Consider the following 115,343-nt stretch of genomic DNA (forward strand, 5'->3'; position numbering starts at 1 on the left):
TGGGCGCTCGACCCACGACGGCCGGTGTGGCTCCAGGAGGTGGGCGCGCCGCAGCCGCTGATCCCGGCCGAGTACGCGGCCGAGTTCACGGAGGCCACCGTCGAGGCGGCCCTGGACTGCCCGGATCTGTGGGGCGTCACCTGGTGGTGCTCGCACGACGTCAGCCGCGACCTCGCCGACTTCCCCGAACTCGAGTACTCGCTGGGCCTGTTGACGAACGACGGCGAGGCGAAGCCGGCCGGCAAGTCCGTGGCCGCGATCGCCGCGCAGTGGCGGGGGCGCGAGCACGCGCCGGCTCCGCGTACGACGGCCCTGGTCGTGGACGCGGGCGACGAGGACCGGGCGCCGCACCGCTCGGTGTGCGCGCCGGGCGGTCCCGTCTTCGAGGCGTTCACGCGTCTGACGGCGGACGGGGCGCGTCCGACGACGGTCCTGGCGGGCCTCGCCGACGACGCGGGGCATCTCGCGGCGCGCGGGATCACCGAGGTCGTGACCGTTGACAACGTTGCCTGATCACCGCATCCGCCCGTGAACCCGTCCCCGCCTCAACGGAGTTGCCCCATGGCTGACGACCGCCCCCCCGTGCGCCCGTACATGCACGGCTACGACGCCGCCGCGCTCAAGAGCTGGAGCCCCGGGACCGACCGGTGGGCGCGCCACTTCCGCTCCCGCGTCCCGCTCGCGCCGCGCATCGCCCCGTTCCCCGCCACGCAGGCGCACCCGGACCTGGCGACGGGCCCGCAGCTGATGAACCTGACCTACGACTACGACGACGCCTTCTTCACGGCCCGCAAGTACGGCGACGCGTTCGCGCGCCGCCTGCTGCGCTTTTGGCAGTACTCCGACTTCTACGGCTCCTGGCACGGGCTGCCCGTCGACGGCTCGCCCGCGGACGATCCCGCGCACGGCCTGGTCAACCTGCCCAACCCCGCCTACACGGACGCGGCCCACCGCAACGGCGTCCGCAGCCTGGGCTGCTGGTTCTGGCCGCGCTCCGGGGACTTCGAGGACTATCTGGAGCAGCGCCCCGACGGCTCGTTCCCCGTGGCGGACAAGCTGATCGAGATGTCCGCGTACTTCGGGTTCGACGGCTACTTCATCAACCACGAGGCCGAGACGCCGCCCGGCCAGGCGGCGCGCCTTTACGACCTGCTGCGCTCAGTGCGGGAGCGCGCCCCGGAGGGGTTCCACCTCCAGTGGTACGACACGATCACGCCGGACGGGCACCTCGACTATCTCAACCACCTCAACGCCGACAACGCCCCCTGGCTCGACGTCTCCGACAGCTTCTTCGCGAACTACTGGATGACACCTGAGGGCGTCGAGGCGTCGCGTGCGACGGCGCTGAAGCTGGGACGCGATCCCTACGGCACTGTCTTCCACGGCACGGAGAACGAGCAGTTCGGCTTCGACCCCGAGTACGACCCGCGGCTGCTCTTCCCGCCGGGGGAAGCGGCGCGCACGAGCTGGGCGCTGTTCGGTTCGCACTTCGTGAAGGAGCTGGCCCCGCACCACGACGACCCGGACGTCCAGGACGAGGTGTTCCGGCGCGAGCGCCGCTACTGGTCGGGGCCGCACGAGGATCCCACCCGCAGCGGCCGCCTCCTCCCCCACGACCGTGAGACACCACGCGACCGGGACGACCACCGGGCGTGGGACGGCGTGGCACACCACATCACCGAGCGCTCGGTCATCGGCTCGTTCCCGTTCGTCACCCGCTTCAACACCGGTCACGGGCGCGCCTTCTTCCTCGACGGGCAGCGGGCCTCGGACGGCGACTGGCACAACGCCTCCGTCCAGGACGTGCTGCCGACCTGGCAGTTCTGGACGCGCGCCGAGGGGACGTGTGCAGAAGGTACGGGCGCAGAAGGTACGGGCGCCGAGGGCACGGGCGCCCCCCTGTCCGTCGGCTTCGACCACGAGCTCGCGTACGACGGCGGGTCCTCGCTCCTCGTGTCAGGCCCGCTCGGGCCGGACGGGGCGACGACGGTACGCCTCTACAAGACCGCGCTCGCGGTCACCGGTCCCGAGCGTCTCGCCGTGACCGCGCACGGCACGGACAGTGCGGACCTGGAGGTGGGGCTGCTGTTCCAGGACGCGCCCGACACCTTCACCTGGCTCGCGGCCGGGTCCGCGGCCGGCTGGCACACGACGACGCACGGCCTCGCCCCCTTCCAGGGACGGACGATCGCGGCCGTCGGCCTGCGCCTGTCGTCCCGGCGACCCACCGGGTGCGCAGTGCGGATCGGTGAACTCGCCCTGCTCGGACCCGAGTTCGTACCGCCCGCCCCGCCGCAGGACTTCACGGTCGACGAGGTACTCGCGGACGGGGAGGCGGCCCATGTCTTCCTGTCGTGGCGCCTCGCCGGGCACGGCGTCCACCACTACGACCTGCTGCGCGACGACGGGAGCTGGCTCGGCCGGACCTACGACGACGTGTACTGCCTGAGCCTTCCCGCACCCGCCGGGCCACAGACCGCCACGCGGCTGCGGCTCGTGGCGGTCGCCCCGGACGGGTCCCGGAGCGCACCCGCGACAACGGACGCCCACTGGCCCCGATGACCGCGTATTGAGCTACCGACTGATGCGCCAGTCAGCAGCTCAATACACATGCTGATCTGTATCGATGCCTGGCCATGTGTTGAGATCTGCTCAACACATGGTTAAGGTCGTCGACCGTGGAGCACGGAGACGAGAACCGAGACGAGGTCGCCGCCCGGGTGCGGGAGGTGATCACCGCCGCCGGGGTGAGCCAGCGCGAGTTCGCCCGGCGGATCGTCATGGACCCCTCGAAGCTGTCCCGGTCCCTGAGCGGCACACGCCGCTTCACGGCGGCCGAGCTGGCCCGGATCGCCGACGAGGGGCAGGTGGACGCGGGCCGGCTGCTCGGCGCGCGGCATCGGCCCCCGGCCCGCCCGGCGAACACCGCCGTCCCGGTCGAGGGCGGCCGCCCCTCGCAGATCGTGCGCGAGACGGTCCGCCTGATCGCCGAGCGCGGCTTCCACGCCGTACGGGTCTCCGACATCGCCGAGGCCTGCGCGACCAGCACGGCCGCCATCCACTACCACTTCCCCGGCCGCGCGGAGCTCCTCGAGGCGGCCGTGCGGTGGTGCATGGACGAGGACACCGCCCACCGGGCGGCCCGCATTGCCGACGCGGCCGATCCGGCCGACGAGCTGCGCCAGCTCATCGCGCTCCAGACGCCGCGCACCGCGCAGCAGCGCAGGCAGTGGGCGGTGTGGCTGGACCTGTGGGCCGAGGCGGCCCGCTCCACGGCGGTCGGCGGGCTGCACACCGAGTACTACCGCCAGTGGCGCGAGACCGTCGCCGATGTGGTGCGGCGCGGTGTCGCGCGGGGTTCGTTCAGACCCGTCGACCCGGAGGCGGCGGCGCTCGCGCTCACCGCCCTGATCGACGGCCTGGCCACCCAGGTGCTCGCCACGGCTCCCGGCGGCCCCGGCACCGACGCCGAGGCGATGCACACGGCCCTGCTCGCGTACGTCGACAGCACCTTGACCGCGCCCGTCCCCCAATGAACTGACTCACCCTCACATCCCCCTGCCCCCAACGGCCTTCGGGCCCAAGGAGCGATGTCCGCATGCCCATGAACCAGGACGTCATCATCACCTGCGCCCTCACCGGCGCCGGCGACACCGTCCGCAAGAGCCCCCATGTACCGGTCACCCCCGAGCAGATAGCCCGCTCCGCGGTGGAGGCGGCGGACGCGGGCGCCGCCGAGGTCCACATCCACGTGCGCGACCCCGAGACCGGAGCGCCCTCGCGCGACCCGCGGCTGTACCGCGAGGTCGTCGAGCGGATCAAGGAGACCGGCACCGACGTCGTCATCAACCTCACCGCCGGGATGGGCGGTGACCTGGTCATCGACCCGGACGAGCCGCTCAAGCAGCTGCCGGGCACCGACCTCGTCGGCGGCCTCGAAAGGCTCCCGCACGTCGAGGACCTGCTCCCCGACATCTGCACCCTGGACTGCGGCTCCCTCAACTTCGGCGACGGTAGCAACCTCTACGTCTCCACCCCCGACATGCTCCGCGCGGGCGCCCGACGCATCCAGGAGCTGGGCGTACGGCCCGAATTGGAGATCTTCGACACGGGTCACCTCTGGTTCGCCAAGCAGCTGCTCGCCGAGGATCTGCTCGACGACCCGACCGTCTTCCAGCTCTGCATGGGCATCCCTTGGGGCGCGCCCGCCGACCCGGGCGTGCTCCAGTCGATGGTCAACATGCTGCCTGAGGGCGCCCAGTGGGCGAGCTTCGCGCTCGGCCGGATGCAGATGCCGTGGGTCGCGCAGTCCGTCGTGCTCGGCGGGCACGTCCGCGTCGGCCTGGAGGACAACCTCTACCTCGGCAAGGGCGTCAAGGCCACCAACGCACAGCTAGTCGAGCGCGCCGTGACGATCGTCGAGGCGATGGGCGCCCGGGTCGCGACCCCGGACGAGGCCCGCCAGAAACTCGGCCTCAAGCCCCGCGGCCGGTCCGTCGCCCAGGAAGGAACCGCCTGATCATGACGTCACCCGAACCCGAGAACGTACGCCGCGTCGCCTGTGTCGGCGCCGGAGTGATCGGCGGCGGCTGGGTCGCCCACTTCCTGGCCCGCGGCTACGACGTCACGGCCTGGGACCCGGCGCCGGATGCGGAGCTGCGGCTGCGCCGTCTGGTCGACGCCGCGTGGCCCGCGCTCACCCAGCTGGGCCTCGCCGACGGTGCGTCCACGGACCGTCTCACGGTGACCGACACCCTCGAAGAGGCCGTGGCGGACGCCGAGTTCGTCCAGGAGAGCGCCCCGGAGGAACTGGACCTCAAGCGCGATCTGCTCGCCCGCCTGGACGCCGCGACACCGCCCGGAGTCGTCATCGCCTCGTCCACGTCCGGCTATCCGATGACCGACATGCAGACGGACGCCGAGGGCGCGGGCCGCCTTGTCGTGGGGCATCCGTTCAACCCGCCGTACCTCATCCCGCTGGTCGAGGTGGTCGGCGGCGAGCGGACCACGGCGGAGGCGGTGGCGTGGGCCTCCCGCTTCTACGAGGTGGCGGGCAAGTCCGTCATCACCATGGACCGCGAGGTCCCCGGCTTCATCGCCAACCGCCTCCAGGAAGCGCTGTGGCGCGAGGCCCTCCACATGGTCGCCAACGGCGAGGCCACCGTGAAGGAGATCGACGACTCCATCACCGAGGGACCCGGCCTGCGCTGGGCGTTCATGGGCCCGATGCTGACGTTCGCACTCGCGGGCGGCGAGGGCGGCATGGCGCACATGCTGGACCACTTCGGCCCCTCGCTGAAGTCGCCGTGGACCCGGCTCGACGCCCCCGAGCTCGACAAGTCGCTGTACGACGCCGTGGTCGCCGGCTGCGACGACGCGGCAGCCGGGCGGACCATCGCCGACCTCGTCGCCGAGCGCGACCAGGGCGTCATCGACGTACTGCGCGCGACGGGCCGCCTGCCCGGCGCCCGGAAGGAGGCCGGCACGTGACACAGCTGCCCCTGCTGCACAGCACCGTCCGCGCCGAATGGATCGACTACAACGGCCATATGAGCGAGGCGTTCTACGTCCTCGTCTTCGGGCACGCCACCGACGCCCTGATGATCGAGACGGGACTGCACTCCGGGTACCGCGAGTCCACGGGCTGCTCCTTGTACACGGTCGAGTCCCACCTGCGCTATCTGCGCGACGTCCCGGAGGGAGCGACCCTCGCCGTCCGCACCCGGGTCCTGGGCGCCGCCGCCAAGAAGGCCCGCTTCACCCACGAGATGTACGTCGTCGCGGCCCCGGGCTCGGCACCCGCCGAGGGCGCGCAGCCGGTCGCCACGACGGAGCTGCTCGCGGTGCACGTCGACCAGAAGGAGGGGCGCGCGGCACCCTTCCCCGACGAGGTCCGCGAGCGCCTCACCGCCCTCACCGAGGCACCGCCCGAGTGGGCGGGCCGCTCCATCGCGGCCGTGTAGACCCGCGGTTCACTCACGACGGTGCCCGGCCCCCGGAGCGGGGGCGGGCACCGTCGCCGGTCCCGCGGCGCCTCGGATGCGCGGGGCGCGGCGCACCCGTCGGCCGATGAGGATTCCGGCGAGGACCAGGAGCAGGCCGCACACCTGACGCGTGGTGAGCGACTCCCCCGCGACCAGCGTGCCCAGGAGTACCCCGGTCACCGGGTTGAGCAGCCCGACGAGTCCGACCGTCGCGGCGGGCAGGTGGCGCAGGCCCGCGAACCAGGCTGCGAACGCGAGCGCCGTCGCCACGGCGGTGACGTAGCCGAAGCCCAGGACGGCCGGCGCGTCGAGCGACGGCGGCGCCCCCTCCACCATCACTGCGAACGGCAGTAGCAGGAGCCCTCCGGCGATCAGCTGCCAGGACGTCGACGCGAGCACGTCGGACGCGTGGCTCCAGCGCTTGGCGAGGATGTAGCCGAGGGACGACATGCCCATCGCCGCGACGGAGGCGAGGACTCCGAGGGGGTCGGCCGACGTGGCCCCGGTCAGCAGCATCAGGCAGACGCCGGCGGTCCCGACGGCGGCGCCCACGAGGTGCGCCGGGCTGGGCCGTTCGGCGAGTAGCGCCCACGCGATGGCCATCATGGCCACCGGGGACGTCGCCATGATCGTCGAGGCGGTGCTCGTCGGCAGGAGTTGCGCCGCGACGTAGACCAGGGCGAAGAAGGCGCCCATGTTGAGGGCGCCGAGGACGAGGGACTTCCACCACCACGATCCGCGGGGCAGCTCGCGCCGGACCGCCAGGAGCAGCAGCCCGGCCGGGAGGGCTCTGAGCACCGCCCCGTAGAGCGGGTTCCCCGCGGGCAGGTAGGCGTGGGTGACGAAGTAGGTCGTTCCCCATGCCACGGGCGCGATCGCCGTGACCATCGTCCACCGCAGAGTAGCTTCCATGGAAGACATTATGTCTTCCATGGAAGCTATAGTGAAGCCATGCCCCCGGAACAGCCCCACGGGCCCCACCGCCCCGGTCGGCCCCTCGACCACATCGCCCGCATCCAGGCCGAGTGGGCCCGCGAGCGGCCGGACGTCGACGTCACCCCCCAAGGAGTCATCGGCCGCCTGCACCGCCTGGGCGCGCTGCTCACCGAGCAGCTGTGCCTCGTCTACCGGCGATACGGCCTGAGCGAAGGCGAGTTCGACGTCCTGGCCGCGCTGCGCCGCGCCGGCGAGCCCTTCGAGCGGGCCCCCGGCGAGCTGGCCGCGCACACCATGGTCACGACCGGAGCGATGACCAAGCGGATCGACCGCCTCGAACGCGACGGCCTCGTCACGCGCCGCCGCGCGGCGGGGGACGGCCGGGGCCGGGTGGTGGCCCTCACACCCGCGGGCCGGGACCTGATCGACGACGCGTTCAGCGAGCACATGACCAACGAACGCCGTCTCCTGGACGCCCTCGACCCGGACGAGGCCGCGCACCTGGAGTCCTTGCTCACCTCGTGGCTGGCCCGCGTGGAACCGCCGCGCGGCGCCTGACATCGGGACCGCGCCGGCAACAGCCGCGAGCCGCTCCCGCCAAAGATCAGCCAACTCCACGGGAAGCCTGAATACTTGACGTCGCGGAGTGCCTCCTGTGGCATTCTCGCTGCACTGATGCCCTGCAGATCATCGAGATACGAGGGAGCATTTGGGCGTGACGGAGCACTCGGCAGTCACCGGCGTGCGTGGGCGCGGAGGCATCGTCTCGCTCGTGGAGTCGACGCTTGCGCTCGACCGCGCCGCGGAGCGTCCGCTGACCATGCTGCTCGGGCCACGCGGCAGCGGCACCAGTGAGCTGCTGTGCGTTCTGATGGAGCAGTTCGGGACCCAATACCCCTTCGGATACGTCAAGTTCACGTCGGGCCAGGAGCTGCTGCCGCGCTACGCCCTCGGCCTCCTCGCCCGGCAGCTGGCCCGGAATCTGCCGAGCTACCGGCACACCTCGTTCCCGCGTCTCACCCTGGGGCTGCTCGCCTCCGACCAGGACCTTCCACACCAGGCCCTCACCGGCGGACAGCGCGGCATCAGGGCCGCCCTCGCGGACCTCGAGAAGAAGGCCAAGCACCAGCACGGCGACTACCTGGGCGCCTATCTGACGGTCGCTCAGGCATCGATCGACGCTCCTGACGGAGCGAGCCGGAGCGCACGTGCGCTGCTTGCCACGGCGACCGACACGTCCGCGCGGTCCTGGGCCGGGCGCTGGGACCACTCGGCCGCCGCGTGGTTCGGACAGCACCGCCTCACCCACAGCTCCGACCCCTGGGATGCCCTGCTCGAACTCAACCGCTGGCGCCACCAGGGCGACGAGCGCGACAAGCTCCGGCTCGACCAACTCCTGTGCGCAGCCTTCCTGGAGGACCTGCGCACCAGCGTCAAGGGGCCCTTCCGGCCGCGCTCGTACCTGGTGCTGCTCGACGAGACGCACACCGACCACGGCCGCGAGTTCCTCGATCTGCTGCTCCAGTCCCGGCACGACGACACGGTGCTCGGGCGCCGCCCGTGCGACCCGCTGTCCGTCGTAGCCGGCTGCAACCGGTGGCTGCCCCGCTGGGGCCCCGCGACCGGCGAGGAGTGGCCGTGGCGGCCGCGCGAGCCCGACCGGGCCTCGCTCGCCGACTGGCGCGAGCACCGCCCGTCCGGGGACGGCCAGGACACGTGGTGGTATCCGCTGCGCATGCGCGACCTCGACCGGGAGGAGGTGCGCATCCATGTCGAACAGCAGCTCAACACGCACCCCGAGCTCGGTCCGTTCACCACGCTCGCGCCGTTCGTCCACCGGCTCACCGGCGGTCTGCCCAAGGCCGTCCAACAGGTCTTCGAGGTGCTCGGCGGGCCGAATGTTCCCCAGGTGCCCGGGCCGCAGCAGAACCTCTGGCTGCGCGACCTGCCGCAGCGCACCGTGTCGGCCGGGGGACGCAAGCCCTTGCTCGTGGACGCCGCGCTCGACGACCTGCTCGCCGGCTTCGACGCGGCGGACCGCGACCGCCTCGCCCAATGCGCCGCGGCCGACGACCTGTTCGTGGGGGCGCAGCTGCTCGGCCGCGGCGCGGAGCTGTTCACCGACATCCGCAGCCGCTGGCTGCTGAGTGCTCCCGGCACCCTGTCCCTCCATCCCTGGCTCCGGCGGATGCTGCTGTGGCACCTGGCCGGGCGGGCCGGCGCCTGGGACACCGCGCACGAGGTCCTCGCTGAGCACTACGCGAGCGGGGAGCAGCGCGTTCAGGAGCTTTACCACCTTCTCGCGCTGGAAAAGGTCGACGAGGTCGCCGAGTACCTCGTGACCCTGCGCAACACGGCGCGGACGGAGGAGTGGCTCAGCGCCTTCCACACCATCACCGCGGCCCCCAACCGTCTCGCCCACCCCGGCGGCCCGCTGGAGTTGCGGGCGCGGCTCGCGCCGTCCGACCCCGGCGACCAGGTCACCGTCCCCGCCGTGATCCGCGACCTGGTGGTGGCGCGCTGGCTGTGGAGCGACCCGCTCACGGATCCCGGCAGGCAGCTCAGCCCGGTCCTCGCCGACGGCTTCGTGCACCTGTCCCGACTGTGGAGGAACTACAACGTGGCTCTGGTCAACGAGGCGGAGCGCTACCGGCTCGCGACACCCACCCGTACGTCGTCGATACTCGGGAGCGGGACATGAGCCCTCTGGCCTGGCCCCGGTGGCGCGAGTGGTCCTGGCGGACGGTGAAGCTGGTCGCGGCCGGCGTGGCGCTCGCGGTGGTGTTGTCCGTCGCCGGATTCGTGATAGTCGACAAGGTCTCGGACGCCCGCGCCCGCTGCGCCGACGGCGTGACGCATGTGGACCCGGACCGGGAGTGCGTCGGAGTCACCGACGGTTCGTTCGCGTTCGCCGGACATCTCAAGCGGGTCGAGAAGAAGATCGAGGAGGAGAACAAGCGGGTCTACGACCACCGCGGCACGGACCCGTACGTCACCGTCGCCTATCTCACCTCATTCACGGTCACCGACGACGACAGCAACTCCGAGGACTCCGTTCGGCATGAGCTCGAAGGCGCCTATCTTGCGCAGATCCGGCACAACAAGGGCGACCTCGCGGCCTCCCCGAAGATCCGGCTGCTCGTCGCCAACACCGGGAGCGGGGCGCGCCATTGGGAGCACACGGTCGACGAGCTGATCGCCCGCAAGAGCGCTCCCGACCGGCTCGTCGCCGTGGCGGGCCTCGGTCCGAGCACCGGCCCGGACGTGGCGGCGCTGCGCAAGCTGTCGAAGAGCGGCATCGCGACGGTCTCCAGCATCATGACGGCCACCGACATCAGGGGAATACAGGGTTTCGTGCGAGTCGCGCCGACCAACGCGGACGAGGCGCGGGCGGGCGCCGCGTACCTCAAGCGGCAGAAGAACAAGTACCGCACTGCCGTCGTCATCCAGGACGCCGACAAGGACGACCTCTACGCGTCCACCCTCGGCGACGCGTTCAGCGCGGAGTACCCGGACAAGAAGCACCGCCTCGTCGCGGACCGGATCACGTACGACTCCTCGGTGCCCTCGGCCTGGCCCAACGAACTTCATTACACGGCCGAGCAGTTGTGCGGTGAGCGGCCCGAAGTGGTCTATTTCGCGGGGCGTGGACGCCATCTGTCGCACTTTCTGAACGCGCTCGCCAACCGCACCTGCCAGTCGCGGAACTTCACCGTGCTCACCGGCGACGACACGACGAACCTGACACCGAAGGAACTCGCGGCCGCCGCACGCACCGGCGTGACCATGCTCTACACGGGCCTCGCCCACGCGGACATGTGGCGCAACGACCCGGGGGCGGTCTCGGGACCGTCGGCCGGCAGCTTCCAGCCGGGCGGCCCTCTCGACAAGTGGTTCCCCGGCGACGCCCGTTACGACGGCCAGGACATCATGGGTCACGACGCGGTGCTCACGGCGGCGCAGGCGATCCGGATGGCGTCCAACTGGCAGGGCGAGGTGACGGGGCGCTCGGTCGGCCGGATGTTCCTCCAGCTCGACGGGGACCGCAAGGTGCCCGGCGCGAGCGGCTTCCTGTCGTTCAAGGACAACGGGGACCCGCGTGACAAGGCGGTCCCGATCCTGCGGCTCACGCCGAAGGGCGAGTCTGAGCTGGTGGACGTGTCGGCGCCGGGGGGCGAACCGGCCACGGGCGGGTAGTGCGTCCCGCTACCCACGGCGTTCAACCCGGCTTATTCTCAGGGGTGTTGAACCGGCCGGCCCCGGCGGCAGTTTGTGAGGGCGCGTGGATCCATCCGCTTTCTTCTACACGAGCTGCACCCGTGGCGACGGCTGGCCCGCGCTCACCCGCTTCCACGCCGATCTGGAGTACCGGCTGCGGGCGCAGGAGGGTTACGGCATCAGCGGCGCGCTCGGCGCGGCGATGAACCCCGACACGGTGCCGAGCAGCGCCATCACCAAGGCCGGCGTGATGATCGCGCTCTACTCCCCCAGGTATTTCCTGGACCGCGGCTGCGGCCTGGAGTGGGCCGTCATCCAGTCCCGGATGCGCCACCGCGCGAACATCGAGGGCATCCAGGTCCCCGGCTGTCTCATTCCGGTCTGCTGGAAGCCCGTGGCCGACAGACTGATCCCGCAGGAGGTGCGCCGCTCCGAGTCGTTCCCCGGGCCCGGCGCCTTCGACTGGCTCAGGGAGCAGGGCCTGGAGGCCCTGGTGTCGTCGTCGGACCCGGGCGCGGACGAGCGGTACTACGTGTTCGTCGAGCAGCTGACGAAGAGCATCCTGGAGGCCGGGCGCGCCGGGCTGGCACCGCTCGGGGACGACGAAGCGCGCGACACGCTCCCCGCGTTCGGCTCCGCGCAGGGTGCGACCAGCGCAAGCGACCCCCGGCTCAGGGTGCCCGAGCAGCCCGACCCCCGGCACGAGGGCGCCGCCGGTGAGCCACGCTCGGTCGCCATCAGCTACGTCGGTGCCGACCAGGCGTGGGCCGACTGGATGGACGGCGTGCTCCGCGAGGAGGGCCACACCGTGCGGCAGCGGCGCCGGCGGGTCGGGCGCGAGACCCTGTCGCAGGCCGTGGAGCGCGCACGGGACGGGGCCGACCGGGTCGTGGTCGTCTTCTCCCGCAGCTACTTCGACGCGGGGAACACCGCCCCCACCGACTGGGAGGCCGCCTTCGATCCGCCCGCCTCGGACCCGTCCTGGCTCGTCGCCGTACAGATCGACGCGGCGCCCCGGCCCGTTCTCGTACGCGGTGTCAAGGTCCTGATGCTGGAGGGCTCCGGTCCCGACCAGGCCGAACGGCTCCGCGAAGGAGTCATGGACACGGCGGGTGCGGCGCCCCGCGACCCGGCGGGGGGAGCGCGTTGACCGGGTCGAGACGTTCCGCCACCGATCCGCCGCCGATATCGAACCTGCCGGTCCAGGCGACCCCGTTCGTCGGCCGTGACGAAGAGATCGCCGCCATCCACGACCTGTTCGAGGATCATCGCGCCGTCCTCCTCCACGACCCGGCCGACCGTCAGCACGGGTACGGCAAGTCGGAGGCGGCGATCACCTACTGCCACCGCTACCGCATGCGCTATCGCGTGGCCTGGTGGTTCAACTGCTCGCACGAGAGCGATCCCCACCGGCTGCGTCAGCTGATCGAGCGCGGGACGCACGAACTGCACACCCGGTACCGCGAGGTCCTGCGCGTCACGGAGATCCCCGAACGGCCCGACGACAAGTGGCTGCTCCTGTACGACAACGTGGCCGATCCGGACCGTATCCAGGACCTCTTCCCGGCCGGCGACGCCCGGATCCTGGTCACCTCCCGCCCGCCGGGCGGGGGATGGGACGAGGCCGCCCGGCTGCCCGTCGGTGACCTCGATCCGCCCGAAGTGGCCAGTCTCTTCCGTCAGTTGGCCGAGATCCGGCAGCCCGTGGCCGAGGATCTCGCCCGCACGTTCGCGGGACATCCGCAGCAGATCATCGCGGTGGCCGAGCAGATCCGCCGCGGCACCCCGCCCGCCGCGTGCGTCACGCTCGCCGACGCCGTGCGGCTCGCGCCCGCGCCCACGCGGCCGGCACCGCCGCAGCCGTCGGGCCATGTGCGGATGAGCGCCCAGGACCGGGAGACTCTCATCGACACCCTGCTGTCCTCCCCGGTCTGCAGGGACCTCCCCAGCTACCGTGCCTGGATCGAGGCCATCGACCGGCGGGCGGCGGTATCGTCCGGCCTGCCGTCGGAGACGGAGACCATCCGCACGCGCGTCGTCGGCCTGGTGTCCATCGCCCTCAGCCGGGACGCTCCCGATGTCCTGCTGGCCCTCGCCAAAGCCTTCGAGGACAGGGCCGGTCGGCACGCGGCGCAGCTCGTCCGGGCGCTGATCGGCCCGGCGGCGGCGAACTGGAACGACAACAAGGAGCCGATACGCGCCGTGCTGCCCCCACGCCCCGCCGATGCCCCGTTCTTCTTCACCAGCTACGCGAACCGGGAGGACGACCAGGACCATGTCGCCGAGTTCCACGCGCAGCTCGAACAGGAGCTGCGCATCAAGCGCGGCCGCAACGTGACGAGTACGGGCTTCCTGGACCGCCGCAGTCTCCAACTCGGCCTCACCTGGCGGGAACCGATGGTCGAGGCGATCCGCTCGACGCGGCTCCTGGTCGCGCTGATCACCGCGGACTACTTCGAGAGCGAGTGGTGCCGGCGGGAGTGGGCCGTGATGACGGAGCGCGCCCGCCGGGCCGGGCGTTCGCCGGGGGACGAGCCGGTCGCCATCCTGCCGCTGTTCTGGGTCAAGCCCCGCGGCCCGCTTCCCAAGGATCTGGCCGCCATCCAGTACAGCTCGCCCGCGCTGTTCGGCGGGAGCAAGGCCCCGGACAACCTGATCGACCTGCTGCGCGAGGACAAGAAGAAGGCCGCGGCCTTCGTCCGCAGGCTCGCCGACACCATGATCGACGCGGCGGACCGCGATCTTCCGGCGCTCGACGCGGACGCCGTACGGGACATTCCGCTCGCGTTCGGCGAGTGGGACACGGGGGACACATCACTGTCGGGCCCCAAGGCGGGCTCGGGCCCTGGCAGGGGAGATGCACAGCCGCATCCCGAGCCGCAGCCGCAGACGCACCCGACGCCTGAGTCTGAACCGGATCCAGCGCCCCCCGAGCAGGCCGAGCGCACCCCCGCGCTCTCCCTCGTGCCGGACCCTCGCGTCTCTCCCGACCGGCCCGAGCCTCCGGTACGACCCACAGAGCCCCCGCCCGTGACCGCCCCCACTCCCCCGGCGGCCTCCGACAAGGCCCGGCTGATCGAGGCACTGACGACCGGACCGCTGCGCGAGCCCACGCGGTACACGCCCTGGGTCGAGGCCGTGCTCCGGGACGTCGACCAGGCGCACCGTCCCGCGGTCACGCAGTTCGTCGACCCGCTCAGAAGACGGGTGCACCTGCTCGTGAACTTCGCCTACGACCAGACCACCCCTGACCTGTTCCGCGCCATGGCACGGGCGCTCACCCTGGTCAACCCCGGCGGTGCCACCGCTCCCGACGAGACGGTGACCGCGGTGCACAAACTGGTGGACCGTATCGTCGCGGCATGGCCCCATCACACGTGACACCGAACCGAAGACCGGCGCGCGACTGCCCGTTCTGCCACATCGCCGCGGGTACAGGACCGGCCCGCCTGGTCGCCGCCGACCCGGACGTCATCGCCTTCCTGCCGCTGCGCCCGGTCCATCCCGGCCATGTCCTCGTCGTGCCGCGGCGCCACCTGGAGGACATCTGGGAGCTGGGCGAGGAGACGGCAACGGCCGTGACCCGTACGGTACTTCGGGTCGCGCACGCCGTGCGTACGGTGTTCCGGCCCGACGGGCTCAACGTCATCCAGTCGTCGGGTGCCGCCGCGACCCAGACCGTGCCGCACCTGCACGTCCACGTGGTCCCGCGGTTCGCGAACGACCGGATGGGTCCCATCTGGCCCGCCCCGGCCGACGAGTCACCCCTCGTCCTGGACGATGCGGCGAGCCGGCTGTCCAAGGCTCTAGAACAGGACGGCCAGGGCGATGAGTTGGGCCAGGGCGAGGCCGCCGTAGAAGAGCGCGACCGTCAGGGAACCCGCGGCCCGTAGCGCGCCGGCCCGCTCCGCGCCGGCGCTCGCGTCGAGGCTGAAGGGCTCAATGCCGTTGCCCGGCCGCCGCACTTTGTCGTAGAGCCGTCTGAACAGCCGCTCCTTGTACAGGAAGTACCCGTCGAGCAGCCAGAACGCCACGATGGGGACGAAGCCGGTGGCCGCCACCGTCCGGCTCTCGTTCCCGGCGGCGAAGGCCAGCAGCGCACCCATCAGGGTCAGCGCCCAGCCCTTGATCAGGAACGAGTTGTTGCCCATCCGCGCGACGACGGCCTGGATCAGTTCGAGGTGCCTGATCTGCCCGTCTTCCAGAACTGTCCGGCTCGCAGGTTCCCCTGTCACGGCATTCCCCCTTCGGGCGGAACCCTACCCAGGGGCGCGCGGCGCCGTTACCCCCGTCACTTACTGGCCGAAATAAGCGACTGCTTAGTACGCTGTACGGGCGGGGCCCGCCGGCCCCGTGGTTCCGTACCGCCCGTCACCACCAGTGCGCCTGGAGTAAACGCATGGCATCCCTGCTGCTGTCCCGCCGCGATCTCGAGTTCCTGCTGTACGAGTGGCTCGACGTCTGCGCGCTCACGTCCCGGGACCGGTACGCGGACCACTCCCGCGAGACCTTCGACGCGGCGCTCGAGCTGAGCGAGCAGATCGCGACGCGGCACTTCGCCCCGCACAACAAGAAGAACGACGCGCAGGAGCCCACCTTCGACGGGGAGCGGGTGCACATCATCCCCGAGGTGAAGGAGGCGCTCCGGGTCTTCGGGGAGTCGGGGCTCATCGCGAGCACCATGGACCACGAGGTGGGCGGCGGGCAGCTGCCGTCGGTGGTCGCCGACGCGTGCTTCGCCTGGTTCCAGGCCGCGAACGTCGGCACGGCCGCGTACCCGTTCCTCACGATCGGCAACGCCAACCTCGTCCTGGCACACGGCTCGAAGGAGCAGATCGACACCTTCGTACGCCCCATGGTGGAGGGCCGGTTCCTGGGCACGATGTGCCTCTCGGAGCCGCAGGCGGGATCGTCGCTCGCCGATGTGCGCACGCGGGCCGAGCGGCAGGAGGACGGGACGTACCGCCTCTTCGGGAACAAGATGTGGATCTCCGGCGGCGAGCACGAGCTGTCGGAGAACATCGTGCACCTCGTCCTCGCCAGGACCCCGGACGGGCCGGCCGGCGTGAAGGGCCTGTCGCTGTTCATCGTCCCCAAGGTCCTTGTACACGAGGACGGTTCGCTGGGTGAACGTAACGACGTGGTCCTTGCAGGCCTCAACCACAAGATGGGTTACCGGGGCACGACGAACACCCTCCTCAACTTCGGTGAGGGCGCCCACCGGCCGGGCGGCGCGCCGGGCGCCGTCGGATACCTCGTCGGCGGGGAGAACCGCGGGCTCTCCTACATGTTCCACATGATGAACGAGGCCCGGATCGGCGTCGGCCTGGGCGCCACCGCCCTCGGCTACACCGGCTATCTGCACGCTCTCGACTACGCCCGCACGCGCCCGCAGGGCCGTCCCCTCGCGGGCAAGGACCCGGCCGCGCCGCAGGTCCCGATCCTCGCGCACGCCGACGTCCGCAGGATGCTCCTGGCCCAGAAGGCCTACGTCGAGGGCGCGTTGGCGCTCACCCTGTACTGCGGCCGTCTCCTCGACGAGCAGCACACCGGCGCCACGCCCGAGGCCTGCGCCGAGGCCCGCCTGCTGCTCGACGTGCTCACGCCGATCGCGAAGAGCTGGCCCTCGCAGTGGTGCCTGGAGGCCAACAGCCTCGCGATCCAGGTCCACGGGGGCTACGGCTACACACGCGAGTACAACGTCGAGCAGTTCTACCGCGACAACCGTCTCAACCCCATCCACGAGGGCACCCACGGCATCCACGGTCTCGACCTGCTCGGCCGCAAGGTCGTCATGGACGGCGGGGCCGGTCTGCGCCTGCTCGTGGAGCGCGTCACGGCGACGACCGCCCGCGCGGCCGAAGCGGGCGGAGAGGCGGCCGAGTACGGCGCCCGGCTCGACACCTCCGTACGCCGCGCGGTCGCCGTGACCCAGCACCTGTGGTCGACCGGCGACCCAGAGACCGCCCTGGCCAACGCGAGCGTCTACCTCGAAGCCGTCGGACACGTCGTGGTCGCCTGGATGTGGCTGGAGCAGCTGCTGGCCGCGGCGCCCGGGACCGAGGCCGTCCACCAGGGCAAGCGCGGCGCGTGCCGATACTTCTTCCGGCATGAACTGCCCAAGACCGAGGCGCAGTTCAGCCTTCTGGAGTCCCTGGACCGGACGGCTGTCGACCTCGCGGAGGATGCTTTCTGACCGGTTGACCGGCGCTGCGGCCTGTCCACCGGAGGAGGGCGACGGAGCAGACGGCCGCGAACGCGCACCACGTCGAGACGAACTCCCACCGCCACAGCGCGACACACACCGCCGCGCCGGCCGCGACCAGCACACCGAGCAGTACGAGGCCGCGGTCGGCGGACAGGAGCAGAGAGCCGACCGTGGCCAGGAGATACCCGGCGACCAGGAGCCCGGCGTGCGGCAGGCCGAGGGCGTACCCGACGGCGTGCCCGCGGATCTCGGCCGTCACGGTGCGGGTCGCGAGCGCGTATGCGAGTCCCGCCGCGGTCACAGCCCCGGCCGCGAGCGGGATCAGCAGCAGCCCACGGGCGCGCCGGGGCGCCGCGCACACCACCCCGGCGGGCACCCACAGGGCCAGGACCGGGAGGGCGATCACGGCCCAGGCGAGGGTGGCGGAACCCGTCCCGCCACCGGACCGCCACAGGACGGACTCGACGATCTGATGGGCGCCGAGCAGCAGCGGCAATGCCGCGAGCGGCAGATCACGGGGCCGTCGCGCGCGGAAGGTCCGTACGACGCAGACGGCACCCACGGTGGCGATCGCGGTGCCCGCCACGAGATCGGCCGTCGCGCTCCAGCACATGCCACATCACCACCCTTCCGGGTCGTGCGCGCCGACGCCCGTCGCCGTCCGCAGTGCGGCCACGCTACGACGCCGCGGGCCGCCGCCCGCCGCGCCGACACGGGAGCGGCGGGTCACGCGGCCGATCAGCCCGGCGGTGGCCTACTGCGCCCAGAGCCCTCGCACGTGCCCGAGGTGGCGGGTCATGACGGCGCGCACCGCCTCCTCGTCGCGGGTGACCAGGGCGTCGAGGATCTCCAGGTGCTCCTCGGCCGACGCCTCCAGACGGCCCGCCTCGACCAGCGCGTTCAGCCCGTAGAGCCGGGAACGCTTGCGCAGGTCGCCGACCACCTCGACCAGGTGGTCGTTGCCGGAGAGGGCGAGCAGCCCCAGGTGGAACCGGATGTCCGCCTCGACGTACGCGATGAGGTCGCCGGCCACCGCCGCGTCGACGATCTCCCGCGCGACGGGGCGCAGCGCCTCCAGTGCCGCGAGGTCGGCGGTGGTGGCGAGTTCCGCCGTGGTCGGGATCTCGATCAGCGAGCGGATGTGCTTGTACTCGTCGAGCTGCTTCTCGGAGACGGCGGTGACCCGGAAGCCCTTGTTCGGCACCGCGTCGACGAGACCTTCCTTCGCGAGGTCGAGCATGGCCTCGCGCACCGGGGTCGCGGACACCCCGAAGCGGACGGCGAGGGTGGGCGCCGAGTACACCTCGCCCGCCCGCAGCTCACCCGCGATCAGCGCGGCGCGCAGCGCGTCGGCGACCCGCTCGCGGTAGCTGCTGCGCGTCCCGCCGAGGCTGGGCAGAGCGGGAGCGGCGGACGGGGCGCTGCGCCGGTCGGCCATGGGGTGGTCCTCCTAGGTGCCATGTCACGTTCCACAAGTATCCCGTGGCAGGTGGAGTGCTGCGGGACAGATCTGACGCTGCAGACCTGGCGCTACAGGACGAATCCCGCCGGAAAGGGGTCGTCCGGATCGAGCAGGTACTGGGCCGTCCCGGTCACCCACGCGCGGCCGGTGAAGCTGGGCAGCACCGCCCGGGTCCCGGCCACGTCGGTGGTATCGAGCAGCCGTCCGGTGAACTGTGTGCCGATGAACGACTCGTTCACGAACTCCGTATGCAACGGCAGTTCACCGCGCGCGTGCAGCTGGGCCATGCGCGCGCTCGTTCCCGTACCGCAGGGCGAGCGGTCGAACCAGCCGGGGTGGATCGCCATCGCGTGCCGGGAGTACCGGGCGGTCGCCCCGGGCGCGTACAGATGGACGTGATGGCAGCCGCGGATGGACGGGTCCTCGGGGTGTACGGGCTCGTCCTTGGCGTTGATCGCGTCCATCAGGGCGAGGCCCGCCGCGAGGATGTCGTCCTTGCGTTCGCGCTCGAAGGGTAGGCCGAACTGGTCGAGCGGCAGGATCGCGTAGAAGTTGCCGCCGTAGGCGAGGTCGTACGTGACCGTGCGTCCGTCGGCGAGGGTGATCTCACGGTCGAGGCCGACGGAGAACGACGGCACGTTCCGCAGGGTGACGGACTTCGCCGCGCCGTTCTCCACGGCGACGTCGGCGACGACGAGCCCGGCGGGCGTGTCGAGGCGGATGGTGGTGACCGGCTCGACGACCTCGACCATGCCCGTCTCCACGAGGACGGTGGCGACGCCGATCGTCCCGTGCCCGCACATCGGGAGGTAGCCGGAGACCTCGATGTAGATGACGCCGTAGTCGCAGTCGGGCCTGGTCGGCGGTTGGAGGATCGCTCCGCTCATCGCGGCGTGCCCGCGCGGCTCGTTCATCAGGAGCTGCTTGATGTCGTCGCGGTGCTCACGGAAGTACAGGCGGCGCTCGTTCATCGTGGCGCCGGGGACGGTACCGATGCCGCCGGTGATCACCCGTGTCGGCATGCCCTCGGTGTGCGAGTCGACCGCGTGCAGGACAAGTTTGCTGCGCATGTCGGAAGCTGCTCCCTGGAAGTGGATGCGGTGGACGTATGCGAGTGCGGTCGCGTGGTTCAGACGAGGCCGGCGGCGAGCGCCTGTTCGGTGGCGGCGCGCACGGCCTTCTCCTGGTCCGGCAGAAGCGGCATGCGCGGCGGGCGGCAGGGGCCTCCGTGGCGGCCGATCATGTCCATGGACAGCTTGATGGCCTGGACGAACTCGGGGCGCGAGTCCCAGCGCAGAAGCGGGTGGAGCTGCCGGTAGAGGGAGGTCGCGGTGGCGAGGTCGCCGGACACGGCGGCGCGGTACAGCTCGACGGACGCAGCGGGCAGCATGTTCGGGTACCCGGCGATCCAGCCCTTGGCGCCGGCCAGGGCCAGTTCGAGCAGGACGTCGTCCGCTCCGATCAACAGGTCGAGGTCCGGGGCGAGTTCGGCGATGCGATAGGCCCGCCGCACGTCTCCCGAGAACTCCTTGACCCCGCGGACGAACCCCTCGCGGTGCAGCTTCGCGAGAAGTTCCGGTACCAGGTCGACCTTGGTGTCGATGGGGTTGTTGTACGCGACGACGGGGAGGCCCACCGCGGCGACCGCCTCGTAGTGGGCGAGGACGGAACGCTCGTCGGCGCGGTACGCGTTGGGCGGGAGCAGCATCACGGAGGCGCAGCCGGCGTCCTTGGCCTGCTCGGCCCAGCGGCGGGCCTCGGCGGAGCCGTAGGCGGCGACGCCGGGCATCACGCGCTGCCCGCCGATCGCGGCGACGGCCGTCTCGACGACCTTGGCACGCTCCTCCGGCGTGAGCACCTGGTACTCGCCGAGCGAGCCGTTGGGCACGACCCCGTCGCAGCCGTTCTCGACGAGCCAGGCACAATGCTCGGCGAATTTCGCGTAGTTGACGGAGAGGTCGTCGTTCAGCGGGAGCGGCGTCGCTACGAGGACGCCGTGCCAGGGGCTGCGATCTGACGTGGTCATGGGCTGTGTCTCCTCTGTGGCGTGTGACATGGCACTGATGGATACGGATGTCCGGTCTGAGGTCTGATGGACGTCCGGTCTGATGGATGCGGTCGCCGGAGGGGCGTCGGGCTCACTCGTCGGGCAGGCCCTCCCCCGCCCGAGCGAGCACTCCGAGCGGTACGGGGCGGGCGAACGGCCTTCTGGACGGGAGCAGATCACACCCCGCGAGCCCGGCGACAGCCGGTCCGCACACGCGACCCTGGCACCAGCCCATACCGGCTCGGGTCAGCAGTTTCACGGTGCGCGCGTCCGTGGCCCCGAGTTCGCCGACCGCCTCACGGATCGCGGAGGCCGGCACCTCCTCGCAGCGGCACACGACGGTGTCGTCGGTGACCTGCTCGGCCCAGTGCGCACGCGGAGCGAAGACTGCGTCAAGGGAGGCGATGAACCCCCTTGCCTTTGTACGGGACTTGGCGGCGTCCGCCCACATGCGCGGGTCGGGTTCGCGCCCGGCGAGCCGTGCCGCGGCCGAGCACCCCGCGATGTGGCCCTCGGCCAGCGAGAGGGCGGCGCCGCCCACGCCGGTGGCCTCGCCCGCGGCCCACACTCCGTGGACGTCCGTGCGCTGCTCGTCGTCCACGGCCACGGCCGGCCCTTCGAGACGGCAGCCGAGCGTCTCGGCGAGATCGGTGTGCGGCAGCAGACCGTGGCCGACGGCGAGGGTGTCGCAGCGGATGACCTGCTCGGAGCCCGGCGCTACCCGCCCCTCGCGGTCGAGCGCGGCGACGGTGACCGCTTCGAGCGCGCCGTCACCATACGCTTCCACGACGGTGTGCCGGGGCTTCAACCGCACGCGGCGGCGCATCAGTTCAGCGACGTACCCGGCACCTTCGACGAGCTTGTCCGGGTGGGCGGACAGCGTACGCGCCTGCCGGACTGCGCTCTTCGCCCCGGCGGACTCGACCAGTGCGGCGACTTCGGCGCCGGCCGCGGCGAGCCCGGCGGCGACGGGCAGCAGCAGCGGTCCCGTACCCGCCACCACGGCCGTACGCCCCTGGAGCACGAGCCCACCCTTGAGCATGGCCTGCGCGCCACCCGCGGTGATCACACCCGGCAGGGTCCAGCCGGGGAAGGGCAGCACCTTCTCGTAGGCGCCGGTCGCCAGGATGACGGCGTCCGCACGCACCACGGACGGCTCCTCCTGAGCCGGGCCGTGCAGCGCGTGGACGAGGAAGCCGGATGACTCGTCGAGCCCTTCCACGCACCACACGTGATGATCCGTCAGGTGGGTGATGCGGCCCGTCGCGATCTGCGCGGCCAGGCCGTCCCGGAGCCGCTCCCAGGTCCGCCACTGGTGGTGGAGCGCCTGCGGGCGGCGGGCGCCCAGTTCCTCTGCGGGCTGGCGGTAGAACTGGCCGCCGGCCTGCGCGCCCGCGTCGATCAGCGTCACGCGGCTCCCGCGGACGGCCGCGGCGAGTGCGGCGGCCAGCCCGGCGGGCCCGGCCCCGATCACCGCGAGCGTGCGACGCACCGCGCCTTCATCGGCGCCTTCATCAGGGTGACGACTCATCGCTCCTCCCTCTCGCTCGCGTCGCCCTGTCCGGTGCCGTGCTGCGTGCGGATGTCGTCGCCCGCTTCTGCCCGCACGAGGCAAGCCCGTTGGTTGGGGCGGCCGTTGACGGTCACGAGGCAGTCGAAGCAGACGCCGATGCCGCAGAAGACCCCCCGCGGCTCGCCGGTGCCGCGCGTGGTCCGCCAGGCGGTGACGCCCGCCGACCACAGTGCCGCGGCGACGCTCTGCCCGGGCAGCACCGCGATCCGCGCGCCGTCGAACGTGGCGGTGTGAGCGGGTCCTGGCTCGGCCCTGACGAGATCCAGTGGTGTGCGCTTGCCGGTCAAGACGCCTCCTCGGGGAACCGGTCCGGGCGGAACGGCGCGAGCGCGGGGTCCGGTGCGCCGCCGCCGACCGCCCGGGCGATCAAGTGTCCGGTGCCTGCGGCTAGTCCGATGCCGGCACCCTCGTGCCCGCAGGCGTGGAAGAGGCCGGGCACGCGCGCGTCCTGCCCGATCGCCGGCAGATGATCCGGCATGTACGGCCGGAACCCCAGGTAGGACCGCATCACGTGGACCTTCTCCAGAAAGGGGAACAGCCGCGCCGCCCCCGCCGCGAGGGACCGCACGACGGGCAGCGAGAACGTGCGGTCGAAGCCGACGCGTTCGCGGCTCGCGCCGATCAGCACGGGGCCGGCCGCGGTGCCCTCGACGACCGGTGAGGTCTGCAATGCGGCGGAGTCGCTCGCGACGTCGGCCACGTAGTCGGCGGCGTACACCTTGTGCCGGACCAGGCGCGGCAGCGGCTCGGTGACGAGGACGAAGCCGCGTCGCGGCAGCACCGGCAGCCGGACCCCGGCGAGTGCGGCCAGCTCGCCGCCCCAGGTGCCTGCCGCGTTCACGACGGCGGGGGCGTGGATCTCGCCCCGGCCGGTACGGACGCCTCGTACGGAACCGTCCGCCGCCCGGAGCACCGCGGTGACGGGCGCGCCGGTCAGCAGCCGTGCCCCCGCCGCGCGCGCCAGCCGTACGAGGTGCGCGGCGGCCAGCGTCGGCATCACCTGGGCGTCCTGCGGGTAGTGGACACCGCCCGGCATTCCGGGGGCGAGTTCCGGTTCGAGAACGTAGAGCTCGTCGGCCGTGACCGCGCGCGCGTCGACACCGGCGTCGCGCTGCTGCACGGCGAACTTCTCCAGCGCCGCCAGGCCTTCGGCGGACGAGGCCACGACGACGCCACCCTTGGCCTCGAACTCGACGGCCTCGGCCACGCCCGGTTCCGCCGCGAGTTCGGACCACAACCGGGCGGAAAGCAGGGCGAGTTCGAGCTCCGGTCCGGGCTCCTTGTCGGAGACGAGCAGGTTCCCCTCGCCCGCGCCGGTGGTGCCTCCGGCCACTGGGCCGCGGTCCACCAGGACGACGGAATGTCCCGCCCGCGCCGCATAGAGGGCACAGGCCGCGCCCACCATTCCGGCGCCGACCACTACAACGTCGCAGGTCAGCCGCGTAGTCACGGCAGTACTATGTCACATGTTCCCAAGCGCGCCAAGGGTCACTAGGCTGACGGGCAGCCAACCGAAACCGCTACGGAACACAGCAGAAGGGTGCATCGTGTCCTCCTCCGAGCCCAGGCCACAGCCCACGTCTCAGTCGACGTCACAGCCCACGACGCAGTCCGAGGCCCGACCCCGGCCCAAGGGACGCAAGAACGGCCTCTACGCGGGCCTCTCCGACGAGCTCTCCGCCCTGATGCGGACGGGCTGGGCCGACACCGAGCAGCGCGACCTGCGGCCGGACGAGCAGGCGCCGTACGCCGCCCGCCGCCGCGCCGACCTGTCCGCGCGGTTCCCGGGCGAGCGGCTGGTGATCCCGTCCGGCAAGCTCAAGATCCGCTCGAACGACAGCCATTACCCCTTCCGTCCGTACTCGGCGTACGTACATCTGACGGGAGATCAAGCACGCGACAGCGCCGTCGTGTTCGAGCCGCGCGCCGGCGGCGGGCACGACATCCTCCTCTATCTCCTCCCCCGCGACAGCCGGGACACCGACGAGTTCTGGACCGGCATGACGTCCGAGCTGTGGATGGGCCGGCGCCGCAGCCTCGCCGAGTCCGAACTGGTCCTCGGCCTGCCCTGCCGCGACATCCGCGACGCCGCCACGGAGCTGTCGGCCGCGCCCGAGGCGCCGACCCGCATCGTCCGCGGCCACGACCCGGCACTCGAGGCCGCCGTGACGACGGAGGCGGAGCGCGACGCCGGACTGGAGGAGGCGCTGTCCGAGCTGCGCCTGGTCAAGGACGAGTGGGAGATCGGCGAGCTGCGCAAGGCCGTCGACTCCACGGTGCGCGGATTCACCGATGTCGTACGGGAGTTGGCCACGGCGATCGCGACCTCGGAACGCTGGATCGAGGGCACCTTCTTCCGCCGCGCCCGCCTGGAGGGCAACGCCGTCGGCTACGGCTCGATCTGCGCGGCCGGCGAGCACGCCACGATCATGCACTGGGAACAGAACGACGGTCCGGTGCGCCCCGGCGAACTCCTGCTCCTCGACGCGGGCGTGGAGACGCACACGCTGTACACCGCGGACGTGACGCGCACGCTCCCGATCAGCGGCACGTTCACGCCGCTCCAGCGCAAGATCTACGACGCGGTGTACGAGGCCCAGGAGGCGGGCATCGCCGCCGTTAAGCCGGGCGCGGCCTACCGCGACTTCCACGACGCGGCGCAGCGTTACATGGCGGGCAAGCTCGTGGAATGGGGCCTGCTGGAGGGCGACCCGGAGCGGGTCTTCGAGCTCGGTCTCCAGCGGCGCTTCACCATGGCGGGCACCGGCCACATGCTCGGCCTAGACGTCCACGACTGCGCTGCCGCGCGCACGGAGTCGTATGTGGGCGGACCGCTTGAGCCCGGCATGGTGCTCACGGTCGAGCCCGGCCTGTACTTCCAGCCGGACGACCTGTCGGTACCGGAGGAGTACCGCGGAATCGGCGTGCGGATCGAGGACGACCTCCTGGTCACGGCCGACGGCACGGAGAACCTGTCGGCCGGCCTGCCGCGGTCGGCCGACGAGGTCGAGGCGTGGATGCGCACGCTCGCGGGCGACCGGTAGGGGTCCCGCTGCTGCGACAACCGCCCGCGGGGGCCCGGCCGTCGGAACGGCCGGGCCCCCTCGGACGGTCAAGGCTTACGCCGTCGGGACCGGGTAGGTCGGGTACTCCACCCCGGAGACGTGCTGGACGACGCGGATGACCTGGCACGAGTAGCCGAACTCGTTGTCGTACCAGAGGTAGAGGATCGCGTTGTCGCCGTCGACCTTGGTGGCACCGGCGTCCACGATGGAGGCGTGGCGTGAGCCAACGAAGTCCATGGAGACCGCGTCGGGGGCGGTGGTGAAGTCGATCTGGCGCTTGAGCGGCGAGTTCAGCGAGACGTCGCGGAGGTAGTCGAGGACTTCCTCGCGGGTGGTCTCGCGGCCCAGGCGCAGGCTGAGGATCGCGATCGAGACGTCCGGCACCGGCACGCGGATCGAGCTGCCCGTGATCGGCGCCTTCAGGTCGGGCAGCGCCTTGGCGACGGCGGAGGCGGCGCCGGTCTCGGTGATGACCATGTTGAGCGGCGCGGAGCGGCCGCGGCGGTCGGCCTTGTGGTAATTGTCCAGCAGGTTCTGGTCGTTGGTGAACGAGTGAACGGTCTCCACGTGGCCGCGCAGCACCCCGTACTCGTCGTCCATCGCCTTCAGCGGCGGGACGATCGCGTTGGTGGTGCAGGACGCGCAGGACAGGATCTGCTCGTCCGGCTTGATCATGTCGTGGTTGACGCCGTGCACGATGTTCGGGACGTCGCCCTTGCCCGGAGCGGTCAGGACGACCTTCTCGATGCCGGGACGGAGGTGCTTCGACAGGCCCTCGCGGTCACGCCACTTGCCGGTGTTGTCGATCAGGATGGCGTCGTTGATGCCGTACGTCGTGTAGTCGACCTCGGACGGGTCGTTGGCGTAGATCACCTTGATCTCGTTGCCGTTGGCGACGATCGTGCTGTTCGCCTCGTCGACCGTGATCGTGCCGTTGAACTGGCCGTGGATGGAGTCGCGGCGCAGCAGCGAGGCACGCTTCACGAGGTCCTGGTCGCCACCGCCCCGGACGACGATGGCGCGCAGCCGCAGTCCGTTGCCGGAGCCGGCCTTCTCGATGAGCAGGCGGGCGACGAGGCGGCCGATGCGGCCGAAGCCGTAGAGGACGACGTCACGAGCCTGGCGGCGCTCGATCTTGTTCTCACCCGTGGCGCCGGAGACGGCCTCGGCGGTGAACTCCTCGACCGAGAGACCCCGGTCGTCGGCCCGGTGCGCCTCGGCGAGCAGGCCGATGTCGATCTGCGACGGGCCGAGGTCGAGCGCGGCCAGCGCCTGCAGGAACGGCATCGTCTCGGTGACCGACAGTTCCTCGCCGGCGATCTGGCGGGCGAACCGGTGGGTCTTGAGGATGCTCACCACCGACTTGTTCACCAAGGAGCGGCTGTGGAGCAGGACGGTCACGTCCCGCTCCCTGTGCATCTTCCCGATGATCGGGATCATCGACTCCGCGATCTCCTCGCGGTTCTTCCAGTTGGTGAACGAGTCGTCTTTGACAGTCACAGGTTTATCTTTCGAGCTAGGCGGCGCTCATATGCTAACCCGCCCCCATTTTGATCGTTCAGACGGTCCCCCGGGTTGATCGTTCAGAGGGTCTCGCCCAGCGAAAGCCTCCCTCGTGCCCGGCGCGCCCGTCGGCGTCGCTCAGCCGTCGAGGAGTGTGCGCAACCTGGTGGCGTTGCCCCGTATGTCGCTGCCGATGCTGACGGTGAAGGCGCCGGCGGCGAGCCACTCGGCCGTGTTGTCGACGGTGATTCCGCCGGTCGCCATGATCCGCGCGCCGGGCAGCACGGCGAGCAGCGACTTGAGGTAGGCGATACCTCCGATGTGCGCCGGGAAGAGCTTGGCCACTCCGCGTTCGGCGGCCGTGCGCAGTTCGGACGGGGTCAGGCCGCCCTCGACCAGCAGCCGGTCGGCGTCGTCCGCGACGGGACGGGCGTCGGGGACCTGGAACGGGCTGACCAGGAACTGGGCGCCGGCGGCCAGCGCCTGCTCGGCGATCCGCGGTGAGGTCACCGTGCCGAGTCCGAACACCGCCTGCGGGAACTCCTGGTGCCAGCTCTTGACCAGGCCCTCCCAGCCAGGGGTGGTGGCCGTGAATTCGAAGGTGGTGAAACCGGCGTCGAGCAGCTCGCGGGCCAGTGCGTAGGCGGCGTCGGCGTCGGCGGCCCGTACGGTCGGCACGGCGCGCGCCTGCTGGAGGTGGTCGACGACGCTCTGGACGGCGGGGGTGAGAGACATGGCGGGGAGGTCCTTCGATGGGCGGGGCGGAGTCAGGAGGATTCGGGTGCGGCGATGGCTGCCAGCGCGGCGAGTGCCTCGGCCGCCCCTTCGCCGCGCGCGGTGAGGACGATCTCCTCGCCGGAGCGGATGTTGAGCGACATCAGGGACAGCACGCTGCGGGCCGGGACCTCGCGTGTGTCGGCCGCGGAGCTGCCTTCGGTGCCGGCTCGGCGTACCGTCACGGCTGCCGTGCTGCGGCCGGCGGCCTGGGCGAAGGCCGCTGCCGGCCGGGCGTGCAGCCCTGCCGCCTCGGTCACCACCAGGCGGCGCTCCAACGGCGCCACCGGCGTCGTCGTGCCGTCCGCGTCCGCCGCCCGCTCGGGCGTTGTCCCGGCTGCCGGCCGACCGTTCACCTGCGCGTCCTCCTGGTCCGGTGCCGGTGTCCGCCCGGTCTCTGTCCGCTCTCCGTGACCGCCGGGCCCGGCGGTCACCCGCGCGCCGCCCAGGATCCCGGTGAGCCGGGCCACGATCTGTTCTTCCTCGTGCGGAGTCAGCGGCCGGGGGTCGATGGCCAGCCTGCCGGTGGCGGCGTGGTGGTCCCGCAGGAAGACGGGCGGCTGTCCCTGTGCCAGCTCCGCGGCGAGCTCGGTCGCGTTCCGGCCCGCCTCCTTCGGGTCGACGGTCAGTTCCGTCCGGTGGATGAGCCGGCCCGCCTCGTCGCGGACGACGCGCGCGGAGAGTCCCGGCAGCCCGTCGACGCGCTCGGCGAGCCGTGTCATACGGGCGTGCTGCTGCTCGGGGTCGACGGCGCCGGCCGCGGTTCCGTAGTCGCGCACCGCCTGTACGAGGCCGAGGACGGTTTCCTTGCCGACCTTCATCGGCCGCCCGATGCCGCCGTACTGTGCGCGGCACGCGGCGATCAGGTCGGCCGGTCCGCAGATCAGTCCGGAGGTGGGGCCCCCGATGGCCTTGCCCCCGCTGTAGACGACCAGGTCGGCGCCGGTGGCGGGCCAGCGGCGCAGGTCCTCCTCGGCCGCCGCGTCCACGATCACCGGGATACCGTGCTCGCGCCCGATGGCCACCACCGTCTCCAGCGGGACCTGGCCCTTCTGCACGGCGTGGTGCGACTGGACGTACAGGAGAGCTGCGGTGCGATCGGTGATCGCGGCGGTGAAGTGCTCGGGGCGCGCCTTGTTGACGGCGCCGACCTCGACGGGCCTGCCGCCCCCCATCGCGATCATCTGGCACACGGAGGCGCCGAAGTGGACAGCATGCCCCTTCTGCAGCACCACCTCGTCGGGCGCGCCGCCCGCGTCGGGCAGTCGCTCGATCCGGGCCGGGTCGCTGCCGGCGACGAGGGCGGCCACCGCGATGGCGATGCCGGCTGCGGCGCCGGTGGTGGGGCAGGCGTCCTCGGTGCCGGTGGCGCGGGCGAGTTCCCGGCCCGCGGCGACGAGCAGGTCGTCCATCACTACATGGCCGCCGGCCGCCTCGCCCATGGCGGCGATCACCCGGTCGTCGAGCCGGCTGCCACCGAGGGCGGTCATCTTGCCGCTGGCGTTGATGGCGTGGGTGAGGCCGAGGTCCTCGTACAGCGTGTTCATGGTGCCTTTCGTGGAGAGCAGATCGATGGCGTCGGGTGAGGCCGACTTCTTCGGGGCGCGCCGAGAGGCCCTAGGTGCCCGCGATGGGGAAGAAGAGCCCGAAGAGCATGGCGCCGAGGATGGCGCCGCCGGTCAGCGGCTTCTTCCACCAGTAGAAGAGCGCGGCGCCAAGGGTGGAGCCGAGGCCCACGGGGAGGGAGGCGGTGGCCGCGGCGATGATCACCAAGGGGCCGAGATAGCGGCCTGCGGAGTTTCCGGCGCCCATCATCACGTCGGCGCCGAAGGTGGAGGTGCCGCCCGCCGAGTTCACGGTGGCCCGCCGGATGGCCAGGATCAGGGCGCCGATCAGCGCGCCCAGCAGGGCGCCGGTGGGCAGGGCCAGCCAGAAGTGCTCCAGAGGGGCGGTGATCCCGGCAGCCAGCAGCATCGCGGGGATGCCGATGCCGACGCCGGTCTGCAGCGAGCCGCCGATGTCGAGGATGCCGACCATCGGCCCCTCGATGATCCGGGCGAACAGGAAGCCGGCGCCGAAGGCCGCCGCCGCCCCGTAACTCCCGCTGTCCATACCGCCCTTGAGCATCGCGGTGACGGCGACGTCGCTGAAGGTACCGGTGCGGTAGACGTAGTACAGGTGCGTGCCGGCGAAGATGCCGGCGGCCAGGGCCGCCACGAAGAGCGGGAAGGCCCATTCCGAGAGCCAGAAGCTGCCCTCGCCGGGCACTTTGCCGCGGGTCCTGCCCGCGGGTGCCGCAGCTCCCGCGGTGGTGGTGGCGTCGTTCGTGGTCATCGCGGTGCCTCGCTCACTTGGTCGGGGTGGTGCCGGTCGCGTCGTGGAGCCGGCTCAGCCAGTGCGGCACGTCCGCCTTCATCTGCTGCAGCAGCTGGATGTCCACGCCGCGCAGGAAGGCGCTGCCGACGAACAGCAACACGACCGCGCCGGCGAGCGCCTTGGTGACCCTGGTCCAGCCCAGGTCGTCGATGCCCTTGCCGACCACGATGCCGAGCACGATGCCGGGAACCGCGTTGCCCATCACGACATGCGCCAGACCACCGAGTACGGTGCCCCAGCCTCCGCTGCGCCGCCCCGCGTCGACCGCCGCCATCCAGAAGACGATCGGCATGACGGGGTTGATCAGCCACTCAGAGGCGGGGCCGAGCACATCGGCTGCGACGTTCTGCAGTGAGTGCGGAATGGACGCGGCGGTGGTGTTCAGAACCGTCACCAGGACCAGGCCGACGCCCGCCCCGTAGGCCGCCATCCGGCGCGGGTTGTGCAGCGTCTCGTCGAGGTTGCGGTTCTTGGTCATCGACAGCGCGGCGGCCCAGTGGGGCACGATGCGGTGGTCGACGTCCGAGGTCAGCGCGCCGGTGCCGACGGCGCTGGCCCAGGCGTTGAAGAAGAAGCCCAGGCCGAAGGAGAAGTGCGCGACCGGGTCGTTCTCGCAGGCGTTGAGTTCGCCCAGGGTCCGGAAGGCACCCATGCCCTGCACCTTGGGCGCGTGGAACATGCGGGCCACGCCCGCGCTCGCCCCGAAGCCGATCAGGGCGCCGATGACCATCGACTCCAGTGCGATGGTGAGCGTCTCGTTCATGCGGGTGTCCTCACCTCATGTGGAGCGCGTGCTGGAGTGGCGTCAGCCGCTCCTCGCGTACGGAGAATGCGATGGCGTCCAGATCGAGTGCGGCGGTGCGCACCTCGATCCGCAGGGTCAGCTCGTAGCTGCGGCGCTCGCGAGCGAAGAGCAGACCCAAAAAACGTTCAGTCCAGCGGTGTTCGACCGCGGACGCGATCTCGACGGCAAGCGGCTCGACCCGGAAGCAGACGCCGTCCGTCAGCTTGCCGACGGCACCGGAGACCTGCTGCATGGCGGCGGCGAACGCCTTCTCGCGGGTGGGCCCGGTGCCGCTGACCCGGACCGTGTGCCGGTCCTCGATCACGCCGACTCCCCGAGCTTCTTCAGCAGCGCCTCGGTCACCTTGAAGCCGAGTTCCTCACTGTCCAGGAAGCCGAAGCCCAGCACGGTCTTGCCCTGCTGCACGGCGGTGATCCCGGCCTGCGGAGAGCGCATACCGAACTCGATGTCATGGCCGTACTTGGCCTTGGCGGTGACCGCGCCCGCGCCGCCACTGCCGCAGAACGAGATGCCGAGGGCCGCGCCCTCGGCGGCCATCACGTCGCCGACCTTCATGTCCGCGCCGGGGCCCGGGATCAGGATGGGTTCGCCGCCCGCCGCCCGTATGCCGTCGGCGACCGCCTGGCCCTTGCCGAGCCGGTGTCCGATCACGATCTTGACTGCCATGGTGCACTCCCTTTGTCGTTCGTCGATGCCTGGCCCGCTGGTGTGGGGCCGGTCATGCTTGTGCGTTCTGTCGTGCCGGTGAGCTCTCCTGGAGCTGCCGCGCCGTCTCGAAGTGCAGGGCGAGCAGGAGGACTTCGGTGTCCTGGGCGGCGTGACCCAGGGGTGTGCCGTACCCGGCGATCAGTTCGCGGGCGGCGGCCAGCGGGCCCGGCGTGATCTCGTCGGCCACTCCGGGGTCCAGCGCGTCGAGGTGTTCGCCGGCGCGTACCCGGCGGACGAAGCCGAGGGCGTGGACGGCGAGCGCGAGCCGGCGGTCCTCGTCGAAGGAGATCCTCTCCGCTGCGGCGCGTTCCTCGATCAGCGGGAGCAGCCGGGCCAGGGCGTGGCGGTCCTCGTCGCGCACGGGTTCGGCGGTGTCCGCCACGGCGCCGGCGAGCGCCTCGATCAGGGGGTCGTCAGTCATGCGGTGGCCTTTCGTATCGGCATCGGGCGCCCGGCACGGACGGTCGCGACGGGCGCGAGCCAGGGTCCTGCCGGGCGGGTGACTCCCTGGGAGTCGGTGAGCCGGTCCGGCGCGCCACGGTCCTCGAGCAGACTCAGGTCGCCCGCGGCGCCGGGCCGCAGCGAACCCAACTCGCCTGCCATGCCCAGCACTTCGGCCGGGTGCGTGGTGGCGCACCGGATGACCTCCGGCAGCGGCATCCCCAGGGCGAGCAGTTTGGACAGGGTGCGGGAGAGGTCCCGCACCGGTCCGTTCATGTTGCGTGCGTGCAGGTCGGTGCTGATGGTGTAAGGACGGATGCCGGCCGCCAGAGCGCGTTCCGCGGTGTCGAACGCGAAGCTGGCGCTGCCGTGTCCCACGTCGAACCGGACCCCGCGCTCCAGTGCCGCCCGGACCTGCGGCAGCGGTTCGGCTCCGTCGCCGAAGAGCCCGCCGGGCTTGCCGTGGAAGGCGTGGGTGACGACGTCGCCCGGCCCGAGCAGGTCCAGGACGTCGCCGAAGGCGGGCGGGGCGTTGCCGACGTGGACCATGACCGGCAGCGCGTGCGCCGCGGCGAGTTCCCTGGCCGCGCGCAGCGGCGCCAGACCGCTGTCTCCGAGGACCGACCGGCTCATGCGGACCTTGAGACCGCGCACCACCGCCGGGTTGTCGGCGAGGATCCTGCCGGTGCCCTCGACATCGATGTCGGCCGCGCCGCCGACGAGTTCTTCGGTGCCGTGCACGAGGCCGTGCCGGGAGATGTTGAGCCAGCTCAGCACGCGGGTGGCGGCCGGGGTGACGACCGAGGAGGCGAAGTGCGGCCAGTCGTCGCTGCCGCAGCTGCCCGCGTCGACGACCGTCGTCACCCCCTGCTGCACACCGGCCAGATCGGCCGGGACACCGAGGCCGGTGGCGCCGTCGTAGATGTGCGTGTGCAGGTCGATCAGACCGGGGGTGACCAGCAGACCCGTCGCGTCGTACACCTCGGCGCCGGCCGGGTCGAGCGTCCCGGCCAGGCCGACCGCCGCGATCCGGCCACCGGCGAGTGCGACATCGCCGGGCTCGACGGTGCCCCGCTCGGGGTCGACCACCTGCCCGCCAAGAATCACAAGATCGAAACGGTTGACGACGGATGCCTGCACAGCCATGGACGGCGGCCTTCCACTGAGCATGAGATAGGGCGTGGGGGGACAACTGCGGAGCACCGAGGCGTTCCGTAGGGTAGATTCGCGTTCCGTAGAACGGATTGACTGCACGCTAGCCGGATGCCTTCGGAGGGTCAATGGATCGCGAAGAGTCGATGAAATCGACGGGTGCCCCGACGAACGCCTCGTCAGCTACGCGTAAACCGACGCCGCCGGAGCTCCGGCCGGAGAGCCCGCACGGAACCACCCAGGGACAGTCCGAGACCTCGGGCCCGGTCAACTCCGTCGCCAAGGCGCTGCGCGTCCTGCACGCCCTCGCCCATCCGGACGCCCCCCACAAGCTGGGCGAGATCGCCGAGCGCTCCGGCGTCCCCAAGGCCAGTACCCACCGCATCCTCGCGACCCTGATCGAGGAGGGCTACGCCGTCCCGGACGGCGAGGGGCGCTACGGCATCGGCACCCAACTGCGCGCACTGGCCGCCCAAGTGCTGTCGGACGACACCGTCGGCATCGACGCGGTCCTGCGGGCACTCCAGCAACGCCTGGGCCAGGCAGTCCACTTGGCGGTCCTCAGCGGCGACCACGCCACCTACACCCACAAGGTCGACCCCGGCCTCGCCTACCGCATCGCCACCGAGGTGGGCACCCGCCTCCCCCTGCATGCCTCGGCCGCGGGCAAGGTACTGCTGGCCCACCTGCCCGAGACCGAGACGAAGGCACTGCTCGACCGGACCGGCCTCCCGGCCCGCACCTCGCACACCGTCACCGACCGCACCACGCTGCTCAGCCAGCTGGAAACGGTCCGGCACACCGGTTTCGCGACCGATTACGAGGAAGCCGACGAGGCGATCTGCTCCCTCGCCGCTCCCGTCCTCGACACCGACGGCTCTCCGGTCGGCGCGGTCTCCGTGTCCTCCCTGGCCGCCCTCGTCACCGAGGAGCAACTCACCGCGTTCGCCCCGGCGGTCCGACAGGCGGCCCAGGAGGTCTCCCGCAGACTGTGACGCGCACCCCAGTGCCCAGCCCCGCCCGAACGGCGGGGCTGCGCGGGGCTCCCCGGCCACATCAGCCGGTGTAGACCTCCGCACGGTCGACGCTCACGAACGAGGCGGTGGACTGCGCGCTGTGCTCACCCGTGACCCGCACTCGCAACGTGTGGTGTCCGGGCGTGAGCCTTGGGCTCAGGTACTGGACCGTCTCCCCGGTGCGGATGGCGCCGTAGAAGTCCACGCGTTGTTCCGGCCCACCGTCGATACTCAGATCCGCGTAGCCGTTCCCCACGTCACGTACGGACAACAGGGCGATGCGGGTGCCGTCGAAGGTGAAGGTGGCCGAGGCGTCGGCGCGGTCGCTCCAGTGGTCGTCGCTCCAGAAGCACTGGGTCGCACAGCCGGTGCCCGAGTTCCAGGCGCCGCTGTAGGTGACGGTTCCGGCACCGTCGGAGCGCCCGTCGTCGTTGATCCAGTAGTTGCCGGCCCCGGGGTCCCCCGACGGCAGGTCCTGCGTGGCGCCCATGGCGAGCGGCCGGCCGAAGTCCGGGCTGCCGTCCGCCTTCCAGCCGAACTTCTGGGCGCGCGTGGTGCGGTTGCTGTAGGTGAGGGCACTCGTCGTCTTGGCGTGGTAGACGATCCAGTCCTCGCTGCCGTCGGGCGACTTGAAGAACGCGTGGTGGCCCGGCCCGAAAACTCCGTGGTCGTCGGCTCGGGAGAAGACCGCACCTTGATGCTGCGTCCAGTTGCCCGGCACCAGCGGATCGGCCGTGTCCGGGAGCGACATCATCCACAGCTGGTAGTCCGGCTTGCCCGTGTCGCACGTCGAATACGTCATCCACGTACGGCCGTTGCGATTCAGGAACTCCGGCCCCTCACGGACCTCCGGGCAGCCCCCCGCGCCGTCGATGGCCACCGCGTCGCCCGAGATCGTGTAGGGGTTGGACAGCGGTGCGATGTTGAGGCCGTTGTGCTGGTACTGGTTGATGCCGCTGTAGGCGAGGTAGAGCCGCCCGTTGTGCTGCAGGATGCCCGCGTCGATGGCGAAGTCGTTCGCATGGTTGGGCGGCGCGAGCTCGGCCTTGAAGTGGTAGGGGCCCGCGGGATCGTCCCGGTCCGACTCCAGGACGTAGAGGCGGTGGTGGCCGTCCACGCCGTCGTCCGCGGTGTAGTACATGTACCAGCGATCACCGAACCGGTAGAACTCCGGCGCCCAGATGTCGCGGTTGCGCGAGCTGTCCGTGTCGGTCCACACCGTGACCGGATCGGCCGTCAGCAGGGTGCTCAGGGACGGCGATCGCCACATCCTGATGCTGTCGCCCTGCGTCGTCGTGAGGTAGTAATTGCCGTTCCAGTACGTCATGTACGGATCGGGGCCGCTGTTCAGCGGATTACGGAACCCGCCCGCAGCGGCGGCGGCAACCGTGCGCGGCGCGCCGGGCGACGGATCGGCCGACGCGGGAAGGACGCCGCCGATGAGTGCCAGGAGCGCACCGAACGCCACAACGGCCCGGCGGACGGTGCGGAGGGAGCTCGACAGGGACATGGGCAGCCCTTCGGAGGCGGCTCCCCGAAGGGAAGCCGGCACGGGAGCGCGACGTCGTTACATCGATGTAAACCTGTGACGTCACCGTAGGGACGGCTGCGACACCTGTCAATTGCGCAGCAGTCCCACGGGACTTCGGGTCATCCCCGTCGGTGACGAGGGCTGGATGTGGGCCAGGCCTTTCGAACGAAAGGCCCTAGGTGAGCAGGAGGGAGCGCACGTCGGCGTAGCCGTCGCCCGCGTCCGAAGACCGGGTGTCGAAGACCCGGGTGACGGGGGCGCCGCAGGTGTGGGGCGTCCATCCCGGCCTGCCGTCGCGGATGAACGCGAGCGCCGCGCCGTGGACATCCGCGGCAAGGGCCTTGGGCGGCTCGGCACCGGCTACGGCGGTGATCCCCTCGGCGTCGAGGCAGTCGAAGTGGAACGGCACATCGAGGCAGTGCGTGGCAAGGCCGAGGACGGGCGAACGCCAGGCGAACCGGTACAGCCAGGTGGGGGCGGTGCCGCGAGCCCGGGCGACGCGGGCCACGGCGGTACGGAAGACGTGGTCCGTGACGTACTGGCCGACGAGGTCGGCCGTGTCCAAGTCCGGGTGATCGGCGACATACGCGGTGGCGACGGCCTCGTCCACACCGCACCCGGTGAGGATCCGGGCCGGCACCGCCGTGGCAAGTCGGCCCCGCACGGGGTGCAGCGCCATCGTGAACTCGTGGTCGGTGGCCCCGAGTACGAGCTCCTTGTCGGCTCCCACACCCGCTGCGAGGGCGTCCAGGGTGGCCTGGGGGATCAAGTCGCCATCGACCATCGGAGCAAAGGGCAGGCTTTTGCTGATCAGGCTGGTGAGCCCGGCCAGAGCATCCTCCGGGTCCGTGCCCGTGCCCGTATCCGTATCCGTATCCGTGTCGGTGTCCGCTGCCAGGGATGACACCCGCTTCTGCAGATCGAGGATCTGTTCCTCGCTCAGCTGGGACAGACCGGTTCGCGTCGGTTGCACGCCGCCCAGTTCGGCCAGCTTCCGCCCCACACGTTCCGCCCCGGCCGGCGACACCTGCGAAACCGGGCCGGACAGGCAGTGCACGCGGCGGAACAGGTGCTGCGCGCAGGGCATTCCCAGCAGGGTCAGCACGGCCGCACCGCCCGCCGACTGACCGGCGATCGTGACACGGCCGGGGTCCCCGCCGAAGCGCCGGATGTTGTCCCGCACCCATTCAAGGGCCAGCAACCAGTCACGGACGGCAAGGTTGTGCGGTGCGTCGGAGATCCATCCGAAGCCGTCGAATCCGAGCCGGTAGCCGACCGAGACGACGACCACCCCGTCACGGTTGAAGGAGGCGCCGTCGTACCAAGGGCTCGCCTGGGATCCGGCGACGAACCCACCCCCGTGGATCCACACCATCACCGGCAGGCCGGCGTCCGGAGAGGGATCCGGGGTGAACACGTTGAGATTGAGCGTCCCGTCGCCCGGGATGCTCGGCTCGGGGATGAAGGTGACCTCGGCCAGGGGGCGGCGCTGCGCCGTCGGTCCGTAGGCGGTGGCGTCCAGGACGTCGGACCACGGCTCAGGAGGGACGGGCGCGGCGAACCGGAGTCCGCCGACGGGGGGTTGGGCGTAGGGGATGCCGAGGAATCGGACACCGCTCTCACGGCGCTCACCGCGCACGGGGCCGTGGGCGGTGCGGACGACGGGCTGCTCCGCGGGATGGTTGGTCACTGGTTGCTCCTCGTTCACTCATGTCGTAGGCGATGGTGGGCAGTTGGGAGGCTCAGCGAACGCTCCGGACCCGCAGTACGCCCAGCGCGCCCACGAGGGAGACGGCCGCGGCGACCGGGAACAAGGCCTCGTAGCCGCCGGCAGCGACGATCCAGCCGGCGAGGGTGGGGGCGAGAATCTGCGGTCCGGCGTTGGCGATGTTGATGACACCCATGTCCTTCCCCACGTCGGCGGCGCGGGGCAGGACCTTGGTGATCAGGGCCATGTCGACGGCCATGTAGGCGCCGAACGCCACACCGCCGACGATGTTGTACGCGAGCATGCCGCCCTGAGTGGGCCACAGCATCGGAAGCGCCAGGGCCAGCGAGGCCACGGTCCCGGAGGCGAACACGAACGGCTTCACCCTGCCGACCTTGTCGGCGAGGGGCCCGAGAAGGACGGTGGGCGACCGTGCACAGCGCGTTGACGACCATCAGGAAGCCGACGGTCGGCAGCAACTCCTGGGGCGGGACCTTGATGTAGTCGGCGAGCAGGTACAGGTTGTAGGTGAGGACGATGAAGTAGCCCAGCATGACGCCGAGTCGCGAGACGAAGGCCCAGCCGAAGTCCGGGTGCCGGCGGGGGCTGACCCAGAAGCCGCCGAGGAACTCCCTGAGCGAGAACGGCTCACGCGGCAGGTCACGGGCGTCGCTGTCCGGGGACATGACGACGAACACGAGCGCCGCGACGACGATGACGGCGGCTGTCAGGTAGTAGCCGTTCTCACCGGCGAACCGGCCGCCGAATCCGCCGATGACACCGTCCAGACCGAACTTCGTGCCCGGCACCCCGCCGATGATCAGTGCGGCGGCGATCGTGCCGAGGGGCACACCAAGACCGACCAGCGCGGAGAAAGTTCCGTACCGGGCGGCCGGGACCCGATCGGGCATCGCGGCGGTCAGGGCGGCTTGGTAGCCGTTCATGATGAACTGCACGACGCCCCAGCTCAGGCCGAGTGTCGCGATGCTCGTCGCGTGTGCCTGGGCGACCAGGGCCAGTGCGCCGAGCAGCGCGCACAGAAGGATCCACGGCGCCCGGCGGCCGAACCGCGACCTCGTGCGATCAGACAGCTGCCCGAACACCGGATTGCCGATCGTTGCGAGAACAGCCCCCATGGTGCTGGCCGTGGACAGGGCGGAGGTGTCGTTGGTGCCGGTGATCTGGGCGACCTGGATCGGCAGCAGGAAGCCGCCCACGCCGAGCCACAACAGGTAGAGGGCGATGTTGGCGGCCGGCAGCGTGACGTAAAGCCGTGCGAGGCGTCGCGGAGGCGCGGGTGCGGCGGCCTCGGGCTCGGCGCCGGCGACGGCGGTCGCGGTCGCGTTTTCAGGAAGTGAATGGGTCATGGTGAGGCCCCTTGAAGAGCGATGCCGATAAGTGCGGACGCGGTGGGGGCGCGCGTTGAGGAGGAGAGTAGGTGACACGTGTAATCAGCGGAAGAGGTCTGACGGCGCGAGTTGTGTTCGTCATCAGCTGCGGGACCACTCACGTGTTGAAAAGTTGAAGCCAGTGATCGACGTCGGACCAACGTCTCCGTCAGCCACGACGCGGTCGCCGCGTGCGGCGACGCTGCTGTTACGTCACCATGCCGACCGCCCTGGCTAGGCGGTTTCCCGGATCACCAGACCTGTTCGGAGGTAGGAGCGGGTCTCCGCAGGAGTGTCGGGGGCGCCGATCAGGCGGTCCAGCATCGCCGCGATCTCTCGTGCGGGAGTGAAGTCCATACGGACCGTCGTCAGCTTCGGGCGGAGCAGCCTGCCGATCAACAGGTCGTCCGCACCCACCACGGCGACGTCCTCCGGGACGCGCAGCCCGGCGTCCTGCAGGGCGCGAACCGCCACGGACGCGTACTCGTCGTTGTATGCGAACAACCCGTCGGCCCCGGTCTTGACGAACAGCTCGGCCCACCGCACCGCCGCCTCCTCACCGAGGGCGAGTTCCTGGCGCACGACGGTGACCGAAGCATGTGCGCGCGCCGCGGCCTCGGCACCGGAGAGCCTGGGCACGGCGAACCCGCGCAGCGACGCATCGGCGGGGACGATCACACCGATCTTCCTGCGTCCGGCCGCGACCAGGTGTTCCACAGCCATCGCGCCGACCTGCATCTGATCCGCCACCAGAGCGTGCGCGCCGGGGACCGGCACCGGCCCGGCGCTGACCACGACCCCGATCCCGGCCCGGTGCAGCAGGGCGACGGCTTGCTCCTCCAGGCTGTCGTCCATCAGCGACAGCACCGCGTCGGGCCTCAACTCGGCCCACCGGCGAGCGGCCTCCGCGCCCCGGTGTCCCGTCGGGCCGTAGAGCACGGCCGTGTAGCCGAGCTCCGAAAGGGCCAACTGCAGCTCGGCGAAGTACTGGGCGAACAACGGCCCTGCGATCACTGCCGGGGTGGTCAGCAGAACGATCCCGCTTCGCCCCGCGCGCAGTGCCCGCGCCACGGCGTGCGGCACGTAGCCCAGCTGCAGGGCCGCTTCCCTGACCCGCTCCCGGGTCGCCTCGCTGACGCGTCCGCCTCGGGTGTTGTTCAGGACGTACGAGACGGTGGCCCGAGAGACTCCGGCGGCGCGTGCCACGTCTTCACTGGTGGGCGGGGTGCCGGCCGAGCTCTGCGAGGACTTCGAGGCCATGATGCCCCATCATCGCAGAAGAGGCCGGTGCCGCTTCCTCGCCGACGCCGGCCACGAGCTGCGCACCCCGCTCACCGCCGTCCAGGGCTTCGCCGAACTCCTCCTCGACGAAACCGACATGGCAGGACCGGCGACGGCATGAGGCACACACCCTGATCGCCCACGACGCAGACCGGATGAGCCGCCTCGTCGACGGCCTTTTCCTCCTGGCCAAGCTCGGCGACAGCGAAAGCGGCACGCCCGCCGCACACCGCGAACCCGTCGACCTGCTCTCTCCGGCAGCCGATGCCATCGCCACCACCGCGATACGCCACCCCCACCGCGGCATCACTCTGAAGCCCCTGGCAACCCACGCCACCAGCCGCGACAGCGACCTCGACATCATCGAGGCCCCCGGCGACCCCCACCAGCTCGCCCGGGTCCTGGCCAACCTGCTGTCCAACCCCTGCGCCCACACCCGCATCCATGTCCGGGTCGGCGCCGCCCGCACCCCCCGTCGTGGAGGACCTCGGCAGCGGCCCACAGCTGCTGTCCGGCGTACCGGTCTGTGTCATCGAGGTCGCAGACAACGGCCCTGACATCAGGCCCGACGAGGCCCCTCACGTCTTCGAGCGCTTCTACCGCGCGACACCGCTCGATCAACCGGCCGAACCCGAGGCCGCAGCCGCGGTCGGATCCCCGGCCGTCTCGGAACCCGGCCCCGAACCCGGCTCCGGCCTCAGGGGTGAGCCGGAGCGTGTCGATGCCGATGGGCCGGGACGCAGCACGTAACGCGTGGTGCCTCCCGACGCCGAAGCCGGTCTCAACCGGCTTCGGCGCACGCCATGTTGGGCCCGATTCCGCCGCCCTGCCCTCTGCTCAGGCTGTCGGAATTGCCTCTCCTGCCGGGCCACCGTCCTCCAGTGAGCTTCCTTCCGGCCCGAGCGGGCGGCCCTCCCACACAAGCGTCTGCCAGCCCTGGTCGGGCGAGCCGGAGAGGACGACGACGCCCGTGTTGCCCAGCGGGCGGCTCGACGCGTACGCCACGTCCACGTTGGCCGCCCGTGCGGCCACCCACATCCGGATCGCGGCACCGTGGCTGACCATGGCCACCGTCTCCGCCCCCGACCCGGCGGCCTCCGCAACCACGGAATCGAAGCGCCCGAGGGCCTCCACGCCGTCTTCGCCCCCGGGCATCCGGCGTTCGACGTCGCCTGCGGACCAGGCGAACGCGGTGGAGAGGTACAGAGCGGCGGCCTCGTCGTCGCCCCGCATCTCCAGTTCCCCGGCAACCAGCTCCCGGATGCCGTCCCGAACCTGGACCTCCAGCCCCGTCGCAGCGGCCAGGGGAGCGGCTGTCAGCTGGGTGCGCAGCAGTGTGGAGACGTAAAGGGCATCGATCTTCTCCCCCGCCAATGCCTGCGGCAGCGCGGCCGCCTGGTCCTGCCCCAAAGGCGTCAGCCCCGGGCCCGGCACCTCGGTGTCCAGCAGGTGCTTGAGGTTGGACGGGGTCTGGCCGTGGCGTATGAGCAGCAGGCGCATGCGGGAAGGACCTCCTCGGAGCGGATCACGTCCTTTCAGCCTCCCACCTGGGCCTGTGGACGACACACGGGGGAACCGCCCCACACCCGCCGTCCCTCCCCCGAGCCGCCCTCGGAAGTGGCTCCATCCCCGTCATGGCCGTAGCCGCGCCAGGCGAGCGGGGACAGTGGAAGGGGGGATGTGCCATCTATTGCGGCCGATCGCGCCGTACTTCTGGTTCGTCCGCCGCGCCCTTCCCGCTCGTCGTCTCCACCGACGTGTTCTCTTCGTCGAAGTGGAGGGGGAGCGTCGGCTGATACCCGCCCGCGGAGATCTTGTCCACCATCCCGGCGAGATACCCGCAGGCTCGCGAGATCTCCTCCTGGGCCTGGTTGCGCTCGCTGACGGCCGCCGCGACGAGCAGGGCGGTCAGCGCGGAGGAACCGTTGAAAGCCTGCAGGGTGATCATGCTGGTGAGCAGATCCTGACCGGCGAACGGGCCGGACCCCCGGGCGGCGGCGACGATCGTGAAGGTGGACACGGCCAGGGCGCAGGGTGCGGCCCCGGCCAGCTGGAAGCGGAAGGCCGCCCAGATCAGCAGCGGGAATCCCAGGAACATGAGAGGCGTGCTGCCGCTCCCGACGAGTCCGACGCAGGCGGTGGCCACGAGGAGCAGGAATCCCTCCGCCCAGCGGGACGGCGGAGCGTTCTTCGGCCAGCGTGCGGTGCGGAGAACGAGCAGGACCGGCGTCACCACCAGGACGCCCATCGCGTCGCCGGTCCACCAGACCGACCACGTCGGCCAGAACCCGTCGGCGCTCACCACACCGGCGAGGGCCAGGGTTCCGCTGCCGATCGTCGCGCTGACCAGCATCCCGGTGAACGCACCGAGAAAGATCAGGGCGAGCACATCCCGCAAACGGGACAGTTCGATACGGAATCCGGCACGCCGGAGCAGTGCGTAGGAGCAGACGGGCGCGAGGGTGTTTCCGGCCACGATGGCGAGAACGGCCGGAACCGACGGTCCGAGGGAGGCGTTGACCAGGAGCGCGCCGAGCGCGATCCCGGGCCAGATTCGCGGGCCGCGCAGGAGCAGGCTTGCCAGGGCGATACCGGTCGGCGGCCACAGCGGGGTGACCTGGCCGCGCACCAGCTGCTGGAGCAGTCCCAGCCTGGCCGAGCCGTAGTAGACCGCGGCCACGACACAGATCTCCAGGGCGGCCGCGGTGCCGCGCCGGAGCCGTTCTCGCCGGGCGACTGTCATGGGTGCGGCCTCCGCTTCGGCATCGCTCCGTGATCCATCATCCGCCGCTTCCCCCGGATCCTCCACGGCACCGTTGGGGCGGGCGTTCGTCGCGGACTTGAGGTCAGGCGGGCGGGGTGCGCAGGGCGAGGACGGCCATGTCGTCGTGACCGTCGCTGGGGTGGTGATCGGCCAGTGCCTGAACGAATTCCGGCAGGGGCAGGGCGGCGTACAGGCTGGCGAGTTCGGCGAGCTCGTCGAGGCTCTCGTCGATGGGCCGGGCAGGATGTTCGATCAGCCCGTCCGTGAAGAAGACCACGGTGGAGTCGGGTGGCATGTATCGGGAGTGATCGGGGCGGGGTTGTTCGGGGTCGACCCCGAGCGGCAGCCCCGGCTCGGCGAAGAGGAATTCCGCCCGGCGCCCAGGGACGATCAGCAGTGGCGGGACGTGGCCCGCGCTGCTCCAGTGGAGGCGCCAGCCCGGCTCGGCCGGTTCGATACGCGCCAGCGTTGTGGTGATGACGGGATTGCTGGTGATGGCTTGCAGTGTGCGGTCGAGCTGGGCAAGGACGGCGCCGGGCGCACTGCCGCGCTCGAACAACAGTGCGCGCAACATGTTGCGGGTGGAGGCCATGGAGGCCGCGGCCCGCATATCGTGACCGACCACATCACCGATGACGACCGCCACGACGTTGCCGGGCAGCGGGATGGCGTCGTACCAGTCACCGCCGAGCTGACTGGGCTCGGTCGCGGGCCGGTAGATGGCGGCCGCGGTGAAAGGCCGCAGGTCGGGAAGCGTCGGCAGCAGCAGCCGCTGGAACTGCTCGGCTCCGACCCGTACCCGCTCGAACAGGCGGACGTTCTCGATCGCGATCCCGGCGGCGCCGGCCAGGGCGACGACGACGTTCTCGTCGTGAGCGTCGAAAGGCCGCCCGTCACGGCGCTCGGAGAGGTAGAGGTCACCGTAGATCTCGCCGCGGACACTGATCGCGACTCCGAGCAGGGTACGCATACACGGATGACCGGGCGGGAACCCGGTGGACGACGGATGAGCCAGGATGCTCTCCACACGCAGGGGCTCAGGGTGGCGGATCAGGTGCCCGAGGACCCCCATTCCGCGAGGGAAGCCGGTCTCGGCCAGTTCAGCGCGTTCCTGTTCGGACAGACCGGCGGCGATGAACCGCTCCAGGTGGTCTCCGGACTCGTCGAGCACGCCCAGCGCCCCATAACGGGCACCCACCAGATCCATGGCAGTGGTCACGATGCGGTGCAGCACCGCGGGCAGCTCGACCTCCCGGCTGATGGACACCACCGCGTCCAGCAGGCCCTGCAGCCGGTCCATGGCACCCAGCAGAGCCCGCAACTGCTCGTCGATCCGGCCCAACTCGGCACGCAGACGTTCGTGCAGGTCGGGAACATGCGGCTGCCTCGGGTGAGTGCCTCTCTCGATTCCCGCCATCACAAGCGCCCGGGGACCATGTGGCTGATCTCGGTCGCCTTCAGTGCGCGGTGATCGCTCCGCACCGATGCCGGGTCCGCCCACACGATTGAGGAGTGCATTTCGGCCTCCTGGCAGGACCCTCGGCGATCGAGGTCATGGCGTCACCCGACATAAAGGGCAACGAATTCATTATTTCAAATATGTGGGGATGGCGTCGCCGGCGCCCGAAGGGCCCGTCGGCCGAGAAGGTCTACACCCGTGTCATCGGTCCGCCGGAAGCGTGACCACAGTGGTTGCGCAGGACAGGTGCAGGCGGTTGGCGGCGAGGGCGGTGCGGCCGACCGTGAAACGCACGGGTGCCTTTCCGTCGTTCGGGATGCCGCTGCGGAAGGTCCACGGCGGGCGGTGCGTCTTCAGGTCGAGGGCCAGGAGCGGCTGCGGGACGTCCTTCGTGTCACGGTAGAGAATCCCGCCGTGGATGACCGGTGGGGGCCAGGTCTTCGTCATGGTGTGCAGCGGATACGACCACAGCAGCTCTCCGTCGGAGGCCCGCAGCGCCAGGAAGTCGTTGGCCGAACCCGGTTTCGTACGTGCGTCGCCGGTGGTCAGTCCCGTCACGTAGACCACGCCGTCGACGACGGACGGGGCCCCGTAGTAGGAGAGTCCGCCGGTGGAGGCCTCGCGCTTCTTGCCGAAGCGCCACACGGTCCTGCCGGTGGCGGTGTCCAGTGCGTGCAACTCGTTGCCGCCGATGTACATGCGGCCGTCCGCGATCGACCGGCGATGGACCTTGCCGAGCGTGTCGATTCCTCGGGGTGGCCGTACCCGCCGGCGTGCCTTTCCGTCGGTGGCGGCGACGGCGGCCACCTCCTTCACCGTGCCGTAGATCAGCAGGTCGTCGATCACCGTGCCCGACAGCGGCGGCTGTTCGGTCTTCAGCCGCACCAGCCGCCGCCGTTGACCCGTGTCGGCCGCGAAAGCAGCGATCGCACAACCCTGGTCGTACTGCTGGCTCCGCACATGGAGGAGGTCCGCGGTCGCGGCCAGGAGATCGCCCTCCTGAACGTTCAGACGCTTCAACTCGCCCGTGAACTCATGGAGTTGGCCGGTGCGCGTATCGAGGCGGAGCGGTCTCTCGCCGTCTCCGGGGTACTGGGGCTGTCCTCTGACGAAGCTCCCCGCCCCGGCTTCCTCGAAGGAGGCCGCGGAACCGGCGCTCGAGGGCGCTGCGATCGGCGTCCGGAAGCAGTTCGCCGGCCGGGATGAGCAGCGGCCGTGGAACGCCCGGCACAGGGCAGCTCTGACGGAAGGGCGGGCGACCACGTCGCCTTCTGCCCGATGCCGGCCGCGCGGACGATCGATCCCGGGTGAGCGTCTGCTCTCAGCCCGAGGCGTCGATCTCGGCGTCCGCGACGGCGATGGCGATGCCGAGCGCCGTGGCGATGTTGCCCGCTGCCGCCATGACACGGGCGGTGCCCACGATGGGCGCGATGGCGACCAGGACGTCCTGCACCTGGTCGTCGGTGAGGCCGGTCTTGAGCGCGGGGTCGATATGGGCCACATAAGAGACGGGCGGGGCATCCGAGGCGGCGAGCGCCGCGATACGCGTGAGGATGAGCATGTCCGGCGCCAGCCCGCAACGGTCGATCGAATCGGCCGTCATGGCGGCAAGGGTGTCCAGGACAGGGGTTTCAGATGCAGTGGACATACCGCATGACCTCCTGGTGAGTTTCGAGCCCGAGGGAGATATGAGGCGGAACGAACCGAGCCCGGGAGCGTCAAGCTCTCCTTAACTCTAGGCCCCTTCCAGGCCTCGTGCCTGGAGCGTATGGTCCGCCGTCGCGCAGGGGTCGGTGTGCCCATTCATGACTCTGCCCGGCACTTGTTTCGTCAGCACCGACTTGCAGGAAGTCGCATACGGGATGCCGTCCGCAGATGCGAGATCAAGGTTGCCGTGATCGGTCAGGTGGTTACCGCGTGTGCGACGGCGCGCCTTTGTGACCTGCACAGATGGGATACGGACTGCCCATCGGGCACTGCCGGTCAGACACCCCGAGGTGCGACGTCGCTCCTCGGAATGGCTTCGCGTGCGGTCTCCCGATTGCATCTGCTGGGCGCTATGGTCTGCGCCCCAGGTGAGAGTCGCTGGTTCGCGATGGTGAGGTGCGAGGGACCCGATGGCCACGGAGCCGTGGAGCACGAGGCGAGGGGCGCCGCCCGGCGGTCACGAGGGGTGGCCGCGCATCTGGAGTCACCGTGAGCGGCTCCTGGAGGTGGCGCGGCGCGGATCCATGAGTGCGGAGGACGCCGAGGACGCCGTGCACGAGGCGATGCTACGTGCCGTGGAGCGGCCCGAGTTGGACGGCGAGCGGCTCGGCGACTGGCTGAGGACGGTCACCGTGCGGCTCTGTGCCGACCGGTACCAGCAGGTCCGCCGGGAGGTGGAGGCGGGCCGTCGAGCCATGGCGGCAACCGCCGGCGCGGCCCCGCTCGACGAGGTGGTCTGCGACCGGGACGAGGCGAGGTGGCTGGCGCGCAGGAGCGGGGAGCTGCCGGCCCGGCAGGCCGAGGCCCTGCGGCTGAGGGCCGAGGATCTCGACGTGGGGCAGGTGGCCCGGCGGATGGGGCTGAGCTATCGCACGGTGGAGTCGCTCCTTGCCCGAGCCCGGCGCACCCTGCGCCACGCGCTGGCCGGCACTCTGGCCGCCTGGTCGTGTGTGTATCCGGTGCGGCGGCTGGGCGTGGCCGGTCAGGCGGCGGTCGCCTCCACCGCGGCGGCCGTGGCCGTTCTCGGTCTCGCCGTGCCGGCGCCGTTCCGGCCCGCGCCGCCGCGTCCCGCTCCGTCTGCCGCTCGGCAGACGCACCCGGTACAGGCCTCGTCCGTGCCCGACAGGGTCGTCAAGGCGGTGCCTTCTGCGACCGGTTCCGCCGCTGATCCCGGCCGCGGCGCGCGCCCGGCCCGCGGCAGCAGTGCTCCGACGGCGGGCCGTACCGGCCTGGGCTCCGGGCTGTTGGGGCTGCCGGGGGAGTCGGCGATGCCCCGAGTGAGCGTCCCGTCCGTGCTACGCCCTCCTTCGCTTCCCTCTCTTCCCTCGCGTCCTGAGCGGCCTTCCGCCACGGAGCTCGGCCTCCCCGCTGTTCCCACGGCGTCCGAAGTGCCGAAGACACTGCCCTCCGCCCTGCCGTCCGATGCGGTGCCGCCGTCTGACTGAGCCGACGCCGGCGGCCGACGGTCGGCCCCGTGGGAGCTGCGCGTCCTACGACGACTTGGGTGAGGGGAACAGGGGGGAAGGGCTGTACCCGGGTGACGGCAGCCGCAGGGAGGGCAGGGGGATCGGTTTCGGATCGCCGGACGGGGGCCGCTCGGTCGGCAGACCGGGCGTCTTCGGCTTCGACGTCTTCTCTTCCTTCTCGTCGTCCGAGGGGCTGCTCCGCCCCGAGGGTGTGGCGGGCTGCTTCGACTCGTGGTCGCCCTTGTCCGGCTGGTGCGACGGTTCGCTCTCGCCAGGGTGTCCCGCGGTCGCGACGGCTCGGTGCGCGTAGACCCGCATCCAGCTCAGCACCAACTCCAGGTAGGAATCGGAATGGTTGTAGGCGAGCACGGCCTTGCGGATACCGGCGTTCTGCGACAGGTCGCCGCCCGCCGTGCACAGATACCGCCCCGCGGCCAGCCAGGCGTCGTCGATCTGGTGCGGATCGCGTACGCCGTCGCCGTTGCCGTCGCTGCCCCAGCGCCGCCAGGTGGACGGGATGAACTGGGCGGGGCCGACGGCGCGGTCCCAGACACGGTCCCCGTCCCAGGCACCGTGGTCGCTGTCGCGGATGGCTGCCACGCCCGGGCTGCCGTCAAGTCGCGGACCGAGTATGGGACTTCGTGTACGGCCCTGCGCGTCCAGGGCGCCACCGCGGGCGTGCCCGGACTCCACCCGTCCGATCGCCGCGAGCAGCGGCACCGCGATCCCGCACCCCGGCGCCTCGGACGCCAGCTCCTTTGCCGCGCCCCGGTATGCCGCGAGGACCCGGCCCGGAATCCCGTACGCCGTCGGCAGCACCGGCAGCGCCTCGGCTGCGCCGCCCTTGCCGTTGTCCTTGAACGGGACCGGGCGCGTCCCCGGGATCACCGCCGGCGCATCGGGATACAGGGGTGGGCTGCCGCCACTGGCCTGGGACGGCGCAGTGGACGGGCTTGCGGCCGCCACCGGCGACAGGCCGGCCAGCTGCCAGACCGTGACCGTCGCCATGCCGCCGGTCGCGGCGACGGCGACCGCCCCGCTGAGGATCTGGTGCCAGAGCAGTGATCTGCGCTTCCCGCCGCGGCCGCGGGCGCGGATGTTGTCTCGGCCGTCACGTCCCGAACGTCGACCCGCACGGCGGTCCGTCGGGCGTTCCGTGGCGCGGTCCCCGTCCATGGGCCGGCTCACCAGCAGAACGCCTTTCCTCCGGACATGGCCGTCCATTTGCCGCCCGAACCGCGCATCCCGAAGGCGCACTTGGTGTCGGAGGTCCCCTTGCCCGCGACGTAGGTCAGCGGCACGGTCAGGCCGTCGAAGCGCTGCCCGCGGAAGGTGGTGAGTTCCTTGATCAGACCGGCCCTGCTGATCTCGCCCGCGCCGCGCACCGCCTTCTCGAACACCTTCGCAGAGGCCCAGCCCTGCGCGGCCGCCGGACCGGGCGCCTTCCCGCCGCCGTACTTGTTCCAGGCGGAGTTGAACTGGCCGAACCCGGCAGCTGTCGAACCCGTGAAGGGGAACGTGGGTGTCACTGCCAGTACGTTCTTGAGGCCGGGCTTGGAGGCGGTGGCGCCGTCCACCGTGGCGCCCGGCTGCAGGAACTGCGGGGTGAAGTTCTGCCGGCTGCACGACGAGGCGACCCTGCTCACGGTGTTGGGGTCACCGGTGACCAGCATCAGCTCGACGCCCGCGTTGCGTGCCTGGATGCACTCGGCCGTGAAGTCCGGTTGGGTCACCGAGATCTTCGCGTTGTACACGGGATCGAGGCCGTAGCGCTCGGCCGCCTTGCCGCTGCCGAAGAACCGGTCCTGCACATGTGTGCACGCCTCGGAATCGGTGCAGAAGAGAGCGCCGAGCTTCTTGCCCTTGCCGTATTTCGCGCCGACCTGGGCGAGGCCGTCGAGCGCGGAGTTGGTGCCGGGGCACTCGCTGAACAGCATCGGGCTCGCGGTCCATGCGGTGGTCGAGCAGTCGCCGCCGATGACGGGGACCTTCATCTTCTCGACGTAGCTCTTCCAGGCGTTCATGGTCTGCGTGGTGGTGAACGAGGCGACGATCGCGACGACCTTGCGCTGCTCGACCAGCTCCTGCATCTGGCTGCGTCCCTTGGAGGCGTCGGCGCCGTCGTCCATGACGATCACCTGGACCTTGCGCCCGTTGATCCCGCCCTGGGCGTTGACGGTCGCCGCCCAGGCCTGCAGGGCGCGCGGGCCCTGCGCGAACGCGACGCCGCCGGGGCCCGAGGTCGTACCGACGCTGCCGATGACGATGGGCCCGCCGCCGCTCCTGGCCGTCTTGCCTCCGCTGCCGGAGGCGGAGCCGCCACTGCCGCCTCCGCCGCTGGTGCCCGCCCCGCTCCCGGACGCCGCGTCATCCGACGCGGCGTCGCCCGATGGGGCATCGGCCGATCCATCGGCGCCGACGGTGGTGTCCGCACCGGCGGGCCCGGTGGCGACCTGGCCCCCGCCGCCGACGGAACGTACGACGGTGTCGTGGTCGACCCGGCTGCCGCAGGCGGCGAGCGCCAGGCTCAGCGCCGCCACGGCCGCCGCTGTGGCGCGCGTACGGGTTGGGATCATGGTCTCCTCCACGGAGCGGGTACGAAGGCCTGCACGTGCTGGGGTCGGTGGCGGGCCGAGGCGGTCAGGTGTGGGCACCGAGGTACTGCGCGACAAGCCGGTCCCTGTCCAACTCGCCCGGTTCTCCCGCGAATTCGATGCGCCCTCGGTTCATCAGATAGACGTAGTCGGCCAGTTCGAGGGCGCGGGCGACGTACTGCTCGACGAGGAGCAGGGAGCGGCCGTCGTCGGCGAGCCGGCCGAGAAACTCGAAGATCTCGTCGACGACCACGGGGGCCAGGCCCATCGACACCTCGTCGAGCAGCACGTAGTCGGCGTCGGTGACATAGGCGTGGGCGAGCGCCAGCATCTGCTGCTGGCCGCCGCTCAGCGATCCGGCGAGCTGGCCGAGCTTGTGGCCCAGGACGGGGAAGGCCGAGACGGCTCGCTCGACGGCCTCGTCGAGGTCGCCGCCCGCCGCCTGGATGAGGATGTTCTCCTTCACGGTCAGGGTCGGGAACACCCCGCGCCCTTCGGGGACATGGCAGACGCCGTTGCGGGCCAGGGTGTGCGGGCGCTTGCCCGTGAGGTCCTTGCCGTCCACGCTCAGACGTCCGGAGGTCGGCGCAAGGAGGCCGGACGCCACCCTCAACAGGGTTGTCTTTCCGGCACCGTTGGTGCCGAGCAGCGCCACCACGGACTCCGGAGGGAGCCACAGACAGACGTCACGCAGGACGCGTGTGCCGCCGTATCCGGCGCTGATGTTGTCGAGTTCCAGCACTACGCGGCCTCCGATCCCAGGTAGGCGGCGCGCACGGCGGAACTGGCGCGCACCTCGGCCGGGGTGCCCTCGAAGATCATCTGACCGAAGTCGAGAACGTACAGGTAGTCGCAGACCGACATGACGAGGCCCATGTCGTGCTCGACGAGCAGGACGCCGCAGCCGCGTTCGGCGACGACCTCGGTGACGATCGCGCCGAACTTCTCGGTCTCGGCGGTGTCGAGGCCGGACGACGGCTCGTCGAGCAGCAGCATCGAGAAGTCGCCGGCCAGGACCCGGCCGAGGTCGACGAGGCGGCGCTGCCCGGTGGAGAGGGAGCCCGCGACCTCGTGGCGCAGGGCGCGCAGGCCGCACAGTTCGAGGACCTCCTCGGTGGCGGCGCGCACCGCCTTTGTCTCGGCGGGGGTGGACAGGAGCTGCTTGAGGGGGTGGCTGCGGGCCAGTCCCGCCTCGCGCCCGAGGGCGATGTTCTGCTCGACCGTGAGGGAGTCGAACAGGTCCATCCGCTGGAAGGTCCGCCCGAGGCCGAGCTGGGCGCGAGCGGCGGGCGGGCGGCCGGTGATGTCCTTGCCGAAGAGGTGGATCTCGCCCTGGGACGGGCGCAGCAGCCCTGAGCAGGCGTTGAAGGTGGTGGTCTTGCCCGCGCCGTTGGGACCGATCAGTCCGGTGACGCGGCCGAGCGGTGCCTCGAAGGCGGCCGAGTCCACGGCGGTGTTGCCGCCGAAACGGATGGTCAGATCCTTGATCTGCAGGCCCGTCGCATGCGCGGCGGTGGGACGCCCGGTCTCCGTGCCCTGCCCGTCGGCCGTGCTCTCGGTCTTGGTGGCCCGTGCAGTGGACGTACTCGCGGGCTCGGTCGCCCGCGCGGTGGCCGCACTCCCGGTCTCCGTCGGCCTCCTGGAGGCATGGTCCTCGCTCATCGGGTCACCTCCTTTGTCAGTCCCGCGCCGACCCGGACCCTTGTGGGCCCGGCCTGAGCGCGACGCGCCTTCCTGGCCGCCGTCAGACGCTGGGCTGCGGGGCCCGGTGCCTCGAGGCGTTCGTCGGACCGCGAACCCGCCGTCTCCTCGGGCGCCTGTCCGGTGCCGCGGCGCCGGGCCGCGCCCGCCTCGTACAGGGCGACCAGGAGCGCGCCGATGCCGAAGAGCACGGGCAGCGCCTGGGCGAAGGTGTCGTCGGTGAGGTACGCCGGGACCACCGCGACCAGCACCGCTGCGAGGGGCGGGCCCGCCGAGCGCAGGCCGGAGCAGAGCACCAGGACGGTCAGCCAGGTCAGTGAGGTGTACGAGAGGAAGGGCGCGCCTGTCGCCGACTGGCCCTGGGCCGCGTACAGCGCTCCCGCGACTCCGGCGACGAACGCGGAGATGGCGAAGACGGTGACCCGGGTGACGTTCACCCCGAGGCCGAGGGTGGAGAGCGTCGTCGGCGAGTCGGCCATGGCGCGCAGCAGCCGCCCGAGCCGGCTGCGGCCGACAAGTGCGATGAGGAGGGATCCGGCGACGGCGAAGGCGAGCAAGACGTAGTAGAAGGCTTCGTCGCTCTCGAAGAGGCCGGGGCGCGGCGCGGGCAGCGTGTTGGTGGCACCGAACATCCACGACGTGCCGTAGACAGCCCGCTCGAGGAGCAGCCCCAACCCGAAGGTGGCCAGGGCGAGATACAGGCCGGAGAGCCGGATCGCGGGGATGGCCACCAGCATGCCGACCGGCACGGCGACCGCCCCGGCAAGCAGCACGGCGAGCAGCCACGGCACTCCGGCGCCGACCGACAGATGCGAGAACGTCGATGCGCCCACCGCGACCAGGGCGGCGTGCGCGAGCGAGACCTGGCCCGAGGTGCGGACCAGCAGCTGCAGCGAGGCGAAGATCAGCACGAACACCAACGCCGCCGAATACACGGGGAGTTTGGACTCGGCCACGATCGGTATGCCCGCCGCGAGCACGACCGCGGCGACCGCCAGGATCCGCGCGGTGGCACGGCTCACCAACGGCCGGGACACCGGCGCCGGGCGGTGTCCGCCGATCTCGGCGAGTCTGCCGCGGCCGACCACGAGAAGCGCCACGAACAGCACCACGAACGGCATCGCGGGCGGCAGACCCGCGAACGTCTCGGAGTGGGACACCCACTTGGTGGCGAGGGCGGCGAGAACGCCGATGAGCAGGCCGCCGGCGTAGGTCAGCGGGAGGCTGGAGAAGAGTCCGACCGCCGCGGCCCCGTACGCCTGCACCACCAGCAGGGTCAACAGAAGGACGTCCAGGCCGAGTTGCGGGGCGAGCAGCACCCCGGAGGCGGCGGCGAACCAGCAGCCGATGAGCCAGGCACGGCTGCGCACGGCGAACGCGCTGGTGCCGGAAAGCTCCAGGAGATCCGGATCGTCGACGACGGCTCGCATCCGCACGCCCATCGAGGAGAGGCGGAAGAAGGCGAAGAACCCGAGTGCGCAGACCGCCGCCACGATCGCCGAGGTCAACTGGTCGATGCCGACGTTGACTCCGATCACGGTCACGGTGTCGGTCGGCAGGAAGCCGGGGAAGTCAAGGGCGGCGCCGCCATAGGCGGCGAGCAGCGCGCTCATGATGATCAGCTGCAGTCCGATGGTGGCCACCATCTTCGTGGCCGCGGTGCCTGCGGCCAGTGAGCGGGTGACGCGTTCCATGAGCAGCGCGATGAGCGGCGGTACGACGATGACGGCGACGGCGAGCGCGAGGGGCCAGGGCAGTCCGCGCAGGGTGCGCAGGTCGTAGTAGACGAACGCGGACACGGCGGCGACGGCACCGTGCGCGAAGTTGAAGATGCCCGACGTCTTGTAGGTGAGCACCAGGCCCATGGCGGCGAGGCCGTAGACGGATCCGGTGGTGACGCCGACGACGAGGAACGGCAGCAGATCGCTCACGCTGCACACACCCCACAGGGGTCGCCCTCGCCGACACCGACGGGTGTCACGTCCTTGCCCGCCACCAGCGGGCAGCCGGGGTGGTGCGCGCGGTCCATGCCCTCGGCCCGCACCAGCGGCAGAGCGAGCGTGGTGTCCATGGGCCCGCTGCGACGGGTGCGCGTCGCGGGGAACGCGTCCTCGTCGTCATCCACGGGAGCGAGGGCGATCAGCGAGATGCGGCGCTCGCCGAGCGTGCGGCGGGCCCGCAGCAGCCACAGGCAGAGGCCGCCGGCGCAGACCGCGAACCCGGCGACCCCGAGGTTCAGCCAGGCCGCCTGCCGCGCCGTCGACACCGTGCCCCCTGCGCCGAACCAGGCGGTCACGATCAGGGCGAGTCCGGCCAGGGTGGTGCCGCAGACGGTCACCACGTCCCGGTCGCGCCAGGGCACGGTGCGCCCGTCCACGCCGCTCATCGAACCTCCTCTTCGCCGAAAGGGGTCGGAGCGGACCGTTCGGGCTCGGCCGGGGAGGCCGCCGAGCGCGGGGAGACCGAAGCGGTCCGCTCCCGTGCGGGCGATGCCATGACGGCACCGTTGTCGTTCCGGCTCCCGGCGAGGGCGCCGGCGGCACCGTCGACGTCGTCGGCGGACCGCAGCGCCTGCTCGATGCGGTCGAGTTTGCGCCACTCGTCGCGCAGGTCCGCCGAGAGCCACAGCGCGGTCGAGATGCCGAGCAGGAACAGGCTGCCGAGCCCGGCACTGACGACGTACGGCAACTGCTCGGCCGGATACGGCGTTCCGCTCACTCCGCGCCAGCCGACGACGAGGGTCGCGGCGCCCGCCAGTGCGGTGGCCGCAGCGGTCAGCCGGTCCCACTGACTGCGTATCCGGGTCACGATGTCCATCGAGTCTTCACTCCCAACAGGCGCAGCAGGGTGCCGGCGGCGAACGTGGCCACGGCGCCGAACGCGAGCACGATGTAGAGGCCGGTGATACCCATGTCGGTCGGACTGGTGGCCAGTTGGACGGGCCTGGTGTCCGTGGGCGTGGACGAGCCGTCGTCGGACGGCGTTTTCGGGGCGGCCGGAGTGTCGTCGGCCGGTGCCTGCGGGGCCGCGGCGTCCCCGCCGCCGCCCGCGGCGGACGGCGCCTGCGGAACCTGGGCGGGCGGCACGCCTGTGCTGCCGGGCGGCGCCTCGATGCGGCCGGCGTCGGCGGAGGCGCGGCCGAACACGTACGTCACGGTGTAGACCGCGCCGGACTGGGTGTCCTGCTGGCGGGCCTGTACCTCGAGACCGGCCGAAACGATGCCGTGCTCGGTACGCTTCTCGTCCAGGTAGTGGATCTTGATTCCCGCGGCCGCAAGGGCCTTGACCGGATCGGCGGCGTCGGGCAGCGGTGCGGTCTGCCCCACGACCTTGAGTCCGTCCGGGGTGATCTCCACTCCCTGGCCGGCGATCTCGGTGCGGCCGATGCTGAGTTCGGAGTCCCGTGCGACCTTGCCGTCCCGGTCGACCGTGGCGGTCGCGGAGCTGAGCACCCGGCCGAGTTCGAGGACTCCGTTGACGGCCCACGGCTTGGTGTCGGCCGTGGCTGTGGCCTTGCCCGTGAGGGCGTCCGGGTCCACCGATGTGTGGGCCATGGCCGTGGTGGACGCCGCCGCCGCGTCCTGGCCGAGGACCGTACTGGCCTCCGCCTTGGTGGACGTCTTGGTGCTGTGCGAGCGCATGACATGCGGATCCTTGCCGCTGGTGGCGCTCTCGTCGGAGGGGTACGTGGAGGCCGCGTACGCCGGATAGCCGGGGAACTTCTGCCCGGTCTGGCTGCCGATCAGCGCGGGCGCCGAGATGACCGTCTCGCCGGGGTAGGGGCTGCTCGCCCACCCCGACGACTCGCCGACCGCGTAGTCCACACAGGCCCGGGCCACCGGAACACCCACACCGGTGGGCGCCTGCAGCAGCGTGTCGTTGCTCGCGCTCACGGTCACCTGCACGCCCTGCGCCGTCGCGGCCACCGGGCAGTCACTGCCCCCGGAGTCTCCCGGCTCGGCGGCATCGGCCGCCGCCGGCAGGAACACCAAGAGCGCGACCGTGCCCGCCCCGCAGAGCACGCGGGCCCGCTGGGGGAGGGAGAGGGATCCTCGCACGGACATCGATGCCCTTCGCCTAGATTTGACGGACCGTCATATTTGACTGGCCCGCCGCACTCTCTGCGCACGTACCGAGACTCGGAAGGGGTCGCATCGCCGCATCCCGGTGAACGGACCTGCCACTCCCGCTCAGTGGGACTCACCGACGGACACCGCGAGCTCCCCGCACCAGCGGCGGCGCACCCAACGGTGAGGGTTCTGTATGTGCACGGCAGGGGCCTCGCAAGGGACACCCATCTCGACGAACGGACCGTCAACACTGTCCGCGTCCGGGTCAGTTCGATCGCGGACACGTGCGCAGGACGCGGCCCGGACACATCACGACAGGGCCACCCGGCTCGCGCTCTCGCTCTCGGTGGAGGCGGACATGACGGCACCGGCAAAGACCGGCGGACACGCGCGCGACATCCCCGCCCCGAGCTCCATGATCGAACGTATGACGCTCATCCTCGACGCGTTCGACCCCCACACGCCGAGCCTCTCCCTGCTCGGCCTCGCCGAACGCACCGGCCTGCCACGCTCCACCCTGCACCGCATCCTCGACCAGATGATCCGGCTGCGCTGGCTCACGCACTCCACGGGTGGCTACCGGCTCGGCATGCGCCCTCTGGAGCTCGGCGGGCGCGCCGCGGGACACAACGAGATCAGGGACGTCGTCACGCCTCTGCTGCACGAGATGTGCCGGCACACCGGCCTGGCAGGGCATCTCGCTGTCCTCGACGGACGCGAGGTCGTCGTCCTGGAGAAGGCGGGCGGCCGGTCCGCCGCCCGGCTGCCCACCCGGCTCGGCGCTCGGCTGCCCGCCCACACAACGGCTGTGGGCAAGGCGATCCTCGCCACACTCGACCCGGGCCTGGTCGACTCGGCCTATCGCGGACAACTGCCCATGAGCACCCCACGCACCCTGCGCACCGCCGCTGACCTGCAGCACGAACTGACCAGGATTCGCAGGCGGGACGGCCTGGCCATCGACAACGAAGAGACCCTGACGGGCTTCCGCTGCGTCGCGGCCCCCTTGCGCAGTGGGGGCCCGGCCACGGCCGCACTGTCGCTCTGCGGCGACTACCAGGCAGTGGATCTCAAGGAGTTGGCCCCACTGGTGCACGACCTCGCGGGCGAGGCGCGCCGTGCGCTGTTCCCACTCCGGCGTCAACATCGGACGGGGTAGGGGCGCGGTGGCAGGGACGCAGGCACCCGTTCCACCCCGCCCCGGCTCTCCGCCACCCCTCGATCCAGACCGTCTCTTACGGATCACTCTGTGACCTGGATGCTGTATCCAGCCGCAGGCATCTTGCTGCCTGCGGCTGGTCATCCATGTAAAGGCTGTTGCTTGAACGCTGGCAGCACACCGAGAGTCCCTCGATGAAGAACAGCACGTTTGCCGACTTCGCCCACAAGCCCGTTCTCACTGGTGAGAAGGCTCTGAGTCGCACGGCGTCAGACCTGCGGCAGAGAGAAGGGGACGAACCCGCTGACGCGGCCAGTGGTGTCGAGGAGCCTGCCCATGCGTTTGCGGGATTGGAGGAACACGCTGCGGTCGCTGACCTTCAAGTTCGGGAAGCGTTCCGCGAGTTGCGCTTCGAAGGGGTCGATGGCGTGCAGGCCACGGAGCCAGACCATCACGAGCAGGTTGTCGGAGCCGCTGACGGACACGGCCAGGCGGACTTCCTCCATCCGGGCCAGCGCGTTCCCCGTCCCTTCGAGGTGGGTGTGGGGGACCGCGGTGCGGTAGAGCACGACCGTCGACAGCCCGGCGAGGGGGTGGGCCAGGTCGCAGCGGAAGGTGATGTCTCTGTCACGAATCATGCGCTGAAGCCGACGCCGGGCGGTGTGTTCACTGATGCCTGCCGCGGCTCCGAGGTCGGTGTAGCCGAGGCGTCCGTCGCGACCGAGGGCTTCCAGCATGGCCCGGTTGCCGGGCTGCGGCCGGTGGTGCATCTGGGCGCTGTACACGGTCCGGCGAGAGCTGCGCGGAGTGGAGAGTTCCGCGTGCCCGGCGGGCTCCATGGCCCGCATCCGCCAGTCGCCGCCCTCGCTGTACAGCGTGATCCCGAGGCGGGTACGGGTGGACCGTACGCCGTCCAGGCCACCGATCAGGCCGTGGACCGAGCGGCCGAGGGCGGGCAGGTCGGCGGCGGCGACGGTCGCCAGGAGATCGAAGTCGCCCGTGACCTCGTCGACACTGAAGACCCAGGGCATGTCGGCCAGGGCGATGCCGACCGATTCGAGCGCCCGCGGCCGGCACCGCACCTCGACATAGGCGACGGTGGCCGACTTCGCCGAGTCGTACGCGGTGACCCAGGCCAGGCCGTTCGCTCGCAGTCGCTCCCAGCGGCGGGCCGCTGTGGTCGCATCGACGCCGAGTGCCCGGCCGATCCGGGACCACGGCGCCCGGGGAGCGGCCTGCAAAGCGTCGACGAGAGCCAGGTCCAGTTCGGAGAAGCGCACGTCCGCACCCGCGTCGCGGAAATCGGGTGCCACCTCTCCTCTCAGGATGCTTTCCTGCAATTCTCCAGGGACTTCGGTCACAGACCGGATCGTAGGGGCACTTCCGGCCGATGCCCAGCGTCGGCCACGGCGATGAGGAGTGCCGCGTGTCTGCTGCGTCCCCGCAGTCCGCCCGGAGAACCGTCCGGATCACGATCGTCCTGCTGTTCACCGCCTGGCTGGTCGACTACGCCGACCGGCTCGTCATCAACCTGATCCTGCCCTCCCTGGGTGCCGAGTTCGACCTGAGCCGCGGGCAACAGGGCCTGATCGTCTCCGTGTTCTTCCTGGCCTACGCCCTGTGCCAGATACCCGGCGGGATGCTCACCGACCGCTACGGCGCACAGCGGATCACGCTCTGGGCCCTGCTGGCATGGTCCGTGTTCACCGCGCTGACCGGCTTCGCCTGGTCGTTCGCCGTTCTGCTCGTCATGCGGTTCGCGTTCGGCGCCGCCGAAGGCATCTTCCCGCCGGCCTCGATGAAGGTCCTCGTCGAGCGGACCACGCCGGAGGAGCGGATGGGCGCCAACGGCCTGATCATGAGCTCCAACGCCCTGGCCGGTGTGCTCGTCCCGATCGTCGTCGCTCCCCTGGTCGCGGCCTTCGGCTGGCGCTCGGCGTTCTTCTCCACGGCGGCGCTCGGTGTCTTCGTTCTGGTCGCGATACGGATGTGGCTCCCCGCCCCGTTGCCCCGCACCCAGCCGGATACCAGCACCACGGGCAGGCGCGCGGGCGGCGTTCTTCGGATGGGCGTGATCTGGCGCTTCAGCGCCATGATGTTCGGCTACAGCATGATCGTCTGGGGCCTCAACACCTGGGTTCCTTCGTATGTCGGCGAGGAGTACGGAGTTCCTCTCGCCTCGGTCGGAGCCCTCGTGGCGATCCCGGCCCTCGCCGCGGCCGGCGCGATCGTCATAGGCGGCCGGCTCTCGGACCGGTTCGGTGGCCATCACCGGAAGGTGATCGTGCCCAGCATGACGGTGACTGCCGCCGCGTTGCTCCTCATGGCCCTCTCGACCTCGCTCACCGGCTTCGTCGTCTTCGGCACGCTCGCCTCGGTCGCAGCCTCCCTCTGCTACATGCCGATCTTCGCCGTTCCGCTGGGCGGACTGGCTGCCGAGGACGTGGGCGTGGGCAGCGCGGTGATCATCCTCGGCGGCCAGGTCGCCGGCATGGCCGTGCCGCCCGTCATCGGCGCGCTCGCCGACGCCTTCTCGTTCCGGGTCGCCTTCGCCTTCCTGATTCTCGGCGCGGCCATCGCGATGGTGATGGCTCTCCTGACCCCGCAGGACTCCGCGTCCTTCCGGACCGCCACCGGTGCGTCCGATCTGCCCGTACCCGCAAAGGAGCACGCATGACCGCCATGTCCGTCACGAGCCTGCTGTCCGGCTTCCCGGACCAACTGCCCGGCCTCCTGGCCCTCTACGAGGACCTGCACGCCCACCCTGAGTTGTCCTTCCAGGAGTTCCGTACGGCCTCAGTCGTCGCCGACCGTCTGCGCAAGCAGGGCTGGAAGGTCACGGAGAGCGTCGGCGGCACCGGCGTCGTCGGGATCCTGGTCAACGGCGAGGGTCCCGTTGTCCTGCTGCGCGCCGACATGGACGGGCTCCCGGTCAAGGAGCGGACGGGACTGCCGTACGCCTCCCACGAGACCGCCGTCGACGGCGAGGGCAACGAAGTGCCGGTGATGCACGCCTGCGGCCACGACATGCACGTCACCTGTCTCCTCGGTGCGACCGGCCAACTCGCGGCCGCCCGTGCGGAGTGGCGCGGCACGGTCGTCGCCGTGTTCCAGCCGGCCGAGGAGATCGGCGGGGCACCGGCCATGATCAAGGACGGCTTCCTGGAACGCTTTCCGCGCCCCGACGTCTGCCTCGGCCAGCATGTCTCCCCGGCCCCCGTCGGCTTCGTCGGCACCCGCCCCGGGCCGGTGATGGCCGCCTCCGACAGCCTGCGTGTCCGCCTCTTCGGGCGCGGCGGACACGGGTCCGCTCCCGAGACCACCATCGACCCGATCGTCATGGCCGCCGCGGTCGTCATGCGCCTGCAGACGGTTGTCTCCCGGGAGGTGGGCGCGACGCAGACCGCCGTCGTGACCGTCGGCTCGCTCCACGCGGGCACCAAGGAGAACATCATCCCCGACACCGCCGACCTGCGGATCAACGTCCGCTCCACGACTCCCGCGGTACGGAGCCGGGTTCTGGCGGCCGTCGAACGGATCGTCCGCGCCGAGGCCGCAGCGTCCGGCGCCCCCAAGGACCCCGAGATCACCGGATTCAACTCCTTCCCCGTCACCGTCAACGACGACCGGGCCACCGGCACCGTACTGACCGCGATCGCCGAAGCCCTCGGCGAGGAACGGGTCCTCACCCTGCCCCAACCCCTCACCGGCAGCGAGGACTTCGGTGTCTTCGGCACGGCCCTCGGTGTCCCCTCGGTCTTCTGGCACTTCGGCGGTGCCGATCCCGCCCTCTTCCAGCACATCGCCCCCGAAACCCTGCTGACGGACGGTCTGCCGGACACGATTCCCGCCAACCACTCCCCGCACTTCGCCCCTGTACCCGAGCCCACGATCCGGACCGGCGTGACGGCCCTGCTCGCAGCGGCCACCCCATGGCTGTGCACCGAGGCCGACCACGCCTGCGACCGCCAGGGGATGTGACGTACCGCGTGACCCGGACATCACCGCGTTCCTGCGAAGCCCCGCCGCCGAGGCGGCGGCCTGGATCAACACCGCCCTCAAACGGCTGATCGGCTGACGCCTCGCGGCACCGCCAGGAGAGCGCCCCTCCTCAATTCCTCTCATCCAAGAAGGACTTGCGAATGAACTCGAACGACTCCAGCACCGATCTCGCCTACCTCAGTGCCACCGAGGCGCGACGGCTCTTCGACGCCCGCGACCTGTCCCCCGTGGAGCTGATGCGCGCGGTCATCCACCGCGCGGAGCAGACCGAGCCGGTCGTCAACGCCTTCACCGAGCAGCTCTACGACGAGGCACTGGAACAGGCCCGGCACGCCGAGGACCGCTTCCTCGGCAAGGGCGGCCTGACGCCGCGCCCGCTGGAAGGCATCCCGGTCGCCACCAAGGAGAAGCACGCCATCGCCGGGCGCTCCCTCACCGAGGGCTCGCTCGTCAACGTCGGTAACACCGCGACCGAGAACGCCCCGGTGATCGACCGGATCCTGGACGCCGGCGGCATCATCCATGCCCGCACCGCCACCCCCGAGTTCTCCATCGCCACCTTCACCCACAGCCGTCTGTGGGGCGTCACGCGCAACCCGTGGAACCCCGAGCTGACCCCCGGCGGCTCGTCCGGCGGCGCGGGCGCCTCTCTCGCGGCCGGCACCGCGCTGCTCGCCTCCGCCTCCGACATCGGTGGCTCCACCCGCATCCCCGCCGCCTTCACCGGCACCGTCGGCTACAAGGCTCCCTACGGCCGGATTCCCGGTGTGGCGCCGCTGTCCGCCGACCACTACCGCGGCGACGGCCCCATGGCACGGACCGTGGACGACTGCGTCACCTTCACCAACGTCCTGACCGGCCCCGACCCGCGCGACCACGTGTCGCTGCGCCCGAAGCTCGTTCTGCCGACCGAGTACGACGCGGTCGCGGGGATGCGCATCGCGCTGTGCGTCCGCCTGGGCGCGTACGACGTCCACCCCGAGGTCGAGGCCAACACCCGCGCGGTCGCCCGGGCCCTCACCGACGCGGGTGCAGTCGTAGAGGAGATCGAACTCCCGTGGACCAAGGACGACATTCTCATCAGTCTCGGGGCACACTTCTCCACCATCTTCGGCGCCCTCGTCTGCGAGATCGAAGCGAAGCACCGCGACCGGATGTCCGCGTACGCGGCAGCCTTCGCGGACACCATGGCTGTCGCCCGTGAGCGTGTCACCTACTTGGAGGGCCTACGCGTCGAGACCCGGCTGCAGCGCGAGCTGGGCGAGGCGATGGCCCCCTTCGACGCCCTGATCTGCCCGACCACCGCCGTCCCTGGCATGCCGGCCGGAGACGACCTCCTGGGCCGTCTGGTGGTGAACGGCGAGGACCACGGTGAGCCGATGTGGGCACCGATGACCGTCCCCTTCAACATCAGCAACCGCTGCCCCGTCCTCAACGTCCCCAGCGGTCATTCCAGTTGGGGCCTTCCCACGGGCCTCCAGATCGTCGGCCACACCTACGACGATCCGACCGTCTTCCGTATCGGCAAGTCCCTGGAACAGCTCCGCCCCTGGTCCTACACCCCGGACCACCGGCCGACCGCTCTGCCGGCAGCTCTCACGCGCTGAGGAGGCGGCCCCCAACTCCTGGACGTCGTGGGCAGCAGTCTCGACGCAGGCTATGTGCGGATGGAGCTGAAGATCGAGCCCGGTTGGGACGTCGGCCGGTCCCGGTCACCTCCAACTGCGGGACGATGCCGGGCCAATCCTGATCCTCCACCCGAGTAGTTCCACCGGGCGCAACCGCCCCCGGTGGATCGGGACTTCGCCCACCGGCGTCATGTGCGCCTCCAAGGACGGCCGGTCCCGTGTCAGTGCCGCAGCAGGCGGAGGTCGACCGCATCGGCCATGGCCTTCATGCCCGCGTCGTCGGGGTGTATGTGATCGCCCGAGTCGTAGGCGGGGTTGAGGGCCGAGGGGTCCGCGGGGTCGCGCATGACCCGGTCGAAGTCGATGACGCCGTCGAAGGCGCCGCCGGTGCGGATCCAGTCGTTGACGCTGCGGCGGATCGCCTCGGCGGCGGGCGTGTAGTAGCCGTTGCCCTTGTCCGGCATCAGGGTCGCGCCGACGACACGGACGCCTGCGGCGTGCGCCTCGTCGACCAGGGTGCGCCAGCCGTCGATCAGGTCCTGCGCGGTCAGCGGTCCGCCGTTGGGACCGGCGTTGTTGCCGATGTCGTTGATGCCTTCGAAGAGAATCACGTCTTTGACGCCGGGCAGACCCAGGGCGTCGTGGCGGAACCGCTTCAGGGCGCTGACGCCCTGCCAGGGGTTGGGGACATCGGTGAGCACGCGGTTGCCGCCGATACCGGCGTCGACGACGCTCAGCCGCTGCGGGCCCGGCTCGGCCTCGAGGCGGCGGCCGAGAACGTCGGGCCACCGGGTGTAGGTACCGGTCGAGGAGTGGTAGCCGTCGGTGATGGAGTCGCCGAACGCGACGACGGTGCCCTTCGCCGTCGGAGACAGGACGTCGAGACCCGCAAGGTAGTACCAGGAGGTCGTGGTGGTGACGAACCCGGCCGCGCTGTCGTCCCCTGTGTGGTCGCCCGGGGCCGTGTAGGTCGTGTCGAAGGCGTCCGAGTGCCACGTCGACATGCCGGTCGCACCGGGCACGTAGAGGCTGACGAGCAGGTTCTGCCCCGCCTCCACCGAGATCGGGACGACGTCACTGACGACCTCGTCGCCGGCCGGGACCGTGACGCGGTCCGATCCACCGAAGGTGATGCGCCGGGCGGTGCCTGGCCTTGCCTCGCCGCCGTGCGCCTGGACGGCGACGTTCGCGGTCGCCACCTCGAGCGGTCCGGGGCTGTAACGGTTCGAGAGAGTGATCCGGGCGCGCGATCCCGCCACGCTGCTGTGCACCACCATGCGAAGGGTCTGGTTCTCGAAGGAGGGGCCGCCGGTCGTCATGCTCGGCGACCAGGCGCTCACCCGGGTGCCCGGGGCGTGCGCCGACGGTGTGTCCGCGCGCGCGGTGCCCACCGGCGCGGCCGCCAGGGCGAGCGCGAGCAGCGCTCCGAACAGGGGCCGCGAAGGTCTGCGGCGGGCTCGGCTGCGCACCGCTCGGTGCGGCTGATCGAGGGTCATCGGCACGTTCTCCGTTCTTCTCGACGTTCAGGTCGTCGTTCAGGCACGTACGTCCTCGGGGAAGCACGGTGCAGGGCAGGGCGCCTGCGACGCCGGGTGCCCTGCCCTGCACCGGTCGTACCGACCGGTTCAGCCCTGGAGGTCCGTGAGCCTCATCGACTGACCGGGCCGCAGGGTGACGGTCGTGCTGCGGCCGCCCGCAGTGACGGTGGTGCTGCGTCCTCCGACGCTGTGCAGCGTCGCCCGGCGTACGCGGCCGCGCTCCCAGGTCATGTCCACGGTGAAGCCGCCGCGGGCTCCCACGCCCTTGAGGGAGCCGGATTCGGCCCAGGCATCGGGGAGCGCCGGCAGGAGTTCGATGTGGCCGGGGCGGGAGTGGACGAGCATTTCCAGCATCGCGGTGGGCGTGCCGAGGTTGGCGTCGATCTGGAAGATCGCCCGGGTGTCGGAGACCCGGTACATGTCGAAGAAGTTCATGGCCGTGCCGGTGTCACCGCCCGCCCAGGGCTTCAGGTTCGTCAACACGAGCCGGTAGGCCTTGTCGGCGTCCTTGAGCCGCGCCCAGCACGCTGCCCGCCACGCGCAGGCCCACCCGTAGCTCTCCATGCCGCGGGAGGTCAGCAACTCCGTTGCTCCCTTGAGGAGTTCCGTGTCACCGGCGTCCGGGCGGATACGGTCGCCGGGGAACAGGTTGATGAGTGGCGACAGATGGCGGTGGGTGGTCTCGCCGAGGTCGTCCTCGCTCATCCACTCCTCGAGGCGGCCGGACTTCGGGCTGACCCGCGGGAGATAGAGGCGGGCACGCAACTTCCCTACGGCGGCGGCGTGTTCGGTCTCGCGGCCGAGAGTGCGGCACGCCTGTTCGTAGTGGCCGAAGAGGGACCACAGGAGTTCCTGTGTGTATGTGATGCCGCGGGCGTCCTGCGGGCCCTGTTCGGGCGACCAGTCGTGGTCGTCGATGAGGACCTCACGGCCGTCGACGGTCGTGGTGATCAGGCGTGCTTCCCAGAACTCGCAGGCGCCCTTGAGGAGCGGCATGATCCGCGCCAGGTACCGCACGTCCTGCGTGTACTCGTAGTGCTCGTAGAGGGATTCGCACAGCCAGGCGTTGCCCGCCGGGTGCCACCACCAGCCCAGGCCGCCGTAGGGATTCGTGGAGAAGGCGACCGTCCAGCCCGCGACCTTGCCGGAGGTGTTGCGGTAGCGGTTGCGGGAGTCGTTGAACTGCTTCTGCGTCACCTCGCTCCACGCGGGGAGCTGAGCCAGGCAGTAGTCGGCGAAGGCGGGGAAGGTGTCGCCGAGGCCGGCCCGGTCGGCCAGCCAGTAGTTCATCTGGATGTTGATGTCGGTGTGGTAATCGCCCATCCAGTCCGGGGTGTTTCCCTCCAGCCACAGCCCCTGGAGTCCCATGGGCAGCCCGTCGCGCGAGCCGCAGATGGTCAGGTAGCGACCGAACTGGAGGTAGCTCGCCTCCAGTTCCGGGTCGGGCGCCGACCCGTCGGCCGCGCGCGCCTTCAGGCGCGACCAGGTGTCCATCCGGCGCTGCCCGCCGCTGGAGCGGCCGAGGTCGAGGGTGAGCCGGTCGTAGCGGGCGCGGTAGTCGGCGATGTGCGTGTCGCGCAGCCGTACGGCCGAAGTCCGGGCCGCCGCGAGGGCCTTGTCCTGGGCGAGTGCGAGCGGGTCGGCGGCCGGGTCGCGGTAGCCGTTGGCGTGGTCCGGCGCATAGTCCGTGCCGCCGCTGATGACGAGGGTGACCTCGGTGCAGTCGGTGAACGTGACGCGGGTTCCGGTGGCGGTGATCGCCCCGTCCCCGGCGGCGGTGACCGCGGCGGCGTAGCGCAGCTTGTTGCCGAGGGCGGCGGAGAAGGAGGCGAGGTTCCGGTCCTTGTCGACGCCGGTCGTTTCGCCGTGGGTGCCGGAGAGGATGACGGCGCCGGTGAGGGAGCCGCCGCCGCTCTGGCTGAGCCGGACGACGATGGTGTCGTCGGGGGCGCTGGCGAACATCTCCCGGGTGTGGCGGACCTTGCCCTTGGTGTACGTCGTGGTGACGAGGCCGTTGCTGAGGTCGAGGGTGCGGCGGTAGTCGGTGACGGCGGAGCGCTCGTGTCCCGGCAGGTACAGCATGACGCGGGCGAGCAGGGTGAGGCTGCCGAAGTCATCGCGTCCGTACGGGAATTGGCCGTCGCTGTCGAGGGTGGTGTTGGCGTCGCCGCTCCACATGCTGGCGTCGGTGACGTGGAAGAGCTCGCGGGCGGGGTCGGCGCCGACGAGGGCACCGAGGCGGCCGTTGCCCAGCGGCAGGCCCTGCTCGATGAGGAGGTCCTCGTCGGCGGGCTCGGGGTACCACAGGGTCGTCGTCTCGCCGGCCGGTACCAGCGGGGACGTGGTGGGGCGGCGGGGCGCGGCGTGCGCGGTGAAGGCGGGCAGGGCGCTCAGCGCGAGGGCTCCGCCGAGGCCGAGGACCAGGCGTCTGGAGGGTCCGTTGCTCATGTGCGGCTCCTTGGACGTGACGGGTGGTCAGGAGAGCTTGATCAGGCGGGAACCGTGGGCCGGGACGGCGGTGGCGGTCCAGGAGCCCTTGGCGGTGCCGAGGTCCTTGCGGGCGACGACATCGCGCAGGTTCTGGGGGCCCTTGATGCCCAGGTCCTTGAGGTCGACCGTGATGTCGGTGGCCGTGGAGCCGAGGTTGTAGACCGCGAGGTAGGTGGCGTGGCCCGTCTTCTTCGTCCACACCTGCGTGTCACCGGAGCGGATCTGCTTCGGCAGGACGGCAGCCTGGTCGACGGCGATGACCTCGGGGTTGGTGAGGATCGCCTTGGCCTTGTCGTCGAGGAAGTAGATGTCGCCGCCGACGTACAGCGGAGACGAGGCCATCGACCAGAAGGTCATGACGGTCTGCCGCTCGGTGTCGTTGATCCCGTCCTGCAGGCCGCTGCCGGTGTTGTTGTTGATCGGCATCGAGTCGAGGTCGCCGAGGTAGCCGGGGGCGGACAGCTTGGGCAGCCACTTGGGCAGGTCGGCGAAGCGGTCGTCGACGGAGCTGGTCCACGTGCTGGTGGTCTCGCAGTAGCACTCGATGTCGGTGTCGACACGGACGCCGTTGGCGTAGGGCCGCAGGCCGTCGCCGGCCTCGAGGTCGACGGGCCAGGCGCTGGCGGACAGCCACATGCTGCGGCCGCTGTGGTCGATGGCGGTGGACCAGGCCTTGATGTCGGCGACGTTGTCCTTCGTCACGCCGTCGATCTTGATGAAGTCGATGCCCCAGGAGGCGTACCGCGCGACGATCGAGTCGATGTACTCCTGGGCACAGGGATTGCTGTAGTCGATCTTCCAGCTGCCGCCCCACTTGTTGGTCGGGGTCAGCGGCTTCACGGCGATGTCCTGCGCATGACAGTCAGTGCCGAGGATCGGCGCGTTCTTGTCGTAGACCTCCTTCTCCAGTCCGGCGGCGCCGTACAGACCGAGCTTGAGGTCCTTGCCGTGGACGTAGTCGGAGAGCGACTGCATACCACTGGGGAAGCGGTCCTTGTCGGCGTTCGGGATGCCGTTGGCGTCGGTGTGGAAGTTCCAGTCGTAGTCGAAGTTCCAGCCGGCGTCGATGTTCAGATTCTTGTAGCCGGCCGAGGACAGCTTGCTGCTGAGCGCGTCGGCGGCGTTCTTGATGTTGCCCTCGTTCAGCCAGTGTGTGCCGTAGCCGTCACGCGAGGAGGACTCGACGCTCCAGCTGCTCCAGCCCATGAACGGCTTGACGTACGGGGTCTTGGCCTCAGCGGTGCCGGTGGACAGGGCGAGCGTGAGGGGCAGTGCACAGGCGGCGGTGAGCGCCGCGCGCCGGGTCGTTTTGGTCGTACGGGTCACTGGAAGTACCTCCGGTATCGGGGAGAGGGAGTTTCAGGATTTGAGGCCGGACATCGCTATGCCCTGGACGATGTGGCGCTGAGCGACCAGGAACATGATCACGAGCGGGAGGACCGCCACGACCGTGCCGGCGAACAGCTCGGGCAGGTTGACGGTCTGGGAGGTGAGGAAGCTGGAGAGGGCGATCTGCACGGTCCAGCTCTCGGGGTCCTGGCCGATCATCAGGGGCCACAGGAAGGAGTTCCACGCCTCGATGAAGGACAGTGCGCCGAGTGAGGCGATCATCGTGACCGAGTTGGGCAGGATGATGCGCCCGTACACACCGAGGTAGCTGAGGCCGTCGAGGCGGCCCGCCTCCTCGATCTCGGCGGGGAAGGACAGGTAGAAGCTGCGGAAGAGCACGACGGCGAACGCGTTGAACAGGCCGGGTGCGATCAGGCCCCACATCGTGTTCACGCCGCCCATCGAACCGACCACGACGAACGTCGGCAGGAAGGTCACGGCCTGTGGAATCATCAGCGTGCCGACGATGAGCGAGAGGACGACCCCGCGACCGGGCACGTTGATCCGGGCAAGCGCGTACCCGGCCATCGAGGCGAGCAGCGTGGACACCGGGGCCGAGATCACCGCGATCAGCAGCGAGTTGGCCAGGGACCGGCCGAAGGGTCGCTCCGGGTTGTCGAACAGAGAGCTGAAGTTGTCCCAGTTCAGCGCGGACGGCAGCCAGTGCCAGTCGGTGGCGGTGACCTCCGGCGTCGTCATGAGGGCGTTGCGCAGAAGCACGTAGAACGGGATCAGGAAGACCACGGCCAGCAGGCACAGCACCAGGTACGTGGCGGCGGAGCCGAGCACGCTCCCTCGGTAACGGTTCATGGGTTCAGTCCTTGTCCGATCAGTCCTTGTCGCGGGAGAACCCGAGGATCCGGCCCTGGAGGAGCGTGACCAGCACGATCAGGAGGGTGAGCAGGAAGGCTCCGGCGGAGCCGACGCCGTAGTCCTGGTCCTGGAGGGCGACGCCGTAGAGGTGCATGAGAGGGGTGCGTACGGGTTCGCTGCCGAGCGAGGCGCCGGTGGAGAAGATCGCGTAGAACTCGTCGAAGGCCTGGAGTGCGGCGATGAGCATCAGCAGCAGGATCGCGACCGACGTGTTGCGCAGCATGGGGAAGGTGATGCTGCGGAAGGTGCGCCAGGCACCGGCGCCGTCGAGGGCCGCCGCTTCGTACAGGTGCTGCGGAATGGACTGGAGCCCCGCGATGAACAGGATCATGTAGAGGCCCACTTGGAGCCACAGGCGCAGCGTCACGAGCACGATCCAGTACAGCGGCGGGCTCTGCGTCTGGATCCACGGCGTGGCGTCGGCGCCGAAGAGCGCGCCGAGGGTGTTCGCGAGGCCGGACGGCACGCCGCTGAACAGGGCCATCTTCCAGATCATCGCGGCGGCCACGTAGCTGACCGCCGCGGGCAGCAGGAACGCCGTGCGGAAGAAGGCCCGGCCGCGCCGTACCCGGTTGACGAGGACGGCGAGGCCCAGGGACCCGGCGAAGGTGATCGGCACGATCATCGCCGTGAACAGCACGATCATCGTGAGCGAGTCCCGGAACCGCTCGTCGCTCAGGAGCTGTTGGTAGTTGTCGAGACCGACCCAGGTACCGAGGGAGATGGTGCGGCGGGCCTCACTGAAGCTGAGCAGGAAGCTCCAGCCGATGGCCACGTAGCGGAAGACGCCGAGGCCGATCAGCATCGGGGCGGTGAGGACGACGAAGGCAAGCGCCTTCGAGCGCCGTTCTGTCAGCCGCCGGCGGCGCGGCGCCGTGGCGGGCGCCGGGCGGGCGGCACTCCCCTGCAAGGGCGTGGTGCCGGTGGCGGTCATGACGTTCAGCCCATCTGCTTGTCGAGGTCGGACTGCGCCTTGGACTGGGCCTTCTTCAGGGTCTTCTCCGGCGCCGAGCCCTGGGCGATGTCGGCGGCCGCGGCGATGAACTCCGCCTGCATCGCCTGCGTCCACTCGGCCGGGAAGGAGATGCCGTACTTGGTCCCGATGGTGACGGTGTCCTTCGCGGCGCCCTTGCTCAGCTCCGGCGTCTTGGCCGCGACCGCGGTCTGCGGCGGCACGTGGAAGCCGTACTTGACGGCCCAGTCGATCTGGATGTCGGCCTGCTTGATCCACAGCCACTGGAGGTACTTCTTGGCCTCCGCGATGTGCTTGCTCTTGGCGTTGACCGCCTGCGTCCAGCCGCCGAGCCGGGCGACGGGCTTACCGGAGGAGTCGTACGCGGGCCAGGGCGCGACCCCGAAGTCGTCGCCGAGCGCCTTCTCGACGGTGGGCAGCGCCCACAGGCCGCACCACTGCATGGCGGTGGCGCCCTGGGTGAACGCCCCCGCGTCGTACCAGTCGGTGGTGAAGCCGAGCAGTACCGACTTGTCGGAGTGCAGATCGTGCAGGCCGCCGATGGACTTGGCGGCGTCGGCGTAGACGACCTTGTCGCCGTCGATGAGGTCCTTGCCCTGGGACCAGGCGAGGAGGTAGGGGCTGTCGCCGATGCCGTCGTTGCCTATGAAGAGGCCCTTCACGTCGCCGTCGGTCAACTTCTTCGCGGCGTCGGCGAGTTCGGCGAAGGTGGTGGGCACGGCGACGCCCGCCTTCTTCAGCATCGACTTGCGGTAGAAGAGCATCATGATGTCGTCGATGGTCTTCATGCCGTAGAGCTTGCCGTCGACGGTGAGGTAGTCGAGGTCGGCCTTGTTGAAGCCGTCCTTGGCGGAGCCGTACACGTCGTCGAGGGGTTCGAGTTGTCCCTTGCGGGCCATCTCGGCGCGGAAGTCTCCGAGTTCGAAGACGTCCGGGGCGTCGGCACCGAGGAGGGCGGCGTTCAGCTTTGTCTCGTACTGGGAGGTGTCGGCGCCCCACACGACGTTGATCGCGATGTCCGGGTTGGCCTTGGTGAACTCCTCGGCGTACCGCTTCACCGCGGCCTGGGTGCCCTCCTCTCCGTACTGGTGATACCACTGCGTGAGGGTGACCTTGGCTCCCTTGGCGGACGCGGTTTCCTGCGGGTTGCTGGAGCAGCCGACGGCGGCACCCGCGACGAACAGCAGGGACGTGCCGAGGAATCCCCGGCGGGACAGGGCGGAACTGGCAGTCATGACAGGGTCCTTCCGGGGAACGGAGACGTGCGAGAGATCAGGCGCCCGCGTGGGTTCACGCGGCGAACAGTGACTGGATGCTGACGGCGGCGGCCCCGCGCGCCCATTCCTCCCAGGGCAGCGGGCGCACCACGAGGGGGCAGCGGGCCGCGGCCCCGAAGGCCTGAGTGGTGAAGGCGGCGCGGATCTGCTCTTCGAAGAGGTCGTACGCGGCCAGGCCCTCACCGGAGACGACGACCCTCTCGGGACCGACGAGGTTGACCATGGCGGCAAGGCCCAGCCCGATGGCCTTGCCCGCCTCGTCGAAGACGGCGCGCACGGCGGCGTCCCCGCCGTGGGCGCGGTCGATGGCCCCGGCCATGTCGAGGTCCGGCTCGCCTGCCGCGCGCCGTGCCCGGGCGACGATCGCCTCTTCGGAGGCGATGGCCTCGACACAGCCGCGGGCGCCGCAGTGGCAGTCGGGTCCGTCGCCGGCGGCCACCGGGATGTGACCGATCTCGCCGGCCACGCCATAACCCCCGGCCACCAGGCGGCCGTTGACCACGAGCGCGCAGCCGATGCCGACGCCGACAGTGGCGAGGGCGAAGGAGTCCGCGCCCACACCCTCGCCGAACCACTGCTCTGCGACGGTGAGGGCCTTCACGTCGTTCTCGACCGTGACCGCCAACCCCGTGGCCGCACGGACCAGGTCGGCCAGCGGCACATCGCGCCAGCCGAGAAACGGCGAGTAGCGCACGACGCCGCCCGTCCGGTCCACGTCACCCGAGACGGACACCCCGATGTGGTGGGTTCGCTCGGCGTGCGCGGGAGTCAGCTCCGCGACGAGCGCGGCGATGCCGCGGACGACCTGCTCAACAGACCGGTCCGTCACCGGAATCCGGTGCGCGGCACGCACCTGCGCCCTCAAGTCGGTCACCACACCGATGAGTTCGTCGGCCGTGACCTTGACGCCCACGAAGAACTCCCGGTCGGCGCGGACGGCGAGGGGGTGCGCGGGACGCCCCGCGCCTTCGACGGTCCTCGGTCCCTGCGTCAGTTCCTCCAGGTAACCGGCCTCGATCATCGGCTTGACCGCCTTGGTGACGGCGGCGGAGGAGAGACCGGTGATCCGGGCGATCTCAGGGCGGACGACCGGACCACGCGTGAGCACTGTCGTGAACACCGTGTTGGCCGCCGGAGACGCGAGCAGCTTTGCTCGGTTCAGCAACATGGGGGAAACGTAGAGCTAATAATTTCCTTCGTCAATATTTAAATTCAGGGAGTTCGGATCTAGGCTCCAACTCATGTCACAGGTGTACTTCGACGAGCCCAGTCGCACGTTCCTGCTCACGACCCCCGCCTCCTCGTACGCGCTGCGCATCGGCGCGGACGACAGCCCACGGCATGTGCACTGGGGTGCGCCCCTCACACTCGACCAGGTCGCCGCGCTGCCCACGCACGACGGAGTGACCAGCAGCTTCGCCTCAACAGGCGGTGAGGAGCTGGCCGTTGAGGGCGGAGCCCGGTTCGGGGTGCCGTCACTGTTGGTGCGGTACTCGGACGGGACGCGCGGCGTCGAGTGGGCCTACGAGGGCCACCAGATCGACGGCGGCCACCTCTACGTGCGGCTGCGCGACCGCCACTACCCACTCGGCTGCACGCTGCACTACGCGGTGCACCCCGACAGCGACATCGTCGAACGCTCCCTGACGCTGCGGCACTTGGGCACGGACAAGGCAGCCGACAGGCCCGTCGAGATCCTGCGCTGCGACGCCGCGAGCTGGTCCGTACCGGCGGCGTCGGGCGTGCGGCTGAGTCACTCGGTCGGCGAGTGGTCGGGCGAGACACAACTGCGGCGCACCGAAGCCCCGTATGCCGAGACCGTGTTCACGAGCCGGCGTGGCGTCTCGGGGCACTACGGGAATCCTTGGCTGATGGTCGACGCGGGTGACGCGGACGAGAGCCACGGCGAGGTGTGGAGCATGGTCCTCGCCTGGTCGGGGAGTTGGCGGATCACCGCGCAGCGCGACCACACGGGCGGCCCGTTCACGGTGACCGGTGGCGCCGGGCACGACGGTCTGACCTGGCGGCTGCAGCCTGGTGAGAGCCATGAAACCCCGGTGTTCGCCGGGCAGTTCAGCCAGGGCGGGTTCGGCGCGACGAGCCGCGGCTGGCACCGGTACGCCGTCGCGCACGTGCTGCCGCGCCCCGACGAGATGCGCCCCGTGGTCTACAACAGCTGGGAGGCGACCGGCTGGGACGTCACGCTGGAGGGGCAGCGTGCCCTGGCGGCGCGCGCCGCCGAACTGGGCGTCGAGCTGTTCGTGGTGGACGACGGCTGGTTCGGGCAGCGCACCAGCGACCGGGCCGGGCTCGGCGACTGGCACCCGAATCCGGAGCGGTTCCCGCACGGGCTCGGCCCGCTCGTCGAGGAGATCCGAGGGCTCGGCATGCGCTTCGGCCTGTGGGTGGAGCCGGAGATGACCAACCCGGACAGCGACCTGTACCGCGAACACCCCGACTGGGTGCTGCACATGCCGCACCGCCGCCACACCGAACTGCGCCACCAGCTCGTCCTGAACTTCGCGCGCACCGATGTCACGGAGTGGGCCTTCAAATGGCTCGACCGACTGGTCTCCACGTACGCGATCGACTTCCTCAAGTGGGACATGAACCGGGCGCTCACGGAGGCGGGTTGGCCGGGCCACCCCGACGCCGAACGGCTGTGGACCGACCACACGCGGGGCGTCTACTCGGTGCTCGACCGGCTGCGCAGCGCCCACCCCGGCCTGCGGATCGAGGGCTGCGCGGGTGGCGGCGGCCGCGCGGACCTCGGAATGCTGGCCCGCACGGACCAGACCTGGATCTCCGACAACACGGACGCCGACGACCGCATCGCCATCCAGCACGGCTACAGCCAGGTCTACCCGGCCCGCACCATGTCCGCCTGGGTCACCGACAGCCCCAACCCGCACACGGGCCGCACCACGCCGCTCCCCTACCGCTTCCATGTGGCGATGGCAGGCGCGCTGGGCATCGGCGGCGACCTCTCGCGCTGGACCGGGGCCGAACTCGCCGAGGCCCGCGACCTGGTGGCGCTGTACAAGGAGATCCGCCCGGTGGTGCAGCTCGGCGTGCAGTACCGGCTCACGGACGCCGTGCTGTACCGGGCCGGCGATCGGGTCGTGGTCATCGCCTGGGGCCGGGACCGCGATCTGCGGCTGACCGGCCTCTCCCCGGCCGCGGTCTACGTGGACGAGTCCACCGGCGCCGAGCACGCCGCGGCGACCCTGCTCTCGCACGGCCTGCCTCTGCGGTTGCCCCGGACGGACCGGCCGAGCACCGTGATACGGCTGACCCGGCGATGATCTGAAGCGGGTCCGTGCCGGGACCACGGCCGGGCCGCGTCACCGGAGTGACGCGGCCCGGCCGTTCAGGAGTGGCCTTCAGCTTCACCCCGACCGGCCATTGACCAACTCAACACACCAGGATCAGCCGTTGACTTGCCACTGCCTGTTGAGGCCCTCGTCGTAGTGGTTGTGTGCGATCCGGATGCCCGAACTGCCGTGGAAGACGAACAGGGGCGAGGTGTACGGAGGTTGATCCGCTCCGTCCAGCCGTCGGACGGTGTTCCCGGTGAAGGTGAAGCCACCGACGCTCTTGGCATCGACGACGGTGACGTCACCGATGTCGAACGAGTTGTGCTCGACCGAGATGTTGTGGTGCACCGGGTTCGCGGGGTCGATGACCTGGTTGGTCGGCTCCACGAAGATGACCGGACCACTGGGCCGCGTGAACGAGTTCCCTCGGATCGTGAGGTCGGCGACCGGCCCTGACTCGTACCACTGGTAGGCGTCGGCGGAGACGTAGATGCTGGCCATGGACATCCCGTCGAAGCGGTTGCCGGTGATCAGGACGGGTTTGCGGGTGGTGACCAACACGCCGCGGGTCGGCACGTTGCGGAACACGTTGCCGGAGATGACGACCGACGGGGTGGCGGTGATGTTCTCGACGACCGTGTCACCGATCTCGACCCCGGCGGGAACCGGCCGGTCGAAGGTGACGGTCATCGTGGTGAGCGGCTTGTCATGGTCCATCCCGCTCGGCCCGTCGACCGCGGTGACCTTCGCGTGCGGGTCTGCCAGCTGCGTCATCGTGCGCTTGGTGGTGAACTCGACCTCGTCACCCGGGGCGAACTGCGGGAATCCGGCGGTCTGCGGGTGCTCGTAGGCGAGGGTGAGGGTGGACGGCCCTGTTTTTCCCACGACTTCGAGGTAGGTGCCGTGGATGTTGATCGGGTCGTCGTGCGGGCCGTCGAAGACACTCCTGGTGATCGAGACCTTCCCCTTGACGCCGGACATCTGGACGAAGTCCGCGAACGAGGCGGTCGACCGGCCGGACTTCGGATCGGGCGCGAAGTTCACCTTGTCGATGGAGATGTTCTCGCTGAACTGCCCCACCACGCCGAAGGATTGGAGGTAATAGGCGTTCATCGAGCGCATCGAGACGTTCTTCGACTGCCAGATGAAGGCGCCCGGCTCCGTCCGCTCGATGAGGCGCATCTGGTAGACGAGCCCGGCGTCCGCCGGCTGTGCCGCGGTGGTGTAGTCGATCCGGATCCGGCGGCCGCCGAGGTCGGTGACGGAGGCGACGTCGTTGAACAGCGGGTTGTCCCCGCGCCAGGTCCGTTCAGCCTCGGGGTCGTGGATCTGTGTGTACTGGAGACCGTCGACGCCCGACCAGTACGGCTGCCCGGTGGCTGGGCTCTTCTCGCCGAGCCAAGTGATGTGCGTGCCGTTCACCTGGTACGGGCTGCCGGCCGGGATCGACAGGACACGGTAGGCGTGCCCGTCGGTGACACCGGTGTCGGCGACGGTCGCATCGATGACCTGCGGGGCCGCGTAGTCGAAGGAGAAGTTCGTGAACGTCACATTGCTCGAACGGATCGAAGCGAACGCCGTCTGCAGGCCGTGGTAGACGAGCTTGGCCCCGCCTCCGTCGAGGGTGACGTCGTGCATGTCCTCGACGAGCAGCCCGATCTTCTTGTCCCGGTAACGCTGGTCGGCGCCAATGGTGTTGGACACGTACAGCTCACGCTTCTCAGCCCGCTCGGGGTACAGCTGGTAGGTGCCCTGCGAGAAGACGATCCTGACCGGCCGATCGATGCTCCTGGCGTGCCGCAGCGCCGCCGTGACAGCGGGCGTCGAGTCCGTCCGCCCCGTGGGGTCGGCTCCGTAGTCGTCCACGTCGACCACCACCGGTCTCGCGCTCGGCGCTGCGGCGACAGGACCGGCGGCGCCTCCGAACAACGCGAGTGCCAAGCCGAGAAACACGAACCGAAACTTTGGCATAGCCCCTCCGGATCATCCATGAGCACGAAACACCCGATGAATTGGGGGAGTTGCCGCCGGGTTGACCGGTCGGATCTCCGAGCAGAGTGTCCATAGAACCGATGTCTAGGTCAATGGTCTGGACGCGCGGTCGCACCTCATCTGGACGCGCGGTCGCACCTCATACCGACGGCGGGCGGCCGACGCCTCACTCCGCCTTCGGCGCCGCCGTGCTCGCGCGGATCACCAGTTCGGGGTCGAAGAGGAGCTCGCCGACGGGGACGTCGCGGTTGCCGACCAGGGCGAGGACGCTGCGGGCCACCTCCGAGGCCAGGCGGTCGGCCGGCTGGCGGACCGTGGTGAGCGGAGGGTCGACGAAGTCCATGATCACGGCGCCGTCGTAGCCGACCACCGACACGTCGCCGGGGACGTCGTACCCCTGACGGCGCGCGCCGCGGATCGCACCCAGGGCCATGTAGTCGCTGGCGGCGACGACGGCCGTGGCGCCGCGGCCGAGGAGCGAGATCGCGGCGGACTGGCCGCCCTCGACGGTGTAGGACTGCCGGACCACCCACTGCTCCGGGTCCTCGACACCGCGTCTGGCGAGCGAGGCGACGAAGCCGCTGACCCGGCGGTCGGCCGGGCGGTTGCCGACCGGTCCCGATGCCATGCCGATACGGCGGTGACCGAGCCGGAAGAGGTGGTCGACGGCGAGTTCGGCGGCCAGCAGGTCGTCGGTGGAGAAGACCGGCGCCTCACTCACGCCCTCGAACTGACCGTTGACGCCGACGAACGGGATCCTGCGGGAGCGCAGGAGTTCGTACACCTCCGGGTCCGCGCCCTCGATCGTGTTGCTCGCCGAGAGGAACACGACGGCGGCGACGCCCCGGTCGGCGAGGGAGGTCACGAAGTCCAACTCCTGCACCCCGCCGGGGAAGCACGGACACAGGACCGTCTTCAGGCCGTGCGGGGCGAGGGTGGACTCGATCCGTTCGCAGACGTCGGCGAAGAACGGGTTGGAGACGAGCTCGGTGATGACCGCGATGAGCTGACCCCGCGTCTGCCGCTCGTAACCCAGGTCGGCCATCGCCTGCTCGACTGCCTCACGGGTCTTGCGCGACACGCCCTGGCGCCGGTTGACGACGCGACTGACCGTGGCCTCGCTCACCTGCGCCTGCACCGCGACCTCGGTGATGCCGACCTTCATCGGTTGCCTCCGGCTCATACTTGCAAGATATCGATGAAAGATTTCAGTTCAATATTCCACGCAACATAGCAGTCAGTCTGCATGTCTTCCATATTTCTGATGCATGACCATTGAACCCGCTCTTCGGCCCCTGCTAGCTTGCCGCCACCACTCGGCCGCCCGCCCACTCGCCGTGACCGAAGACCCGGGAGACCTGTTGAAGCCCTCAAGGCTCATGCTGCTCACCGCTGTTGCTCTGCTCACGCCGATGGCCCCCGCACTGTCGGCCGCTGCGGACGCGGACACCGCCTCCGCCGCCCGCCCCCAACTCGCCGTCCAGGACCCGGGCTTCGAGAGCGGCGGCACAGGCTGGACCTTCGGCCCGGGCACCGGGGTCGGCGCCGGCAACTCCCACGGGGGCGCCCGCTTCCTCTACCTCGACGCCGGAGCGGGCAAGAGCGCCGAGCAGACCATCGTCGCGCCCCGAGACGGCAGTTACGACTTCTCCGCGTGGATCGGGAGCGCCGGCAGCGGCGGCACGTACACGATCCGGCGCAACGGCGAGACCGTCCAGACGGTCACCCTGCCCGAGCGCCGCGCGTACGCCCGGTACACCATCAGCCGCGTCGAGCTGAGAACCGGCGACCGGCTGCAGATCGCATTCGGCTCCGGCAGCGCCTGGGTCAACGCCGACGACCTGATGATCTCCCCGGCGGCGCCCGCCGACCCCAAGGTCACCTCGTCCGACCCCGAGGTCGCCGAGATGTTCAACTGGGCCAAGAGGAAAGCCAACAGCTGGGTGCAGCTGCCCGGCACGACGGGCCCGATCAACGTCGACGAGAACCAGACCGGCGGCACCGGCACCGCGCAGTACGCGCCCACCTACTGGGCCGGCTACGCCAACCGCAGCGCCTACTACTCACGCGACATGACCCACCAGCTCACCGGCGCCCACATCCTCGGCCTCGACACCGAGAACGAGACGATGCTCCGCTCGTACGCGTCGTCGGCCACCGCCACGCACAAGTACTTCCCGGTGTGGTCCCTCAACTTCGACGCCAAGACCTACCTGAGCATCGACTACAAGAGCCCGGACAACTTCGTGCGCGAGGTACCGGCCGTCTTCGAACTCGTCGAGAAGGCGGCCCAGGCGTACCTCTGGACCGGCGACCGGAGATACGTGGACGACCCGGCGCTGTGGGACTTCTACCGGCACGCCACCGAGGACTTCGTCGACCTGCACAACTCCGCCAAGTCCAACGGCAAGGTCAAGGTCGCCGAGGGCACGGGCAACGGCATCTTCGCCGGCGCCGCAAGCTACAACGAGCAGGACGGCGACGGCCTCGCCGAGGCAGGGGACGGGATCGCCGCCGAGTACCAGGCCTATCTGGCGATGGCCACGCTCGCCCGCGGCAAGGGCGACACCGCGCTGGCCAGGACGTTCGACCGGCGTGCCGCCGACCTGAAGACATACTTCAACGACAACTGGAGCGGCACCGGAAGCGGCGCCGACATGGTCCGCGCGTACACCCTGTCCGGCACCCCGGTCACCGGCTGGGGCAAGGAGAACAGTGTGTTCATGCCGATGAAGCAGATCATCGATCCCGGCCCGCGCAACGACGCCTATCTCGACTACATCGAGGCGCAGGAGCTGGGGCCGGAGGGGTCGCCCAACATCGAGTCGACGACGTACCTGCCCGACATGTTCTTCAAGAACAACCGCAACGACACGGCGTGGACGTGGATGAAAAAGATCTACGGCGAGCGGGAACTCCAACACGTCAACTCCAGCCAGGGGCCCAACGGCGACTACCCCGAGGTGTCGTTCACCCTGGTCAGCCAGACCGTTCAGGGCCTGATGGGCATCACCCCGGACGCGCCGAACCACAAGGTGACCACCCAATCGCGGCTGCCGTCCGGCATGAAGTGGCTCCAGGCGGCGGACGTACCCATCGGTGCGGGCAGCATCACCGTGCGGCATGACGGCGCGACGAAGACCACACTGACGAACAACGCACACAGGAGCGCCTACCGTTGGGAGGCCCGCTTCGCCGGAGTCCACAAGAACATCACGGTCAACGGCGTCCCGCAGCGGGTGCGCAGCAAGACGGTCTACGGGGTGAGGTACACGTACGCGAGGCCGACGGTGCGGGCGGGCACGACGGCGGTGGTACAGGTGACCGACTGATGCGAACGCTCCGCGGATCCATGGACTTGCGAGCATGCAGCCCGGACGACGATCACTCCACGATCAGCAACGAAAGAGGCCGTTCCCGCCTTACGGCAGAAACGGCCTCCGACCTGCAAAGGCAGGTCGGGACGACAGGATTTGAACCTGCGACCCCTTGCCCCCGGCTCGCAGTCAGCGGGAGGCTGTCACTCTGCCGGATTCCGTGTCGACCGCACTTTCCTCGCGCCCCCGCAGCGTGAAGTCCGCGTCCACCGTCTCGCCCGCCCGCAGCAACTTGCGCAGGGCCAGCGGGTGCCGCCCGGGCGCCGACGCCACGATGCCGAGGTGCCCCTCGGGTAGACCCGCGACGGCGTAGCGTCCCTGTCCGTCCGTGACAGTATTGACCAATTGCCGCCCCCTGCTGTCCAGAACGACCACCACCGCGCCGCGCACCGGCTCGCGGTCGACGCCGCGGACCGTGCCGGCCAGCGCGGGCACCGTTTCGCCGAAGTGGTGCCGGTGGACCGGGAGTGCGATGGGTACGGGCGTCTCGAGAGCGGGGTCATCCGCAGGCGGCTCGGCGACGGCCTCCTCGATCGCAGCACGCTTGTGGCGCACATGGTCGAGTGCGAGCAGCGCTACTCCCCCGGCGATCCATCCGCACAGCACGAGGACCGGCTTGAGGACGCCCGCGCCGCCGAAGTACAAGATGCCGCGCAGCGCGTCGATGGCGTTCGCCAAGGGCATGACGGCGTGCACGTCCTGATAGAACTCCGGCAGCAGTGGAGCGGGCACCGCTCCTCCGCTCGTGGGGATGGACATGACGATGAAGAGCGTCATACCGACCGCGGGCAGGAACCGGCCGGTGAAGGGCGCGAGTCCGGAGGCAGTCGTGGCCACCGCCGTGGTGAGCAGGAAGGCGACAGCCATCACGGACGGGTCGGGGTTCAGGTAACCCAGGCCGACCCCCACCGCGTAGCCGACGGTGCTGAACACCGCGGCGACGACCGCCAGGGCCAGCAGCTTGCGGCGACGGTTGAGGGTGACCGCGCGCAGCAGCGTCGTGGCGAGGATGTAGGCCGGGATGTTCCATGCGATGCCGAAGTAGAGCACGGTCGAGCCCATCGGGTCCTTGGCCGTGGTCGGAGCGACGTCACGAACCGTGAGCGGGTCTGCCGTGCCGGCGACCTTGCTGAAGGACGTGATCAAGGTCTGTTCCAGCGACGCGCCGTTGGCCTTCGCGACGTAGAGCACCGGATGCCCCCCGTCGACGGCGTATCCCGCGAAGGCGTCCCGGTCCAGGACAGCCTGCCGCGCCTGCTCTCGATCGGCCACGGCCGTGACGTCGAATCCGCCGGCGGTCTGCGCGCGCAGCTTCGCGTCGACCCGGTCCGCCTCGGCGCCTCCGGCCACGACCACCTTCATGTGGTGCGGCCCGGGCGCGTGCAGGGCGGGCGCGAAGAAGAAGATCACCCCCAGAAAGAGGACCGCGGGGAACCAGGCCGCCTCGGCCAGGGCCTTCGCCACCGCCACGCGCGGTTGTGCGCCGTTCTCCACCGTGTCGCGCTCCGTTCCCGCATCCATAGATGTACCGATCGGCACATGAATAACGATTGGACGATACATGTACCGTGCGGTACGTTCAAAATGTGTCCCGTCCGATGAACAGCGAGAAGCGCGCCGAACTCCTCGGTCAAGTGGTGGAGTACGTGCAGCGCCACGGCCTCGCGAACCTGTCGCTGAGCCCGCTCGCCGAGGAGATCGGCACGACGAAGCGCATGCTGCTCTACTACTTCGGCAGCCGGAGAAATCTGTTGGCCCGGGCTCTGGCAGCAAGCCGACCCGATGCCCACGCGATGTTCGACACCGTCGAGAACGCCGCGGACCTGCGCCGGTCGGCCCGCGCACTGTGGAAGGCGATCACGGTGGGCGAGCAGGCCGGGCCCATCCGGATGCTGCTCCAGCTTCTGAGCCTGGCCGCGACGGATCCGGACGAGTACGGAGATCTGGCCCGCGAGACCGTCGAGGTCATGATCGGCCCGATCGCGGACGCCGTCGGCCGCCTGGGCCACCCGAGAGAGGTGGCCCGCGAACGGGCGACTCTTCTCGTCTCCGGCCTACGGGGCCTGTGCCAGGACCGCCTGGTGACGGATGACGCGGCCCGCACCGACGCGGCGGCCTTCCACCTCATCGAGACGGTGGTCGAGCCGAGGCGGTGAACCGGTACGCGAGCTACCGGTGCATGAGGTATTGAGTAGCCCCACGCCGAGACCGCCGACGTGCGGGTGCCGGATGACGGCCTGGTCGTGGTCTCGAAAGCCGGTGGGGCCCGCGGCCCGTCAGGGGTACACCAACGCGCACTGCGAGCTGGTCCGGGGCGAACGCCCACCGTATCGAGCGCCAGGACCTGGCCGCGCCGGTCCCCGCCCCCCTTTGCTCGCCGACAGCACCTGGGCGCGCACGCCCAGGTGCTGTCGACCGCCGAGCTTGGCGAAAGCGCCTTCTTCACAAGGGAGTTGGCGTCTCGGATGCCATGCGGTCACCACTCGTTTCACGCCGGTTCACGGGTCGGAGCCGTTCGTCCTACACTCCCGGGCGGACGAGCGTCACATGAGCCATCAGCTCGATCCGCATGCCAGGGGGCGCCAGGGCAGCCACCACGACGCAGCAGCGGTTCGGGTAGGGGGCGCCGAAGTACTCCCGGTAGACGGCGTCGACCAGCGGGATGTCGGCCGGGTCGGTCAGGAAGAGCAGGACCTGGGCGACGTCTCCGAGGCCGGCTCCGGCCGCCTCGGCCGAGCGGCGCAGGTTGTCCAGCGTCTGCCGGGTCTGTGCCTCCACGGGACCGGTGTCGATGCTGCCGTCCGGGCGCACCGGACCGTGGGCGGTGAAGAGCGTCCCCGCGGCGGTCACCGCCCAGGAGAACGGCTGGTCGGGGATGGGCAGTCCGGTGTCGACAGGGGTGATCACGCCGTGCTCCTTCTCGGTATCCCGGCGAGCCGCCGGTACCACGTGTGGTCGGGGGAACGCAGAGCGGTGTGGGTCTCGAAGTGGTCGGCACCGGCTATCTCGACCAGGTCCACTGACACCTGGTGGTCGGCCAACTGGGCGGCCAGGGCCCGGTTGGAGCGGATGACCCGGTCGGTGTCGTGTTCTCCGTACGTGAGCAGGAAGGGGACCGCCCCCGGTTCGGTGACCCTGCACACCGGGCTCATCGCGGCGTCAAGGCCGGGCTCGGCAAGCACCGTCGTGTAGACGAGCTCCTCCAGGCTGCCTGGGGGCGGGGCGGGATGTCGCAGGTCCATGATTCCGCTGACCGGCAGGCAGGCCACGACGCCGTCGGGGGCCAGCAGGGCGGTGAGCGCGGCGATCTGGCCCCCGGCGGAGTGGCCGGCCAGGAGGAGCCGGTCCGGGTCTCCGCCAAACGCGCCGATGCCGTCCCTGAGGTGTGCGAGCGCGGCGAGCGCGTCCTCGAGCCCGGCGGGCAGCGGGTGGGCCGGGGCGAGCCGGTAGGAGGGGGCGACCAGGACGAGGCCGAGCGAGCACGCGGCCCGGCTCATGAAGGTCACCCACTGTCGGTAGCCGTTGGTCCAGCCGCCGCCGTGGCAGAAGACCAGGACCGGAGCCTGTTCGGCGCTCTGGGGGGCGAAGACGTTGTACCGGTGTAGTGGGTGGGGCCCGTAGGCGATGTCCCGTGCGGCGCGCACTGTGGGATCGGTGCCCTGGGCGTCCCAGTCCATGACCGTGCGGGCGTAGCCGACAGCGACGTCCAACGGGAGCGGGGGCTGTCCGTCGGGGTTGTGGGCGGCGCAGAGCGTGAGATCCGCGGAGTGTGTCATGCGACCGGGTCGCCCTCGGGAAGGCCGGCCTCGGCGGCCGCCGGGGTTTTGGCCCCGGCCGGGCCGAGTGTGCGCAGCAGGACGAAGGAGAGAAGGGCGGCGACGCCGGCACTCGCCCCCAGGACGACCATGGCGGCGGTGAAGCTGCCGGTGCTGCCGCGGACGAATCCCACCAGGTACGGTCCGCAGAAGCCGGAGAAGCTGCTGATCGTGTTGATGACGGCCAGGCCTCCGGGCGGCCGCGCGTCCCACGAGGAACTGCGCGGGTACCGACCAGAACACGCCCAGGCCCGCGGAGACGCCGACCACGGTGACGCACAGCGCGGCGAAGCTCGCGGCCGCTCCGGGCACCACCGATCCCGCGGCCAGGCCCAGCGCACCGGCCAGCAGCGGGATCGTCACATGCCAGCGCCGCTCCCCGGTACGGTCCGAGTGCCGGCCGTTGAGGATCATCGCCACCGCTCCCAGGGCGAAGGGGACGGCCGTCAGCAGACTGGTCTGGAGCATGGAGCCGCTGGAGAGTTGCGCAATGATCTGCGGGGCCCACAGGACGACCCCGTAGAAGCCGATGCCCCAGCAGAAGTACAGCGCGCCGAGGAGGTAGACGATGGGGAGCCTCAGCGCGTCCTTCAGCGAGTGGTTGCCCTGCGCACCGGCGGCCGTGGCGTCCTCGGCCATCCGTGCCGCCAGCCAGGATCGCTCCTCCTCGGCGAGCCAACGGGCCTGGTCCGGGCGCTCGGTCAAGGAGCGCAGCGTGACGAAGCCGAGCACCACCGCGAGAGCGCCCTCGACGACGAAGAGCCACTGCCAACCACCCAGCCCGGCGGCGCCGTCCAGGTAGGTGAGCATCAGTCCGGACAATGGCGCCCCGACCACGATGGCGATCACGTTGGCGGACATGGCCTGGCCGATCGCCTTGGCCCGGCGCTCGGCGGGAAACCACAGCGTCAGGTGGTAGAGCATCGCGGGCAGGAATCCGGCCTCTGCGAAGCCCAGGGCGACACGGACCGCGACATAGCTGGTCGGGCCGACGACCAGGGCCTGTGCCATGGAGACGAGCCCCCACGTGATCGCTATGCGGGCGATCCAGCGGCGCGCGCCGAAGCGCAGCAGCAGCATGTTGGCGGGGACTTCGAGAGCGAGGTAGCCGAAGAAGAAGGCCCCCGCTCCGAAGCCGTAGACGGCGGGCGACAGCTGCAGTTCCTCGTTCATCTGCAGGGCGGCGAAGCCGACGTTCGCCCGGTCCAGGAAGTTGACCAGCCACAGCGCGAACAGGAGGGGGATGATGCGTCTCCCCACTTTCGCGTAGACCGAGTCCTCGACTACCACGATGACCACCACTTCTCGTTCAGGGCGTGCGGGAGCCACCGCCGACAAAGCGGCGGTCGGCGCATCGCATCAGGGGCGGGACAGCACAGAGTTCACGACCGACGTACGGCGGCAGGGCACAGCAAGCCCCATGTCCCCGGACTTCCGGGGGTGGATCGGTGCCGACCGACGGCTGCCGGTTAGCTTCCATGGACTTCTCTTGAGCGTCAAGATATCTTTCGGATGCGATCCGGACGACGGCATCAGGGAGACCCAGTGGAATCGGCACACGCAGCGGGCGAACAGACCGCGGGCAAGCCTCACGGCGAGCCCCTCGACGCGATCGACGAGATGATCGGCCTCTGGCGGGCCTGCCTGCCAGAGGCCGAGGTGCGCAGCCTCGAGGTGGTCAGCCGCATGCTGCGCATCACCCGGCTCTTCGACCGTGACCGCGACAAGACGTTGTCCCGCTTCGGTCTGGAGCCTTGGTCCTTCGACATGCTGGCGGCGCTGCGACGAGAGCCACGACGGCGGTCCACCCCCGGGGACCTGATGGCGGTCATGCTCGTGACCTCCGGGACGATGACGACACGCCTCAAGTCCCTGGAGCACCGCGACTGGATCACCCGCACCCCGGACCCCGGCGACCGTCGCATTGTCGTGGTCGAACTCACCACAGCGGGCAGGGAGGTGATCGACGAGGCGTTCGGCGAAGTTCTCTCTTGCCAGCGGGAACTGATCCGCTCTCTGTCGGCAGAGGAGTTCAGTGCGGCCGCGCAGATCCTGAAGAAGATCCTCCTCGACCAGGAAGGCCCGGCCCGACTCCCCTGACGGTCACACGGCCTCGCTGGCACACAGAATGCGTACGCTGTTCGCCTCGCTGCACAGGCGTTCTGCACCGGCATAGGGCCATGCCCAGGATGGTGACGGAGTGCCGGACCTCACGCTTCCCGCAGCCTGGGCATCAGCTGGTCACCGATGCGGCGGGTCTCCTCCTTGTAGGGGGTGTCGGACAGGACGAAGTGCGTGATGCCGAGCGCACGGTAGGCGTTGAGTGCCGCGGCCACGTCGTCGGGTGAGCCGACGAGCCACGTGGTCGCCGCTCCCCCACCGCCGAACCTGCCCGGCGCGGTGTACAGGCAGGTGTCGAGGACCTCGCCGCGTTCGGTGAGGTCGAGCAGCCGCCGTTGGCCGACCGCTGTTCTGCGGTTGCCCATCCAGGTGTCGATCTCGCCCGCGTCGGCCGCCATCTTCGCGACCTTCTCCTCCGCCGCGCGCCACGCCTCCTCCGTGGTGTCGCGTACCACGGTGGTGATCCGCAGACCGTACTCCAGCGGCGCATGGCGGCGCCCCACCCGCTCGCTCAACTCCTTCAGGCGGGCGATGCGTTCGGCGATTCCGTCGAGCGGTTCGCCCCAGAAGAGCTGCACATCGGCCTCGGTCGCCGAGACGCGTTCGGCGGCTTCGGACGCGCCGCCGAAGTAGAGGGTCGGATGGGCCCGCTCGGCGGTGGCGTAGGGGCGCGGGCCGACCGTGGAGCCGGTGACCTGGAAGTGCTCGCCGTGGAAGGTGACGTTCTCCTCGGTCCACAGGCGGCGTACGAGATGCAGGAACTCCTGGGTGCGGGCGTAGCGCGCGGCGGGGTCGACGGTGGTGTCGCCGTAGGCGGCCGGGGTGTCCAGGCCGCTGACGATGTTGACCAGGACGCGGCCGCGGCTGAGCTGGTCGAGAGTGGCGGCCGCGCTGGCGAAGTTCGCGGGCTGCCAGTAGCCGGGGCGGACGGCGATCAGGGGCTTGAACGTGGTGGTGCGCGCGGCCAGGGCGGTGGCGACGGTGAAGGTGTCCGGGCGTCCCCATCCGGTGCCGAGCAAGGCGCCGTCCCAGTCGTGGGCTTCCGCCGTGCGGGCGAGTTCGGTCGAGTACTCGATGGATCCCCAGCCGGATGTGGTGTCGTCACCGCGGTGTCCCGGCTGGACGGTGTTGGGGATGTACCAGAGGAATTGCGGGGTCATCGTGCTTCCGATCGTTGTTCGGGCGGTGGCGGGGCGGCAGGGGGCCGGCCGGTAGGGGTATGTGGGAGCAAGTGGCCCTGGGGTGTGTCGAGTTCACGTGCTGATGGGTCGCCGTGGAGGGCTGCTTTCAGCGCTGCCCCGCGCAGTCGTGACAGCACGAGAGCCACCGCGAGCAGCCCGGCGCAGACACACGAGGCGAGCGCGTACGCGGATCGGGGGCCGCTGCCTCCCGGGGGTGGCGGCACTGAGTGGAGATACACCGCCGAGACCGCGCTGAGGCAGACCGCTGCCGCGATCCGCTGCGCCATCTGCAGGATGCCGCCGGCTATTCCGGCCGCTTCGGCGGGTGCGTGGTGCAGGACCTGGGTCTGGTTGGGCGAGACCGTGAGTCCCGAGGCGGCGCCGGTCAGCACCTGCACACCGGCGCACGCCAATGGGAGCCCCGCCGACGGCACGGCGAGCGCAACCGCCGCGCCGGCCAGGGCAGCGCCGATTCCGAGGGCGAGACCGAGGGTCACCGTGTGCGGGCCGATGCGGCGCACCACCCGCCAGGCCAGCGCCGAGGCGACGCCCATCGCGAGCGCCGAGGGAAGGGTGACGGCCGCCGTGAGCAGGGCGGAGAGGCCGAGTCCTTCCTGGAGGAAGACGGTGAGCACCAGCGCCGAGGCGAGTGAGGCGCCGAACTGTGCCATGGCGACGGCGGTGCCCAGCAGGTACGGCCTCGACGTCCTGAGGGCGGGATGCAGCAGGGGGTGTCGTCCGCGTCGTGCGCGCAGTCGCTGGTGGGCGGTCAGTGCGACCGCCAGGGCAGTCACCGCGGCCGCCCACAGGAGTGCCTTTCCTCCGCTGCCCGGGGTGCGGATGAACGGCACCATGAGCGTCAGCGCGCAGCCGCATGCCAGCGCGAGGCCGAGGACGTCGAGGCTCGGGTCGCGGGCGGTGCGCCGGGGCGGCGGCAGCCACCGCGCCGCCAGGGCCAGCGTGAGCATCGCGCACGGCACGCTGAGCAACAGGCAGCAGCGCCAGCCCAGTTGGGGGCCGAGGCCGGCAACGAGCGCGCCGCCCAGCGGTGGCCCCAGGGCGGTGGCCACGCCGGCCGTCACCGCGTACAGGCCCAGGGCTCGGCCCCGGTCCTGGCCGTGGAAGACGTCCTGGAGGGTGCCGATCACCTGGGAGTTGACGAGTCCCGCGGCGGCGCCTTGCACCAGTCGGGCGGCGATCAGTGTGCCGGGCCCGCCGGCGGTCGCGGCCGCCACCCCCGCGAGGAGGAAGACGGCCACGCCGGCGAGGAAGAACCGCTTGCGCCCGTGTGCGTCACCGAGGCTGCCACCCGGGACGAGCGCCAGACCGAAGGCCAACGAGTATCCGGCCACGATCCACTGCACGTCGCCGGCACCCGCCCCGAGGGCCTGCCGCATGCTCGGCACCGCGATGTTCAGAACTGCCTGGTCCAGCAGGGTCGTCGCGCCCGCGGCCAGGCAGGCCAGCAGCACGCGCCGGGCGGCGCGGTCCTCTCCCGGGATCATTCAGGAACGCGCTCCCGGCACGAGGCCCCCCTCCGGCTCCACGCCGATGACCTTGCGGTAGACGCGCGCCCCGTCGCCGTAGTCGTCGACGGCGTAGTGCCAGGTGGCGCGGTTGTCCCAGAGGACGAAGTCGCCGGGCTGCCAGCCGAAGCGGATCGTGTAGTTCGGCGAGGAGGCGTGCCGCAGCAGGTGGTCGAGCAGCGCCTTGCTCTCCGCGGGGGTCACGCCGGTGAGGCCGATCGCCGAGGTGCTGATGAACAGGCCCTTGCGGCCGGTGGCCGGATGGGCCAGGACGACCGGGTGCTCGACGGTCGGTCCGCTCGCGGTCTTCTTGCTGCCCTGCGCGTAGTTCTCCGCGTTGCCGTCGTACACCGCGCTCACGGACTCCAGGAGCTCCTTGAACGGCTCCGACAGATCGTCGTACGCCGCCTGCAGGTCCGCCCACAGAGTGTGGCCGCCGAGCTCGGGCACCACCTCGTACGTCAGCGACTCGATGGCGAAGACCGGGTCACGCCACAGGCCGCCGATGTGCCAGGTGCTGGCCTTGCCGGTCTGCCGCACGTTGTACGGGTAGACCAGCGGATTGACTTCGTCCTTCGCGGCGGTGGGGTGGTCGAAGGGTTCGGCGAAGATCCGTACGGCGGCGACGTGCTGATCGGGTGTCAGGTGCTGGTCGCGGAACACCAGCACCTTGTGGTTCCGGAAGGCCTGTCGCAGTGCGTCGGCGGTGGTCTCGTCGACGGGGGCGGTCAGGTCGACGCCGGTGATCTCCGCGCCGAAGCGCGGTCCTGCCCTGAGGATGTCGAAAGTGGCGACGGTGGTCATGGCTTCTTCTCCTCTTTGTACGGTGCGGGTCGTGCCGGGGTGAGACGTGCTGGGCCCCCTGATTGGAGGCGGTCAGCCGGCGGGCGGGGTGAGACGTGCTGGGCTCCCCGGGTCGGGGGCGGTCAGCCCGCTGCTTCCACGCCGAGGCGGGCGAGCAGGCGCTTCCGCAGTGCCGTGTACTCGGGGCCGCCGTGGCTGCGCGGCGCGGGGAGGTCGACCGGGATGTCGACCGCGATCCGGCCCTCGTCGAGGACGGCCACCCGGTCGGCCAGGGCGATGGCCTCGTCGACGTCGTGGGTGACCAGCAGTACGGCGGGCCGGTGCCGCTCACACAGCTGCCGTAGCAGGGTGTGCATCCGGATACGGGTGAGGGCGTCGAGTGCCCCGAACGGCTCGTCCGCGAGCAGGAGTTGAGGCTCGCGGACGAGGGAGCGGGCGAGCGAGACCCGCTGCTGCTCGCCGCCGGACAGCTCGACGGGCCAGGCCCGCTCGCGGCCTTCGAGGCCGACTTCGGCCAGGGCGGTGCGGCCCCGCTGTTCGGCGTCCGGGCCTGGCAGGCCCAGAACCACGTTCTCGAGCAGCCGCTTCCACGGGAGCAGCCGCGCGTCCTGGAAGACCACCGACACGTCATCGGGGGCGGCCAGTTCACCGCTTCCCGCCACGTCGTGGTCGAGGCCGGCCAGCGCCCTGAGCAGGGTGCTCTTGCCGGAGCCACTGCGTCCGAGCAGGGCCACGAACTCGCCCGGGACGATGCTCAGTTCGAGGTCGTCGAGCACGCGGCGCCCGCCGAGCGTGCGTACCAGATCTTTGATGCGGACCGTCGTGCGGTCCTCGGTCGCGGTCAGCCCGCCAGCGTCCGCCGCCATGACAGGGTCCTCCTCTCCACAAGCCGTACCAGGGCATCGGAGACGAGCCCGAGGAGTCCGTACACGACGAGACCGACGATGATCACGTCCGTCTGTCCGTAGGTCCGCGCGAGTTCCATCATGTAGCCGATGCCGCTGGTGGCGTTGACCTGCTCGACGACGACCAGCGCCAGCCAGGCGGCGGTCACCGCGAACCGCAGTCCCAGCAGGAACCCGGGCAGCGCACCCGGCAGGACGACATGCCGGACGAACTGGATCCTGCTCAGCCGCACCGTCTCGGCGAGTTCGGAATAGCGGTTGTCGATGGTGCGCAGCCCGTTGTGGGTGTGGATGTAGATCGGGACGAAGACGCCGAGCGCGATCGTGATGACCTTCATCGTCTCGCCGATGCCGAACCAGAGGACGAGCAGAGGGATCAGTGCCAGCGAGGGGATCGCCCGCTTGATCTGCACCGGCCCGTCGACGATCCCCTCGCCGAGGCGGCTCAGTCCGGAGACGAGCGCGAGCAGCAGACCCGCGGCCGTACCGAAGACCAGGCCGAGCAGGGCCCGCCCGGCGGAGGTGGCGAAGTTGGACTGCAGCCTGCCGTCGGCGATGAGGTCGCCCGCGGTGCCGGCGATGGTCCAGGGTGCGGGCAGACTGCGGGCGTCGATGAGTCCGGCGCCGGAGCCGGCCACCCACACCGCGAGGAGCAGCAGCGGGCCGAGCGCCCAGCCGTAGGGGATGGGGCGGCCCGGCCCCAACCTCTTGCGTGCCCGTGGGCGCAGGCGAGGAGAGGAGACCGCGGCGTCGTCCGTCGCCGTCGCGGTCGCCGCCCTGTGGTCGAAAGCCGTGGTGCTCATGACGTCTTCCCTTCACCGGCAACGGCGTCGGCGGCGACGCGCTCGTATCGGCGGTCGAAGAGGATCCCCGCGTCGAAGGCCTTGTGCTTCTGCTCCTTCGCCAGCAGGTCCACGGTCTGCTGCTGGCGTTCGATGGCGCCGGTCCAGTCCGCGGGAAAGTCCGGGTGCCCGGACCTTTCGACGAGGTATTCACCGTCCTCGCGGCTCAACCCCTGGTCCTTGACGTAATAGCCGTCGATCCACTGCTTGGGGTGTTCGTCGATCCAGATGTCCGCTCGCGCCCAGAACTTGATGAGTTCTCTGACGGCAGCGGACTTCTGCGCATTGCTCACGGAATCGGTGAGCGCCCACAAGTGCCCCGGGTCGTCGCGGAGACCGTGCTTGATGGTCGTGCCGCCATCCCTGCCGTATTTCGTCAGATAGCGCTTGATATTGACGTCGGCGATGGGCGCGGCATCCACCTGACGATTTCCCAGAGCGGTGGGATAGACGTCACCGGTACTGGCCAGTTCGACGAGGTCGACGTCCTGCTGGGTGAGACCGGCCTTCTTCAGGATCCGCAGTACGAGCGCCCCCTGCGCCTGCCCGGGGCTGTAGGCGATCTTCTTCCCGCGAAGGTCGGCGAGGGTCTTGATGTGAGCGCCCGGAGCGATCCCCAGCTCGTAGATCGGGTACGCGGTCGGATCCTTGCGGAACTTCGCCGCCACGAGCTTGGTGTCCAGGCCCGTCCAGTGGGCGTTGATCGACGGAATCTCCGCCGCCGAGCAGATGTCGAGCGCGTCGGCCCGGAACGCTTCGGAGCACTGCGGGCCGCCGCTGATATTGGCCCATTTCACCTTGAAGGGCAGCTTGTGGATCTGACCCGACAGTTCCAGGGCGACTTTGAGATCGGGCGCGCCGACGGTCAGAGAGGTGTCGGCGGAGACCTTGGCCGGGATCTTCCTCGCCGCGACATTCTCACTGGTCGCCGTGGATTGCGTGTTGCTCACACACGCGGTCAGCAGAAGGGATACGGCGACAGCGGTCATTGCGCCGATGCGCAGGGATGCGGGTATGGCGGTACGTGGGGACATTCGTGCCTTCACGGGACGAGGGGCACGCCTCAGCGCAGGGCGAAAGGGAGCGCAGGCGTGAAATGGGAATCGAGCGGAGCAGTGCGGCGGGGCGCCGAGCGGCCAGGCTCAGCGCAGAGAGGAGGTCAGCTACACACCGCGGTGGCGACGCGCATCAGATCGATGGCCCGTCGCTTCCGGAACCGCCTGCAGATCCACATGCCACTGAAGTTATCCACCGGCCGAGCTCTCATCAAGAGAGGGGAGTTGACTGTCACCGCGCTGCAATGCCGCCTTCATGGCCCTGCCATGTGCGCGCCGGCGGGTTTCCGGTCCTTGTCGCCGTCCGACAGGAATCGGGCCACACGTCGCCGACCGTCTGCGGGAGCCGGATGTGGCCGACGCTCTCCTCGAAGTACGGGCTGAGCTACCCTCACCGCGTGATCGGCAACCGGATACGCGAGCTGCGCCAGTCCCGCAAGATGACCGTACGGGACCTGGCCTCGCACGCCGGGGTGTCGACCGGTCTGGTCAGTCAGGTCGAACGCGGCCTGACCGATCCCAGCCTGGAGACGCTGCGCAGGCTCTCCGCCGCCCTCGGGCTCCCTCTTTTCGACCTGTTCCGGCAGGACGATCCGGACGACGTCGCGCTGGTGCGTCGCGATCGCCGGATCGTGGTGCGTTCGCCGCAGGGCGGGATCGAGTACACACGTGTCTCGGCCGGCTCCGCACGCCTCGAGGTACTTGAGGGCGTGCTGGAACCGGGAGGCGCGTCCTCGGAGGAGCGCTACAGCCACCCCTCGGAGGAGTGCGTGGTGGTGCTGAGCGGCAGTCTGGTCGTCGAGGCGGGCGACGGCCGCCACGAGCTGAGGCCCGGGGACAGCTGCACCTTCGACTCCCGAGTCCCGCACCGATACGTCAACGAGGGCAGCGAGCCCGCACGGTTCCTGGTGAGCGTGACACCGCCGAGTCGGTGACCCTCACCAGTCGACGGCCGGCCCCAAAGCGACGGCCGCCTCCCACCCATTGACGGGCACATGACTCGACTGCTTCGATCACTCGCACTGAACAGTTTCACCGTGATTGAAATGGGAGCCGCCCCGTGTCCATCGCGCCCCTCGACGCCACCGAGCGTTTCCGTGCCCGGTTCCCCTCCCTCAAGGACACGGTCCACCTGGCCAGTTGCAGCCAGGGCGCGGCATCCGAGCACGTGCTGACGGCGCTGCAGGAGTTCCAGTGGTCCATGCGCAGCCAGGGCGCTCCCTGGGGCGAGTGGATGACCCAAGTGGACGCCGCCCGCGCCGCGTTCGCCGCCCGCATCGGCGCGCAGCCGGACGAGATCGCGGTGGTCGGCTGCGCCTCCGAGGGCGCATACCAGGTGGCCTCCACGCTGGACTGGTCGCGCCGCCCCGGCCTGGTCACCACGGACATGGAGTTCCCGTCCATCGCCCACGTCTGGCTGGCGCAGGAGCGACGCGGCGCTCGGGTGCGCCATGTTCCGGAGCGGGAAGGTGCCGTCCCCGCCGAGGACTACGCCGCCGCGATCGACGACTCCACCAACCTGGTCTCCGTACCGCTGGTCTCCTACCGCAACGGCGCCCGGCTGCCGGTGACCGAGACGGTCCGAGCGGCACGCGCGGTCGGCGCACGGGTGTTCGTCGACGCGTACCAGGGATTGGGCGTGCTCCCGGTGGACGTAGGAGAGTTGGACTGCGACTACCTGGTGTGCGGCGCGCTGAAGTATCTGCTCGGCGTCCCCGGCATCGCGTTCCTCTACGTACGCGGCGGCCTGCGCGACGACATGGATCCTCAACTCACCGGCTGGTTCGGCCGAGTCGACCCCTTCGCCTTCGACCCACGCTCCCTCGACTTCCCGGACACCGCGCGCCGCTTCGAGACCGGCACCCCGTCGATCCCCTCCGCGTACGCCGCCGCGGCCGGGCTTCGCACCCTGGCCGACGTCGACCCGAAGGACATCGAGGCGCACGTCGGCGCGCTCACCACGTACGCCCACACGCGCCTGACCGAGATCGGCGAGACGCCCGCCTCGCCCACCGACCGGGAACTGCGCGGCCCGCAGGTGGCGATCGCCGACCCCGCCCCGGACGCGCTCGCGGCGGCGCTCGCCGAGCGCCGCATCGTCACCAGCCCGCGCGGCACCCTGCTCCGCGTCTCCTTCCACTACTACAACAACACCTCCGACGTCGACGCGCTGATCGACGCGCTCGGTGAGATACGGACCCAGTAGCACGTCCAGTAGCACGTCCAGGAACACCGCACCCCACGGAGCGAGTGACATGCCCGACGACGCCGGAAGCAGCCCAACGGCCGCCTCCTCCCCTGCCGCTGATCCGCATCAAGGCCACGGTGAGATCGGTCAAGACCGGCAAGGCGGCCAAGGCAGGCAAGACCAAGGTCTGAAACGATCCTTGACGGGACGTCAGCTCAGCATGATGGGCCTGGGCGGCGCCATCGGTACGGGGTTGTTCCTCGGCTCGGGTCTCGCCATCTCCGCTGCGGGGCCCGCCGCCGTGATCGCGTACGTGCTCTGCGCGTTGATCGCCCTGGTGATCGGCTGGGCGCTGGCCGAGATGACCGCCGTACACCCGGCGACCGGCTCGTTCGGCACCATCGGCCGCCACTATCTGGGCCCGCTGGCCGGCTTCGTGATCCGCTGGACCTACTGGACGATCCAGGTGATCGCGATCGGCGGCGAGGTCATCGCCGGCGGCATCTACGTCCGATTCTGGTGGCCCGAACTGCCACTGTGGGCACCGGTGGTGGCGTTCTCGCTGCTGCTCCTGGCCGCGAACGCGCTGACCGTCGGGGTGTTCGGCCGCCTGGAGTACTGGTTCTCCACCATCAAGATCACGGCGATCGGTGTCTTCGTCCTGCTCGGCTGCGCCTACGTCTTCCTCGGCCTGCCCGGCCACGAGGCGGTGGGCACCTCGAACCTCTCGAGGCACGGCGGTCTCCTCCCGCACGGCATGAGCGGTCTGGGCACGGCCTTCGTCTTCGTGATCTTCAGCTACATCGGCACCGAGATCATCGCGGTCACCGCCGCCGAGTCCGAGAACCCGGTGCGAGACATCCCGCGTGCCGCCCGGCGGATGGTCGTGCGCCTCGCGCTCTTCTACGTTCTGGCCATGGCGGTGGTGGTCACCGTGGTGCCGTGGTCGCGCACGGCGGCGGGCGGAGACGTCACGGCGAGCCCCTTCGTCCACCTCTTCGACGCCGCCGGGGTCCCGGCTGCCGCGGGCATCATGAACTTCGTGGTGCTGACCGCGGCGCTCTCCAGCGCCAACGCCAACACCTATCTGGCCACCCGCATGATCCACTCCCTGGCGGTGGACCGGCACGCGCCACGGATGTTCGCACGGGTCGGCCGCGACGGAGTCCCTCACCGAGCGCTCGCCGTTTCCGGGCTCGGCCTGGGCGCCGCCGCGATCCTCTCGGTCCACTCCGAGGACACGGCGTACGTCCTGCTCTTCGGCATCTCGGTGTTCGGGGCGCTGGTCGTGTGGATCCTCATCCTCGCCACGCACGTGATGTTCCGCCGCCACCGCGCCCGCCACGACCTCCCCTCCTCGCCGGCCCGGCTGCGCGGCGCTCCGTTCACCACCGTCGCGGCGGCCCTCGCGCTGGCCGCGATCCTGGTCTCCACCGCGTTCATCGAGGGCCTGGAGAACTCCTGGAAAGCCGGCCTGCCGTTCTTCGCGCTGCTCATCGTCGTGTACCGCTTCGGCGCTCGGCGGCACGAGACGGCGGAGCCGTTGCCGGACAGCACGCTGCCGCCAGAGGGTCGGACCCCCTGAAAAGAGGGCTGTGGACAGTGTCAACGGGTGTAGGCCCGCAGCAGCTCTTCGATGCCCAGGTGGAGATCGTCGAGAAGGTCACCGAGGCCCAGGAGCGCCGCTTTCCGCGCGCCGTCCGTACGAGGCAGCCGTCAGCTCCTGACCGTCCCCGGGTCACTGGGATGCTCACTCAGCGGCGTCGTCTCCATGGAGAGCCACGGTGCCTGGGGAAGTGAGTCCAGCACTGTCTGCATCTCGGCGGCGTCCCGGGCTCGCCACAAGCCGAGCGCATGGCGCTCGCCAGGCGTCTTCCACAGCCGCACCAGGTGCCCTTGTCCGGCCAGCTCCTTCGCACGGACCGCCTCCGCCGCGGTGGCGTCCGTCAGTGCCTGGGAGGTGGCGTCCTCGGTCGCGGCCGGGGCGAAGGTCACCAGGAACTCCTTGGCGGCGCCCAATGCACCGGTGGAGGCCGGCCCCGGGTCGTTCGGGTGCGGCGCCAGGGGTGTGACCTCGTCGCTCCGCCACACACGCAACGGCATCGAGGACAGGACATCCTCCAGACACGCGGCGTCCTGCGCGGCGAACAGCCCGAGCGTGCGCCACTCCCCCGGAGACAGAGGCGGGCGCCACAGCCTCAGCAGCTGCCCCTGTTCGGCAAGCCTGCGGGAGTTCGCGGCCTCACGGGTGCGAACGTCGTCGACTTCCGCCTGCGAGGTCCCCTCCGGGACATGGGTGGTCATGGTGACGAGGTATTCCATGGCCGATGCTCCTCTCAGCCGGGGCTGCGGTGCGGGTCGGACGACGGCTGGTACGGACACTGCTCGAAGCGGTCACCGGGTCCCCGGGCATCGCGGAGACACGGAACGCCACCTGGATCCACCGTCTCGCGCGTGGCGGTCGATCGCATCCGTTGGAATCCCTGGGCCTCCTGGACGCCCCGGAACCCTCGGGCTCACGGGAGCGCACCGAAGAGGCCCCTGGGGAGTATCCGAACGGAGAAATAGCGGCAGGCCCCAGGTGATGGATCCGGCACGAACCCTGTGCCACCGCCGGCGCCTGCTCCTCAGGCGGGGCGCTTGGCCATGATGACCAGGCCGGGCCCGCTTTGCTCATCTGCGGGGAGCCGGAGTTCGGCGACCGGGCGAAGGCCGGCTTGCTCGATCAGGTCCACGAGCTGTTCCGGCCGCCATTTGTGCGTGGTCCAACGAACGGGGACACCTCCGTAGGCCTCGGTGCGCACCGCGTCTTCGTCACCGGCGTGTGTTGCGGTGATGAAGTGGCCGCCTGGCTTCAGGGCGCGCGCGAACAGGGCGAGGACCTGAGGAAGGACCTCGCGAGGGAGGTTGAACAGTGACCACCACCCGAGTACGCCGCCAAGGGATCCTTCCTCAAAGGTCGAGGTCGGTGGCGGAGGCGACGCTGAAGCGGCATTGCGGATGAAGACGGCGGGCGTTTTCGATCATGCGGGGTGAGAGATCGACTCCGGACACGTCGCGTCCGCGTTCGGCGAGGTAGGCGGTCACCGTTCCGGGTCCGCAGCCGACGTCGAGGACGGCCCCGAGCTCGCTCACGGTGTCAGCGAAAGCGTCGATCGACGCCTTGAGCCATGGATGGCTACGGATGTCACCGACTCCCGTCGTCACCACCATGTGGGCGTAGTTGTCGGCCACCCGGTCATAGGACTCACGGACCACGTCGAGATCGGCTGGGCGGTCAATATCGCGTGCGCGCATCAGCCAACAATACGGCGGCCTGCGGCGCCGGGACCGGTCAACGGTCATCCGGCACACGCGCCCGGACACGCTGCCGCGTGCCGGCTCAGCCGAACGGACGGTCCCCGGCGATCGCCACGCGTTCGGCGACCCGAGGGTACGGCGCGTAGTCATTGACGGCGTAGTGCTGGGTCGCGCGGTTGTCCCAGAAGGCGACGTCGCCCGCCTGCCAGCGGAACCGCACCTGGAACTCCGGAACGTGGGCCTGCTGGAAGAGCAGCCGGAGCAGGCGGTCGCTCTCCGGGCGCTCGAGGCCGATGATCCTGGTGGTGAAGGAGGTGTTGACGAACAGCATCCGGCGTCCGGTCTCAGGGTGGCGACGCACCACGGGGTGCTGGACGGGCGGGAACTGCTCCTGGAACGGGGACAGTTGCTCGGGCGAGTAGAAACGTGCGAAGCCCGGCAGGAAGTCGTGAACGGCACTCGCGCCGTCGATCCGCCCGCGCACCTCGACCGGCAGGTTGTCGTACGCGGCCGCCATGTCCGCCCACATCGTGTCACCGCCCACCGGCGGCACCTCCCGCAGCTGCAACACGGCCCCCATGGCGGGGCGCGCGCGGAAGGTGACGTCCGTGTGCCAGACGTTCTCGTAGGTGGGGACGGCACCGGCCGACTTGTCGAAGCGGACCACGTCATCGGCGTCACCGGGGGTGAGCAGCGGATTTGTCTCCAACTCACCCCAGTTACGGGCGAATTGACGCTGCGCGTCGGAGGTCAGGTGCTGGCCGCGGAAGAAGAGCACCTTCCATTCGAGGAGCGCGCGGTTGAGTTCCTCGCGCACCGCGCCGGACACGGGCCGCGAGAGGTCGAGGCCGCGGATCTCCGCTCCGATGACGCGGCCCTGCGGAACGAGTTCGAATCGCTCGTACGGCCGCTCCCGCACACCGTCCGGCAGGCGATTCAGGATGCGCGCGCCCTCGTACAGGCCGTCGGCGGGGATGCGGTGGTCGCGCAGGGCCGATGCGGGGGCGATGTCATGGGTGAGCGACATGGCGAACTCCTCAGAAGCTCAAAAGGGGGTCGGCGGCGGACGGCGCGAGGCGACGTTTCCGGGAACCGGTACGGGAAAGCTCAGGCCCGAATACGGAGGCCTACGGCGGATTCAGCGACAGGAAGACGCCGGGGGCGAACCCACCCGGCCGCGGCGGCGCAGAAAGCCGTACCCGCGGGGCGCGCACTCACCGCGGGGGCCGCTGTGCTGCGGCTCATCCTCACGGAAGTTCGAGTGCGTCTGCATGTCGGCCACCCTAACGCAGAGACCTGCGGGCCGACACCACGCGTGGATTCCAACCCGACGAAACTTATCGAGATCGTCCAGATGGGCAAGCAACTCCTCATCACCCGTTAGGCGTTGATGACCTTCTCCATCTCGAACGACGTCGCCAAGTACTTCGCGATCATCCCGGGCCATGTTCGCGGGCGCGCACCCGGGTCTGGAGTCGCTCAACATCATGGGCCTGCACAGCCCGACCTCAGCCATCACCTCGGCGATCATCTTCAACGCGCTCATCATCGTCGCGCTGATCCCACTCGCGCTGCGGGGTGTGCGCTACACGCCCGCGTCGGCGCACGAGCTGCTGCGGTGCAACCTGACGTTGTACGGACTCGGCGGCCTCGTCCTGCCCTTCCTGGGCATCAAGCTCATCGACATGCTGATTTCCGCGGTGCGGTGCGGTATTCGAGCATGTAGCCGTAAGCGCCGTGCAATTAGTGCCGGGCACGCCGCGCGTAGTGTCTGGCGATCGCCGCGACCTGGGCCACCTCCTGCCAGGCGTGATACCGCGCCTTTCCCGTCTCCCACTGAATTAGATCGATCACCTCGTCCTGCCGTTCCAACAGCAGGTCGTGGAAGGCGAGTACCACATCGCCGCGGCGCCTCAGCGTCGTCCCTGCCCACTCCGGCCGGTCCGCCCGGGCACCGACCACCGCCGCCGCGACGTCCTCCGGGGCGCACGCGGGAACGGCGGCGATCGGCGCCAGGTCGAACGGTGCGACCGCGGTCACGGACTCGGCAGTGTCGGGCCCGCGACGCGACGTGTCACGGCGCACCCACGCGCACCACTGCGCGATCAACTCGTTCGTCACCCACACGGGTCGAGAGCTCATCGTCACAGGGCCGTCAGGCGCGGGACTGTCGGGCGCAGGGCTGTCGGGCGCGAGGATCTGGTCCTGCTACGTGGTCACGCGGGCTCCTCGGTCGTACGGGACTGGTTCGAGCCGGAACGCCGTGGCCCTTCGTCCGGCTCGCCCGTGCGGATCCGACAGGCGGGGGGCCCGAGCCGGCGGCTCGTCGGTCACGTCGATGCCCTTGTCGACGACAGTGCGCCTCGCTATGTTAATCAGAAATCACATCCTGGAACAAGCTTTGAAACGTGCGGGCAACTCCAACTCCGCGCCGAACAAGGTGAGATGCGCCGCACGTCCTACCAGGAAAGCGAGCAAGTCAATGCCACATCTCAGCCGCAGAAGAGTCCTGTCCCTCGGTGCCGCGCTGGGCCTCGTGAGCGCGACGAGCACCACCAACGCGTGGGCGTGGTCGCCGACGGGCTCGGTCGCCGGAACCGGCACGGGAACCGACCCGGAATACGTGTGGGACGACGAGGTGGACCAGCTGGTGGCCTCGCTCTTCGACAACGGCCAGGTTCCCGCGGTCAACACCGCGATGGCGTCGTGGGTGAACAACAACGACCCGCTGCCCCGCGGCCTGCCGGCCGACCTCACCGCATACCTGCAGAGGGTCAACAAGCTGCCCTCCTGGGCGGATTCCGGCAAGCTGGCTCGCGCCGCCGACTTCAACCGGCGCAAGGACACCTACCTCTTCATGCTCTACGGGCTCGGCAGCGGGATCATGAGCACCGTGATCCCGCGGGAGGCCAGGAGTGTCTACTGGTCCGCGGGCGGCGCCGACATGAAGGACCGCGCGGCCAAGACGTTCACGTTCGGCTACGACCTGGCCCAGCTGAAGGGCTTCGAGCCGACGGGCCAGTTCGTGGTGACCGCCAACAAGACGCGTGTGGTGCACGCCGCGGTGCGTCACCTGTTGCCGCAGTCGCCCCATTGGCGGGCGGTCACGGACGAGGACATCCCGATCAGCAACGCCGACATCCTGGTCACCTTCCACAGCCTGGGCACCTTCGTGCGCAGGAAGCTGCTCGACTGGAAGGTCCCGTTCTCGGCTGAGGACCAGGACGCCTTCCTGCACAGTTGGCAGGTCGCCCTGCACCTGCTCGGTGTGCGGGACGAGTACATCCCCAAGTCGTGGGCCGACGCGGAAGCACAGTCGGGGCAGGTACTCACGCCGATCCTCGCCCCGACGACCGAGGGCATCGAACTGGCCGAGGACCTGCTCGGGTTGACCGCGCAGGTCGACCTGGGCGTCACGCGCGGATTCCTCAACGAGTTCGTACGCTACGTCCTCAGCAACGAGATCGGCGACTGGCTGGGGCTGAAGCGCGACTACGCCTCGGCGGCACTGATCCGCACCGCCTGGCCGGCCTTCATCCTGTTCCGCGAGGGGCTGTCGCCCGTCGCGCCCGCCGCCTTCTACGTATTCGACCAGTTCGTGCGCGCCTTGGCCATGGCGTTCCTGAACAACGGCTCCTCGGGGACGACCACCCCCATCGTGATCCCGACGGGAAACAGGCCGACCTCCTGAGCCCCCGGACCGGTCGCGCGCAGGCCCGTCCCGCGGCCCACCCGCCACGGGACGGGCATCTGCACGGTCTGCTCAGAGCCCCAGAGCACCCACGACCAACCCGGTTACGGCGGCCCGGTGGTCAGGGCTGTCCTGCCAGCGCAGTCTCCGCCCGGCCTCGACGACCACGCCGAACCCGGCGTGCACCAGCACCCGGGCCTGGCGCGGGTCCAGGTCCGGACGGGCAAGTCGCAACTGCTGTTCCCAGACGGCGATGTGCTCACGCTGCGCAAGGACCAAGGGGCGCTGCAGGCCGGCCGGCAGGCCGACGAACTCGGCTTCGGCGACACTTGTGAGGGCGGTGTGCTCGAAGCTGTAGGCCACGTACGTCGCCGCCAGCGCCGCGACGGCGTCATGCGGATCGGCCACCTTCTGCAGGCTCCGGTCCACCGCCTGAGCCAGCAGCCCCGCCGCCTGCAGGCATGCCGCCGCCAGGATGTCGACCTTGCCCGGGTAGTGGCGGTAGAGGGCGGACGGGGCCAGCCCCACCGCCTGTGCGATCTGGCCGTTCGTGACGTTGGCGAACCCGTCCCGGGCGAACAGCGGGACGGCGGCCGCGAGGATCTCCGCGCGCCGTGAGCGCGCCACCGGCAGGGCCGGCAGCTCGACGGAGCGCTTGCTCCTCATGGCCGGTACGAGTTCGGTCGCGATCACGCGCAGGGCGCACGCCAACAGCAGTTCCTCGAGCCGACGTTGAGCAATGGAGGTGCGATGCATCGTGATGGACCCGATCGCGCCGAGAGCCGCCGCGACCCGCAGCTGCTCGTCGGAGAGCGGACCCTCGCGCCGCACCGCCTCGGTGACCCGCCCGACGACGCGCCCGAACTTCGCCTTGAGAAGCCTGCGATCGTCACGGTCGAGGTACCTGGCTTCCCATCGGTACACGCCGCCCGACGCGCGATGCGCGACGGTGACCCGGATGAGGGCGGTGAGTACGTCTGCCGGGGCCGCCGCGGGCGGCATTTCGTCGAGCGCGGCGACGAGCCGGTCCACCATGGTGTGCGCGCACTCGGCGAACAGTGCGTACTTGTTCGGGAAGTGCCGGTACAGGGCCGTGGCGGTGATGCCCACACCGGCGGCGATCTCCTCCATGGACGCCGCGTGATAGCCGCGCTCGCTGAAGAGCCGGCCGGCCGCCTCGACGATGAGCTGCCTGCGGTTGCGAGGGCGAGTGGCCGCGCTCGGCTCGGCGGTCATGAACGCACACACGAATGCGGAGACGGGGCCATACGGCCCAGTCAACCACACGGTGAGCAGGCCCTGGGCCCACCCGTGTGCCGACCGGGCGACAGGCGGTCCCAAGACGCCACCCATGTGATTTTCCATTAACAAAATGCGTCAAGACACTTCTCGAACCGCAGCATTGAACGGCACAATGCCGCAGCGGCCACCGATCGATACGCCCCCTTACGCTCCTGAGGAGTCGTCCATGTCGACCGACACGGCGCCCGCCTGGTCCTTCCGGCACCACTGGATGTCCCAGGCCGCCACCCACGCGATGATGCGACCCGACAAGCCCGCGCTGCGGTACCTCGGGGAGACCACGACCTGGGCGCAGTTGTCGCGGCGTTCGCTGCAACTGGCCGCGGCGCTCGCCGACCGAGGCGTCGCTGCGGGTGACCGCGTCGCCATGCTCACGCTGAACCATCCGTGGTTCGTGGAGAGTGTGTTCGCGGCGAACAGCCTGGGCGCCATGGCCGTGCCGCTCAGCTTCCGGCTCGCGCCGCTGGAACTCGACTACATCCTCACCGACTGCGCTCCTTCCGCGATCGTCGTCGACGCACATCTCCTGCCGCTGCTCCAGGCCGTGCCGAACGCCGCGTCGATCGGCACGGTCGTCGTCATCGGTGAATCGGGCGAGGCCGAGGCCGACGGCCGCACCGCGTACGAGGAGTTCCTGTCGGCGTACGAGCCGATGGAACTGCCCGACATCAGCGAGGAGTCGACCGCGCTGATCATGTACACCTCGGGCACCACCGGCCGGCCGAAGGGAGTGATGCTGTCCCACCGCAACATGCAGGTACAGGCGATCACGTGCATCCGCGCGATGGAGATATTCGACGACTCCGATGTCGGTTTCCTGACTGCGCCCTTCTTCCACATCGCGGGTCTGGGTTCGATCGTGGCGAACTTCCTGGTCGGGAGCACGGCCGTGATCCACCCGCTGGGCGCCTTCGACCCGCGGGCGGTGCTCGACGCCTATGAACGCGAAGGCGCAACCGTCGTGTTCAACGTTCCCCAGCAGTGGGACCTGATCTGCGCACAGGCCGACATCGGCAAGCGTGCCCTGAAGCTGCGGATCATCAGCTGGGGTGCCGCCCCCGCGAGCGATGCGACCCTGCGCGCCATGGGTGAGAAGTTCCCCGACGCACTCAACGTGGCCGTGTTCGGCCAGACCGAGACCTCGCCCATCACCTGCGTACTCCGTGGTGAGGATTCACTGCGCAAGCTCGGCTCGGTCGGCCGGCCGATCCCGAGCATCCAGTACCGCGTCGTCGACGCGGACATGAACGATGTCGCCGTGGGCGAGATCGGTGAGATCGTCTACCGCGGGCCGACGCTGATGCAGGGGTACTGGAAGAAGCCGCAGGAGACCGCGGATGCCTTCGAAGGAGGCTGGTTCCACTCCGGTGACCTGGTCAGGCGGGACGACGAGGGCTTCGTCTGGGTGGTCGACCGCAAGAAGGACATGATCATCAGTGGCGGCGAGAACATCTACTGCGCCGAACTGGAGAACGCCGTCGCCGCACACCCTTGCGTACGGGAGGTCGCAGTGATCGGCAGGTCCGACGAGCACTGGGGCCAGGTGCCGGTCGCCTACGTCACCGTCACCCCGGGAGCCGGCCTGTCGCTGCGGGAGCTGACGGAGTTCCTCGACGGAAAGCTCGCCTCTTTCAAGTGGCCGAAGGACCTCGTGCCGGTTGCCGAGCTTCCCCGTAACGCGGGCGGCAAGGTGGTCAAGCCCCTGCTCTGCACCCAGGACGCAGCACGCATGCAAGGACAGGACGAGGGGTGAGCGCCGCCGCCCTGCTCGGAGCCGCAGGGGGACCGCATGGACTTCTCCGCCATGTGTATCGTGCGACTGCGGGCGCCGACGCTCCAGGAAGTCCGTTACCCCGCCGAAGAGTTGCTGGCCGTCCGCAGCAAGTAGGCGAGGAACAAACGAACGCCGCCCAGGGCCCAGGGTCGGCTACTGCTGAGGAGCTACTCGGCATGGCGTAGCGCGGCCGCCGGCGCCGAGTCATACGGATATATCGACGAATATTCTCATTTCCTCACTTCTGCGGCATTGCGCGTAAATGTTCCAGTAGTTCGTGTTAAGTCTGATTCTGGAATGGCCGTGGTACCCCCCGGCCTGTGAAACCCGGCGTAACTTTCCCGGCACGTCGCCCCGTTCAGTGCGGGTCTGGCGGTCTGGGAGATCCATATGAGCTCGATTGAGGCCGCCCGTGTGGCAGGCCCCGGAACAAAACGGCAGCCAACCCTTCGGCACACGACGAGCAAGCCGGCGTCACCCGGTCTGCTGCCGACACCACCTACAGACACCGAGAAGTACGCCTACGCCAAGCGTCGCCTGGCCGTGCTGAACGTCAGTTCACTGGTCAGCATCGGCTGCCTGGCGCTGAGTCAGTTCAGGCTGGCCTCCTCCACGCCGTTGTTGTGGATGTTCTCGCCGTTGCTGACGTTCACGGTGCTCTACTACCTGATCTCGATGGGGGTGAACCTGTTCACCCGCGATTTCGATGTCGAGCAGCATCGAAGACTCGTGGGTGATTGGCGCCCCGACACTTATCCCTCGGTCGACGTCTTCCTGCCGGTGTGCGGTGAGCCAATCGAGGTGCTGCACAACACCTGGACCCATGTGCGGGCCCTCGCGGACCGCTATCCGGGCGTCTGTGAGCCGTTCGTCCTGGACGATTCGGCCAGCCCCGAACTGCGCGCCATGGCCGCGGACTTCGGCTTCCGCTGCGACACCCGGAAGAACCGCGGCTGGTTCAAGAAGGCCGGCAACCTGCACTTCGGGTTCGACGGCACGGACGGCACGTACATCCTCATCCTCGACGCCGACTTCGCGCCGCGCGCGGATCTTCTGGAGGAACTGCTGCCGTACATGGCGGCGGACGACCGGCTCGCCATTGTCCAGTCCCCGCAGTACTTCCGGGTGCTGAACGCGCAGAACTGGATCGAGCGCGGGGCAGGCGCCGTCCAGGAGCTGTTCTACCGGGCCGTACAGGTCTCACGGCAGAACCGCGACGGGGCGATCTGCGTCGGCAGCTGCGCCGTCTACCGGCGCGCGGCTCTGGAGGAGAACGGCGGCACCACCCTGATCGAGCATTCGGAGGATGTGCACACCGGCTTCGACCTGAGGGGTCTCGGCTGGGACCTGCGCTATGTGCCGGTCGCTCTGTCGGCGGGCGTGTGCCCGGACAACACCGCAGCCTTCTTCAACCAGCAGTACCGCTGGTGCGCGGGCTCGATGAGTCTGATGGGCAGCTCGAAGTTCTGGCGGACCAGGCTCAGGTTCTCCAGCAGACTCTGCTACCTGTCCGGGTTCTTCTACTACATCCACACGGCTCTCTTCACCTTCGCGGCACCCGTGATCCCGATCGTTCTACTGTCGGCGTTCCCGGACAAGCCCAGGGCCGAGACGCTCTGGCTGGTGCTGCCCAGCGTGGTCTACACGACGGTCGTGTTCCCGATGTGGCACCAGGCTCCCTACCGCCTGGAGGCGTGGGCGGCCCGCATGATGTACGGCTGGGCGCACGTCTGCGCGATCTGGGACATGCTGCGCGGCAAACGCATGGGCTGGCAGGCCACGGGCTCCTCCGGTGCGCGGAAGAACGGGGTCCGACGACGCTGGATCGGCCTTTGGCTCTGGGGCGGCGGCACCGCCGTGCTCTGGGTGGGCGCAGCGGCCTGGCGCATGCTCACCCTGAACGCGCCCGACTTCGCCCTCCTTCTGGCCTCAGGACTCTTCTATGCGCTGATCGTCGGCCGGGTCATGCTGCAACCTCGTTCGATGGGAGCCCACTGATGCGCGTGTCCCGTGCCATCACCGCCCTGCTCGTGCCACTCACCACCTGTGTGCTCGCGGTGACTGCCTGCAGCCCGGGCTCCTCCGCCTACTCCAGGGCGCACGTCCCGGCCGCACCGGCGCCGGAACTGCCCTACGACGTACGCCCGTTGATCCATCCGCAGAACAAGTACTTCGGGGTCTCCCGGCCCAAGGCGCCGAACTCCATGAAGCCGGTGACCGAGTACGCCCGGATGGTCGGCAAGAAGCCGAACCTCATCGCGTACTACGCCGCCTGGGGTGACGGCTTCGACGCCACAGGCGTGCGCAACGCCTGGAAAGCCGGCGCGCTGACCGTCGTGTCGTGGGAACCGCACAACACTTCCCTCACAAAGATCGCCGACGGCGCGTCCGACGACTACATCAAGAAGTACGCGAAGGCGGCGAGTGCGCTGAACATCCCGTTCGCGATCAGCTTCGCGGACGAGATGAACGGCGACTGGGAGAGGTGGGGGACCACCGGGACGACACCCAAGGAGTACGTCAGGGCCTGGCGCCACATCCACGACGTCTTCGAGGACGTGGGGGCCACCAATGCGATCTGGGCCTGGTCGCCGAACATCATCAACCCCGTTGGGCACCAGAACCTCAAACCGTTCTACCCGGGCGGCAACTATGTCGACTGGGTTGGCCTGATCGGTTACTTCACCGACTGGGACCCGCACACCTTCGAGGGCCTGTTCGGGCCGACCGAAGAAGAGGTGCGGAGGTTCACCAACAAGCCGCTGCTCCTCCTGGAGACGGGCGCCATGCCCGGCAACCACAGAGCGGGCGACGTGCGTGCACTCTTCGAGGGCGTCACGGCCGCCCCCGACATCGTCGGATTCGCCTGGTTCGACTACAAGGCACGCGCCGACTGGCGGCTGTCGGTGAATCCCGCCGGCCTCGCCGAGTTCAAGCGCCTCGCTGCGGACGACCTCTACGGCTTCGACGTGCGGAAGGTCAAATGACGTCCACAGAACGCGGCCCCCGGACGGTCCTCCCGGTCCCGTCACCAGCCGGCGGCCTGCCTGCCCCGGCAACTCCGGCCTACCGGGTCCCGACGGTCCCACAGGCGGCCTGGAGCTCTGCGGGCTGCCGTCGCCGTACCTGGGTCAGCCGGGCGATCCTGCTGAGCGTCCTGCTGTTTCAGGCGACACTGTCACTCCGGCTGCACAACACCGCTTTCCAGGACGAGGCGGTCTACCTCAGTTCCGGGCATGTGCAGATCCACCACCTGCTGTACGGCACACCGGTGCCGACGGACTACACGAGCTACTTCTCGGGTTCCCCGCTCATCTATCCCGTGGTGGCCGCGGTCGTCGACGCCAAGTTCGGACTGGCAGGTGCCCGCCTGCTGAGCCTGTTCTTCATGCTCGGAGCCAATACGGTCCTGTACGCCATGACCCGGCGACTCTTCAGTGAGCGGCCGGCGCTCGCCGCGTCCGCGGTCTTCGCGGTGATCCCGTCCACGATGGTGCTCGGCCATTTCGCTACGTACGACGCGGCGGCCGTCTTCCTGCTCGCCCTCACGGCCTGGATCATCGTCCGGACCGACCGGGCACCCGTCGCGGCGGTGCTTTTCGCCGCGCCGGTCGCCGTCCTGGCCGTTGCCACCAAGTATGCCGCCGGGCTCTACCTGCCGACTCTGGTCGTGCTCGCCGCGCTTGTCTCCTGGCCGCACCGCGGCAGGTCAAGCATGGTCCGTGCCGTGCTGTTCGTGATCGGTGTGGCCGTCCCGATCCTCGCCGGGCTCCACTACAGCGACGTACTCGACGGCGTGCGCGCCACCACCACCGCACGTGAGCACGGCCATGACGGCGTGCGGGAGCTCGTAGGGAAGTCCGCCGAATGGGGCGGTCTGATGTTCCTGACCGCGTGCGGCGGCGCCATCGCCTACGCCCGCCGGGGCCAGATGAACGAATCGCCTTCGACAGTGCGCCTCGGTGTCCCGGGCGGAATCTGGCGCGCCCTTCTGGGTCTGCTGCTGTGCGCCACAGCGCTGCTCGCCCCCGCCTACCAGATCCATCTCGCCACCTCCGTCGCCCTCTCCAAACACCTGGGATTCGGCCTGCTGTTCGCCGCGCCCATGGCCGGTGTCGGGCTGACCCGGCTCGTGGGCGCGCACTTCCGGTTTCCCCAACTAGCCTGTGTCCTGTGGGTCGCCACGCTCTGCGTGGGGGTGACGAAGTCGACCGAATGGTTCACCTCGTGGCCCGAGACGAGCCAGCTCAACAAGGTGCTCAGACCGCACATCACTCCGGACGGGGGCCGCTACCTCGCCGAGAGCCCCAATACTCCCGTGTACTACCTGCGGGACATCACGGACCAGACCCGTTGGTCGTCGCTCTACTACATGGGCTACAAGGACGCCCATGGCACCGTGCACCACGGCAAGGACGGCTATCGAAAGGCGCTCGCCGACGGCTGGTTCGACCTGGTCGTGCTCGACGGGGTCGCCATGCCGGAGTTGGACCCCGTCATCACCGAGGCAGTGCGCAGCAGCGGCAGATACCGCCTCCTGGGCGCCGTGCCGTTCAGTGAAACCGGCCGCTTTCGGATCTGGGTGAAGCGATGACCTCCTCGACCGCCGATCTCGTCCCCCGGCCTCACGCCGTCGGGACCGAAATCACCGCCCGGTCGGCGCGCGACCAGCGGGTTCCGCTCCTTCTCTTCCTGCTGCCCATGTTCGTCGCGCTGGCCTGTGTCCTGCCAGGCATCGGGCATCGTCAGTTGTGGCGCGATGAACACTGCACCTGGTGGGCGTCCTCGATCGGGTATCCGGACCTTGGCTTTCTGATCGAGCACATCGATGTCGTCTTCGCGCCGTTCTACGCCGTGATGCACCTCTGGATCGCGCTGGTCGGTGCCTCGCCGGCCGCCCTGAGGCTGCCCGAGGGGCTTGCGATGGCGGCGTCGGCCGGGCTACTGGGACTCCTCGGGCGGCAGATGTTCACCCCACGTACCGGACTCGTGGCGGGCCTGCTGTTCGCCCTCGTGCCGACCGTCACGCGCTATGGGCAGGAGGCCCGCCCCTACGCCTTCGCGATGCTGTTCTCCCTGCTCGCCACGCTTCTGCTGCTGCGTGCTCTGGAGCGGCCGTCGCTCAAGGGCTGGTCGCTCTACACGCTCGCCCTCACCTTGACCGGGCTCAGCCACCTGGTGGCTCTCTGTGTGCTGGCGGCCCATGCCGTGGCGGTCCTGCGTGCAAGACGCGGGGGCACCTACTTCGTGAACTGGGCGTTCGGCTGCGCGGTCGTCATGGGCACGTCCATGGTCATCCCCATGGTCAACAAAGGCTCGCGGCAATCCGATCAGATCGCCTGGAACAATGCGACCCCGGGGGAACTGGCCACGTACCCGATGGAGCTGTTCGGGTCATGGTTCACCGGCGCCGTCGTGATGAGCCTCGGCGTCGTGGGGCTGCTGACGGCCGGTCGCAAGGCCCTCACACCGACTGTCTGGGCCGTACTCCCGCCGGTTCTGACCTTCCTCACATCCGACCGGCTCCATCTCTTCCTGCCCAGGTATCTGCTGTTCACGGTCCCGGCCTGGCTGCTGCTTGCGGCGGCCGGTGCGGTCCGCTGCGCGGATGCGCTGACCTTCGCGGTGCGGACGGGCCGCTGGAGACGGTTGGCGAGCGCAGTGCTGATGACCGGCGCTCTGGCAGGGTTCGCCTTCCAGGCTCTGCCGGCCCTCGTGTCGGCCCGCCAGGATCTCCCGGGCGAGCCCGACTTCGCGGCCGCGGGACGCATTGTGACGGCCGGACAGCGCCCCGGAGACGGCATCATCTTCAACGGCGACTTCGGGGTGCGCAAGGCCATGGCGTACGAGCTGCGCGAGGGCGCCCCGCCCAAGGATGTCCTGATGAAGCAGACACCTCAGGAGACCGGCTGGTACCAGGCGAACGAGTGCGATGTGCCCAGCACCTGCCTGGCCGGCCGTCGGCGCCTGTGGTTGGTGTCGACGGCGGCGGGCGATCCGCGCTCCGGCATGAGACCGAGCACTGCGGCGGCGGTGGCCGGGCGGTTCACGGTGGTGCGTACCAACCGGCTGCACAACCTGACGATCCAGCTGCTCGAGCGCCGCAGCCGCTGATGAACAACACCACGAAGCAGGACCAGGGTTCTCAATAGATCTCGCGGAAGACCGACGCCAAGCAGCTGCGGCAGCCCTGCGCTGGATCGGCCCGTTGCGGCACGGACGCCACCAAGCGGTACTCACTGCGCGTCCTCGCCGCAGGGCAGTGGGCGTCGACGCCGAGTACAAACGGGTCTTCATTGACCGGCTGTTGGCCACGCTGGTGCGTCTCCGGGGCATGGCGCCACGCACGACGTACCGGCCTGCCGGTTCGGTGTCGACCGCTCGACCCGGAATCGATGCGGGACACCCCGACTTCGCCGGACAGATCGCCGACTCGAAGAGCTTCGTGCCCGACCAGGACGTGACCGACCGTCACGCCCACGGCACCCACACCGCCTCCACCATCGCCGGTACCGGCGCCGCTTCCGGCGGCAAGGAGAAGGGCGTCGCCCCCGGCGCGAAGCTGCTGGTCGGCAAGGTCCTCAGCAACGAGGGCTCCGGCGCGGAGTCCTGGATCATCTCGGGCATGCAGTGGGCCGCCGAGACCAAGCACGCCAAGGTCATCAGCATGAGCCTCGGCTCCTCGGAGACGAGCGACGGCACCGACCCGATGGCCCAGGCCGTCAACGACCTGAGCGACTCCACCGGTGCGCTGTTCGTCATCGCCGCCGGTAACTCCGGTGCGGGCGGCATCGGTTCGCCGGGCGCGGCGACCTCCGCGCTGACCGTGGGCGCGGTGGACTCGGGCGACGATCTCGCCAACTTCTCCAGCTGGGGCCCGCGGATTTCCGACGGCGCGCTCAAGCCGGAGGTCACCGCCCCCGGTGTGAACATCCTGGCCGCCCACTCGCAATACGCCCCGGGCACCGGCTCGTACATGACCATGAGCGGCACCTCGATGGCGACCCCGCACGTCGCCGGCGCCGCGGCGCTCGTCGCCCAGCAGCACCCGGACTGGACCGGCCGGCAGATCAAGGACGCCCTGGTCAGCACCACGAAGGCGACCCCGGACATCCAGCTGTCCAAGGGCGGCAGCGGCCGTGTCGACGCCGAGGCCGCGGTGCTCGGAAGCGTCCACGCCTCGGCCACCGCCTGGTCCGGCTTCTACCCCTGGCCGCACACCGCGGACCAGCCGTCGGCGAAGACCGTCACCTACACCAACACCGGTGACACCGATGTCTCGTTGAACCTGACCGCCAAGGCCACCGATGTGGACGGCTCCCCCGTGGCCGGCAAGATCTTCACCCTCTCCGCGCCCACCGTCACCGTCCCGGCCCACGGCACCGCGCAGGTGACCGTCACCGGCGACCCGGGCGCCGCCCCGTACGGCGTCACCGACGGTCTGGTCGAGGCGACCGGCGCCGACGGCAAGGCGGTCGCGCACACCCTGATCGGCATCAACCGCGAGGCAGAGCGCTACAACCTCACGATCAAGACCAGCGACCGCACCGGCGCGCCGATGGCCGGCCGGGTGGCGATCTACCGGACCGGCGACCAGTGGCCCGTGCCGGTGGCTGTCCCGGAGAGCGGCCGGCTCACGCTGCGCCTGCCGAAGGGCGAGTACTCGGCGGTCATGTTCGCGAACCTGCCCGGCGCGGCCGCTTCGGACGACCTCGGTCTCGGCGTGCTGTCTGTCCCGCAGATCAACCTGGACGGCGACCGCGAGGCGGACCTCGACGCACGCAAGGCGCACCGCGTCACCTCGGTGGCACCGCAGCACACCGAGGACCTGACGACCAGGGTCGAGTGGAACCGGGTCACCGACGGCTACAGCCGCAACGAGAGCTACATGCTGCCGGCCGCCTACACCAGCGTCTGGGTACAGAGCACGGCCAAGGTGACCACCGGCAGCTTCAACTTCGTCACCCGCTGGCGCAAGGCCCGGCCGCAGCTCTCGCTCAAGGCCACGCAGCGGCCGCTCTCCGACCGGGGCGATCTCGACCCCCTGCTCCAGAACGGTGCGCCGAAGCTCCTTGCGGGCACCGGCCGGATCGGCGTCGTCCACGCCGGCAAGGGCACGGAGGCCGACTATGCCGGGCTGGACGTCAAGGGCAAGGCCGTCGTGGTGACGTACGACCGCAAGGCCTCGTTCCAAGAGCAGGTCAAGGCCAATGCGGCGCAGGCCGCTGCGGCGGCCGCCGCGGGCGCCGAGCAGCTGCTGGTCGTCAACGACGGCGCCGGCCGGCTGAGCACCTGGTACGGCGCCGCCGACGCCGCGACCACCGGCCCGATCCCGGTCGCGACCCTCCGGGCCGACGAGGGCGCGGCACTGATCGAGGCGGCCGAGCGTCGCGGCTTCGAGCTGAAGGTCACCTCCGCCGCGACCGGCACCTCGCCGTACGTCTACGACCTGGTCTACCGCCACGACGGCAACGTCCCGGCGGCCGACATGACCTACCGTCCCAAGCTGAGCGAGCTGGCCCGACTCGACTCCCGGTACGCCGGCAAGCCCGACCCGAACGGCTACAACGGCCGGTACGACTTGCAGGACTTCGACAACTACGCCGTCGGGTTCGACACCTACCAGCAGACCGGCACCACCCGCACCGACTGGGTCACCGCGGGCAAGGGGAAGTTCCGGTGGTACGAGAAGTCCGGCATCACCAACGTGGTTGAGGAGCGCGCGCCGATCGCCGACCCGAAGCCGGGCTCCCGGACCGCCGACCAGTGGTTCTCGCCGGTGATCCACCCCCGGCTGGGCGACAGCATCCTGCCGAACCGGCAGGGCAGCGCCTTCTCCCTCAACGTCCCCGCCTGGGGCGACGGAGGGACCCGCCACACCGGCTACGACTACGGCGACTGGCGGCCCACCCCGAGCCAGCTGCATCAGACAGTGTCCCTGTACCAGGGCGACACACTGATCAAGTCCACCAACCACCAGCAGCTGAACGTCCTCGCCGGCACCCTCAGCCCGGACCGGCTGCCCTACCGTCTGGTCACCGAGACCAGCCAGACGACGGTCTTCCCGACCTCGCCGGCCACACGTACCGAGTGGGGCTTCACCTCCGAGGACGGCTGGGTGAACCTTCCGCTGATCCAGCTCGACTACGGCGTGGACACCGACATCACCGGTGACGCTGCCCGCCGCACCACGCTCACCCTGACCGCCTCCCACATGCCCGGGGTCACCGGCGCCGGGAAGGTCGACGGGGCGACCCTGCAGGTGTCGTACGACGACGGCTCGCACTGGATCCCCGCCGGCCTGCACAGGACGGCTGACGGCCAGTGGACCGTGGACGTCAAGGCGCCGAAGTCGGCCAAGGACGTGTCGGTCCGCGCCACCGCGAAGGACGACGCGGGCAACACGGTCAGTCAGACCGTGGTGCGCGCCTACAGCCTCAAGTAGGCACCACTGCTCCGGGGGAGCCGCGGCCACAAGGTCACGGCTCCCGCGGTGTGGATGGCTGCTCCGCCGCGGTGGGGGTGGGAACGGTGCGAGTGCCAGAAACCTCATCCCCGCTTGTCAGGTCCCGAAGGGGCGTTGTCGCGAGTTCCTGTCAGTCGACGGTGACGGAGGGGCACCCTCGGTGGCTGCCGGGCAGCTCCGGCCGGCGTGCCCTCCATCGGCCTTTCCAGCCGCGACGCACCCTCCCCCACGCAGGCTCCCACTTCAGGGCACCTATCGGTCATCAACCGTCCAACGCACGGTCGTTGACACCCACGAGCAGTGGAGTAGACCATTGCGTTCCCGCACACCCGGCGGCTGAGACGCCCTCCCCCATGCCGGTCGCCCCCGTCCCCATCATGAGGTGGATTTTCATGCGTCACACCCCTGCCCGAGGCGCCGCCCTGCGCTCCTCCCGTGTCCGCGCCGGACTCGCCGCGGCCGCCGTGCTCGCCGTAGTGGGACCGTCCCCGCTGCCCGGTGTCGCGGAGGCCGACACCGTGCCCACCACGGCGACCGAACAGTGGTCGGCGCAGACTCCCGCTCCCGGGGTCGAGGTCCGCACCGGCACCCTCCAGCACCCCGGTGTCACGCACTCCTGGACGGTCACCATCCAGGCCCCGGGGGCCACCCGGTGGTCCTCGAACGATCCGGACGCACCCGCGAGCTGGGCGGAGGTCTCCACCCGTGACTGGGCCGACAGCACGGCACAGAAGCTCACCGCGGCGGGCCTGCGGCCCCGCGTGGAGAGCGTGCAGTGGCCCGCATACACCGACAGCCCCCACGGGCTGATGGGGTACCGCGTCCGGGTCGGGAACTTCGCCACGCAGAGCCAGGCGCAGAGCACGTCGTCGGCGGTCACCGCGGCCGGGTTCCACCCGACGCTCTCCTGGACCGGCTACGACAGCCAGGAGCCGGCCGACCGGGAGAACGTCCACGTCGCGGTGATCGACCCGAAGACCTTCACCGGGACCGTCGAGGCCACCCACGACGGCAATGTCACACACCGCACGACCACCTCGGCGGTGTCCGCCAAGCTCAAGTCGCTGGTCGGCATCAACGGCGGTTTCTTCGTGATCGGATCGGTCGACGGTGTGCCGGGCACCATGTCCGGCATCGGCGCCTACAAAGGTGAACTGGAGTCGATGGCGGTCGGCTCACGGGCCGCGCTGCTCATCCGCGACGGAGGCCGCAAGGCCCGGATCGCCGACCTGACCACCACCGTCACAGCCCGGGCGGGGAACGACTCGTACCAGATCCAAGGCATCAACCGCAGGCCCGGCACGGTGCGCGACTGCGGCCGTCCCGGCACCACCCCGAGCGAGTTGCCCTGGCAGGACGTGACCTGTCAACTGGGCGACGACATGGTGCAGTTCACTCCGGCCTTCCAGGCCGACCTGCCG

General features: G+C 70.2%; 94 protein-coding genes and 4 pseudogenes (2 of these 98 running past the window's edge). 38 read left to right on the plus strand and 60 right to left on the minus strand.

Going from position 1 to position 115,343, the window contains the following annotated elements; genetic code table 11:
- The 6 genes from ACWFR4_RS14105 to ACWFR4_RS14130 form a co-directional block, all read left to right on the plus strand.
- Positions 1-513: the final stretch of a glycoside hydrolase 5 family protein gene (locus ACWFR4_RS14105; RefSeq protein WP_453652572.1), read on the plus strand. The gene continues 729 nt to the left of window position 1, outside the view; only the last 513 of its 1,242 coding nucleotides appear in the window; its start codon lies beyond the left edge, outside the window; it ends in the stop codon at positions 511-513.
- A 48-nt stretch (positions 514-561) separates the two neighbouring features.
- Positions 562-2,562: an endo-beta-N-acetylglucosaminidase gene (locus ACWFR4_RS14110; RefSeq protein ID WP_453652574.1), complete on the plus strand. Its 2,001-nt coding sequence runs from the start codon at positions 562-564 to the stop codon at positions 2,560-2,562.
- A gap of 116 nt (positions 2,563-2,678) precedes the next feature.
- On the plus strand, positions 2,679-3,536 hold the full coding sequence (locus ACWFR4_RS14115) for a TetR family transcriptional regulator C-terminal domain-containing protein (protein ID WP_453652576.1): 858 nt from the start codon (positions 2,679-2,681) through the stop codon (positions 3,534-3,536).
- A gap of 62 nt (positions 3,537-3,598) precedes the next feature.
- Positions 3,599-4,519, plus strand: a complete 921-nt coding sequence (locus ACWFR4_RS14120; protein WP_453652578.1) for a 3-keto-5-aminohexanoate cleavage protein — start codon at positions 3,599-3,601, stop codon at positions 4,517-4,519.
- Between the two features lie 2 nt (positions 4,520-4,521).
- On the plus strand, positions 4,522-5,490 hold the full coding sequence (locus ACWFR4_RS14125) for a 3-hydroxyacyl-CoA dehydrogenase NAD-binding domain-containing protein (protein ID WP_453652580.1): 969 nt from the start codon (positions 4,522-4,524) through the stop codon (positions 5,488-5,490).
- Positions 5,487-5,963: a thioesterase family protein gene (locus ACWFR4_RS14130; protein WP_453652581.1), complete on the plus strand. Its 477-nt coding sequence runs from the start codon at positions 5,487-5,489 to the stop codon at positions 5,961-5,963. Before ACWFR4_RS14125 ends, ACWFR4_RS14130 begins: the two co-directional genes overlap by 4 nt.
- Positions 5,964-5,972: 9 nt before the next feature.
- On the opposite strand, the gene ACWFR4_RS14135 is transcribed toward ACWFR4_RS14130, so the two are convergent.
- Positions 5,973-6,896, minus strand: coding sequence for a DMT family transporter (locus ACWFR4_RS14135; RefSeq protein ID WP_453652583.1), 924 nt, complete (start codon positions 6,894-6,896; stop codon positions 5,973-5,975).
- A 39-nt stretch (positions 6,897-6,935) separates the two neighbouring features.
- On the opposite strand from ACWFR4_RS14135, the gene ACWFR4_RS14140 reads away from it, so the two are divergent.
- From ACWFR4_RS14140 to ACWFR4_RS14165, 6 genes are all read left to right on the plus strand, one after another.
- Positions 6,936-7,478, plus strand: a complete 543-nt coding sequence (locus ACWFR4_RS14140; RefSeq protein WP_453466539.1) for a MarR family winged helix-turn-helix transcriptional regulator — start codon at positions 6,936-6,938, stop codon at positions 7,476-7,478.
- A gap of 157 nt (positions 7,479-7,635) precedes the next feature.
- The gene (locus ACWFR4_RS14145) at positions 7,636-9,621 is read left to right on the plus strand and encodes a hypothetical protein (RefSeq protein ID WP_453652585.1); all 1,986 of its coding nucleotides are present in this window, start codon (positions 7,636-7,638) and stop codon (positions 9,619-9,621) included.
- Positions 9,618-11,117: a branched-chain amino acid ABC transporter substrate-binding protein gene (locus ACWFR4_RS14150; protein WP_453652587.1), complete on the plus strand. Its 1,500-nt coding sequence runs from the start codon at positions 9,618-9,620 to the stop codon at positions 11,115-11,117. The genes ACWFR4_RS14145 and ACWFR4_RS14150 overlap by 4 nt, the downstream gene beginning before the upstream one ends.
- Before the next feature lie 85 nt (positions 11,118-11,202).
- Positions 11,203-12,288, plus strand: a complete 1,086-nt coding sequence (locus tag ACWFR4_RS14155) for a TIR domain-containing protein (protein ID WP_453652589.1) — start codon at positions 11,203-11,205, stop codon at positions 12,286-12,288.
- Entirely contained in the window at positions 12,285-14,519 is a 2,235-nt protein-coding gene (locus ACWFR4_RS14160; protein ID WP_453652591.1) for a TIR domain-containing protein, read from the plus strand. Before ACWFR4_RS14155 ends, ACWFR4_RS14160 begins: the two co-directional genes overlap by 4 nt.
- Positions 14,501-15,031: an HIT family protein gene (locus ACWFR4_RS14165; RefSeq protein WP_453466550.1), complete on the plus strand. Its 531-nt coding sequence runs from the start codon at positions 14,501-14,503 to the stop codon at positions 15,029-15,031. The genes ACWFR4_RS14160 and ACWFR4_RS14165 overlap by 19 nt, the downstream gene beginning before the upstream one ends.
- Here the strand turns inward: ACWFR4_RS14165 and ACWFR4_RS14170 are convergent.
- The gene (locus ACWFR4_RS14170) at positions 14,945-15,373 is read right to left on the minus strand and encodes a hypothetical protein (RefSeq protein WP_453466552.1); all 429 of its coding nucleotides are present in this window, start codon (positions 15,371-15,373) and stop codon (positions 14,945-14,947) included. The two genes, ACWFR4_RS14165 and ACWFR4_RS14170, sit on opposite strands and share 87 nt — an antisense overlap.
- Before the next feature lie 164 nt (positions 15,374-15,537).
- Here ACWFR4_RS14170 and ACWFR4_RS14175 point away from each other — a divergent pair, with 164 nt between their 5' ends.
- Positions 15,538-17,334 carry an acyl-CoA dehydrogenase gene (locus ACWFR4_RS14175; protein ID WP_453652593.1) on the plus strand — a complete coding sequence of 599 codons (1,797 nt, stop codon included), beginning with the start codon at positions 15,538-15,540 and terminating at the stop codon, positions 17,332-17,334.
- On the opposite strand, the gene ACWFR4_RS14180 is transcribed toward ACWFR4_RS14175, so the two are convergent.
- From ACWFR4_RS14180 to ACWFR4_RS14210, 7 genes are all read right to left on the minus strand, one after another.
- Positions 17,276-17,959, minus strand: a complete 684-nt coding sequence (locus ACWFR4_RS14180) for a DUF6629 family protein (protein ID WP_453652595.1) — start codon at positions 17,957-17,959, stop codon at positions 17,276-17,278. The genes ACWFR4_RS14175 and ACWFR4_RS14180 overlap by 59 nt on opposite strands.
- Positions 17,960-18,100: 141 nt before the next feature.
- Entirely contained in the window at positions 18,101-18,784 is a 684-nt protein-coding gene (locus tag ACWFR4_RS14185) for a GntR family transcriptional regulator (protein ID WP_453466558.1), read from the minus strand.
- Positions 18,785-18,876: 92 nt separating this feature from the next.
- Positions 18,877-19,878, minus strand: coding sequence for a proline racemase family protein (locus ACWFR4_RS14190; RefSeq protein ID WP_453652597.1), 1,002 nt, complete (start codon positions 19,876-19,878; stop codon positions 18,877-18,879).
- Between the two features lie 59 nt (positions 19,879-19,937).
- Positions 19,938-20,834, minus strand: coding sequence for a dihydrodipicolinate synthase family protein (locus ACWFR4_RS14195; RefSeq protein ID WP_453652599.1), 897 nt, complete (start codon positions 20,832-20,834; stop codon positions 19,938-19,940).
- Positions 20,835-20,946: 112 nt separating this feature from the next.
- Positions 20,947-22,386 (minus strand): FAD-dependent oxidoreductase, encoded by a 1,440-nt coding sequence (locus ACWFR4_RS14200; protein WP_453652601.1) that lies wholly within the window; start codon positions 22,384-22,386, stop codon positions 20,947-20,949.
- The gene (locus tag ACWFR4_RS14205; RefSeq protein ID WP_453466566.1) at positions 22,383-22,715 is read right to left on the minus strand and encodes a (2Fe-2S)-binding protein; all 333 of its coding nucleotides are present in this window, start codon (positions 22,713-22,715) and stop codon (positions 22,383-22,385) included. Before ACWFR4_RS14205 ends, ACWFR4_RS14200 begins: the two co-directional genes overlap by 4 nt.
- Positions 22,712-23,878: an NAD(P)/FAD-dependent oxidoreductase gene (locus ACWFR4_RS14210; RefSeq protein WP_453652603.1), complete on the minus strand. Its 1,167-nt coding sequence runs from the start codon at positions 23,876-23,878 to the stop codon at positions 22,712-22,714. Before ACWFR4_RS14210 ends, ACWFR4_RS14205 begins: the two co-directional genes overlap by 4 nt.
- A 235-nt stretch (positions 23,879-24,113) precedes the next feature.
- Here ACWFR4_RS14210 and ACWFR4_RS14215 point away from each other — a divergent pair, with 235 nt between their 5' ends.
- A complete protein-coding gene (locus tag ACWFR4_RS14215; RefSeq protein ID WP_453652850.1) occupies positions 24,114-25,472 on the plus strand; it encodes an aminopeptidase P family protein in 1,359 nt (452 codons plus the stop codon).
- Between the two features lie 75 nt (positions 25,473-25,547).
- On the opposite strand, the gene ACWFR4_RS14220 is transcribed toward ACWFR4_RS14215, so the two are convergent.
- The 9 genes from ACWFR4_RS14220 to ACWFR4_RS14260 form a co-directional block, all read right to left on the minus strand.
- Positions 25,548-26,993, minus strand: a complete 1,446-nt coding sequence (locus ACWFR4_RS14220; protein ID WP_453652605.1) for a glyceraldehyde-3-phosphate dehydrogenase — start codon at positions 26,991-26,993, stop codon at positions 25,548-25,550.
- A 141-nt stretch (positions 26,994-27,134) separates the two neighbouring features.
- The gene (locus tag ACWFR4_RS14225) at positions 27,135-27,731 is read right to left on the minus strand and encodes a bifunctional 4-hydroxy-2-oxoglutarate aldolase/2-dehydro-3-deoxy-phosphogluconate aldolase (protein ID WP_453652607.1); all 597 of its coding nucleotides are present in this window, start codon (positions 27,729-27,731) and stop codon (positions 27,135-27,137) included.
- 32 nt (positions 27,732-27,763) lie between these two features.
- Positions 27,764-29,317, minus strand: coding sequence for a DgaE family pyridoxal phosphate-dependent ammonia lyase (locus ACWFR4_RS14230; protein ID WP_453652609.1), 1,554 nt, complete (start codon positions 29,315-29,317; stop codon positions 27,764-27,766).
- A 70-nt stretch (positions 29,318-29,387) separates the two neighbouring features.
- Positions 29,388-30,104: a DUF4310 family protein gene (locus ACWFR4_RS14235; RefSeq protein ID WP_100592860.1), complete on the minus strand. Its 717-nt coding sequence runs from the start codon at positions 30,102-30,104 to the stop codon at positions 29,388-29,390.
- A 13-nt stretch (positions 30,105-30,117) separates the two neighbouring features.
- A complete protein-coding gene (locus tag ACWFR4_RS14240) occupies positions 30,118-30,909 on the minus strand; it encodes a DUF4311 domain-containing protein (RefSeq protein WP_326772541.1) in 792 nt (263 codons plus the stop codon).
- 10 nt (positions 30,910-30,919) lie between these two features.
- Complete coding sequence (locus tag ACWFR4_RS14245; protein WP_453652611.1) at positions 30,920-31,255, minus strand: DUF4312 family protein; 336 nt, start codon at positions 31,253-31,255, stop codon at positions 30,920-30,922.
- Positions 31,252-31,617, minus strand: coding sequence for an SFCGS family glycine-rich protein (locus tag ACWFR4_RS14250; RefSeq protein WP_100592857.1), 366 nt, complete (start codon positions 31,615-31,617; stop codon positions 31,252-31,254). Before ACWFR4_RS14250 ends, ACWFR4_RS14245 begins: the two co-directional genes overlap by 4 nt.
- A gap of 52 nt (positions 31,618-31,669) precedes the next feature.
- A complete protein-coding gene (locus ACWFR4_RS14255) occupies positions 31,670-32,080 on the minus strand; it encodes a hypothetical protein (RefSeq protein WP_453652613.1) in 411 nt (136 codons plus the stop codon).
- Positions 32,077-33,246: an amidohydrolase/deacetylase family metallohydrolase gene (locus ACWFR4_RS14260; protein WP_453652615.1), complete on the minus strand. Its 1,170-nt coding sequence runs from the start codon at positions 33,244-33,246 to the stop codon at positions 32,077-32,079. Before ACWFR4_RS14260 ends, ACWFR4_RS14255 begins: the two co-directional genes overlap by 4 nt.
- A gap of 134 nt (positions 33,247-33,380) precedes the next feature.
- Here ACWFR4_RS14260 and ACWFR4_RS14265 point away from each other — a divergent pair, with 134 nt between their 5' ends.
- Positions 33,381-34,247: an IclR family transcriptional regulator gene (locus ACWFR4_RS14265; RefSeq protein WP_453465279.1), complete on the plus strand. Its 867-nt coding sequence runs from the start codon at positions 33,381-33,383 to the stop codon at positions 34,245-34,247.
- 61 nt (positions 34,248-34,308) lie between these two features.
- Here the strand turns inward: ACWFR4_RS14265 and ACWFR4_RS14270 are convergent, their stop codons facing one another.
- The 5 genes and pseudogenes from ACWFR4_RS14270 to ACWFR4_RS14290 all read right to left on the minus strand — a co-directional run bounded on the left by ACWFR4_RS14270 (position 34,309) and on the right by ACWFR4_RS14290 (position 40,155).
- Entirely contained in the window at positions 34,309-35,778 is a 1,470-nt protein-coding gene (locus tag ACWFR4_RS14270; RefSeq protein ID WP_453652617.1) for a family 43 glycosylhydrolase, read from the minus strand.
- A gap of 196 nt (positions 35,779-35,974) precedes the next feature.
- Positions 35,975-37,489, minus strand: coding sequence for a carboxylesterase/lipase family protein (locus tag ACWFR4_RS14275; protein WP_453652619.1), 1,515 nt, complete (start codon positions 37,487-37,489; stop codon positions 35,975-35,977).
- A gap of 52 nt (positions 37,490-37,541) precedes the next feature.
- A pseudogene (locus tag ACWFR4_RS14280) lies at positions 37,542-37,916 on the minus strand (MFS transporter); the annotation flags it as partial.
- Between the two features lie 88 nt (positions 37,917-38,004).
- Positions 38,005-38,874: pseudogene (locus ACWFR4_RS14285) on the minus strand (MFS transporter); the annotation flags it as partial.
- A gap of 255 nt (positions 38,875-39,129) precedes the next feature.
- Positions 39,130-40,155, minus strand: coding sequence for a LacI family DNA-binding transcriptional regulator (locus ACWFR4_RS14290; protein ID WP_453465271.1), 1,026 nt, complete (start codon positions 40,153-40,155; stop codon positions 39,130-39,132).
- Between ACWFR4_RS14290 and ACWFR4_RS14295 the strand changes: the two genes are divergently transcribed.
- The gene (locus ACWFR4_RS14295; protein WP_453465269.1) at positions 40,154-40,297 is read left to right on the plus strand and encodes a histidine kinase dimerization/phospho-acceptor domain-containing protein; all 144 of its coding nucleotides are present in this window, start codon (positions 40,154-40,156) and stop codon (positions 40,295-40,297) included. The two genes, ACWFR4_RS14290 and ACWFR4_RS14295, sit on opposite strands and share 2 nt — an antisense overlap.
- A 34-nt stretch (positions 40,298-40,331) precedes the next feature.
- Positions 40,332-40,733 carry a hypothetical protein gene (locus ACWFR4_RS14300; RefSeq protein WP_453652621.1) on the plus strand — a complete coding sequence of 134 codons (402 nt, stop codon included), beginning with the start codon at positions 40,332-40,334 and terminating at the stop codon, positions 40,731-40,733.
- Between the two features lie 280 nt (positions 40,734-41,013).
- Here the strand turns inward: ACWFR4_RS14300 and ACWFR4_RS14305 are convergent, their stop codons facing one another.
- The 5 genes from ACWFR4_RS14305 to ACWFR4_RS14325 all read right to left on the minus strand — a co-directional run bounded on the left by ACWFR4_RS14305 (position 41,014) and on the right by ACWFR4_RS14325 (position 46,047).
- On the minus strand, positions 41,014-41,676 hold the full coding sequence (locus ACWFR4_RS14305) for a histidine phosphatase family protein (protein ID WP_453465265.1): 663 nt from the start codon (positions 41,674-41,676) through the stop codon (positions 41,014-41,016).
- A gap of 187 nt (positions 41,677-41,863) precedes the next feature.
- Entirely contained in the window at positions 41,864-42,919 is a 1,056-nt protein-coding gene (locus ACWFR4_RS14310) for an MASE1 domain-containing protein (protein ID WP_453652623.1), read from the minus strand.
- 103 nt (positions 42,920-43,022) lie between these two features.
- Positions 43,023-44,357, minus strand: a complete 1,335-nt coding sequence (locus ACWFR4_RS14315; protein WP_453652625.1) for a PP2C family protein-serine/threonine phosphatase — start codon at positions 44,355-44,357, stop codon at positions 43,023-43,025.
- Positions 44,358-44,600: 243 nt separating this feature from the next.
- Positions 44,601-45,419 (minus strand): outer membrane protein assembly factor BamB family protein, encoded by an 819-nt coding sequence (locus tag ACWFR4_RS14320; protein ID WP_453652627.1) that lies wholly within the window; start codon positions 45,417-45,419, stop codon positions 44,601-44,603.
- A gap of 301 nt (positions 45,420-45,720) precedes the next feature.
- Complete coding sequence (locus ACWFR4_RS14325) at positions 45,721-46,047, minus strand: carboxymuconolactone decarboxylase family protein (RefSeq protein WP_453465258.1); 327 nt, start codon at positions 46,045-46,047, stop codon at positions 45,721-45,723.
- 469 nt (positions 46,048-46,516) lie between these two features.
- Here ACWFR4_RS14325 and ACWFR4_RS14330 point away from each other — a divergent pair, with 469 nt between their 5' ends.
- Entirely contained in the window at positions 46,517-47,551 is a 1,035-nt protein-coding gene (locus ACWFR4_RS14330) for an RNA polymerase sigma factor (protein WP_453652629.1), read from the plus strand.
- Positions 47,552-47,596: 45 nt separating this feature from the next.
- Here ACWFR4_RS14330 and ACWFR4_RS14335 read toward each other — a convergent pair whose 3' ends face one another.
- The 8 genes from ACWFR4_RS14335 to ACWFR4_RS14370 form a co-directional block, all read right to left on the minus strand.
- Entirely contained in the window at positions 47,597-48,760 is a 1,164-nt protein-coding gene (locus ACWFR4_RS14335; protein ID WP_453652631.1) for a lytic murein transglycosylase, read from the minus strand.
- The gene (locus ACWFR4_RS14340) at positions 48,757-50,148 is read right to left on the minus strand and encodes an ABC transporter substrate-binding protein (RefSeq protein WP_453652633.1); all 1,392 of its coding nucleotides are present in this window, start codon (positions 50,146-50,148) and stop codon (positions 48,757-48,759) included. The genes ACWFR4_RS14335 and ACWFR4_RS14340 overlap by 4 nt, the downstream gene beginning before the upstream one ends.
- Positions 50,149-50,212: 64 nt before the next feature.
- On the minus strand, positions 50,213-50,908 hold the full coding sequence (locus ACWFR4_RS14345; protein WP_453652635.1) for an ABC transporter ATP-binding protein: 696 nt from the start codon (positions 50,906-50,908) through the stop codon (positions 50,213-50,215).
- Positions 50,908-51,828 (minus strand): ABC transporter ATP-binding protein, encoded by a 921-nt coding sequence (locus ACWFR4_RS14350; RefSeq protein WP_453652637.1) that lies wholly within the window; start codon positions 51,826-51,828, stop codon positions 50,908-50,910. The genes ACWFR4_RS14345 and ACWFR4_RS14350 overlap by 1 nt, the downstream gene beginning before the upstream one ends.
- Positions 51,825-53,798 carry a branched-chain amino acid ABC transporter permease gene (locus ACWFR4_RS14355; protein WP_453652639.1) on the minus strand — a complete coding sequence of 658 codons (1,974 nt, stop codon included), beginning with the start codon at positions 53,796-53,798 and terminating at the stop codon, positions 51,825-51,827. Before ACWFR4_RS14355 ends, ACWFR4_RS14350 begins: the two co-directional genes overlap by 4 nt.
- Positions 53,795-54,253, minus strand: coding sequence for a hypothetical protein (locus ACWFR4_RS14360; protein ID WP_453464314.1), 459 nt, complete (start codon positions 54,251-54,253; stop codon positions 53,795-53,797). The genes ACWFR4_RS14355 and ACWFR4_RS14360 overlap by 4 nt, the downstream gene beginning before the upstream one ends.
- The gene (locus ACWFR4_RS14365; RefSeq protein WP_453464311.1) at positions 54,250-54,684 is read right to left on the minus strand and encodes a hypothetical protein; all 435 of its coding nucleotides are present in this window, start codon (positions 54,682-54,684) and stop codon (positions 54,250-54,252) included. Before ACWFR4_RS14365 ends, ACWFR4_RS14360 begins: the two co-directional genes overlap by 4 nt.
- Complete coding sequence (locus tag ACWFR4_RS14370) at positions 54,672-55,931, minus strand: hypothetical protein (RefSeq protein WP_453652641.1); 1,260 nt, start codon at positions 55,929-55,931, stop codon at positions 54,672-54,674. The genes ACWFR4_RS14365 and ACWFR4_RS14370 overlap by 13 nt, the downstream gene beginning before the upstream one ends.
- 364 nt (positions 55,932-56,295) lie before the next feature.
- Between ACWFR4_RS14370 and ACWFR4_RS14375 the strand changes: the two genes are divergently transcribed.
- The gene (locus tag ACWFR4_RS14375) at positions 56,296-57,096 is read left to right on the plus strand and encodes an IclR family transcriptional regulator (RefSeq protein ID WP_453464306.1); all 801 of its coding nucleotides are present in this window, start codon (positions 56,296-56,298) and stop codon (positions 57,094-57,096) included.
- 269 nt (positions 57,097-57,365) lie between these two features.
- On the opposite strand, the gene ACWFR4_RS14380 is transcribed toward ACWFR4_RS14375, so the two are convergent.
- Entirely contained in the window at positions 57,366-58,409 is a 1,044-nt protein-coding gene (locus ACWFR4_RS14380; RefSeq protein ID WP_453464304.1) for an Lrp/AsnC family transcriptional regulator, read from the minus strand.
- A 113-nt stretch (positions 58,410-58,522) separates the two neighbouring features.
- Between ACWFR4_RS14380 and ACWFR4_RS14385 the strand changes: the two genes are divergently transcribed.
- The 3 genes from ACWFR4_RS14385 (at position 58,523) to ACWFR4_RS14395 (ending at position 62,705) form a co-directional block, all read left to right on the plus strand.
- Positions 58,523-59,773, plus strand: a complete 1,251-nt coding sequence (locus ACWFR4_RS14385) for an MFS transporter (protein ID WP_453652643.1) — start codon at positions 58,523-58,525, stop codon at positions 59,771-59,773.
- A complete protein-coding gene (locus ACWFR4_RS14390) occupies positions 59,770-61,077 on the plus strand; it encodes an amidohydrolase (RefSeq protein ID WP_453652645.1) in 1,308 nt (435 codons plus the stop codon). The genes ACWFR4_RS14385 and ACWFR4_RS14390 overlap by 4 nt, the downstream gene beginning before the upstream one ends.
- Positions 61,078-61,238: 161 nt before the next feature.
- Positions 61,239-62,705 (plus strand): amidase, encoded by a 1,467-nt coding sequence (locus tag ACWFR4_RS14395; RefSeq protein ID WP_453652647.1) that lies wholly within the window; start codon positions 61,239-61,241, stop codon positions 62,703-62,705.
- Positions 62,706-62,947: 242 nt separating this feature from the next.
- On the opposite strand, the gene ACWFR4_RS14400 is transcribed toward ACWFR4_RS14395, so the two are convergent.
- The 7 genes from ACWFR4_RS14400 to ACWFR4_RS14430 form a co-directional block, all read right to left on the minus strand.
- A complete protein-coding gene (locus tag ACWFR4_RS14400) occupies positions 62,948-64,222 on the minus strand; it encodes an SGNH/GDSL hydrolase family protein (protein WP_453652649.1) in 1,275 nt (424 codons plus the stop codon).
- A 129-nt stretch (positions 64,223-64,351) separates the two neighbouring features.
- Entirely contained in the window at positions 64,352-66,712 is a 2,361-nt protein-coding gene (locus ACWFR4_RS14405; RefSeq protein WP_453652651.1) for a glycosyl hydrolase family 95 catalytic domain-containing protein, read from the minus strand.
- Between the two features lie 27 nt (positions 66,713-66,739).
- A complete protein-coding gene (locus tag ACWFR4_RS14410; protein WP_453464289.1) occupies positions 66,740-68,080 on the minus strand; it encodes a glycoside hydrolase family 27 protein in 1,341 nt (446 codons plus the stop codon).
- Between the two features lie 33 nt (positions 68,081-68,113).
- Positions 68,114-68,953, minus strand: coding sequence for a carbohydrate ABC transporter permease (locus ACWFR4_RS14415; RefSeq protein ID WP_453464286.1), 840 nt, complete (start codon positions 68,951-68,953; stop codon positions 68,114-68,116).
- Between the two features lie 19 nt (positions 68,954-68,972).
- Positions 68,973-69,950 (minus strand): carbohydrate ABC transporter permease, encoded by a 978-nt coding sequence (locus ACWFR4_RS14420; RefSeq protein ID WP_453464283.1) that lies wholly within the window; start codon positions 69,948-69,950, stop codon positions 68,973-68,975.
- A 5-nt stretch (positions 69,951-69,955) separates the two neighbouring features.
- Complete coding sequence (locus ACWFR4_RS14425) at positions 69,956-71,224, minus strand: ABC transporter substrate-binding protein (RefSeq protein WP_453464280.1); 1,269 nt, start codon at positions 71,222-71,224, stop codon at positions 69,956-69,958.
- A gap of 55 nt (positions 71,225-71,279) precedes the next feature.
- Positions 71,280-72,434, minus strand: coding sequence for an ROK family protein (locus ACWFR4_RS14430; RefSeq protein ID WP_453464277.1), 1,155 nt, complete (start codon positions 72,432-72,434; stop codon positions 71,280-71,282).
- 73 nt (positions 72,435-72,507) lie between these two features.
- Here ACWFR4_RS14430 and ACWFR4_RS14435 point away from each other — a divergent pair, with 73 nt between their 5' ends.
- Positions 72,508-74,571 (plus strand): alpha-galactosidase, encoded by a 2,064-nt coding sequence (locus ACWFR4_RS14435; protein ID WP_453464274.1) that lies wholly within the window; start codon positions 72,508-72,510, stop codon positions 74,569-74,571.
- Positions 74,572-74,694: 123 nt separating this feature from the next.
- Here ACWFR4_RS14435 and ACWFR4_RS14440 read toward each other — a convergent pair whose 3' ends face one another.
- Together ACWFR4_RS14440 and ACWFR4_RS14445 are read right to left on the minus strand one after the other, a co-directional pair.
- A complete protein-coding gene (locus tag ACWFR4_RS14440) occupies positions 74,695-76,449 on the minus strand; it encodes an alpha-1,3-galactosidase-related protein (protein ID WP_453468568.1) in 1,755 nt (584 codons plus the stop codon).
- 292 nt (positions 76,450-76,741) lie between these two features.
- A complete protein-coding gene (locus ACWFR4_RS14445) occupies positions 76,742-77,758 on the minus strand; it encodes a LacI family DNA-binding transcriptional regulator (protein WP_453468567.1) in 1,017 nt (338 codons plus the stop codon).
- 85 nt (positions 77,759-77,843) lie between these two features.
- Between ACWFR4_RS14445 and ACWFR4_RS14450 the strand changes: the two genes are divergently transcribed.
- Complete coding sequence (locus tag ACWFR4_RS14450; protein ID WP_453652653.1) at positions 77,844-79,907, plus strand: hypothetical protein; 2,064 nt, start codon at positions 77,844-77,846, stop codon at positions 79,905-79,907.
- 174 nt (positions 79,908-80,081) lie between these two features.
- Here the strand turns inward: ACWFR4_RS14450 and ACWFR4_RS14455 are convergent, their stop codons facing one another.
- The gene (locus tag ACWFR4_RS14455; protein WP_453468565.1) at positions 80,082-81,473 is read right to left on the minus strand and encodes a carboxypeptidase regulatory-like domain-containing protein; all 1,392 of its coding nucleotides are present in this window, start codon (positions 81,471-81,473) and stop codon (positions 80,082-80,084) included.
- A 65-nt stretch (positions 81,474-81,538) separates the two neighbouring features.
- On the opposite strand from ACWFR4_RS14455, the gene ACWFR4_RS14460 reads away from it, so the two are divergent.
- Positions 81,539-82,108: a TetR/AcrR family transcriptional regulator gene (locus ACWFR4_RS14460; protein ID WP_453468564.1), complete on the plus strand. Its 570-nt coding sequence runs from the start codon at positions 81,539-81,541 to the stop codon at positions 82,106-82,108.
- A 364-nt stretch (positions 82,109-82,472) separates the two neighbouring features.
- On the opposite strand, the gene ACWFR4_RS14465 is transcribed toward ACWFR4_RS14460, so the two are convergent.
- Positions 82,473-82,859 (minus strand): RidA family protein, encoded by a 387-nt coding sequence (locus ACWFR4_RS14465; protein ID WP_453456122.1) that lies wholly within the window; start codon positions 82,857-82,859, stop codon positions 82,473-82,475.
- Complete coding sequence (locus ACWFR4_RS14470; protein ID WP_453652655.1) at positions 82,856-85,066, minus strand: MFS transporter; 2,211 nt, start codon at positions 85,064-85,066, stop codon at positions 82,856-82,858. The genes ACWFR4_RS14465 and ACWFR4_RS14470 overlap by 4 nt, the downstream gene beginning before the upstream one ends.
- Positions 85,067-85,312: 246 nt before the next feature.
- Here ACWFR4_RS14470 and ACWFR4_RS14475 point away from each other — a divergent pair, with 246 nt between their 5' ends.
- Positions 85,313-85,867, plus strand: a complete 555-nt coding sequence (locus ACWFR4_RS14475; protein ID WP_453652657.1) for a MarR family winged helix-turn-helix transcriptional regulator — start codon at positions 85,313-85,315, stop codon at positions 85,865-85,867.
- 110 nt (positions 85,868-85,977) lie between these two features.
- Here the strand turns inward: ACWFR4_RS14475 and ACWFR4_RS14480 are convergent, their stop codons facing one another.
- The 6 genes from ACWFR4_RS14480 to ACWFR4_RS14505 form a co-directional block, all read right to left on the minus strand.
- Complete coding sequence (locus ACWFR4_RS14480; protein WP_453652659.1) at positions 85,978-87,048, minus strand: LLM class flavin-dependent oxidoreductase; 1,071 nt, start codon at positions 87,046-87,048, stop codon at positions 85,978-85,980.
- Positions 87,045-88,574: an MFS transporter gene (locus tag ACWFR4_RS14485; RefSeq protein WP_453652661.1), complete on the minus strand. Its 1,530-nt coding sequence runs from the start codon at positions 88,572-88,574 to the stop codon at positions 87,045-87,047. Before ACWFR4_RS14485 ends, ACWFR4_RS14480 begins: the two co-directional genes overlap by 4 nt.
- Complete coding sequence (locus ACWFR4_RS14490; protein WP_453652663.1) at positions 88,575-89,399, minus strand: TauD/TfdA dioxygenase family protein; 825 nt, start codon at positions 89,397-89,399, stop codon at positions 88,575-88,577.
- 122 nt (positions 89,400-89,521) lie between these two features.
- Entirely contained in the window at positions 89,522-90,265 is a 744-nt protein-coding gene (locus tag ACWFR4_RS14495; protein WP_453652665.1) for an ABC transporter ATP-binding protein, read from the minus strand.
- Positions 90,241-91,107, minus strand: coding sequence for an ABC transporter permease (locus ACWFR4_RS14500; RefSeq protein WP_453652667.1), 867 nt, complete (start codon positions 91,105-91,107; stop codon positions 90,241-90,243). Before ACWFR4_RS14500 ends, ACWFR4_RS14495 begins: the two co-directional genes overlap by 25 nt.
- Complete coding sequence (locus ACWFR4_RS14505; RefSeq protein WP_453652669.1) at positions 91,104-92,096, minus strand: ABC transporter substrate-binding protein; 993 nt, start codon at positions 92,094-92,096, stop codon at positions 91,104-91,106. Before ACWFR4_RS14505 ends, ACWFR4_RS14500 begins: the two co-directional genes overlap by 4 nt.
- Positions 92,097-92,599: 503 nt before the next feature.
- Here ACWFR4_RS14505 and ACWFR4_RS14510 point away from each other — a divergent pair.
- The 3 genes from ACWFR4_RS14510 to ACWFR4_RS14520 all read left to right on the plus strand — a co-directional run bounded on the left by ACWFR4_RS14510 (position 92,600) and on the right by ACWFR4_RS14520 (position 95,974).
- Positions 92,600-93,136, plus strand: a complete 537-nt coding sequence (locus tag ACWFR4_RS14510; RefSeq protein WP_453652671.1) for a helix-turn-helix domain-containing protein — start codon at positions 92,600-92,602, stop codon at positions 93,134-93,136.
- 125 nt (positions 93,137-93,261) lie between these two features.
- A complete protein-coding gene (locus tag ACWFR4_RS14515) occupies positions 93,262-94,407 on the plus strand; it encodes an aminotransferase class V-fold PLP-dependent enzyme (protein ID WP_453652673.1) in 1,146 nt (381 codons plus the stop codon).
- 181 nt (positions 94,408-94,588) lie between these two features.
- Entirely contained in the window at positions 94,589-95,974 is a 1,386-nt protein-coding gene (locus tag ACWFR4_RS14520; RefSeq protein WP_453652675.1) for an amino acid permease, read from the plus strand.
- A 131-nt stretch (positions 95,975-96,105) separates the two neighbouring features.
- On the opposite strand, the gene ACWFR4_RS14525 is transcribed toward ACWFR4_RS14520, so the two are convergent.
- The 3 genes and pseudogenes from ACWFR4_RS14525 to ACWFR4_RS14535 form a co-directional block, all read right to left on the minus strand.
- Positions 96,106-96,711, minus strand: a complete 606-nt coding sequence (locus tag ACWFR4_RS14525) for a muconolactone Delta-isomerase family protein (RefSeq protein WP_453652677.1) — start codon at positions 96,709-96,711, stop codon at positions 96,106-96,108.
- Between the two features lie 305 nt (positions 96,712-97,016).
- A pseudogene (locus ACWFR4_RS14530) lies at positions 97,017-97,686 on the minus strand (methyltransferase domain-containing protein).
- Between the two features lie 85 nt (positions 97,687-97,771).
- On the minus strand, positions 97,772-98,716 hold the full coding sequence (locus ACWFR4_RS14535) for a TauD/TfdA dioxygenase family protein (RefSeq protein WP_453652679.1): 945 nt from the start codon (positions 98,714-98,716) through the stop codon (positions 97,772-97,774).
- 288 nt (positions 98,717-99,004) lie between these two features.
- Here ACWFR4_RS14535 and ACWFR4_RS14540 point away from each other — a divergent pair.
- A pseudogene (locus ACWFR4_RS14540) lies at positions 99,005-99,392 on the plus strand (potassium-transporting ATPase subunit B); the annotation flags it as partial.
- Between the two features lie 40 nt (positions 99,393-99,432).
- Here ACWFR4_RS14540 and ACWFR4_RS14545 read toward each other — a convergent pair.
- Positions 99,433-99,831 (minus strand): aldehyde dehydrogenase family protein, encoded by a 399-nt coding sequence (locus ACWFR4_RS14545; RefSeq protein ID WP_453652681.1) that lies wholly within the window; start codon positions 99,829-99,831, stop codon positions 99,433-99,435.
- Positions 99,832-100,171: 340 nt separating this feature from the next.
- Between ACWFR4_RS14545 and ACWFR4_RS14550 the strand changes: the two genes are divergently transcribed.
- Positions 100,172-101,380 carry an oxygenase MpaB family protein gene (locus tag ACWFR4_RS14550; protein ID WP_453652683.1) on the plus strand — a complete coding sequence of 403 codons (1,209 nt, stop codon included), beginning with the start codon at positions 100,172-100,174 and terminating at the stop codon, positions 101,378-101,380.
- A gap of 72 nt (positions 101,381-101,452) precedes the next feature.
- Here the strand turns inward: ACWFR4_RS14550 and ACWFR4_RS14555 are convergent, their stop codons facing one another.
- A complete protein-coding gene (locus ACWFR4_RS14555) occupies positions 101,453-102,616 on the minus strand; it encodes a TetR/AcrR family transcriptional regulator (RefSeq protein WP_453652685.1) in 1,164 nt (387 codons plus the stop codon).
- A 232-nt stretch (positions 102,617-102,848) separates the two neighbouring features.
- Here ACWFR4_RS14555 and ACWFR4_RS14560 point away from each other — a divergent pair, with 232 nt between their 5' ends.
- The 7 genes from ACWFR4_RS14560 to ACWFR4_RS14590 form a co-directional block, all read left to right on the plus strand.
- Positions 102,849-104,435: a long-chain-fatty-acid--CoA ligase gene (locus tag ACWFR4_RS14560; RefSeq protein ID WP_453652687.1), complete on the plus strand. Its 1,587-nt coding sequence runs from the start codon at positions 102,849-102,851 to the stop codon at positions 104,433-104,435.
- Between the two features lie 648 nt (positions 104,436-105,083).
- The gene (locus ACWFR4_RS14565; RefSeq protein WP_453456270.1) at positions 105,084-106,454 is read left to right on the plus strand and encodes a glycosyltransferase family 2 protein; all 1,371 of its coding nucleotides are present in this window, start codon (positions 105,084-105,086) and stop codon (positions 106,452-106,454) included.
- Entirely contained in the window at positions 106,454-107,443 is a 990-nt protein-coding gene (locus ACWFR4_RS14570) for a glycoside hydrolase family 26 protein (RefSeq protein WP_453456170.1), read from the plus strand. Before ACWFR4_RS14565 ends, ACWFR4_RS14570 begins: the two co-directional genes overlap by 1 nt.
- On the plus strand, positions 107,440-109,050 hold the full coding sequence (locus tag ACWFR4_RS14575; protein ID WP_453652689.1) for an ArnT family glycosyltransferase: 1,611 nt from the start codon (positions 107,440-107,442) through the stop codon (positions 109,048-109,050). The genes ACWFR4_RS14570 and ACWFR4_RS14575 overlap by 4 nt, the downstream gene beginning before the upstream one ends.
- Positions 109,047-110,570: a glycosyltransferase family 39 protein gene (locus ACWFR4_RS14580; RefSeq protein WP_453652691.1), complete on the plus strand. Its 1,524-nt coding sequence runs from the start codon at positions 109,047-109,049 to the stop codon at positions 110,568-110,570. Before ACWFR4_RS14575 ends, ACWFR4_RS14580 begins: the two co-directional genes overlap by 4 nt.
- A gap of 220 nt (positions 110,571-110,790) precedes the next feature.
- Positions 110,791-113,901, plus strand: coding sequence for a S8 family serine peptidase (locus ACWFR4_RS14585; protein ID WP_453652693.1), 3,111 nt, complete (start codon positions 110,791-110,793; stop codon positions 113,899-113,901).
- A 413-nt stretch (positions 113,902-114,314) separates the two neighbouring features.
- Positions 114,315-115,343, plus strand: partial view of a phosphodiester glycosidase family protein gene (locus tag ACWFR4_RS14590; protein ID WP_453652695.1) — the 5' portion only. It continues 603 nt past the right edge of the window; the window shows 1,029 of its 1,632 coding nt (coding positions 1-1,029); it begins with the start codon at positions 114,315-114,317; its stop codon lies beyond the right edge, outside the window.

It is taken from the genome of Streptomyces sp. NPDC055140 (assembly GCF_053607285.1).

What these genes read in the sequence shown, in the direction of transcription:
- ACWFR4_RS14110 (WP_453652574.1), top strand. Translation starts at nt 562, where the DNA reads ATGGCTGACGACCGCCCCCCCGTGCGCCCGTACATGCACGGCTACGAC.
- ACWFR4_RS14120 (WP_453652578.1), top strand. Translation starts at nt 3,599, where the DNA reads ATGCCCATGAACCAGGACGTCATCATCACCTGCGCCCTCACCGGCGCC.
- ACWFR4_RS14125 (WP_453652580.1), top strand. Translation starts at nt 4,522, where the DNA reads ATGACGTCACCCGAACCCGAGAACGTACGCCGCGTCGCCTGTGTCGGC.
- ACWFR4_RS14135 (WP_453652583.1), bottom strand. Translation starts at nt 6,896, where the DNA reads ATGGAAGCTACTCTGCGGTGGACGATGGTCACGGCGATCGCGCCCGTG.
- ACWFR4_RS14140 (WP_453466539.1), top strand. Translation starts at nt 6,936, where the DNA reads ATGCCCCCGGAACAGCCCCACGGGCCCCACCGCCCCGGTCGGCCCCTC.
- ACWFR4_RS14150 (WP_453652587.1), top strand. Translation starts at nt 9,618, where the DNA reads ATGAGCCCTCTGGCCTGGCCCCGGTGGCGCGAGTGGTCCTGGCGGACG.
- ACWFR4_RS14165 (WP_453466550.1), top strand. Translation starts at nt 14,501, where the DNA reads ATGGCCCCATCACACGTGACACCGAACCGAAGACCGGCGCGCGACTGC.
- ACWFR4_RS14175 (WP_453652593.1), top strand. Translation starts at nt 15,538, where the DNA reads ATGGCATCCCTGCTGCTGTCCCGCCGCGATCTCGAGTTCCTGCTGTAC.
- ACWFR4_RS14180 (WP_453652595.1), bottom strand. Translation starts at nt 17,959, where the DNA reads ATGTGCTGGAGCGCGACGGCCGATCTCGTGGCGGGCACCGCGATCGCC.
- ACWFR4_RS14185 (WP_453466558.1), bottom strand. Translation starts at nt 18,784, where the DNA reads ATGGCCGACCGGCGCAGCGCCCCGTCCGCCGCTCCCGCTCTGCCCAGC.
- ACWFR4_RS14190 (WP_453652597.1), bottom strand. Translation starts at nt 19,878, where the DNA reads ATGCGCAGCAAACTTGTCCTGCACGCGGTCGACTCGCACACCGAGGGC.
- ACWFR4_RS14195 (WP_453652599.1), bottom strand. Translation starts at nt 20,834, where the DNA reads ATGACCACGTCAGATCGCAGCCCCTGGCACGGCGTCCTCGTAGCGACG.
- ACWFR4_RS14200 (WP_453652601.1), bottom strand. Translation starts at nt 22,386, where the DNA reads ATGAGTCGTCACCCTGATGAAGGCGCCGATGAAGGCGCGGTGCGTCGC.
- ACWFR4_RS14215 (WP_453652850.1), top strand. Translation starts at nt 24,114, where the DNA reads ATGCGGACGGGCTGGGCCGACACCGAGCAGCGCGACCTGCGGCCGGAC.
- ACWFR4_RS14225 (WP_453652607.1), bottom strand. Translation starts at nt 27,731, where the DNA reads ATGTCTCTCACCCCCGCCGTCCAGAGCGTCGTCGACCACCTCCAGCAG.
- ACWFR4_RS14230 (WP_453652609.1), bottom strand. Translation starts at nt 29,317, where the DNA reads ATGAACACGCTGTACGAGGACCTCGGCCTCACCCACGCCATCAACGCC.
- ACWFR4_RS14235 (WP_100592860.1), bottom strand. Translation starts at nt 30,104, where the DNA reads ATGACCACGAACGACGCCACCACCACCGCGGGAGCTGCGGCACCCGCG.
- ACWFR4_RS14240 (WP_326772541.1), bottom strand. Translation starts at nt 30,909, where the DNA reads ATGAACGAGACGCTCACCATCGCACTGGAGTCGATGGTCATCGGCGCC.
- ACWFR4_RS14250 (WP_100592857.1), bottom strand. Translation starts at nt 31,617, where the DNA reads ATGGCAGTCAAGATCGTGATCGGACACCGGCTCGGCAAGGGCCAGGCG.
- ACWFR4_RS14255 (WP_453652613.1), bottom strand. Translation starts at nt 32,080, where the DNA reads ATGACTGACGACCCCCTGATCGAGGCGCTCGCCGGCGCCGTGGCGGAC.
- ACWFR4_RS14260 (WP_453652615.1), bottom strand. Translation starts at nt 33,246, where the DNA reads ATGGCTGTGCAGGCATCCGTCGTCAACCGTTTCGATCTTGTGATTCTT.
- ACWFR4_RS14265 (WP_453465279.1), top strand. Translation starts at nt 33,381, where the DNA reads ATGGATCGCGAAGAGTCGATGAAATCGACGGGTGCCCCGACGAACGCC.
- ACWFR4_RS14270 (WP_453652617.1), bottom strand. Translation starts at nt 35,778, where the DNA reads ATGTCCCTGTCGAGCTCCCTCCGCACCGTCCGCCGGGCCGTTGTGGCG.
- ACWFR4_RS14295 (WP_453465269.1), top strand. Translation starts at nt 40,154, where the DNA reads ATGATGCCCCATCATCGCAGAAGAGGCCGGTGCCGCTTCCTCGCCGAC.
- ACWFR4_RS14290 (WP_453465271.1), bottom strand. Translation starts at nt 40,155, where the DNA reads ATGGCCTCGAAGTCCTCGCAGAGCTCGGCCGGCACCCCGCCCACCAGT.
- ACWFR4_RS14300 (WP_453652621.1), top strand. Translation starts at nt 40,332, where the DNA reads ATGAGCCGCCTCGTCGACGGCCTTTTCCTCCTGGCCAAGCTCGGCGAC.
- ACWFR4_RS14305 (WP_453465265.1), bottom strand. Translation starts at nt 41,676, where the DNA reads ATGCGCCTGCTGCTCATACGCCACGGCCAGACCCCGTCCAACCTCAAG.
- ACWFR4_RS14310 (WP_453652623.1), bottom strand. Translation starts at nt 42,919, where the DNA reads ATGACAGTCGCCCGGCGAGAACGGCTCCGGCGCGGCACCGCGGCCGCC.
- ACWFR4_RS14315 (WP_453652625.1), bottom strand. Translation starts at nt 44,357, where the DNA reads ATGGCGGGAATCGAGAGAGGCACTCACCCGAGGCAGCCGCATGTTCCC.
- ACWFR4_RS14325 (WP_453465258.1), bottom strand. Translation starts at nt 46,047, where the DNA reads ATGTCCACTGCATCTGAAACCCCTGTCCTGGACACCCTTGCCGCCATG.
- ACWFR4_RS14330 (WP_453652629.1), top strand. Translation starts at nt 46,517, where the DNA reads ATGGCCACGGAGCCGTGGAGCACGAGGCGAGGGGCGCCGCCCGGCGGT.
- ACWFR4_RS14340 (WP_453652633.1), bottom strand. Translation starts at nt 50,148, where the DNA reads ATGATCCCAACCCGTACGCGCGCCACAGCGGCGGCCGTGGCGGCGCTG.
- ACWFR4_RS14350 (WP_453652637.1), bottom strand. Translation starts at nt 51,828, where the DNA reads ATGAGCGAGGACCATGCCTCCAGGAGGCCGACGGAGACCGGGAGTGCG.
- ACWFR4_RS14360 (WP_453464314.1), bottom strand. Translation starts at nt 54,253, where the DNA reads ATGAGCGGCGTGGACGGGCGCACCGTGCCCTGGCGCGACCGGGACGTG.
- ACWFR4_RS14365 (WP_453464311.1), bottom strand. Translation starts at nt 54,684, where the DNA reads ATGGACATCGTGACCCGGATACGCAGTCAGTGGGACCGGCTGACCGCT.
- ACWFR4_RS14370 (WP_453652641.1), bottom strand. Translation starts at nt 55,931, where the DNA reads ATGTCCGTGCGAGGATCCCTCTCCCTCCCCCAGCGGGCCCGCGTGCTC.
- ACWFR4_RS14375 (WP_453464306.1), top strand. Translation starts at nt 56,296, where the DNA reads ATGACGGCACCGGCAAAGACCGGCGGACACGCGCGCGACATCCCCGCC.
- ACWFR4_RS14390 (WP_453652645.1), top strand. Translation starts at nt 59,770, where the DNA reads ATGACCGCCATGTCCGTCACGAGCCTGCTGTCCGGCTTCCCGGACCAA.
- ACWFR4_RS14395 (WP_453652647.1), top strand. Translation starts at nt 61,239, where the DNA reads ATGAACTCGAACGACTCCAGCACCGATCTCGCCTACCTCAGTGCCACC.
- ACWFR4_RS14400 (WP_453652649.1), bottom strand. Translation starts at nt 64,222, where the DNA reads ATGACCCTCGATCAGCCGCACCGAGCGGTGCGCAGCCGAGCCCGCCGC.
- ACWFR4_RS14405 (WP_453652651.1), bottom strand. Translation starts at nt 66,712, where the DNA reads ATGAGCAACGGACCCTCCAGACGCCTGGTCCTCGGCCTCGGCGGAGCC.
- ACWFR4_RS14415 (WP_453464286.1), bottom strand. Translation starts at nt 68,953, where the DNA reads ATGAACCGTTACCGAGGGAGCGTGCTCGGCTCCGCCGCCACGTACCTG.
- ACWFR4_RS14420 (WP_453464283.1), bottom strand. Translation starts at nt 69,950, where the DNA reads ATGACCGCCACCGGCACCACGCCCTTGCAGGGGAGTGCCGCCCGCCCG.
- ACWFR4_RS14425 (WP_453464280.1), bottom strand. Translation starts at nt 71,224, where the DNA reads ATGACTGCCAGTTCCGCCCTGTCCCGCCGGGGATTCCTCGGCACGTCC.
- ACWFR4_RS14430 (WP_453464277.1), bottom strand. Translation starts at nt 72,434, where the DNA reads ATGTTGCTGAACCGAGCAAAGCTGCTCGCGTCTCCGGCGGCCAACACG.
- ACWFR4_RS14435 (WP_453464274.1), top strand. Translation starts at nt 72,508, where the DNA reads ATGTCACAGGTGTACTTCGACGAGCCCAGTCGCACGTTCCTGCTCACG.
- ACWFR4_RS14445 (WP_453468567.1), bottom strand. Translation starts at nt 77,758, where the DNA reads ATGAGCCGGAGGCAACCGATGAAGGTCGGCATCACCGAGGTCGCGGTG.
- ACWFR4_RS14450 (WP_453652653.1), top strand. Translation starts at nt 77,844, where the DNA reads ATGACCATTGAACCCGCTCTTCGGCCCCTGCTAGCTTGCCGCCACCAC.
- ACWFR4_RS14455 (WP_453468565.1), bottom strand. Translation starts at nt 81,473, where the DNA reads ATGGATGCGGGAACGGAGCGCGACACGGTGGAGAACGGCGCACAACCG.
- ACWFR4_RS14480 (WP_453652659.1), bottom strand. Translation starts at nt 87,048, where the DNA reads ATGACCCCGCAATTCCTCTGGTACATCCCCAACACCGTCCAGCCGGGA.
- ACWFR4_RS14485 (WP_453652661.1), bottom strand. Translation starts at nt 88,574, where the DNA reads ATGATCCCGGGAGAGGACCGCGCCGCCCGGCGCGTGCTGCTGGCCTGC.
- ACWFR4_RS14490 (WP_453652663.1), bottom strand. Translation starts at nt 89,399, where the DNA reads ATGACCACCGTCGCCACTTTCGACATCCTCAGGGCAGGACCGCGCTTC.
- ACWFR4_RS14495 (WP_453652665.1), bottom strand. Translation starts at nt 90,265, where the DNA reads ATGGCGGCGGACGCTGGCGGGCTGACCGCGACCGAGGACCGCACGACG.
- ACWFR4_RS14500 (WP_453652667.1), bottom strand. Translation starts at nt 91,107, where the DNA reads ATGAGCACCACGGCTTTCGACCACAGGGCGGCGACCGCGACGGCGACG.
- ACWFR4_RS14525 (WP_453652677.1), bottom strand. Translation starts at nt 96,711, where the DNA reads ATGGAATACCTCGTCACCATGACCACCCATGTCCCGGAGGGGACCTCG.
- ACWFR4_RS14535 (WP_453652679.1), bottom strand. Translation starts at nt 98,716, where the DNA reads ATGTCGCTCACCCATGACATCGCCCCCGCATCGGCCCTGCGCGACCAC.
- ACWFR4_RS14545 (WP_453652681.1), bottom strand. Translation starts at nt 99,831, where the DNA reads ATGAGCTCTCGACCCGTGTGGGTGACGAACGAGTTGATCGCGCAGTGG.
- ACWFR4_RS14550 (WP_453652683.1), top strand. Translation starts at nt 100,172, where the DNA reads ATGCCACATCTCAGCCGCAGAAGAGTCCTGTCCCTCGGTGCCGCGCTG.
- ACWFR4_RS14555 (WP_453652685.1), bottom strand. Translation starts at nt 102,616, where the DNA reads ATGACCGCCGAGCCGAGCGCGGCCACTCGCCCTCGCAACCGCAGGCAG.
- ACWFR4_RS14560 (WP_453652687.1), top strand. Translation starts at nt 102,849, where the DNA reads ATGTCGACCGACACGGCGCCCGCCTGGTCCTTCCGGCACCACTGGATG.
- ACWFR4_RS14565 (WP_453456270.1), top strand. Translation starts at nt 105,084, where the DNA reads ATGTTCTCGCCGTTGCTGACGTTCACGGTGCTCTACTACCTGATCTCG.
- ACWFR4_RS14570 (WP_453456170.1), top strand. Translation starts at nt 106,454, where the DNA reads ATGCGCGTGTCCCGTGCCATCACCGCCCTGCTCGTGCCACTCACCACC.
- ACWFR4_RS14575 (WP_453652689.1), top strand. Translation starts at nt 107,440, where the DNA reads ATGACGTCCACAGAACGCGGCCCCCGGACGGTCCTCCCGGTCCCGTCA.
- ACWFR4_RS14580 (WP_453652691.1), top strand. Translation starts at nt 109,047, where the DNA reads ATGACCTCCTCGACCGCCGATCTCGTCCCCCGGCCTCACGCCGTCGGG.
- ACWFR4_RS14585 (WP_453652693.1), top strand. Translation starts at nt 110,791, where the DNA reads ATGGCGCCACGCACGACGTACCGGCCTGCCGGTTCGGTGTCGACCGCT.